This is a genomic window from Neolewinella marina (genome assembly GCF_002631205.1).
GTDB classification, from domain to species: domain Bacteria; phylum Bacteroidota; class Bacteroidia; order Chitinophagales; family Saprospiraceae; genus Neolewinella; species Neolewinella marina.
The window spans coordinates 115,344-230,686 of record NZ_PDLO01000005.1; the positions used below are offsets into that span (position 1 = coordinate 115,344).

Below are 115,343 nucleotides of genomic sequence, written 5' to 3' on the forward strand. Positions count from 1 at the left end.
ACGAGGACAACTCCATCGTAGCCGACGGCTATTTTTTGCTGGATGCCAACGTGAATTATACCCTCCGCCGGCTATCCCTCGGGCTCGCCGGCGAGAACCTCCTCGGTGCCGAATGGAATGAGACGCAGTTCGCCACCCTCTCCCGCCTCCGGATGGAACCCGAGGCGGTGGAGGAGATCCATTTCACTCCGGGGGCCCCGCGCTCCGTACGGGCCGTAGTGCGGTACCGCTTCTAGCCCACCACTTCCCCGGGAAAACTTTTTTTGGGGTTGCCGGATTCTTCCCCTGATATTCCGCCTGACATGCACACCTTACTCACCCCCCTGGACTGGGGACTCGGGCACGCCTCCCGCAGTCTGGCCCTGGCCCGCCGCCTGGAGGCGGAGGGGCAGCGCGTGAGCTGGGCCAGCAGCGGCCCGGCGGCGGAGATGCTCCGGCGGGAGCTGCCCGGGCAGACGGTCCACGAGCTGCCCGCCTACCGCGTCAGCTACCCCAGCAAGAACATGTACTGGAACGTGGCGCGGCAGGCCTGGCGGTGGCGCGCCACCATCCGCGCCGAGCAGCGGGCCACGGCGGAGTTGGTGGAGCGGCTCGACGTCGACCGGATCATTTCCGACAGCCGCTTCGGGTGCCACCACCGGGAAGTACCCTCGGTCTTCCTTACCCACCAGCTGCAGCCGATCACCCATTTCGCGCCGGCCACGGCCGTCTACCGCTGGCAGCTCGGCCACTTCGACGAATACTGGGTGCCCGACGATCCCGAACCCGGCCGGTTGAGTGGAAAGCTCTCCGACCCCGCCGGCTACGAGAACGTACACTTCATCGGGCCCCTGCCCCATCTGAGCCCCTCGCCCGGCACCCCGCCGTTTGACGTACTGGTGGTGCTCTCCGGGCCGGAGCCCATGCGGTCCAGGCTGGAAGCCATCCTGCTGCCGCAGCTGGCGGCTCTGCCGGTATCGGTGCGGGTGGTGAGGGGATTGCCGGCGGCCACCGCTACGCTGGCGGGTGACTACCCCTTCGAAATCGAGAATTTCGCGGACACGGCCCGCCTTTCCTCCCTGCTGACGGCGGCCCGCTACGTGGTGGCCCGCTCCGGCTACTCCACCCTGATGGACCTGCGGGGGCTGGACAAGAAGGCCATCCTCATCCCCACTCCGGGGCAAACCGAGCAGCTGTACCTGGCCCAGCGGGCCCAGCTCCAGGGGTGGGCCGTGGCGGTGATGGACCAGGAGCGGCTGGACCTGCGGCGTTCGCTGGAGCGGCTGACGGGAGCGCCCCTCGGTTAGGAGAGCTGACCCAGGGCTTCCTTCATCGCGCGGTACTGCTCGCGGGCCGTCACCACCTTGGGGGGGGCGGCGCGCACCGAACAGTCCTCGATGGGGCAGTGCTCGCAGGTGGTGTTGACCACTACCCGGGGGATGGCCGGGTCGTCCACGAAGGCGATCTCCTCCCGCACCCGGTCGTTGATGAGCAGGCCCAGGGTTACGCTTACGTTTTTGCCCGGGCGGGGGTGGTCGGTACGCGCCAGGGTGAGGCAGAGGTATTCGTCGTCGGTGCCGTAGTAGCGGCTGCGCTGGGCCTCGATCCGCAGGTTTCCCCCGGGTTCGGCCGCCATCCGCTGGAGGAGGTTGATGCTGATCCACCGGCGGCAGTAGTGCTCGAGCAGTCCGCTCTCGTGGGGGTGGTGGCGGCGGCTGAGGTGGAGCTCCTTATCGATGACGAAGTCGTCCGTCCCCGCGTCGTGGGCGAAGCGGAGGAAGAACAGCTCCGGCAGTCCGAGAAACTGGGGGATCACGTTGGTGAGCCGGTGGTAGAACATCTCCGGCGTGGCGTTGAACCGCTGCATCAGCTCTAGGAAGGCGGCGGGCTCCCACCGCGGGCGCTGAAAAAAGCCGCGCAGGGCCTCGGTGAAGGGCCGCAGCGGCAGGTGGAGGGCCACGCTGAAGTAGGTGGCCTTGCTGTGGTTGAGCACCTCGCTGAAGACGCGCCCCCGCAGGATGCTGCTGGTGTTGGCCCGCTCCTTGAGCTTTAGGTAGTTGAAGGCGATTTCCTTGCCGAACTGGAAGCTGCGCTGTACGGGGCTCAGCTTGCCGTTGAGCAGCAGGCGGCCGCTTTCGGGGAGGTAGACCGACCGCAGGCCGGCGAGGGCCGGCTGGTCGTCGAGCCCGTGGGGCACGATCTCGTAGCCGTAACGGTCCTCGAGTAGCTCGGCCAGCACCCGCGGCGGCAGGGGCCGGATGGTGGGGAGGTTGAACTGCTCGGCGAAGGCGTCCACCGCCCGCTCCAGCTCGGGAAAGTAGTTGGCGTTGAGCTCCAGGTAGGAGCGCAGGGCCGCGAAGTAGAAGTTCTCCTCCCTGAGGGCGTAGCTGCGGCTGATCTCGAGCAGGGTACTGATGAAGGCTCCGACCTGCAGGGGGGCGGCGGCGATGATCTCGGCCACCTTGCTCAGCTCGATGCCGAAGAGCTCCAGGGGCAGTTCGTTCAGGAAGTTGGACTGCAGCAGCTGGCTTACCGGTGCGAGTTCCCGCCCGAGTTCGCCGTTGGTCAGCTCGGCCGCGGTGGTGCCCAGGGCGGCGGCCAGTTGCTCGACCTTGTCGCGCTTGGGGAATTTTTTGCCCTTCTCAATTTCGTTGAGGTAGGACAGGGAGATGCCCGCCTCTTTGGACAACTGGTCGAAGCTGAAACCCTGCTGCAGGCGCAGTTGCTTGACTTTCAGGCCGAAGATGATGCGCTCGTTGGCGGTTTTGGCGTTCATTGCGGGCAATTTACGGCGGGGCAGGCGAAAATTCGCTCAGGACCGTGAATGGCCGGCGGCGCGCGGGGAGCCTATTCCCACTCCAGGGACTCCACGATACGGAAGATGTCCTCCTTCACGTAGGCGATGACCGGAGCGAGGCTATCGGGGTTCACCTGGGTATCGAAGTAGAGGGCGCCGCGCAGGAAGTGGCGGGTGGTGTCGGTGAGGAAAAACTGGAAGGGGCTGGCGGCCGGCCCGGCGATGTCGAAGGCCACGCCGTGTACGTCGGCCGAGTCGCGGTGAATCACGATCTCCTCAATGTCGCTGGCGCGCTGGTTGTGGACGCCCACCAGCTGGAAGGCCTCGTCGCGCAGCTCCTCCCACTGGGCGTAGGAGCTTACGGGGTAATAGCTGAAGTGGATGCTGCCGTTGAGGGCCGGGGGCAGCCGCAGGTCGAACCAGCAGGGGTCGGCGGGGGCCTCGTCGAAGAAGGTAGTTTCCTGTACTACCTCGGTGCTGGCGGGCCGGTCGAAGGTGAAGTGGCAATAGTCGGCGGCCAGCGGCACGTAGGCGCGCTCGGGGTAGTCGACGCGGGGATAGGAGCGGGGTTTGGGCACCGGCGGAACGTCTTCGCCGCAGGCGGTGACCAACAAAAAAACGGGGAGGCAACAGAGCATCAGGATTCGCATGCGATCCTAACGCCCGTTACCGCCCCGGGGATTGCCATGGCAGCGGATTACTTCCAGCCACTGCAGATGATGCCAACGTCGGTCTTCTTGACGATCTGCTGGCGTTCGGTGTCGCCTTTCTGGACGGAGATCACGTAGCGGCCCTTGGGCAGCTTCTCCAGAGAAAGGTGGATGGTGTAGCCGTTGTGGTCGTCGATGCGCTGGGCAAAGTGTACGGCCTCGGTTTCGTAATCCAACAGGCGGATCAGGGTACGCTCCTTTTCCAGGTTGGCAACGGTGAGCTCAATACGGTCGTCGTAGACGACACTGCGCGTAATGAGGGGTTCGGCGTCCGGGTTCGGCAGTTCGATGGCGGGGGCGCCGGTACTGAGGATAAGGGACAATAGCAGGGTGAACATGACTAAGGGATTTTGATGAGGAACTGACAATGAGGCGTTTGCCTTGAATGACGGTAAGATGGGAGCAGCGTTGCACCCCCCTCAACTTTTCCCGATATTCCAAGGCGGAATCTCGACGAACCGCGTCCGCCCGGCACTCGTTTTTGGCCCCGGCACCCGCGGCCGCGCCGACAAAGGCCACGTCGGGCGCACCTTGGACCGCTTTGCGCGTTCCGGGGGGTATGGAAGCCGCGCTGCCCGACCTCGACCGATACTCTCCCCACCAGAAGCTGCAACTGCTGGAGCGACTGCTCAATGACCTGAGCGCCCGGGGCGTCCTGCCCCCCAGTACCCTGATGATGATGGCCGCCGACGTGATGGAACTGGAATACCGGGAGGACGACGACCTGCTGTGCTTCCAGTGCCTGGACCACGAAATGGACGGCGAATGAAGCGGGGAGAAATCTGGCTGATCAACCTGGATCCGACCGTCGGAGCGGAAATCGCCAAAAAGCGCCCCGCCCTGATCGTGAGCGCCGACGGGGCCGGCAAACTCCCCCTGCGCATCGTGGCCCCCATCACGAACTGGAAGCAACACTACCAGCTGGTGCCCTGGATGGTACGCCTGCCCGGCGACGACCGCACCGGGCTGGACAAGGACAGCAGCGCCGACTGCTTCCAGGTGCGCAGCATCAGCGAGAAACGCATGATCCTCAAGATCGGCGAGGTCAGCGAAGCCCAACTGGCCGAGGCCGCCGCGGCGCTGGAGACCGTGCTGGGCATTGCCGACTGAACCCCTACCCTACCCCTATCCCGCTATGGAACGCCTCGAAAAAACCCCCGACCTGCTGGAACAGCTGCGCGCCTTCGACCTCTTCGACGACGTGAGCGACGATGCCCTGCGGTGGCTGATCGAGCGGTCGGACTACGTGATGTACCCCAAGGACACCCACATCTTCCGGCCCGGGCAACCCGCCGACCATATGCAGGTGCTGCTGAGCGGCGGCTACGTGATCCAACGGGAGAACAAAGGGCGCAAGCAGGACCTTGGCATCTGGAAGGCGCCCCTGGTAGCCGGCGTACTGCCCTTCAGCCGTATGAAGGAGACCCCCGCCGACGGCATCTGCCTGGAAGATACCTACGCCCTGCAGCTGCACCGCGACTGCTTCGTGGAGATGGTGAACACCAGCTACGCCCTGACGCAGGCCCTGGTGACCGTGATGACCAACCGGGTGCGCGACTTCCAGCAGATGCGGCTGATGGACGAAAAGCTCATGGCCCTGGGCAAGATGAGCGCCGGCCTGGCCCACGAGCTGAACAACCCGGCCGCGGCCATGGTCCGCAGCAGCCGCGAACTGCACCGCCACCTGGTGCAGACGCCGGAGCGCTTCAAGGCCGCCATCACCATGCGGGTGGAAGAAGCGGCGGTGGACCGGATCAACGAGATCCTCTTTGAACGGGTGAAAGCCGCGCCCGGCGAACCCGAACTCGGGCTCATGGAAAGGGAAGAGCGCAGCGATGACCTCCACGACTGGCTGGAGGACCACGACGTCGGGGAGGTGGATACCCTGGTGGACACCTTCGTCGACTGGCACTTCACCGTGGACCACCTCGCGCAAATCGCCGAAGTAATTCCGCGGGAGGCCCTCTCCCCCGTCCTGCAGTGGATAGAGACCAACCTGACCACCGAGTCGCTGGTCACCGAAATCCAGGCGGCCAGCAACCGCATCGCCGAGTTGGTGCAGTCGATCAAGGTTTACAGCCACATGGACCAGGAGCCCAGCCTGGAGCCGGTGGACGTCCACGAGGGCATCCGCTCCACCGTGACGATGCTGAACCACGTGCTGAAGAAAAAGAACGTGACCCTGACCAAGGAACTGGGCGAAAACATCCCCCGGGTGAAGGCCCTGGCCGGGGAGCTCAACCAGGTGTGGACCAACCTGCTGAGCAACGCCCTGGACGCCCTGGGCGACGCCGGCGGCAAGCTCATCATCCGTACCTTTCAACAGCGCGACTGCGTGTGCGTGGAAGTGGAAGACGACGGCCCCGGCATTCCCGAGGACATCCAGAGCCGCATCTTCGAGCCCTTCTTCACCACCAAGGGCGTGGGTGAGGGTACGGGCATGGGGCTGGACATCGTGCGCCGGGTGATCGACCACCACAACGGCTCGGTGAGCGTGACCAGCGAGCCGGGGCAGACCGTTTTCCGGGTTTGTTTCCCGGTGGAGTAGCCCATTTGCCGCCCCCCCGCGTTAGCAGTGGCGGACATTGATCAACGATTATACTCATCTTACCATGGCCAGAGACCGGAAACCCATCATCCTGTCGGTCGACGACGACCAGCAGGTCCTGCGCTCCCTCAAGCGCGACCTGCGCAGCCAGTACCAGGACGACTACCGCATCATCAGCACCACCCAAGTGGAAGAGGCTCTGCAGGCAGTGGAGGACCTCAAGAAAAAAGGGGAAACCATCGCCCTCTTCCTCTCCGACCAGCGGATGCCGGACATGCTCGGCGTAGACTTCCTGGAAAAGGCCAAGCCCCACTACCCCAACGCCAAGCGGGTATTGCTGACGGCCTACAGCGATACCGACGCCGCCATCAAAGCCATCAACGAGGTGCAGCTTGACTACTACCTGCTCAAGCCCTGGGACCCGCCGGAAGAAAAGCTCTACCCCATCCTGACCGAGCTGCTCGAAGACTGGAAGCTCACCCACCGCCCCGCCTTCGAGGGCATCCGGGTGGTGGGCTACCAGTACTCCCCCAAGTCGCACAACGTGAAGGACTGGCTGGCGGCCAACCTGCTGCCCTACGAGTGGATCGACGCCCGCAGTCCGCAGGGCGAGGAACTGGTGGAGCTCCACCGCTGCAAGGTGACCGAACTTCCCCTGGTCATCCTGGAGGACGGCACGGCCTTCAGCGACCCCGGACTGGATGAGGTGGCCGAGGCCCTGGGCATGAGCGCCACGGTGCAGGAAGACCTCTACGACGTGGTCATCATCGGCGGCGGCCCCTCTGGCATGGCCGCGGCGGTCTACGGCGGCTCGGAAGGCTTGAAGACGTTGGTCATCGAAAAGCGGGCACCGGGCGGACAGGCCGGCAGCAGCAGCCGCATCGAGAACTACCTGGGCTTCCCCAGCGGGCTATCGGGCTCGGAGCTCACCCGCCGCGCCATGGCCCAGACCCTTCGCTTCGGGGTGGAGGTGGTGAGCCCCCGGGAAGTGACCGGCATCGAGATCCGCGACAACTACAAAATCCTGACCCTGGACGACGACAGCCGGGTGCGCACCAAGTCCGTCATCCTCACCACCGGCGTGCAGTACCGCATGCTGGAGGCCGAGGGCGCCGACAAGTTCAACGGGGCTGGGGTGTACTACGGGGCGGCCACCACCGAGGCCCGCGCCTGCGAGAACCACAACGTATTCGTGGTCGGCGGCGGCAACAGCGCCGGGCAGGGGGCGGTATACCTCTCCAAGTTCGCCGAACGGGTGACCATCCTGGTGCGGAAACCCGACCTCACCGCCAGTATGTCGAGCTACCTCATCGAGCAGATCGAGTCGATCGACAACATCACCGTCCAGGGCTACCGGGAGGTGGTGAAGGTCTGCGGCGACGATGACCGAGTACAGCGGCTGGTCCTGCAGAACCTGGAGGACGACAGCACCGAGGAGGTGAAGGCCGACGCCCTCTTCATCTTCATCGGGGCCCGCCCCCGCACCGAGTGGCTGGAGCGGGGGCAGATCATGACCGACCAGCGCGGCTTCGTGATCACCGGCCGCGACCTGCTGGCTACCCCCGAACGCAGCAAGAGCTGGCCCCTGGAACGTAACCCCTACCTGCTGGAGACCTGCCAGCCCGGCATCTTCGCCGCCGGCGACGTGCGCAGCGGGGCCATGAACCGCGTGGCCTCCGCCGTGGGCGAGGGGGCCATGGCCATCAAGTTCGTGCACGAGTATTTGGGGGGATTCTGAAGGAGAGAAGCGGAGTACAACTTGTACTTTAGCTTGTCACAGTTGCCTCCTATCACACCTGGCGGCGGTTGACCGCGGCATTGAACTAAGTGCATCTTATCCGAATAAATCAGCTGGAACGGTCTCATATGAGGGTTGAAACAGCATTGTTTTGATATACCCTTGACATTGGTTACATCCCGCGGATATATAAGGTATCAGTAGCCATTTTGATTATTACCCGGACTGTACGAAAGTCCGTTTGACAGGGGGCAAACCATCAGACCACCTAGAGCATGGTGTTTTATTGCTCGTTGCAACCGTTAAGACAACTCGCATTGTATCCGGGTCTGCATACCGTTGAGCAATCGCCACAGGGACTACCGCAACTGCACTCTGCGCTACCGCAGGGGGCGGGAAGAGGGTCGCATTTGTCGCAAGAACACGAACATCCTCCGGCGGACTTTGCTAAATCTGCGTCAATTCTAGAAATACTTAATCCGTAACCCTCCACCGGGGTCAATCTATCTACATAGTTTTTCGTATGCTCAAAAACTTTCACGAAGAGATTTGCCGCAAAGTCACTTTCCAAATCTTGCACGATCAACTGGTGATTTAGGAACGTCAAACGCACGCTGGAAATACTGCCAGGGAACTCTATTTCGTCATATAGCCCGAAGTCGAACTGGAGATACTCAATATGGCCTTTTGGAGTCTCCATTTCGAATGTCATGACTAAATGTAGATCGCCATTCGGCTTCACCCTATTTTCTGCGAACACGACCTTTCCTTTAGCAGTAAAGGGTTCGCGTAATTCTGAACCGTAGGTTTGGCCTTCGTCAATTTTATAATCAGCAACTAATCTATCCGCATTAAACTGCGTGTCAGTAATCTTTGGAGCCATCGCTTCTGATTCAGAACAGGAATTAATACAAAACAATAAGGTAGACGAAACCAACAACATGTAAATGTATTTGCTCATGACCCGGGTGTTTTCTTCATTAAATGAGAAGGCGACTAATCAGATACCTTCCAGTTCAGCGGACTGCATATGTAATATAAGACTTTTCACGTATAGCAACAAGAATTCTTGTTGCAATTTTTCTCATGCGCAGTAGACTCCTCTCGACCTGGTTTGGGCCTGTAGCGGTTTGAGCATTCACGGATTTCGGGCCGACCAAGCAAGAATACTAGGAAATACGCAAACTGCTGAAGGAGGCTTGACCGCACCTATGCCGGTTTCATATAAAACCGGTTTTGGGTACTGATGCATTAAGGCGGCAGCATTTCAGTAAATACTGTCTCATCTACTGAGACCCGCCCGGGGCATCTTCGCCGCCGGCGACGTGCGCAGCGGAGCCATGAACCGCGTGGCCAGCGCCGTGGGCGAGGGGGCCATGGCGATTAAGTTCGTGCACGAGTATTTGGGGGGATTTTAGGGGTGCCGCCGCGGGCTGCAGCGGAGCTCACCTATTGTTCTTTGCCCAGCGCGCTGTGACCGCCAGGTGGATGTAGTCGATGCACAACAGGTGCCGCACCTTCACCCCGATGGCCGCCCTGTAGGTCTACTCCGCACGGCTTGACCTGTGCGCCTGGGGGGTTAGCGTAGGTATGCTGCCAGCCAATTCTGCTTAGGTATATGGTGTTTTGTCAGTAGGATACTCTCCCCATAAAAAACGCCTGACACACTTTATGCAACACTTCCTAATTGAGCGGAAAGGCTATTTACATTTGGTTTTCAGATTAACTAGTTCTGGCATTAGATCGACTACATATGACTGCACCAATGACTCCCCTATTGACATAGTCTCAATGGTTCTAATAGGTAGGTATTCAGGATTCAAAGTGACTATTTCTTCTTTCTCAATATTGCCGTTAACGCGTCTGACTTGCGTTTGGTAAACGATACTATCTCTATTCATGGAAATAGTGCAGTTGCTTTCGCTTAAGCTGCCAAAGTGGTCCCAGTTTGGGCTGACTATGCACTCACCTTGTTTCAAAATCAGATAAGGTATCCATTCAGATGTACCCAGAACGCTAACCTCTTTATACAATACATCGTTTTTAACTTTGAACCGTTCTTCCGATTCGGAGTGAACACATTTCTTTTCGGCGGATATTCTTTTCGTCGATAAAAGGAAACCAGACCTATTAACACGTTTGGTAGATAGTTTAAAGTCGACGATAGAATCATCACTACGTCTAACCTCAACCGTCGTGATTACCATAAAATCTGTCGAAGAAGTCTCAGACAGGCACCCTAGTGTAAGCAGAGTCAGAAGCCCCACTATGACAGTTTTGCTAATTTGATTTGACATGCTTACGTAGTTTAGCGTCAAGCTTTTTCTTAGCAGCAGACACTGGTCCGGCTCCTCTTATACTTGAAAGCTGTTTAATGAAAACGGAAAATCTTTTTTGCGAAGGAGCTCCGTTCAGATAATCCCTGTGATCATCAACCCCCAGCCAATTATTTTCTTGATGCTTGCTTTGAATACGCAAAGCGTCTTCTACACATCCGGACCTACACTGATCGGCAAAGTCCGTGGCAAATTGATCAAGATGGGTAAATGTTTCATGTCCCAGCGTAACCGCGACTTCATCGACAGATTTATCTTTCGTCCCAATACGAACACTGAAATCTGCAGTTGTTCCATCTATCTGAGCAGGAAAAGTGCTACCTCCGCTGACGTTTGAGTCAAAGGTGTAGCTCAGGTCCGACTCTGCAAATCGGCCATTCTTCTCAAATGTGACATCGCCGATTGCGTCTCCCTCTTCTGCAAACTCGGATAAAAAATTGAAGCCTTCTTCTGTTTGAGCAAATGCCTGAAGGGCCTCTTGGGTGCCGGCATCAAGCTGGTTATAATCTACACGGTCATACTCGCCGGTTTCCTGATTATACTGAAACCAATTGAGGCGCTTTCCATCAGGATCGATATAAAGTATAGGGTTGTTAGCAACGTAAGCATAAGGGCTAACCGGTGCGTAATCAGAAGCAAGAGGGTCAACTTGGCCCCAGTTGGCAATGGCCGGATCATACCACCTGGCCCCATAATCATACAAACCCAGCTCCTCATTTAGCTCCTTGCCATTATATCGGTAACGGTTTTCCCCTTCTTCAGCGCCCTGCGACCACACTCCGTCCATGGCCAGTCCGAATGGGTAATAGTGGTTTTCCTGGACGATGTCGCTGCTGTCCACCAGGCCGTCTTCACCCAAATCTCCAAACACAATCCGATTGTTCCCCAGCTGATCGGTGAGGTAGTAATAGTAGGTGGCCAGTCGAGGCTCGGTGCAAGGAACGGTATTGACCAGCAGTTCCGTGCCCTTTGGCACGGTCCATCCGATGCCCAAAGTTACCGTTTCCTGACCCAGAAAGCGGTAGTTCCCGCCGCCGGTCAGACTGGCATCGGAACTCAAGTGCTCGGCGCGAAACGTTTCATCCATTCCCTGCAAGTTAGCGGTAGTTACGTGAAGCGTGGGCACGCACGGCGGAGCTAGGGTATCCAGGGGACGCGCGAAGCCTTGGGTGGGCTCGGTCGCTTTTCGCCCCAAACTAGCCCTCTTCAGGACCGCGAAAGGGGCAAGCGGATTAACCGCTGGGCCCCTTCTGCGTTCAGAAAAAACGGGACAGCCCCCCGACTAATGATTACCGATGAAGCGCCCAATACTCGCGCCACGTCCATCCCGCCTTAAAGCGGCCCGGCGTGGCGCTACTCATTGGGCGCTAGGTAGATAAAGACTACTGTCAACAATCTCCGTTGTTTTAATCCAGTCCACTCTTCCCCCGGTATCGGAAAATTTAATCATAAATTCTTTAGCTTTCCCGAAAAGTAGCATAGGTCCTTCACTTTCTACTAGCTGTTTCCTGCTAACGAGAGCTGCATAAACGTGTCCATTTTGAAAATCTGAAAAGAAAATTGTGTACAGACAACTGTCCAAATTTATAGGTTTAAGAAAGGTAAATTTGCCGATATCATGTTCCCAAGGATCATCGTATTGGTGCTGTAAATTGTAGACATATTGCTCTTCGCAACTATTACCCTTGTAAATTTCATTTACAATATTGAGGTAATCTATACTATCACAATCGATTAGGGCACTAAAGCCCATGTATGCAGGCCATATTATACGATCTGACAAACATATATCCACACTAGTGAGAGCGGGTTCATCATTTTGAAGCAACTTGACAATTTCTGCCTTAGATACTGCAGAGGCCGAGCTTTTGTCAAATTGGCCTCGGTCAGCGTCACGGCACTGGAAAATCGAAAGTACTCCAAACACTAAGAGAAAAGTTACCTGCATCTTAATAACCACGATATATCTTTTTGCGGGCAGGACTCTCTCGACCAATGCGTATATCGTAGATATGATAGGGATTATATTTTGATGTATAGTAATTAACTCGTAATCTAAATCCGAGCTCACCTCTTATCTTGTTCATAAAGCTTACGGTTCTGCCCGGGCGATAATCAGAGGATCCGTCAGATTTGTGAAGAAAGTCACTATATCCACCCCCGGCATGTTTCGCACCAGTACGAGTATGGACAAGCTCATGGAGAAATCGCATTCCTCCAGATACGTTCAGCGGTTCTAAGCCAACATCCACACCGCTTTTTCGGTAACTCTCGACTTCGTCGAAATTCATCTGTACCTCATTTGTTCCCGGTATCACTCCAGTATTTGCATCAGGATTTTCCTCGCTTCTGTATGCGTTGACAACTGTGACGACTTCCTCATCGTCAATAACATTCTGTACGAACTCAGCGGCAGTCTTGCTACCACCCCCTTCATCTGTTTTATCCCCTAGTTGTAGTTCTGTTCCCGCTATGCTGACGCCGCGTCCAGTAATGGAAGCTACATCCACCAAAAATCTCACCAAGTTCACTCTAGCATTCTCATCGTAATTGCCGCTTTCATCCTTTTTGAGAAATTCTGAAATATCAATTCGCATACCATCCGGATCAACAAAGTTGATCGGATTGTTAGCAACGTAATTATATGGGGACATTGAGGCATAACTATCCGCTAATGGATCGACCGTAGTCCATCTAGAAATCGCCGGATCATACCACCTAGCCCCGTAGTCATATAGTCCCAGTTCCTCGATGAGCTCCTTGCCATTATAGCGGTAACGGTTTTCCCCATCTTTTGCGCCCTGCGACCACGCTCCGTCCATGGCCAGTCCGAATGGGTAATAGTGGTTTTCATGGACGATGTCGCTGCTGTCCACCAGGCCATCATCACCCAAATCTCCAAACACAACCCGATTATTTCCCAAATGATCGGTGATGTAGTAATAGTAGGTGGCTAGTCGAGGCTCGGTGCAGGGAACGGTATTGACCAGCAGTTCCGTGCCCTTTGGTACGGTCCATCCAATGCCCAAAGTTACCGTTTCCTGCCCCAGAAAGCGGTAGTTCCCGCCGCTGGTCAGACTAGCATCGGAACTCAGGTGCTCGGCGCGAAACGTTTCATCCATTCCCTGCAAGTTAGCGGTAGTCAGGTGAAGCGTGGGCACGCACGGCGGAGCTAGGCTAGCCGGGGGACGCGCGAAGCCGAGGGCTGGCTTCCCTCACTCCGGCCGTGGAGGATACAGGTGGTGATTTGGGAGATTTTTACCTCCACTTCCCTACGGCGTGTGATAGCATCCGGTACTGATTGCTACGCCGGGCCACAGGCCCGACAGCCCGCTCCGGGACCCTCTGCGCCTCAGTGGTTTCCTTCGGCCTACATCGGTGATGTCCGGGACCCTCGGAGGTCGTGCGGCTGCGCCGGGCGACGCTCCGAGGTCCTAGAGGACACCCGTCGTGATTTGGGAGATTTTTACCTCCTCTTCCCTACGGCGTGTGATAGCAGCCGGTACTGATTGCTACGCCGGGCCACAGGCCCGACGGCCCAATCCGTGACCCTCGGTGTCTCAGTGGTTTGTTCTGGCCGATAGCGGTGATGTCCGGGACCCTCGGAGGTCGTGCGGCTGCGCCGGGCGACACTCCGAGGTGCTGGAGGACACCCATCGTGATTTGGGAGATGTCTACCTCCACTTCGCTACGGCGCGTGATAGCACCCGGTACTGATTGCTACGCCGGGCCACAGGCCCGACGGCCCGCTCCGGGACCCTCTGCGCCTCGGTGGTTTCCTTCGGCGTTACGCGGTGATGTCCGGGACCCTCAGAGGTCGAGCGGCTGCGCCGGACGACGCTTCAAGGACTTGGAGGACACCCGTCGTGATTTGGGAGATTTTTACCTCCACTTCGCTACGGCGTGTGATAGCATCCGGTACTGATTGCTACGCCGGGCCACAGGCCCGACGGCCCGCTCCGGGACCCGCGGAGGTCGTGCAGCTGTGATAATGAGGGGAGAAGTGACGATCACGAGGATGATGTCGCGCAGGCGGTCCGGCTCCTCGCGGGCGCGGGCGGCCGCTTGTGCAACCTCCCGGGTGGGTGGCCAAGCGTGGGAATAAAACAAAGAAAGGCCGGTATTGCTACCGGCCTTTCCTGGGGAATGGTGTCGATTGGTTAACGTGATTTGACCACCCTGGTATTTGCCTGGAAGCCGTTGCCGGTTACCTGAAGGACATACACACCGACGGCAAGTTGCTGCACGTCAAGGTCCACGGCGGTAAGGCCTTCCCTGAGCGCTAATGTCCTGGTCAGGATAACCCGACCCTGCATATCCACAAGTTCTAAATGGGCGCTCGTGGCGGTCAGAGCCGTTACCGCCACGGCTATGTTTGCCGTAAACGGGTTCGGGTAGGCCTGCAGTTGCAGGTGATTCACGCTACCTTTCGACGCTACGGCAACTACGTCGCTGTACGATTCTGCTCCGTCAAAATCCACCTGCTTCAGGCGGTAGTAGGCGGTGCCCGCGAGCGGCGACTTATCGACGTAGGTGTATTCGACGGGTACCCGGCTGTTCCCTTGTCCCTGCACCGTTCCAAGGGCCGTAAACCTGCGTCCGTCACTGCTGCGCTCAACGATAAACCTGTCGTTGTCCTCTTCAGAGATTGTTACCCACCTCAGGGTTACGCCAGTCTTTTCTACCGCAGCGGTGAAGTAAAGTAGTTCAACCGGGAGCGCTGCGCCCGATGGCTCTTCACCGTAGGCGGTCAACGTAATCGGCGAATCAGTGACAACATTGAAATTATCCGTTGTTCTTATCGTAAAGCTGTGAAACCCTGCTACCGGAGTTGCACCAGACTTAACCACGATATTTCCGTTCGAAAGAATTTCGGCCCACGAGGGCAGGGTACCCGAAAGCAGGCTTGCCGCTACAATACCTCCGTCATTGTCCGACCCCGTAGCCAGGACGTCTCCACTCTTGTACTGGGTAGAATATTTAGGCGCCGCCACGAGGTACTCCGCTGAACAGTTTATGGTAATCTGCACATTGCTCGATGAAGTCGTATTGGTCCCACCACAGTTATTTGCAATCGTCCAGGTAAGCGTGTGCACCCCGGATGGCAGACCGGTCAGAGTTGCTTTGGGATCGTTGATGTTTGAGAAGGAAGCGCCGGCGGGCGTTCCGCCCACTATGGACCAACTTCCCACACCGGGAGAAGCATAGTTGGCATTAAGCTGCACCGGCCCGCAAACGGTTTGCGCGGATCCGGCATTGGCGGCTGGTGCGGTCGCGGTTGCTGTTGCCGTAACTGCCGTCTCGAGCCGTGTCGGAGATGTGAAACACCCTCCGGATACTTCCGCATAGAACGTGCGGTCATTAAGGGCAGTAGCCCCCGTAATACCATAGGAGGTTGTTCGGGATACGACTCCTCCCGTTCCGGTAAAGCTGGTTCCGATGGCTACCCCGTTGCTGTTGCGAATGGTGTAGGTGTAGCCGGCGTTTGCCTGCGTTGCTACGCTTATCGTAACCACGTCGCCGGGACAGGGAGCAGGTTTGTCGATGGTTACTGCCCGGTTCAGCGCGGGTCCTTCCGTGACGGTTACGGTAGCCGTAACCGTGGTTTCGGATGCGCAGCTGCCAGCGCTTGTTTTAATCAGCAGACCGTAGGTAGTGGTAGCATTCACTTTCAATCCACTGGCCAGCGTAATGGCGGCGGTACTGCTGGCGGTCACCTCGGCTCCCACCAGCGCTTTAGTATGCTTGTTGATCAACTGGTATACGTAGCCAGCAGTTGGGCCATTCACCGTCAAATTGGTGGTCACCTGTGAGCAGCCCGAGGTCGTACTGGCGACCAGGGACGTTGGTTGCACCGGTGCAGCGGACACCGTGACGCTCTTGTTACCGCCAATACCCGTGGTGACGCAATCGCTGCCTACGTCAGTAGCCCGGACGGACAGGGTAGTAGTCGAGCCCGTTAGCAGGTCGCTGGTCAGGGTAATCGCTCCACCCGTTCCGATTACCGAAGCTCCGGTTGGCGTACCGTTGTTCGTAATTCTGTAGGCAACGCCCCTTTCAGAACCGGAAAGGGTCACTGAGACCGTGCTGTTATAGCAAACTGAAGCGCGGTTCAGGGTAGTGGTAAAAGCATTTGACGGAGCCCTGCATTGTACGACGGTAGAAACTGATTTACTTGGGCAACCTCCGCCGGTGGTGAAGGTGGCCGTGATCACGGCCCCCGTATAGATCTCCAGCGGACTGATCCCCTTCAGCTCCCACACGCCGGATTCGGTGGTGAAAACCGGGGCAAACCTGGTTCCGTTGATGTCCACGTTTACACTATACGTAGTAGTGGCGTTACTCGCCGGGGCGGTGCCACTGATAGTGACCAGCTGCGCACCACCATCAGGTTCAGTGACGGAAGCTATGGTGAAGGTGGCGCTAGGAGGCAAAGTAGCCGTCGCGGTAGCGGTGACCGACGCGGACATTACGCTGGTCGCTCTGTTTACTGCTTTCGCCCGGGCAGTCACGGGTGTTCCAGGATTAATACCGGTGCCACTGTTTAAAGAAATTACATCTACCGTCCATACACCCACCGAAGAGGTGGTAGCGGTAAGGTTCGTTGATGTATTATTGGTAAAGATGGTCACTACGCTCCCTGCCTCGGCCGTCCCGGACAACGTTTTAATGTTCCCGCAGTAAGGGCCTTCATTAATGACCGGCGCGGCGGTGATTGCCTTCACGGTGGCAATGTTTGATGCCGCAGACATGAACAAGCCACCTGCGTTACAGGAAGGAGCTTCTACCCGGACGTTGATCACATCGTTGGGGGACAACTGAATACCAGAAGTGTTTATCGTCCAGTTGTTTACCACGGGGTTCGTACCGGTCTGGGTAAATGTACTTGTCCGATAAGTAGTTTGCACAGCATTAACCAACAGGATAACGCTAACCTCAGTACCTACTGACGCGATGGTTCCCGAAACGGAAGCCAACTGAGCGGGCAACTCAGAAAGCGTATTGTACACTATTCCATTCGTTCCGGTAGCGCTTGCGATTGTTGCGGTGTTGCTATTGACGGGCGAGGTGTTGCCCTGGCTATAGCAAAGCTGATTAGATCGTATGGATTCGCAACCAATGGCATTGTTGGAAGCATCCAGGGGAGTCACGGTTACGATGTAGTTCACGGACTTCGTCAAGGTGACGTTTCCAGTTACATTAGTCATTCCGGCAGGAGCCGTTGGGAGTGCGGTGGCTCCGGTAGCCGATGTAAAAATGTAAGAACCTTCTAAGGCGTAAGTATGGATGCCATTCACCACCGTAACCGTATAAATGGTAACCCGCTGCCGGCCAATGTAAGCGGTGGTACCAGTCATGTATCTGGACCCTTGGGTGGTAGTATTACCCGTAAGGGTAGCCGCGGAGGTTGTCAGACAAACCCCGGGCGTAGTAACCGTAACTTCGTTCGACAATCGGGATACCGACTTGTTCGTAGCCGTAACGGTTGCGGTAAGCTTGTCCGTAGCTTTTAGCACGGTGGATGCCAGGCCCGTCAGGGTCCAGTTTCCGTTTGACTGTACGGTAGCCGTGCCAATTTGTGTACCATTTCTGAAAACGGTGATGGTAGAGCCCGTTGCTTCAACTGATGTACCGGATATGGAGGTATTGCCGGCGAATACCGGGCCGCTGACCGCGGGTGCAGTGGCCTGTATGAGCGCAAAGGCGCCTGCCTGGATCTGGTTCAGGCTGGTTGGCGGAAAAGTACTGACTATTGCCGTCCAGGCTTTCCAGGCATCAAAGCCGTAGGCGGCATAATCAACGCCACCGACGTCGGATACCGTACCATCCAGGCCGGACTGCGAACTGGTGATGGTTATTCCAGAAAAACGCAGTGGCGTGTTGGCAGTGATCGCCCCGCCAAAACCCGTTAGCGGCACGTAAAAGTCATAAAAGTAATCGGCATTACTACCGCCCGTCGAGGCGGCAACTGCCCGCTGGGAGAACTGGTCTACTGAACCGGTAAAGATCTTTCTGCTGGGAGACGTCCTGTGATCGTAGATGCTTACATCAAAATTAGAAGCAAAAACGACTTCGAATTCGAACCCGGGATTGGTGATGTTGGAAGGCTGCGACGCGGTGGGTGACGCAAATACGCCATCGGAATCAATCAGCACACTATAGCCCTTGGAGGCGGTCGAGGAACCACCTAACCTAACCCGGAACATCACCTGCTTACCATTGTAGTAAGCTGCAATCGGCGAACCGGTAGACCCCGTGTAGGACGCTGGTGGCGCCAAGTCGGTATGCCCGCCTGCACTACCCGTGGTCAGGTCACCCAATCGTTCGTTGGCGAGGGCGGGAAACGGACGGTAGGTAACCTCACTAAAGCCAGCACCTTCATCACGGGTGGTGGCGAATCCTGCTGGTACTCTTGGAGCAGAAACGTAGCCATCGCCGTTCGGGTCGAGGACCAGGTTGCCGCCGCTGGTGGCCGGCCGGTAGATAAGCCCGGGGGTCTGAGCAAAGACGGTACTGTGGAGGGCGAACAGGCAGATTAGCGTAAACGCAGCACGCCACAGTTGGGTGAGTAAAGCTATCTTCATGAGAATTAAAATTAACGCGACACCAGGGACTAACCGACTCCTAATCAGAACTTTACGGTGGGCTGGACACGGGATTAATGACTAAGGGTAGATGAACTCCTTTCATCATAAATCCTGTTCCCGACTCACTAGAATTGAAGCAGATCTACTGATCGAGATCTTCGCCGGCGTAGATGGTTGTTGACGAAACCCGGAGGAACCCATTGGGGAACGGTTGGACGCACACAGTCTCCAAAGCGGTTCAGGAGACCTATTAGCTTGTCAGCCTGGAAATCTCCTTCGCTACCGAGTCTGGAACATGTATATCCGGTACGCCCATTAAGTAAAATTGCCCTTCAGTCCCGGATGGCCACCGCAAGGGGTTAGCAACAGAAAGGCAAGATAGAGGTAGTGTTTTAGGTTGGTGTTAATCCATGGCTACTGCGCAGCAGACGCAGCTGATGCAAGACGTCCGTTGGCGCATTAACATTGTCCTAACCCGGGCAGCAGAAACGTTAAAGTTGGTGGCGCTCAGAACGGGGTATTGACAAACCCTTTGATAACGAGCCCTTTACGACGATACGCTTACGAACGGTGCTCCAACTTTTTTTGGGCAACAAAAAGTTGGATCGTCAAGGATTCAAGGAGACCGAGGGTGGTCGCAGCGTGGGCGGGCATGCACGAACTGCTCGTTGCCGACGCCACCGTCTCCGGCGTGATTCCAGCGCCCAGCAGTTGCTCCCAGAGCCGGAACAAGAAACTGAACTTCACAATGGAACCCTTTCTCACGCAAGGCACAAACCAAGCCCTGTTCAAACGAGAAATCGCCCTTTTCCCTTCCGTAGAGTCCGGAGAACGGGCTCGCCCCACCGCGACTGCCGGCAGATAAGGGGGAAGTGACTGTGCGGATAGGGCTAGCGGTGAGACGCAGGGGGGCGTCCTTTCCAACACTCAGCGCACCGCCTCCCAGAGCGCGTACAGCGCCAGCAGGACCTTCAGCAGCAGGGAGATGAACTCCAGCCAGGGCTTCTTCTCGGCCAGTTTGTTGGTCTTTTCGTTGGGGGTAAGGGGGTAGGTGACGATCACGACGATGATGTCGCGGAGGCGGTCCGGTTCCTCGGGAGGCGCGGGCAGGCCCTTGCGGTCGGGATTGCCTACATTACCGGGGTCGGTGCGATCCAGGCCGCTGTCGTTTGGGGTTTTGGTGTTATGGGCTGACATGCTTTGATATTGAGACGTGTGTTTCCCTTAAGCGGCCTAAGAACTTGATTGGATCCTGCCGTTCGGTCTGCAAGCGGTGCTAGTTCACCCAAGCGACGTTGGTGAAATAAGCAAACCATCCCGCGCATTCGACCAGCAAAGCAGCATCCAAACAAGCTCTTACAAAGCTAACCGATAGTGACCACTTTTACAAACAATTTGTTTTAAACACAACAAGTTTGAGCGCCCAGAAAGTTTCTTTTTCCAACGCCGCCGGCCAGCAGCTTTCCGCCCGCCTGGAGCTGCCCGTGAACCGCCATCCCTACGCCTTCGCGCTGTTTGCCCACTGCTTCACCTGCGGGCAGACGCTGACGGCCATCCACGACATCAGCCGGGAGCTCAACCTCCAGGGCATCGGCGTGCTGCGCTTCGATTTCACCGGCATCGGAGAGAGCGAGGGCGACTTCGTCGACACCACCTTCGCTACCAACATCAGCGACCTGGAGGCCGCCGCCGCCTGGCTGGCGGAGCACCACACGGCCCCCGCCCTGCTGGTGGGCCACAGCCTGGGGGGCGCCGCCGCCCTGTGCGCGGCCGCCCGCATCGAATCGGTGCGGGCCGTGGCTACCATCGGCTCCCCCTTCGCCCCCGACCACGTATCCCGCCACTTCGCCGAGCAACTGGACGACATCCGCGCGGAGGGCCACGCCACCGTCGACGTCGGCGGCCGCCCCTTCCGCATTTCACGGCAGTTCGTAGAAGATCTTGGGGAGCACCGGCTGGAAGAAACCATCGCCGAGCTGGACGCGGCCCTGCTGTTCCTCCACTCGCCCCAGGACCGCACCGTCTCCATCGACGAGGCCGCCAAACTCTACCGGGCGGCCCGACACCCCAAGAGCTTCGTGAGCCTGGACGGGGCTGATCACCTGCTGTCCGACCCGGCCGACAGCCACTACGCCGGACAGGTGATCGCCGGCTGGTCGAAGCGCTACCTGCCGGTACCCGCCGAGGCCCCCCTGCGCAGCGACCACAACGTGGCCGTCCGCCTGGGCGCCGAGGGCTACACCACCGAAATTATGGTGCGCCAGCACCAGCTCACGGCCGACGAGCCGGAGAAGGTAGGCGGCAACGACTTCGGCCCCGGCCCCTATGAGCTCGTCAGCGCCGGCCTGGGGGCCTGCACGGCCATGACGATACAGATGTACGCCCGCCGCAAGAAGTGGGTGGTGGAGGAGGTGGAGGTCCATCTGAACCACAAAAAGGACTACGCCACCGACCTGGTGGAATCCGACACCAAACCCACCAAGATCGACCACTTCGAGCGGGTGATTTCCCTGAAGGGCAACCTTACGGACGAGCAAAAGGCCCGGCTCCTCGAGATCGCCGACCGCTGCCCCGTCCACCGTACCCTCCACGAAACGGTGGAAATCACGACGGTACTTCAGAAAGAGGAGTAGCTACTACTTGCCACTTACGGCCTCTAGATACCCCGCCACGTAGGTGAAGGGGGCGTTCCAGTTCAGGCAGATCTCGTTGCTGGCGTAGCTCGGCGTCTGGTCGGCCCAGCTCTGCATGGGGGCGGCGCCGGGTTTGTATTTGGTGTCGGCGCGGTCCTGCTGGGCGGTATTCGGGCCGCCGGAGAGCAGTCCGGGCACCGGGGCGTCGATGCCGTCGGCCGCACTCGGCCGGTGGTGAATGAACTGGGGCGAACGCGTACCGAAGCCCGTGAGGTAACAAACGCCATTGGGGTTGTGGCCCAGCAGGTAGTTCATGGCGTCGCGCATGGCGGCCACGTATTCGGGGCGGGCCTCCTGCCGGTGGGCGGCGGCGAGGAGCATGGCGGCGTTGGCCACGTCGGAGTTGCTGCCCCAGCCGAAGGCATCGATGGGCTGGAAGTAGGCCGTGCGGTCGGTATCATCTACCAGGCTGTCGGCCAGGGTGATGATTTGCTCCCGCAATCCGGCGAGGAACTCCTGGGGCACCCGGTCGGGGTGGCGCAGCAGGGTGAAGGCGGCCAGGTTGGCCATGTAGGAGGTCCAGCCCACGCCGGGGGCGAAGCGGACGCGGGGCGGGTTGGCCTGGAGGTCGTTGTAGAACTCCTGCTCACCGGTGGTGGCGAAGAGTTCGGCGGCGGCCCAGGCGCGCTCGTCGTCGGCGTTACCGTCGCCGTACTCCCCGGTGCTGACGTCGTCCGGGTTGATGAAGAAGGCCCCGGTGTTGGCGGTGCCCCAGGCCCAGGCGCGGCGGGCGGCCGCGAGCAGTTGGTCGGCGTAGGCGGGGTCGTAGTCGCGGAAGACGCGGGCGGCCTGGGCGGTCGCGCCGGCAAAGTCGAAGGTAGCCGTGGTGCTCTTGCCCACCACGAAGCGGGTCTTGGTCGCCGCCTCGGGCATAACCATGCCGGCGAACTTCAGGGTGGTGAGCTTGTGGAACAGTCCGCCGTCGTCGTCCTGCATGGTCAGCAGCCAGTCGAGCTCGTACTTGATCTCGTCGAGGTAGTCGCTCTTTCCGTTGCTGCTTTCGGGGATGTTGAGGCTGCCGTCGGGGGCGGGGTCGCCCACGTCTTCGTAGAGGGCCAGCAGCTGCCCTACGGGGAAGGCCCCGTTGACGACGTACTTATTGTAGTCGCCGGCGTCGTACCAGCCGCCCGGACTGCTCAGGGTGCCCCCGCCCGCACGGCCGGAGGAGGGGTGGTACTGTACCGCGGTATCGGGGTGGCCGGCGGCCCGGGCGTATTCCCCGGCGTGGGTCTCTGGCAGCGCCTGACTGGCCCGCTGGTGGTACAGTCCGCGTACGGAGCCCAGAAAGGCCTCCCGCAGCGCCTGCTTCGCCACCCGGAAGGGATGGGAGTAGCCAACCCCGGGAATGAAGATGCGGTACTCCCCCACCGGCAGGGGATCGATCCGGGTGGGCCGGGCCACCACGCCGGCCAGGGCGGTCCAGTCGAGGGTATCGCCGAGGACGCCTTCGTGCACGGTGGAATCGCCCGACAGGGTGGTCACGAAGTAGGCCGTGGATGCCCCCCCGGTCAGCGGGCCCGCGCCGGCACTGGTGTCGGCGTAGGTGAAGCGGATGGGCTGGTCGGGGTAGTAGCCTACCTGGTTGAGCTGGATTTTGGCCGTGGTCTCGTCGGCGTAGCTCGGCGGCGCATCAGCGGCAGGGTCGGTGCAGGCAATCAGCAACAGCAGTAGGCAGGCGGTCAGGTAATAAGGCATGCGAAGGGGGTTACACACAAACGATGAAGGGAAGGTCCGTATATTTTCCGGATGTTGAAATACCTGCTGGGTAGCCCTTCCCGCTAGGCGCCGGAGCGCCGGTGCAAGGGGTCTGTTACGAAGCCTACCCCGTCATCATCGTTTACTTTCTCTGGCCCCGTCGTTGGCCTCGAGGAGGGTGCCACCAGGGCCCGAGCCTCAGCGGAACCTTCCCACTACCGGATTTACTGCCGTTCCTCCCGAAACAGGGAGGTCTGGTCGCGGTACTGATCCATACGGTCGACATCTACGTTGTCGTACTTACGTTGCAACAGCCATCGCGGGCGGGAAAGCGTGGATTCCCAGGCGTACAGGATCTTGAACATGTCCTTGACGCGTTCGGGGTGGGTATTTGCCAGGTTGTTATTTTCACCAACATCTTCCGGCAGATAGTAGAGTTCGGCGGGGCGGTCGGCGTACCGCAGCAATTTCCAGTCTCCATCGCGGACGGCGGCCCGTACATCCCGTTTCCAGAAGAGCTGCTGGTGGGGGCGGCCCGACTGGCTGCCGCTCAGGTAGGGCAGCAGGTTCACCCCGTCTATATCCGACAGCGTATCCGCTCTTCCCCCGGCAGCGGCAAAGAAGGTAGGCAGAAGGTCTAGCGTGCTGATGGGCTGCTCGTAGCGCCCCCCTTCCGGGAGCCGGTCCGGCCAACTCAACAAGAAGGGTACACGAATGCCACCTTCGAGGTGATTGGACTTGGTGCCGCTCAGGGGATAATTGCTGGAAGCGTTCTTGTCCGTAGGTCCTCCATTATCGTTGGTGAATACCACGATGGTGTTTTCCGTGAGCCCCAGTTCCTCCAGGGTATTGAGGATCTGTCCACAGGCCCGGTCCAGGGCCAGGGTCATGGCGGCCACCGTCTGCCGGTCACCCTCCAGCTGGGGGAATTTGGCCAGGTCCTCCGGCGTGGCGTCCATGGGGGTGTGTACGGCGTTGAATGCCACGAAGGCGAAGAAGGGAGTGTCGCGGTTGCGGCGGATGAAGTCACTGGCGGCCGCGCCCAGGGCGTCGGTGAGGTAACCCGCGTGCTCTTCGTAGCCGGCAAAGTCGCGCTCCAGGCGGTTCATCCCCTGCTGCTCAGGATTGGGATAGGGGAAGTAGCTGCGGGCGCCCCCCCGGAATCCGTAGAATTCATGGAACCCGCGCTCGACCGGATGAAAGCGGTCCGCCCCCCCGAGGTGCCACTTTCCGAAGTAAGCGGTTTGGTAGCCCTGCTCCTGGAGGTAATCGCCCACGGTGGGCAGGTCGGTGGGCAGGCCCATTTCTTCATTATCGACGGCAGACACCGGGCTCATGAAGCCGGGGACGTTGTTTTCCTCGTAGCCGAAGCGCTGCTGGTACTGCCCGGACAGGATACCGGCGCGCGAGGGGCCGCAGGTGGCGTCCGACACGTAGGCCTGGGTGAAGCGGATGCCCGCCCGCGCCAGCCGGTCCAGGTTGGGCGTCACCATGGTCTTGCTGCCCTGGAATCCGAAGTCGGCATAGCCAGCGTCGTCGGAAAACAACAGGACGATGTTTGGTCGCGATTGCGTTCGGGCCGTGGCGCAGAGGCAGCAGCACAGGAGGAGGAAGAGCAGGTTGCGCATGATCATTTTCGTTTGCGGTTTCATTTGGTGGTAATCGGCGTGGCGTCGCCCACGTTGAGCGTCTGCTGTCCGGCAGGCAGTTCGGCGGTCACCCTTTCCCCGGTGGGCCAACGTACCTCTACCCGGGCCGGGCCCGCGAAGTTGCCGAGGCCGAAGTGGACGTTGGAGTCGAACTGGGTTCCGTATGCCGCCGCGCTGTTGCCGATGCGGACCGTGCGGGTATGCTCCGCGGTGAGGGATACTACGGCCCCCAGGGGGGATGCGGCCCCGGAGGGTGAGTGGCCCACCCGAATGGTGGCGCCCCGCCCCGCCCCGGCGGATTGGTTTTCGAACAGCTGCCACTGCCCGCGTTCGTTGCCCACGATGACGTCCACCTTCCCGTCGGCGTTGTAGTCCACGGCCGCCCCGCCCATACCGATGCTGCCCAGGTCGGTAGTGTTCACGCCGTGGTAGGGGACGGCGGCGAAGGTTCCATCCTGCCGGTTGCGCAGGAGGGTGGCGGCGAGGGGGGAGATCAGGTTGCCGCGGGGCAGTGCCAGGATGTCGACGTGACCGTCGTTGTCGAAGTCGGCCACGACGGCACCCGCTAGATTGGCTAGCCCCGCCGCCCCGGCCCGGTCGGTGGCGTCAACGTAGCGGCCGTCCCGGTTTTCCAGCAGAAGGCTGTACCGGGGGGCCGGATGAGGGTAAGCCGGGTATTCGCGGACGCCGTGGATGACGCCCGTGGCCGCACTCCAGGTGTCGACCGCCAGCCGCCACGTGCCGTTGCCGATGAAGCCCAGGTAGCCCCCCTGCTCGCTGAGCTGCTCGGGGAAGCCCAGGGCATCGCTGTTGACGATCTCGAAGCTGCGGCCGGTGTGGGTCTCCCCCCGGAAATTGTGGGCGTAGCCGGTTTCCCCGAGGTAGAAGGCGGTGTGCGGCCAAGTGGTGTGGTAGTTCTCCAGTTTCAGGACGACGTCGGCCGGCAGGGGCTCGGAAACGAAGCGCCCGCGGCTGCTGTAGAATCCCCAGATCCGGGTGGCGGGGTCGTAGAAGGTTTCCCCGGCCTCGAAGGGTTGCATGCGGGTGAGGAAGAGGTCGAAGTCGCCGTCGTTGTCGTAGTCGAGTTCTACGGCCGAGCTGATGTCCCCGATACTTTCGGGCAGCACGGTCGCCGTCACCTCCCGGAATTGAAAATCCCCCGCGTTGCGGAAGGCCCGCGGTTGCCCCGCCCCGTAGAGGAGGAGGTCCTGACTACCATCGCCGTCGAAGTCGGTGACGAGGGTTTTCTGCCCGTCGCCGCCCACGGGGGGCAGGGTGTCACCCAACACGAGGCGGCCCTGCCGGTCGTTGCGGTAAAGGTAGTTTTCCGAGGCGCCTTTGCGGCTGCGGTCTGGGAAGGCAAAATTGATCAGGTCGAGCCAGCCGTCGCCGTCTAGGTCGGTGAACTTGACCGTCCTGCCACGCATGGTTTCCAGGGGATCGGGGAAGTCGTCCAGGGGGTGGAATTTCCGGTCGCGGTCGACGGTAAACAGCTTGGCGTTGCGAGCGTTGCTGCCCGATCCCCCTCCGCGCGACAGCACCAGGTCGAGCCGTCCGTCGCGGTCGAAGTCCGCGACGGTGACACCGTGGATGTCGCCCATCAGTAGGTCGTAGGGTTTGGCGTAGCGGCCCTTGTTGTTCCACAGAATGCGGATGCCGTAGCCGTGGTCGTTGAGGATGAGGTCGGGCCAGCCGTCCTGGTCGAGGTCGGCCACCGTGGGGGCGTCCCACTTGCGCAGGTCCTTCAGGTCCTGGGGGAAGGCCCCTTCGGCGGCGGCGAAGCGCGGCCCGGGGGCGGGCGACTGGGCGGCAATCGGAGGCGGGCCACTCAGCAGCAGGGCCAGCAGGAGGGCCAGGGCGCGGCAGCTTTGGCGGGGGGAATTCATGATCGGATTAGCTTTTGTTCGATTTCCTCTATGCTCAGGTTCTTGGTTTCCGGCAACGTCCGCAGGAGTATCAGCCAGCCTACGCTGACCATGACGGCGTACGTCATGAAGATGGAAGCGCCCCCGAGGTTGGCCAGTTGCCAGGGAAAGAATTGCTGTACGACATAATTCACCAGGCTGGAGATCAGGGCGAACAGGGGGATGGCCACCCCCCGGACTGAGATGGGAAATATTTCTGAAAGGAGCACCCACATCACAGGGCCGATGGAAAAATGGAAGGCGGCGATGAAGCTCAGGATGCCGGTGAGGATGAGTACCGCGTTCAGTTCCGCGGCTTGCTGCAGCAGGATCCCGGTATGCGCCCTGGCCGCCTGCTCTCCGATGGCCTCCTGTACGGCGGCCTTGAAGGCAATGTCGCTGGTAAAGGTGTGGTCAACCAGGCCCGCCAAAGCTTCCGCATTGGGAATGTCCCTCAGCTCCTGCAGGGCATCGACGGAAAGCCGGTAAGTGGCATCGTGGAACCCGTAAGCGCACAGGATCAGGCTGGCAATGATCCACAACAACCCCCAGATCACCAGCGGGCGTCGCCCCAACCGGTCGATCAGGAGGATCGCCAGCACGGTAAAAACGATGCTCGTCAGTCCGACCCAGATGGCCTGGGCGAAGGCCGCATCCATCCCGAAGCCGAGCTGCTCGAAAATGGTAGGAGCGTAGAACAGCACGGCGTTGATGCCGGTAGCTTGCTGAACGATGGCCACGGTGAAGGCAATCAGGAACACCAGCCGCATTCGGGGGCCGAAGATCCTTTTCAGTTGGTCCATCACGCCGTTGGAGACCACCGTTTGCCGCAGGCTGTCTTCCATCCGATGCACCGCCTCCGGTATTTCCTCCACGGGGAGCAGACGGCGTAGCACGTCCATGGCTTCTCCGCGCCGGCCGCGATAGATCAGCCAGGCGGGGCTGTTGGGGATATAGGAGAGCAGGGCCAGCCACAGCAGGGCAGGGAGGATTTCAGATCCCAGCATCCACCGCCAGGTGTAGGTGGTGATGCCCAGTGTATCTAGCCACTCCGCTCCCGAATTACTGGCGAGCAGGATCAGGTAGTTGGTGAAGTAGGCCGTGGAAAGCCCCAGCACGATGTTGATCTGGAGTATGGCTACCAGCTTGCCCCGGTAGTCCGGGGGCGCTATCTCACCGATGTACATGGAGGCCACCGTGATGGAACTGAAGGCCAGCCCCCCCAGAAAGCGGGACGCTACCAGTGCCCAGAACGTGGGCGCCAATGCGGAACTGACGGCCGACACAAGGTAGAGGGCGGCAATGATCTGCAGGGTCTTCTTCCGGCCCAGGAGGTTACTGGCCAGGCCGGTGAGCGGCAGGGCCACGACAACGCCCAGGCCAGGTGCGCCCACGGCCATTCCGAGTTCCAGATCGGACAGGTTGAACTCCCGGGCGATAAAATTGACCGTTCCGGAGATTAGCGCGGCATCCAGGCCAAAAACAAAGCCACCCAGGGCCACGATCGCGGCGAAGGCAAACGCATTTCTCCGGTAAGGATTCATAAGTATTGTAATCTAAGGGTACAAGCAGATAAAGCAGTGAGGCGCCATTATTCAACCGGTCGGATACGGATGTCATCGATCAGCAGCCGCGCAGGACGAAGGTCAGGCAGGCTGCTCTGGCGGATCTCGATCCGGAATTGGTCCGCGGCACTGGAAGGCGTGGTTTTGCGGAAGCACTTTTCGAGTTCTACCCATTTCCTGCGTTCGATTCCTTCCAGGGGTACCGGAATCACGACCTCCGGGTCCTCAAGCCCGAGATGAAGTGTTTCCGGGGCCCGTCCCTGGTCGAGCCATACCTTTACCGAGAGGGTATATTCGCCCGCGGGTAAGTCCACCGCGCCTTCCGGAGAAAGCGCAACGACCTTGTCGACCGTGAGGGTTTCGTTCTTTTCCAGCCCCCGGAATTCGAGGCTGTTGACGCCCGTGGCGTACTCTCCCTCGATGATGGACAGGTATTTTGCCGAGGCGGTATCCAGTAGCCAAAACTTCTGATATTCGTTGGGAACGGAACTTTCCGGTACCAAGTCCAGGGGGCGCGGCTTGTCTTGGTACAGAATAGGGCCTTCAAATCCGTAGAACGCCCGGTCCAGCAAGTTGTCGTCGGGTTTCTGCCACACCCGTACATAGTCGATTTCGAAATCCACCGGCAGTTCCGCGGCGTGGGGGAGCCCCAGCCAGCTGAAGGCCTCTGAGTCGAGCCATATTTCCATGGGGTTGTTCAGCACCCAGTCGGTACCCAGTTCATCCTGGGTAACGTGGTAGGTCAGTCGGCCGTCGCGGTAAATTTTCAGGTAGTCTTCCCCCCATTCCGCTCCGTAAACGTGGAAGTCATCCGAGGTGCGGTAGGGCAGGTTCTTCTCGTCGTAGCCAAACGCCTGGGTTGGCCGCACGGCGGGCGGGCTCCAGTCGTGTACGGCCGTACGTACGGAATTAGACAGTATGCTGCCGTCGATTTTTGGCGCTCCCATCTGTTCGTACACGTCAAGCTCCTGCTCGTAACCGATGGCCCAGAAAGCTGCGGTGATCGCCGCGTGGCCGGCCTTTGACCGCACTTCCATATAGCCATTGAGAAAGCGCTTTTTGGTGACCACCCCGGCGGTGGTTACCGGCAGGGGCTGGCCCTCAAACGCTCCGTAGGGATCTGACCCGCTCTCGCTATACCCCCCCTGGTCAAAGGGGTAATCCGGTTCCCACTGGGTACGCAGTTTCAGTTTGCCGTCTTCTACGATCACGTTGTGGGGAGCGAACTGGGCCGGGGCGCGCCCTTTCCAGATGTAGTAGCGGCCGTCCTGCCCCTCGATGAACCATTTGGTGGTGTCCAGCTCACTGCCGTCGAATTCATCGCTGACCTCGGGGTTGAGCACCCAGCCCCCCTGGTTGTTGGGGTCGGAGAAGGGCATGGGCGGGCGCGGTTCGTCCCCCTGGGCGGACAGCACCGCGGTGAGCAGCAGGCAGCCAACAAGGGCAAGGATATTCCGGAGCATAAACGGGTTGTTCAATTTGAAGTTTCTGGTTTTCATAAAGATTGGGGTTATCGGGGACGCCAGATGACGGGCAGGAAAACGGTCATCTCGGCGGTACCGCGATTGCTCCACGCGAAGTAGGGCACGAGGGTGGACGATACGCTCTCCCAGGGGTCAGCGCTTTCTACCCTCTGGTACATCCCCCCTGACGGCCGACGTCTGATGGTCAGGTCCGTCTTCAGCACCGTCACCCCCCCGAGGAAGTCCGGGCGGTGTTCCGGAACCAGCGGCGCATTCTGATCCAAGTGGACGTCCAGAATAGAGGTCCCCTCTGGCAGGTCGGGGGATTCCACGCAGTAGACGACCGGGCCGCGGGCCACGGCTACCTGGTTGCGGACTTCCTCGATCCGGGGGTGGCCCTCGAGCAGCACGGGGGGCATGGGCATTTCGAGCCGGACCGTATCGCCGGCCTTCCACGCTCGTTCGATCCTTGCGAAGGTGCCCCGCCGCGTAGCCGTCGGGGTTTCCCCATTGACGGAAAGCGTGGCGCCCTCGGCCCATTCCGGAATCCGGAACAGCAATTCAAAGGGACCGGGCTTACAGCTTTCGATGGTAAGCTTGACCGTTCCCTCCCAGGGGTAATTCGTTTCCTGGCGGAGAACGATTTTACTGCCATCCACCAGGGTGGTGTCCAACTGGTTCCCCCCGTAAAGATTAACGGTCAGTCCATTATTGGTCAGGCTGTAGGCCCAGGAGGACGATTTGGCGACCGTCCGCACGAGGTTCGGGGGGCAGCAGAAGCATTCCAGGTAGGGCTCACGGTCCGGCGTTTCGGTGGCGTTCTCATGGTCGTTATAGGAGCGTGCCCCCTTGACCATCCGCAGGGGATTGGCGTAGAAGTAATTCTTACCCTCGATGCTGATGCCTGACAGGCCGCTGTTCAGCAGTACTTTTTCCATGACGTCAGCGTAGCGGGATTCCCCCCGCAATCCGAGCATTCGGTAGCTGAACATGGCGTTGCAGAGATTGGCGCAGGTTTCGTTGTAGGCGGTCAGGTTCGGCATCATGTAATCGTCGATGAAGCCCTCCTCGATCTTGTCCCGGTTGCTGGAAGCTCCGTAGTGGGTCTGGCCGACGGCCCCCGTCACGTACATCTTCCGCTGGGTAACGTTCTCCCAAAGGCGCTCAAGGGCCTCTATCAGGGCCTGCTCCCCGGTTTCGGCGTAGACGTCGGCCGCCCCCGCATAGTAGTAGAGGGCCAGTACGGCGTGGCCAACTGCTTCGTTGGATTCCGTCAGGGGGGTGCGCTCCTGCACCATATCGCCGATGGGATAGCCCTCGGTGGTGGGGTGGTGCACGACGGGGTACTTCCCCCGCCGCTTGATGAATCGTTCGGCGAGGTGGAGGTACCGCACATCCGCGGTAACCCGGTAGAGCTCCACCAGGCCCATGATCTGCGTCTGGTTGAAGCCGAACCGGCCGTACTGCTTCGTTTCCGGGAAGAAGATGGTGTAGAGCAGGTCGGCGTGGCGAACCGCGATGTCCAGGAAGTTGCGCCGGCCGGTGACTTGGTAGTGGGTGCAGGCGCTGATGAGCAGGTGACCGGTGTTGTACATCTCGTGGTACTTCCGGTTCTCATAGCGGTCGACTTCCGGCCGCAGCTGCACCTGGGTCTGCAGGTATCCGTCGGGCTCCTGCGCTTGCCGGATGATGTCGATGTAGCCATCGATGCGCCCCATCAACTCCTCGTTGCCGTTCAGGGCGTAGAGGAGGGTGCCGGCCTCCAGCCACTTGTAGAAGTCACCATCGTGCCAGTACATCCCCTTGTGCGCTCCTTTCATCTGGCCGGCGGCGATCTTGAAGTTATTCAGGGCATGCCCGATGTCGCCGCACAAGAGCGACTCCATATAGGGCAACATCGCCTTTTCACACGTCTGCAGCTTGTCCGCCCAAAACCCTTCCGTCCAACGGCACCCGCCGATTCCCACGGGCGTCAGTTTCTGGTAGGGTGAATGGTGGCGGCTGACCGGAGTGGGCGTAGCAGCGGTGGAGGAGTGGGCGGAATCAACGGAAGGGTGCATGATCGGAATTTATATAGCTGTTGGCGGAAAGGTAGAGCTGCCCCGGGGAGCTGTGCCCCCCTAGTACCCCGGGTTCTGGACCATGGAAGGTGCCTTCTCGATTTCTTCCCGGGGAATGGGCAGGAAGTACTCCCGCGGGTGGAAGGGACGGGTAACCACGGTATAGACTTCGTGGGAGAGGGTGCCGTCCGCTTTCTTGGTCCACCGCAGGCCCTGGATATCGAAACCGAGGCGGTCAGCTTCCATCCAGCGGCGCTCATCAAAGAAATTGTGCATCTCGAAGGCCAGTTCCACGCGGCGTTCCCGCTTGATGGCCTCGAGCAGGGCCGGACCGCTAGCCGTGATTTCCGGCACGAGGGCCCGGGCGGCAACGCGGTTGAGGTAGCGGCGGGCTTCGTCTTCGTTACCGAGATGGTACTGGGCTTCTGCGTAGTTGAGGTAGATCTCCGCCAGGCGGTAGAGAATGAAGGGGCGGCCGCCGGAAATGCCCCCGTTTACCTCTACGCTTTCGTCCTGGAATTTTCTGATGTTGTATCCCGTTTTGGACGAGTGGGCGGTATTGCCCAGGCCTTCCGGGGAATCCAGTCCATGGGGGTATGTTTCGGGGCTTTCGGAGAGGAAATACTCCACGTTGCGGCCCCGGAACTCTGCTCCGTTAAACAGCAGGTTGGCGTAGTACCGCATTTCCCGGTTCTCGTGCGGATGGCTGGGGTCGTAGCCTCCTTCGCCAGTGGTCCTACCGTCTGCCATACGGTATTCCTGGGCGTAGTTATGGGTTGGTGAAGACAGGGCCCATCCGTCGTAGCCGTTGGGCGACTGGGTCTTGTCCCACAGAGAGTTGGGGTCGGTACCGAAGTCAAAGAACTCGGGACCGTAGGGGCGGGCGAAGATGATGTCGGCGTTCGGGCGCAGGAAATGATTCTGGTAGGCCCGGGCGTCCGGGGTGGCGATCAGCTCCCGATCGCCCATGAGGTCGATGACGGCCTTTGCGGCATCGGCGGCGTCCTGCCACTTCGTAGGCTTGGTGTAATCGATCATCCATCCGCTCGGCTCGTTGGCCGGATCATGGAGGGGGCTGGCGGCGTAGAGAAGGGTACGGGATTTGACCGCCAGGGCGGCTACGCTGGTGGCCCGGCCGAATTCCGCATCGGGCCGGCTTTCGGGCAGGACGGCGGCGGCCTCGTCCAGTTCCCGGACGATAAAGTCGACGCATTCCTCGTAGCTGTTTCGCGCCAGGTTGAAATCGTCGTTCAGGCCCAGGGCCCGTTCCATGATGGGTACACCACCGTAGAATTTGATCAGTTTGGCGTAGAGGTTGGCCCGCAGGAACTTCATTTCGGCCTTCAGCACGTTCACGCGGTCGGGAGCAATGGCCATGGCCTCGCTATCGTCGACCCGGTCGAGGAACTCATTGATCATGCGGACATAGTCCCAGTACGTTTCCCATTTTCCGTTCAGAATACCCACATTGTTCGGGTTCCACCCGGCGCGGTAACGGAAGAGGTCGAGGTCACGGAAATTGAACTTCGCTTCGAAGGAGCCAGCCTCCAGGTTGAAACGGCGGCCCCACCACTCGCTTTTATTCACCCCCCAGCTTTCCGTACTGTTGTAGGCGGTGAACACCAGCCGTTCCAGTTGCTCCGGGTCGCTGTACACCAGGTCTTCGGCAAAGGCATCCCGGGCTACGGTATTGAGTACATCGTCCTGGCAGCTTGTAAGGCAAGCCAGCAACAAGACGATCAAGAGGTATTTAGATTGCATGATGAGGGTAGCTTTGATAAGGAATGATTGACTGAAGGTCGCCGGATCAGAAATTCAGGTTCAGGCCCAGGGAGTAGGACTTCAGCGAGGGATAGGTTGACTGGCGGAAGTTGTTGTAGCCCGCGGCTTCGGGATCCAGTCCGAGGTCGTAGACTTCCGAGAACATGGTCAGCAGGTTCAGCCCGCGGGCGGAGATGCGCAGGTTGCCCAGCTTGATTTTTTCCTTCGGGAAAGTGTAGCCGAGTTCGACCTCCTTAAGCCGCAGGAAGGAAGCATCCTTCAACCACAGGTCCGCCCCCTGGAAGTTGTCGGGATTGCTGCGGTTACCGCTGTAGGGATCGTCCTGGGCAAAGGCCCGGGGAAATGGTGCGTTGGGATTCTCGGGGGTCCAGCGATCGGTGAAAAGGTAGGCGGGACGGGAGCCGGACTGGTCGAAGAAAACCAAAATCTGCGCCTTGGCCTGCCCCTGGAAGAGGAAGTTAAAGTCGAGCCCCTTGTACTGCAGTCCGCCGTTGACGCCGTACTGGATTTCCGGGACGTTAGAAGCGTAAAGGCGAATCCGGTCGGCATCGCTGATGGTTCCATCGCCGTTCGTATCTACGTAAATCGGCTCACCGGGCACCGTGCCCTCCAGTTTGACCTCCGTGGCCGCAACCTGGGCATCGTCGCGGAAGATGCCCCGGGTGGGGTAAACGATATAGGAATCCATCGGAAACCCTTCGCGGCGCAATTGATCGGGGACGTCGGCAGCCTCGTCGAGGAAGACCACCTTGTTGCGGGCCAGGGTCAGGTTGGAGCCCAGCTGGAAGTCTACGGCACCTACCCGGTCCTTCCACCCCAGCTGAAACTCCCAGCCGAAGTTGTCGACTTTGCCCAGGTTCTCCTGGGGCAGCGTCAGGCCGGCCACGTCGGGGATGGAGGCATTCCGGGTAATGAGGATGTCCTCCCGCTTTTGGTAGAAATAGTTGACGTCGCCGGTAAACTTGTAATCGAAAAGGGCGAAGTTCAGGCCGACATTCCGCATCTCGGCAGTTTCCCAGGTGATGTCCGGATTGGGAACATTGGCACTTGTATATCCATTGTACCGCACGCCTTCGGTGCCGAAGAAGTAGTAGTTAGGCCGTGCGGTATTGGTGGGACCGCCGTAATCGTACCGCGTGAGGAACTGGAAGGGAGGAATTTGGTCGTTGCCGAGCAGGGCCCACGAGCCCCGCAACTTCAGCGCGTCCAGCCAGCCACTGGTCGCAGCCAGGAAACCCTCACGGTTCAGGGCCCAGGCGGCGGCCACCCCGGGGAAGGTACCAAAGCGTTTGCCCGGCCCGAAGTTGCTCGACCCGTCGTGGCGCAGGGTCAGGTCGATGAAGTACTTTTTGTCGAAATCGTAGGAAAGCGACCCAAAGTAGTTCAGGCGGGCCCACTCCCGGGAACCCCCGGTAGAGATCTGCCCTTCGTCGCTGCCGGCAAACAGTTCCGGGTGGTTATCGCTTGGAAATCCCCGCCGTTCGGCCCGGAAGCTCCGCTCCTCGGAAGTGAACTGCTCCATCCCAATGAACCCACCTACGCTGTGGCTGCCAAAGGACCGGTTGTACCGCAGGGTGGAGTTCAGCATGACCTCATCAAACTGCCAGGAGGTTTCGCTGAGGCTGCGCTCCGCCCCCTGCTGGGAAAAGCCCGGCTGGGAGATATACTCGTTGGTGCCTTCCTGGAAGGTGAAGACCTCCCAGGGGGTGTACCAAGCCTTGGTGTTGGTCACCCAACGGCGGATGCCGGCGAAGCCCTGTACGCTGAGCCCCTCGGTCAGGCCGTCCAGGTCGATATCATAGCTCAACCGCGACCGCAGGTTGCTGCTGACCCGGTCCACGAAGCCCGACGCACTGCTCGACATAATGGCCGGGTTGGCCCCGTTTTCGCCCCCCCAGCCGATCAGGCCATTGGGATAGATGCCCACCTCCGTCGGCTCGTTCACGTAGATGTGCTTGTAGATGAAAGCATCATCTACCCCCGGCTCGGTGCGGTTGCCGAACTGGCCGGATACATCCACCCCGAGGTTAACCTTGGGGTGGACGGTGATGTCGACGTTGCTCCTGAGCTGGTACTGCTCGAAGCCCAGGTCGCGTGACTCGTAAAGGCCGGTTTGCTTCAGCTGGTCTCCGCTGACGAAATACTTTACGTTCTCCGAGCCACCGGAGAGGCTGACGGAATTGCGGTATTCCGGAGCGTAGTCGGCAAACGTTAGGTCTGCCCAGTCGGTACTGGGAAACCGCACCGGATCACTGCCGGAGGTGTAGCCGCGGATCTGGTCTTCGGTGAAGGGGGCCACCGTTCCGTTCCGCGCCGCGACCTCATTCTGGTAGATGGCGTACTGCCCCGAAGTCATCAGGTCGGGAGCGTTGGAAAAGGTGGACAAGCTCACGTTGCTGCTTACGTTGATGCGTGGGGCCCCGGTTACACCGCGTTTGGTGGTAACGAGAATAACGCCGTTCGCGGCTCGGGCGCCGTAGATGGCCGCGGCGCCGTCCTTCAGCACGGAAATCGACTCGATGTCCTGGGGAGACAGATGGGAAAAGGAGGCCGCCGGGATGTTGTCAATCAGAATCAGCGGGGAGTTGTTGTTGAGGGTCGACTTGCCCCGGATGAGGATGCTTACGTCATTCGTGGACCCCGGATAGCCACCGCGGTCAGAAACGATGAGGCCGGGGATGCGCCCGGAGAGCGACTTGGCCAGGTCCCGGTTGGGGGTTCTTTCCAGCACCTCCCCGTCCAGGGAAGCAACCGATCCGGTCAGTTCGCCTTTCTTCCGGGTGGTGTACCCTACTACCACGACCTCCTCCAGTACCTGATCGTCGGACGACAATTCAAGGTCGATCAGGGAACGCCCGTTGATCGGCACTTCCCTGGTTTTATACCCCGTATAGGAGAAGATCAGGGTATCCCGGCCATCGGGAACGGTGATGGAGTAGCTGCCGTCTAAGTCGGTCACCGTACCAACCAGCCCCGCGCCCTCGGTCCCCTTTACGATTACGTTCACCCCGATGAGTGGACCGCTGGCATCGGTTACCGTGCCGGTAATGGTTCGGTCGATCCCCGCACCGGTCGCGAAAAGCCCGGGACTGATACTGATAAGCAGGAAAAGTAGGATGAGGCGGAAGGTAGCCGCTGTACCGCGGCCGCCATTACTCGGTTGTTGCTGGTGGTGTTGCATGGTCTAGATCGACATTAAAGTGCAGAAAGATGTGTGTCCACGCTACCCAATCACTGAAAGCACAGCCTCCCGTTAATTATGGATTAGCGACCCCCTATTTCCAGGAGCACTAGCAAAGAAAATACCTCACCCTACCCAAAACTGACCACATTTTAACCAGCCCGAACCCAAATTTATCCCATTTCGGTCCTTGGCTGATTATCCCACTAGGGTGTAGGCCGATTTGGCTCGGACGGATGAGAAATGGGCTTCCAGCCCCCGGAAATCACCCGCAGCGATCAGCGCCTTATCCAGTAGGGAACTGCCCATGCCCACCCCTACGGCACCGGCGGCAAGGAAGGATTGGATGTTGCCCAGATCGACCCCGCCGGTTGGCAGCAGCTTCACTTCGTTCAGGGGGCCCAGCACGTCTTTCAGGTACTGCACTCCGAGCTGCCCGGCCGGAAAGACCTTAACGGCGGGGGCCCCCAGCGTCCACGCCCGGTAAATTTCCGTCGGGGTGTACGCCCCGGGAAACACCGGAACGCCGGCGGCCACGCAGCGGCTAATGACGGCTTCGGCCAGGACGGGCGTTACGATGAACATGGCACCCGCGTCCAGCGCCCGGTCGAGGTCGGCTTCCGTACATACCGTTCCCGCCCCTACATTCAGGGTGGGCTGCTGCTCCCGCAGGCGGGCAATCGAGGCGGTGGGGTCGGGGGAGTTTATGGTGATTTCCAGGGTGGTCAAGCCCGCCGCGGCGTAGGCCTCACCGATTCGCAAGACGGTATCCGTGGCGTAACCGCGGGCAATCCCGACCACCGGGGCGGCGTGGAAGCGTTTCCAGAAGATGGTATTATCCGTTGACATAGGCGGCAAGCATGGTTCGCTGTCCCGCCAACAGTGCGGCGTCGAGCGCGGGTTCCGAAAAACAGTGAATACAAGCCAGCCCGACAATCTCCTCCAGGGCCAGCCGGTACAGGGTCAGGAAGGGTTCGCCAGCAGCCAGGAAAACCTGGCTACCCGGGCGGTGCAGCGAGCGGAGTTCGTCCCCGATCAGGAGCCCACTCAGGAAAAAGAAGTTGTCGGTCGGGTCGGAGTGGGACAGGAGCTGACGGGCCCGTACGGTGAACAGCCGGGCGGTGAGGCCCTGGTCGACGGCCGCCCGCACCCCCTCCTGGAAAGCCTCCGCCCGGAAGGCCCCGCCGGGAGGCTTGCAGATGGCTTGCCGCAGCAGACTGTGTTCGGTAAGGAGGGCAAAAAGTTCCCCCGTCAAATAGGTGGTAAAGGCGGTAAAGGCACCGGTTTCGTATTGAAGGTGCTTGGAGTGGGTACCAGGAAGTAGCAATACCCCCCGGTCGTACCCCGCCAAGCCCCCAGCCAGGCCGAGGGCCTGGGTTTCCTCCCCCCGCATGACGTCCAGTGCATCTCGCACGCCGGAAATCAGGACGGCCGGCCGGTTATCCGGCAGGGTGAGGGCTTCCCACTCCAGGTCGGGGTGGTCCAGGGTAAGGGGGAGGGTTGCGTAGGGCAATTCCCGAAGTCCGATATTCGACGACGCCATGCCGCTGATCACCACGGGGTGTTCTGCAGCACCGGGGAGTGCCCTGATGCGCTCAGCCAGGTAGGTAGCCAGGTAGCGTTCGCGCTCCGCCGAGCTGCTATCGGGGCGGGCCAGGAAGAGGGCTTTCACCCCCTCCCCCACCGTCTGTTCGGCCAGGATTTCCAAATTATCGGTGGTCACCAGGCGGAGGCGAAAATTGGTGGTGCCCCAGTCGCAACTGATGAAGTGGGTAGGCAGTTTCATGCCGGACTCAGGGCGGTGGATACGCGCTTTTTAACGAGGTAATCGTCCAGGGCGTAGGTGGAGCAGTCTACTCCGATACCGCTGTTCTTGACCCCTCCGTGTGGCAGGTAGATGGCGTATTTGACGCCGTTGAGCTGGACTTCACCGAATTCAAGTCCCTCGGAAAAAAGATCCAGGTCCTCCTGGCGGTTGGAGAAGACGTAGGAGGCCAGCCCGGCCTCGGTGTCGTTGGCCAGCGCGAGCACCTCTCTCGGGTCGGAGAAGGCGGTGACCAGGGCCACCGGTCCGAAGATTTCCCGCTGGAGTACGGGGGCCCGCGGGTCGTCCAGCTTCACCAGGGTGGGCGGGTAGTAAAACCCGGGCCCGTCTGGCAGTTCGCCGCCGCTGACCAGCTCCCCTCCCTGGGCGAGGGCCTCCCGCACGATGCCGTCTACCTTTTCCACCGCAGCGCGGTTGACCAGGGGGCCCATGTCGGGGTCCTCCTCCGGGCCAAAGCCCAGTTTGGTATCGGCGAAGGCGGCGGTCATCCCTTCGATGAAGGAATCCAGGTGGCTTTCGTGAATGAAGAAGCGGTTGGGGGCCACGCAAATCTGGCCGGCGTTGCCCACCTTCAGGGCCACCCCCAGCCCGACGGCGGCGTCCAGGTTGGCGTCCTCACAAACGATGAAGGGGGCGTTGCCTCCACACTCCATGCTGTAGCGCTTCAGGGAAGTGGCGCTGCTCTGGCGGATAAGGTGCTGGGCGGTCTGGGTGGAGCCGATCATGGTGATGAGGCGAGGCACCGTGCTTTCGCAGAGGGGCACACCGACCTCCGCCACGTCGCCGCAGATGATGTTGATCACCCCCGCCGGGAAACCGATCTCGTCGCAGATTTCCCCCAGGATATAGGCCGACAGCGGTGAAAGCTCCGAGGGCTTGAGGATGATGGAGCAGCCGGCCGCCAGGGCGGGGCCGAGCTTAAAGCCCAGGTTGAGGAGGGGGAAGTTGTAGGCCAGGAAAGCCACGACCACGCCCAACGGCTGCTCGATGATGCGGTGGTGGTGGGTGCCCTCCCGGTCGGGGATCTCCACCGGCTGCCGCTTTTCCATCTCCGTGGCGTAGAAGCGCAGGGAATCGGTGATGCTGTCCAGGTCTTCCGCGGTGCCGGCCCACACCTTGCCCATCTCGTGCATGATGCTCTGCCGCAGCAGGTCGCGTTTGTCGTCGATGGCGCGGCGCAGGCGGTCCATCCACTGCTGCCGTTCGCCCAGGGGCAGGGCGGACCAGTAGCGGAAGCCGCGTTCGGCAGCCGCGAGGGCCCGGCGGGTGTCGGCGGCCCCGGCCCAGGCGATGGTGGCTACGGTGGATTCGTCCGCGGGGCAGATGACGGGCCGGGTAGCGCCGGCGGCGGCTTCCACGAGCTGGCCGTCGATGTAAAGTCTTTTGTGTCCGAATTGCATAGTCAGGGTTGCGGGTTGCGGTCAGACCGAAATACCGGTTTTTTTGGGTTGCGCGTAGTGGTTGAGGATGTCTTCGTCGACCTCGATGCCCAGCCCCGGGCCCTCGGGCACGGCGATGAAGCCATTGCACATGCTGATGGCCGGCAGGGTGAGCCGCTCGCGGATGCCGTTGCTCGTGCGGTCGTACTCAATGTAGCAATCCGGGGGGAACAGCCGGCCCGGCGTGGGCTCCAGGTTGGCGATGAAGTGGAGGGCGGTATGGAAGGCAATGCCCGTGCCCCAGGTGTGGGGTACGATCTCCACCCCGTAGGTGGCGGCCAGGGCCGCCACTCGCTTGGCCTCGGTGAGCCCGCCGGCCGAACAGATGTCGATCTGCAGGATGTCCACGCATTCGTTCTTCAACAGCTGGTGGTGGCCGAAGCGGAGGTATTCGCATTCTCCCCCGGAGATGGGGATGGAGGTCTTGCACCGCAGGTCGCGGTAGTGGTTGTACTGCTCGGGGCTGACCGGCTCCTCGAACCAGCCGATGTCGAAGCGTTCGATCTTCTGGCAAAGTTCGGCGGCCTCCCGCAAGGAGTAGGCGTGGTTGGCGTCGACCATCAGCCGGGTATCGGGACCGATGGCCTGGCGGACGGCCCGGACGTTCTCCATGTCTTGCCGCAGCGACAGCCCCACCTTCATCTTAATGGCCTGGAAACCCTGTTCGACGTAGCCGACGGCCTCCCGGGCCAGCCGCCCGGCGAGGTTGTCGCCGTCGGAGAAGTATAACCCGGTGGCGTAGGGTTTGATCCGGCGGCGGTGGCGGCCGCCCAGCAGGGCGCTCACCGGTTGGTTGAGCAGCTTGCCCTTGATGTCCCACAGGGCAATGTCGAGGGCGCTGATGCTGGCCACCAGCACGCCGCGGCGGGCGTAGTCGAGGGTCTTGCGGTACATCTCGAACCAGAGGGTTTCCTGCTCAATGGGGTTGCGGCCGATGAGCAACGGCTTGAGCAGGTTGATGCCCGCGGCCAGCACGTCGGCCGGGCCGTAGCCCTCCCCCCACCCCACCGTGCCGCAGTCGGTCGTCACCTTGACCACGCAAATCCTCCGCTCGGAATAGGCCCACTGGGAAAAGTAAAAGGTCTCCTCCAACCGATCGGACAACAGGAAGGTCTCGATACTGGCAATCTTCACGCTCATAATGTTATAGGTGGCTTTTCGACTCAAGTGTTGACGGCAACCGGCCCGGCGGGCGGTTACGGCTATTCCCCGGATCCCGCGCCCCGCCGGCGCGAAATGTTACTGGAATAACTTGCGGACAAATCTACCGGGGGAGGCCCGGCGGGGGTAAACCGATATTACCGGCCACCGGCACTATTTTACCTTACCAGCTACGGGGGCCCGCGCCGGTCCCCGGGGCCAGGCCGTTAAAATACGGTCATCGAAGGGCAAGAGCAGCCCAGTTTTCGCCCGCTGCGGTGCGGAGCTTTGTGCAGCAAGCCTTACCGGGGCAGGTCGGCCGCCGCCGCCCTGCCCGCAAAGTCGATACCCCCCATGCGCAGCCTGATCCTTCCCCTCCTGCTCTCCCTCTGCACCCTGCCCGCCGCCGCCCAGGAAGGCGGCATCCTCAACCTGAGCCAGAGCACCCACGTTACCTTCCGCAACGTCGACATCGGCGACTGCCAGTGGACCGACGGCTTTTGGGCCGACAAGGTGGCCGTGGCCGAACACACCATGATTCCCCACATGGGTACCCTGCTGAAGGGCGACGTTGGCCACGCCCTGAACAACTTCAAGATCGCGGCCGGGCTGATGGAAGGGGAAGCCGGGGGAACGTGGTGGCACGATGGAGACTTTTACAAGTGGATGGAAGCGGTGGTCTACCTCTACGCCCTCAACCACGATGAACGCCTGCTGGAGGAACTGGACGGGATCATCGACATCATCGCCCGCGCCCAACAGCCCGACGGCTACCTCTCCACCCACACCCAGATCAAGGACACCCCCCGCTATTCCCTGATCAACCACCACGAAATGTACAACAGTGGCCACCTGCTGACGGCCGCAAGCATCCACCACCGGGTAACGGGGCAGACCAACTTCCTGGACATCGCCACCCGCCACGCGGACTTCCTCTACGGCAAGTTCCAGCCCACGCCCGACAGCCTCAAGTCCTTCGGCTTCAACCCCTCCCAGATCATGGGACTGGTGGAACTCTACCGCACCGTCCACGACCGCCGCTACCTGGAACTGGCGCAGACCTTCGTCGACAACCGGGGCTACCAGGTGGAGGGCCGGGAGGAAGTGATGCCAGACGACCCTACCGTACCCGTCTTCTTCCGCGGCGACCAGCACCAGAACCGCACCCCCCTGCGCGACGAGACCGAAGCCGTGGGCCACGCCGTCCTGGGCATGTACCTCTGGTCGGGGGCCGCCGACGTCTACGCAGAAACCGGCGAGCAGGCCATCCTCGACGCCCTGGAGCGCATCTGGGACAGTGCCACCAACCGCAAGATGTACGTCACCGGGGCCCTGGGGCAGACCCACTACGGGGCGTCAATGAAGTTCGACCTGGTCCACGAGGGTTTCATCGAGGACTACATGATGCCGAATGCCACGGCCTACAACGAGACCTGCGCCAACATCTCCAACGCCATGTTCAACTGGCGGATGCTGGGGTTGAAGGGGGAAGCCAAGTACGCCGACGTGATCGAGCGCGTCCTCTACAACAGCGCCCTCTCCGGCATCAGCCTGGAGGGAAAGGACTACTTCTACGCCAACCCCCTGCGCATGAACAAGGGGGTGCGCGACTACTCCGGTACGGAGTCCGCCTGCCGTGAGCCCTACATCGATTGCTTCTGCTGCCCGCCCAACCTGGTGCGCACCATCGCCAAGTCGTCGGGCTGGGCCTACAGCCTCAGCGACAACGGCCTGGCCGTGAACCTCTACGGCGGCAACCGCCTGGACACCGAACTTACCGACGGGTCTGCGATCCGCCTGACCCAGGAAACCAATTATCCCTGGGACAGCCACGTGCGGCTGACGGTCCACGAAAGCAAGGCCGACCCCTTCGCCCTGCTGCTGCGCATCCCGGGATGGGCCGAGGGGGCCACGATCCGGGTGAACGGACAGCCCCTCGACCAGCCGGCTACCCCCGGCAGCTACGCTACCGTAGAGCGGGCCTGGAAAGCGGGCGACGTCGTGGAGCTGGAGCTTCCCATGGAGGTCAGCCTGGTGGAGGGCCACCCCCTGATCGAGGAGGTGCGCAACCAGGTGGCGGTCACCCGCGGCCCGGTAGTCTACTGCATGGAATCGCCCGACCTGCCGGAGGACGTGCAGATCCTGGACGTTTACCTGCCTGGCAACCAGCCCTTCGCGGCCGTCCACGAGCCCGACTTCCTCGGCGGGGTCACCACCATCCGCGCCAACGTACTGCTGCGGAACGACGAGGAAGAGGGCATGTACCGCAAGGTCAGCAAGCCCGCCTTCACCACCTACCCCACCCGCTTCATACCCTACTTTGCCTGGAGCAACCGCGGCACCGCGGAGATGACCGTCTTCCTGCCCGTTCTCTGGGACGCCTCCCGGTAACCCCACTCCTTTGATGAAATGACTTACAAGCGCCTTCGATCCATGCGACTCTTACCCCTGTTCCTGTTTGCCCTGCTGTTCGGCTGCCAATCTGAAACGGCGACCACCGGGTCCGACGCCGCCGCCGACGCCCGCCCCAACTTCCTGTTCATCGCCGTTGATGACCTGCGCCCGGAACTCGGGGCCTACGGTTCGGAGATCGCCGTGACGCCTAATCTGGACGCCCTGGCCGGCCGCGGCCTGCTCTTCAACCGTGCCTACTGCCAACAGGCGATCTGCGGTCCCTCCCGGGCCAGCCTGATGACCGGCACCCGGCCGGAAACCAATGGGGTGACCGAGAACTACGCCTACTTCCGCGAGACCTCCCCGGACATCCTCACCCTGCCGCAGTACCTGCGGCAGCACGGCTACGAGACCGTCTACAGCGGTAAGATTTTCCACGGCCGCTTCACCGATGAGGAGCTGTCGTGGAGCCGCAAGCCCACCAAACCGGAAGTGCCGGCCCCCAACAACCCCGGGGGCTACGCCCTGAAGGAAAACCAGGAGCTGTACGAGCGCAACCAAGCCGAGATGCGGGAGAAGTACGGCAGCAACACCTACGGCCTCGGACTGGGCCCGGCCTACGAGATGGCCGACGTACCCGACCAGGCCTACCCCGACGGCTACCACACCGATCAGGCCATCGCCACCCTCGGGGACCTGGTGGGGGAAGGACAGAAGCCCTTCTTCCTCGGACTGGGGTTCCACCACCCCCACCTGAACTGGACCACCCCCAAGAAGTACTGGGACCTCTACGACAGGGAAGACATCCGCGCCGCCGCAGTAGCCGACGCCCCGGAGGGAGGGGCCGCAATGGGGCTCCACGCCTCCTTTGAGCTGCGCGTCCGCGACGGCATCCCCGATTCCGGTCCCATCGACGAGGAACTGGCCATCACCCTCAAGCACGCCTACCTGGCCAGCGTGAGCTACGTCGATGCCCAGATCGGACGGATGATGGAAGCCCTGGAGGCCTCCGGTGAACTAAACAACACCGTAGTGGTGGTCTGGGGCGACCACGGCTGGCACCTCGGCGACCTCGGCATCTGGGGCAAGGCCACGAACTACGAGATCGCCACCCGCGTCCCCCTGATGATCCACACCCCTACCATGCCGGAAGCCTCCCGCGGCGCGAAGACCGACGCCCTGGTGGAGCTGGTGGACCTCTTCCCCACCCTGGTGGAGCTGGCCGGACTGGAGCAGCCCGAACAACTGGAGGGACAAAGCTTCGTGCCCCTGCTGGCCGACCCAAACCGGGAATGGAAGCCGGCGGCCTTCAGCCAGTACCCCAACCCCGCCCTGCGGGAGTGGGCCGCCAACCCCCTCTCCGAGGGCATGCGGGAGACTTACTTCGGCCCCCTCATCGAGGAAGTCGAAGACCGCATCATCGAGCAGCAGGGCGAGAAGTGGGACCGTGACCTCTTCGAAAACCACCTGATGGGCTACACCATACGCACCGACCGCTACCGCCTGGTGGCCTGGAAAGACCGCCGACAGCCGGACGCCGAGCCCCTCTACGTCGAACTCTACGACCACCAGGAGGACCCCGACGAAACCCGCAACGTGGCCGAAGCCCGCCCCGAGCTCACCACTACCCTACTCCGGCAGCTCGACCGCGGATGGCAGGGCAACATGGCCCCCGATAACCCCTCCCCCCGGACAAAATGAAACCCACGGACAGGTTGCACGACTCAGCCCGCCAGCTCACTGTGAGCATGCCCTAGCCGCAAACGGAACAGTCGACCCGGCTGCGCGGGCACCATCCCTGCTCGGCCATCCCCGAGTGCATTAAGGAGAAAACTGCCGCTGCTGCAGGGCTGCCCGGGATTCAGGCCAGACCCAGAAAGTAAAGGACCCCCACCCCGATCAAACCCGACATACCCATGACGAGGGACTGGACGGTGTACGTACGGTAGAGTACTGGGACGGGGACGTCGTGCAAGCGGTTCAGGAGCCAAAAGAAGCTGGAATTGGCGTGGAATACGCAAAAAGCACCACACCCCACGAGTGCTGCCGTAACCTCCACGGAGTAGGGCAGTACCGGCTGCATGGGCCCCACGATTGAGGCAGCCCCGATCAGGGACACTGTAATGGAACCCGTGGCCGTAGTCAGGATGGCCGAAACCATGAACGGCAGGAAAAAGCCGATCCAGGGCAGCAGGGTGAAGGCCTCCGCGAGGGAGTCCTGAATGCCCACCGCCCGGATGAGGTAACCGAATGCGCCCCCGGCGCCGGTGATCATGATGACCAGGGCAGACTTCACGATGGCCTGTTCCACGAGGTTCCCAAGGGAGGGTCCAGGTTGACGGCGGTTCCGGTACTGCCACGCGGCCACCCCCGCCCCGATCAGTACGGCAATCATCGGGGTACTGAGGAAAATCAGCCACTCATCAACCCAATCACCGCCCAGGTCGGGCCGAAAGGAGCCGGCGGCCATCAGTAGGATCGGCACGACGATGGGCAGCAGGTCGAACCAGGCGCCCCTCAGCCGGTCTCCGGGGGGCGCTACCAGTTGTTCCGCGGACTGCTCCGCCTCGATGCGGTCGTCGTGGGCGATCCAGACGTTCCGGCAACCGTAGGTGGCCCATAGTACCCCGCCCGCCAGGCAGCAGAGGCCCACGAAAGCGTTGATCAGGATCATCCGCCCCAGATCGGCCTCCAAGATGGAAGCGACGGCTAGGGGGCCGGGGGTCGGGGGCAGCAGGGTGTGGGATACGGTGAGCCCAGCCGTCAGGGCCAGGCCGATCACCAGCACCGGTCGGCGGCTGCGGGCCGCGATTGCTTCCGTCACGGGCTGGAGTACGATGTATGCCACGTCGACGAACACCGGAATTGACACGATGTAGCCGGTCAGGCCCATAGCCCACGGCAGAAACCGCTCCCCGAACAGCCGCACCACGGCGGTGGATATGCGCAGCGCACCCCCCGTTTCCCGTAGCACCTCCCCGACGAAAGCCCCCAGGATTACCACCACGGCGATCCACTGCAGGGTGTTGCCGAAGCCTTCGGCCAGCAGATCGACGGTCTCCCGCCCGCCAAGACCGGAGCAGACCCCCAGGGCCAGCCCGGCCAGGAGCAGGGTGATGAAGGGGTGCCAGCCCCAGCGGGAAATGCCCACGATGAGGAGCAGCAGTACGACGAAGAGGACGATGAGGGGGTACATAAGCAAGGAAGTTGCGATGCGGAATCCCCCTACCGGGTAGCGAAACGCCGGGAAAGCGTGCTTCCCCGGCGTTTTGAAATTCCGATCATGTTACAAGCAATTCTTAGCGGGCGATGACGAGCTTGCGGACTACCGACCCCGCGGGGGAATCCACACGGATGAGGTAGACCCCGCTGCCGGCGGAAAAGCGGCCCGTGTCGATAATCAGCCGATCCCCACCCTCCACCGAGGCGACGTAGACCCGCTGACCCGCCAGGGTGGAAATGGTCAGTTCATGGACGCCGGTTCCGGACAGGGCCACCGTTAGCTCATTCTTCCGCAGGGGGTTGGGGTACACCGCTACCTGCAGCGACGGGGCGGCGGTTGCAATGGTAGCGGGTTTTCCGGCGCCAGCCGTAGCTTGCGCATCGACGAATCCCCAATTGAAGATTTCCCAGTCGCCCACCGCGTCGGCGTTGGCCCGCAGGCGGAGGTCGGTGTGCCGGGGGTCCACCGTAGCGTATAGGTCATTGGCCTGGGTGCGGAAGGACACGCGGTAGGGAGCCTGTGGTTCCCAGCTCAGGCGTTCGTCTTGCGTAATCTGGCGGGAATTCGCCTTGAAGATGTTTGCGTCCTGTTTGAAGACCTGGAGGATCTTGTCGTGGGAGGTGGCGCGCAGGGCGATGTATCCCTCCCCGGCGTCCACTACCTTAAAGGTCTCGGCGTCTTCCGGTTGGGCGGCGTTGGCCTCGATCACCTTTGCCTGCTGGCTCAGCCGGAGGTAGTAGCCCGAGTGGGCCTGCAGCCAGATGTGCTGTCCGAGCGGTACGGGGTTCAGTACGGTCACCTCCACCGTGTCGGTGAGGCCCCCGTCGGCGGTGGTAGCCACCACGGCAGTGTATCCGGCCGCTACGGCGTGGACGAGGCCGGCGGTATCCACGGTGGCCACCCCGGGGTCGAGGGAGGCGTAGGTCACGGTTGGGTCGCTGGCATCGGCCGGCGCCACCGTGGTAGTCAGGCGGGTGGTATCCCCGACGGTGAGCTGCAGGGAATCGGGGAACACCCCTACCCCCGTGATGGCCACCCAGGGCGTACCGGCGCTGATTTCGATCTCGTCAAAGTAAACCGTACTGCTGCCGGCGTCGGTATCCGTGGGGCGCACCAGCAGGCGGAGGCGGTCCTTGGGCCCGGAGTTGGCGTCGCGGGTGAAGGGGATGTCCACCGTTACCCACTGCCCCGTGGGCAGCTCCGTAATTTCCAGGGAAGTCAGTTCCTGGAAGGGCTCCTCCAGGATGGGCCGGAAAAGAGTCTGGCTGCTGCCCGCTTCCACCCACACCCGCAGGCGGAGGTTGTGGATGCCGGTGCCGAGCTTCAGGGTACCGAAGGGGGCAAAGGCCACGCCATTGTTGCCCAGGGTGCCAGCGTGGGTGAACTTCAGCGACTTGTTGCCTGCATAGGCCCGCTCGTTGGTCAGGCGGTAGTTCGCTTGGGCGAAGGCGGGGATGAACCAATCCTGGGAAGTACCGTCGCCTAGCTGAATGGGCCCTTCGAAGTCGTAAACGGTCGTCAGGGGAACGTAGGGGGTCACCTCTACCGCGGCCGTGGCCGTAAAACCTCCTTCCTCGGTCGTGGCCGTGATGACTGTGGTACCCGGGCCCACGCCCAGGACCGTACCCGCGGCGTCGACGGTGGCCACCGTCGTGTCGTTTGAGGTCCAGTAAATTTGGGGGCGGGTAGCGTCGGCGGGTTTCACCTCCGCGACCAGGGTGACCGACTGCCCTACTTCGATGCGGGCAGAATCCGGGGCGATGGTCAGGCCGGCGACCGGCCGGTAGACGCTGAAACGGATGTCGTCGATATAGACGGTGCTGCTGTCGGCGTCGGTATCGCCGGGCCGCAGGAGCAGCCGCAGGCGGTCCTTCTCCCCGGAGGGCAGCTCGCGGGTGAAGGGCAGGGTAACGGTGGTCCAGGTGTTGGTGGGCAGTCCGGAAATGTCGATGCCGGGCAGCTCCACCCAGGGGTCTTCCAGGATGGGGCGGATGAGGGTGCGCGTGCTGCCTTCGGCCACCCAGATCCTGGCCGTCATCACCTGACTGCCGGCCTCCAGGTTCAGGGAACCGAAGGGGGCGAAGGCCACCGCATTACTGGTTAGGGCCCCGGAGTGGGTGAACCTGAGGGACCGCTGCCCGGAAAAGGGCTTTTCCGTGGTGATGGCGTAGTAGTCCTGGGCAAAACCCGGGATGAACCAGTCTTCGTAACTGCCGTCCTGCAGTTCCACGGGGCCTTCAAAGTCGTACACCCGGCCAGTATTGGGGTTGGGTTCCTCGCGTTCCCACACCCTGACGTATTCCACCTCGTAGTCGACGGGCAGGTTGGCCGGGTCGGGCTCGCCCCACCAGGGGAAGATCTCCGAATCCACCCAGATGTGCTGCCCCCCGACAAGGGGCCACCGCTTGGAGTCGATGCCGTTCTCCTCCACCCACTGCCGGGAGGTAGAGGCGATGAGCTGTCCGTCGGCGTAGAGGCGGACGGTATCCGAGCCCCACTCGGCGCCGAAGACGTGGAAGCCGTCGGAGAAGCTGAAGGGCAGCTCGTGGGTTTCCGTCCAGACCTTGTTCGGGTTGGGGATGGTCCAATCGTGGATGGTGGACCACATCAGGTTCTGCCGGCGGCCCTTGCCCACGGCCTCGAAGACGTCGAGCTCGGAGAGTACCCCCTTGGCGCCCGTGGTCCAGAAGGCCCCGGTGACGAACTCCACGGGTAGGCGGCACTTGATTTCCATATACCCTTCAAAGAGGGTTTCCTTGGTGCTGATGCCGCCGGTGGTCCAGCGGTATTCATCGGTACCGGGGTTCACCCACTCTCGGTCGGGTTCGTAGCGGGTCTGGATCTTGAGCATCCCGTCCTCCAGCCGCACGTTGTCGGTGGAGTACTGCCAGGGGGCGCGGCCCACGAAGTTGGAGCGGTACTCGCCGTCGCGGCCCTGGATCAGCCACTTGTTCTCGTCGAGGGTGTCGCCCTCGAACTCGTCGCTCAGGGCCTCGTTGAGGGTCCACGCCTTGAGGTTGAGGGGGTCGGTGTGGGGGTAGACCGCGCCGTCCCCGGCTTTGTGGGAGGCGTAGTCGAAGGTGCGCTCGTAGTCTGCGAAGACCGGCTCGGCGGTGTTGCCGGCAAGGTCTTCCCCGTACCAAAGGATGCGGTGGGGGTGGCCGCCGTTGCGGTCGTGGTCAAACCAGCTGGGTTTGACGTCGTAGAAGTCCCGCGACCATTCCGCCCCTTGGCGTTCGAGCTGGAACTTAACGGCTTCGGCCGTGGTACTGCCCACCGCGCCGGTAAGTTCCACCTCGGGGTTTACCTGGCCGTCAAACAGCCGCCAGGGCCCGTTGCCGCCCTTCTTGGTCATCCGGTAGGGGTAGGATACCACGGCGGCATTGTGAAAGCCATCCTGGGGGCGGAGCACGTAGATGGGCTCCCCGGGGCGGGCGTCGCGGCCGGCGATGAGGGCATCGAGGAAGTCCACCCCGTCGAGGCGTTTTCCTGCGGGGATCTCACCACCGGCGGCCTTCACCAGGGTGGGATAAAGGTCCAGGGCGCTCAGGGTGTAGTCGTAGGTGGCGGGGGTGGTGATGCGGGCGGGCCAGTGGACGAAAAAGGGCACCCGGTGACCGCCCTCGTCGACGCTGCCCTTCTGGTCGTCCAGGGGATAATTCACCGCCCCCTTGGTCCAGCGGTAGCCGCCGTTGTCGCTCAGAAAGATGATGAGGGTATTGTCGAGTTCGCCCGTCGCCCGCAGTTTGTCGACCACCCGCCCGATGTTGGCGTCCATATTGGCCACCATGGTGGCGTAGACGATGCGTTCGCGGACCAGTTCCTCGATCATGGCAGCTTGCTCAGCGGCGGGCAACTGGGTCACCGGGGGGCTTTCCCGCAGGTAGGGACTGTTGCGGACCAGCTCCTCGAAGTCGGGGTTGGCAGCCTTGAAGGCGGCGATCTCCTCCTCTGGGGCCTGCAGGGGGGTGTGGGGGGCGTTATAGGCCAGGTAGAGGAAGAAGGGGTCGTCCTCGGACGCCTTGCGGTCGATGAAGTCGATCGCCTGGTCGGTAAGGACGTCGGTGAGGTACTCCTCCAGTCCGAATTCCTTGCGGTCTACGTAGTCGCGGTTTCGCCGCAGGGGGTCCTGGTATTCGTTGGTGGTGTGGTTGTCCTTGGGTTCGTTGTAGCGCGCCGGGTCGTTGTATTCGGGGTCGGTGGGGCGGTACTTGTACCACACCTGGTCGTATGCGCTGCGGAAGTAGCTCTTGCCGCCGCCGAGGAAGCCGAAGAATTCGTCAAACCCCCGATCCTGGGGCTGATATTGCCCCTGAGCAAAGCCCAGGTGCCATTTCCCTACGGCCATGGTGTGGTAGGAGGCCTGGTCGATGAGCCGGGAGAAGTAGGTTTCCGACTCGGGAATGCCCAGGGGGGTGGTGATGTCGTTGGGCAGGTTGTACTGGGCCCCGATGCGGTGGGGGTAGACCCCCGAAAGGATGGCCGCCCGGCTGGGTCCGCAGAAGGGGTGGGCCACGTGGGCGTTGGTGGCCACGATGCCCGCGGCGGCCAGGGCGTCGAGGCGGGGGGTGGGAATGATGCCCAGGTCGGCCGGGTAATCCGCGGCGCGGTTGAATCCCACGTCGCCGTAGCCCAAGTCGTCCGCCATGATGACCAGGATGTTCGGCCGTTCACCACCGCCGCCGGTCTGGGCGCCCGCCGGGGACAGGAAGGACAGCCCCAGCAGCAGCAGAATAAAATACCGTAATGGGTAGAATTGAGGTTGCATAGTGTGTTTTTGCATGATCCTCCAAAACTATCATGGCCCCCGACCGGAGGCTGGTTGATATTTACCGATCGCTTCACGGATTTTAACCTGCTGGCCGGTGACCGTATTTTAATCCCCGAGGGCGGGTTACCTTAGGGACCCCATCAATAATTGGTTAGTCGCCCCATCATGAAGCTACAGTACAAGACCACCGACAGCGATCCCCTTAGTTCTATCTCCGTGCGTCGCATCCAGCAGCCCTACATCGGACAAAACTGGCATTTCCACGAAGAATACGAACTGATCTATTTCCTGGAAGGGCAGGGGATGCGCATCGTTGGCGACCACATGTCCAATTTCAAGGCTGGGGAACTGGTATTGGTAGGGCAATGGCTACCACACCTGTGGCGGAATGATGACCTGAATACCGGGGGCCTGAGTGCGGACTTCATCGTCGTGAAGTTTAAATCCCAATTGAAGGGTATTGACCTGTTTGCCCTGCCGGAGCTCTCGACCATGAAAATGTTGCTACACCGCTCCGCGAACGGCATGCTGTTCTCCACCAGCTGCCTGCCCGCCATCCACCCCCTGATGCTGCAGCTGGCCGGGGCCGGCTCCGTGGACCGCATAGTCCACTTCCTCCGCATCATGGACGTCCTCAGCCGGCAGACGGACTATGAGTTTCTCGCCAGTCACGATTTTACCCTGCCCACGGAGGTCACCAAGGAAAGCCGCCTGCAATCGGTAATCAATTACATTTTTGAGCGGTATACCCAGGAAATTACCCTGGACGACATATCGGACGTAGCCTGCCTTACGCCCCCGGCCTTCTGCCGCTTCTTCAAGAACCGGACCAACAAGACCTTCTTTCATTTCCTGAATGAATTCCGGATCAACAAGGCTTGTCAACTCCTCATTGGCAACGAGCGGCAGATCAAGGAAATCTGCTTTGACGTAGGCTTCCAGTCGCTGACCAACTTCAACCGCATCTTCAGGAAGGCCAAGGGTATTACCCCCAGCCAGTACCGCAGCCGCTACCGCAAGATGCACGCGTAGGGACTTCCCTGCCCCTCACCTCCGCTGCGGACATCCAGCCCGGAGAAGGTCCGTATATTTTCCGGATGTTGAAATACCTGCTGCCCCTCTGCGCCCTGCTGCTGCACGCCTGCGGTAGTGCCCCGGCACCCCCCGCCGAAGCCGCCGCCACCCCGGACGCCCCGCCGAATATCGTGCTCATCTTCACCGACGACATGGGCTACGCCGACATCGGCGCCTACGGCGGCGACCACGTCAGCACCCCCCACCTCGACCGGCTGGCCGCCGAGGGCGTCCGCTTCACCGACTTCCGGGTAGCCCAGGCCGTCTGCACCGCCAGCCGGGCCGCCCTGCTCACCGGCTGCTACCCCAACCGCGTAGGGCTGAGGGGCGCGCTGGACCACACCGCGAAGGCCGGACTGGCCCCCGAGGAAACCACCCTGGCCGAAGTGCTGAAGGGCCGCGGCTACCGCACCGCCATGGTGGGCAAGTGGCACCTGGGGCACCGCCCGCCCTACCTGCCCACCGACCAGGGCTTCGACAGCTACCTCGGCATCCCCTACAGCCACGACATGTGGGCCAGCCACCCCGAAGCCTGGGCCAAGCGCTACTTCCCGGAACGGGTGCCCCTGCTGGAGGGTCACCGGCTGGTAGACAGCCTCTCCGACTTCACCACCCTGAACCGGATGTACAATGAGGAAGCCACCCGCCAGATCGCGGCTCACGATCCGGCCAGCGGCCCCCTCTTCCTCTACCTGGCCCACTCCCTGCCCCACGTGCCGCTGGCCGAAGACCCCGACTACCTGACGCCCACCGGCCAGGGGCTGTACGCCGACGTAATCGCCGAGATCGACGCCGGCGTGGGGGAAATCCGCCAGGCCCTGGCCGACCGGGGCATGGCCGACAACACCCTCCTCATCTTCTCCAGCGACAACGGGCCCTGGCTCAGCTACGGCGACCACGCCGGTCGCACCCCCTTCCGAGAGGGTAAGGCCAGCAGCTTCGAAGGCGGGGTGCGCGTACCCCTCATCACCCACTGGCCCGGCCACACCCCCACCGGCACCGTGAGCCAGGCCAACCTGATGACCACCGACCTGCTGCCCAGTCTGGCCCGCCTGGTGGGCGCCCCCCTGCCCGACCGCCCCCTGGACGGCCACGAGCGCCTCAGCGACTTCCTGGGGCACACCGAACGGCCCTCCCCCACCCCCTACGCCATCTACTGGCTCGACGACCTGGAGGCGGTGGTGAGCGCCAACGGCCGCTACAAGCTTCACTTCCCCCACACCTACCCCACCGTCGGGGAGCAGCCCCCCGCCACCGGCGGGCAACCGGTCAAGTACCGCCGCGACTCCATCGGGCTGTCGCTCTTCGACCTGCGCCAGGACCCCGGGGAGACCACCGACGTGGCCGCCGCCCACCCCGCCGTGGTGGAACGGCTGACCGCCTTCGCCGACCAGCTCAAGGCCGAGTTGGCGGGCTCCGCCCCCTGATTCCCCCGGCACCCGCGCGCCGCCGCCCCCGGGCCACGTTTTCTTTGTCCGCCGTGTCCTACCTTTAAAGCAGAAGCCTCCGATGCTGAGCATGAAGGAAAAGGAAATGATCGAGGGGTCCCTGCGGGGCGAAGAGCGCTGCCAGCGGGCCCTGTTCGAGCGGTACGCTCCCCTGCTGATGGGCGTCTGCCAACGCTACTGCCGTACCCAGGCCGAGGCGGAGGACGTGCTGCAGGACACCTTCGTGCGCCTCTTCGCCAAGCTGAACCACTACGGTTTCCAGGGGTCGTTCGCCGGCTGGGCCCGCCGCCTCTGCGTGAACGTGGCCCTGAAGACCTACCAGCGCAAACGCTTCAGCCTGGAGCAGACGGGGCTCGACGACGTACCCGAACACGGCGGCGCCCCCACGGCCTACACCGACCTGGGGGAGCAGGAGCTGCTCGACCTCATTCGCCAGCTGCCCGACGGCTACCGCATCGTCTTCAACCTCTACGCCATCGAGGGCTACAGCCACAAGGAGATCGGCCAGCAACTCGGCATCCAGGAGGCCAGCTCCCGCAGCCAGCTGCTCAAGGCCCGCAAGCTGCTCCAGCAACAGATCGAACGCCGCCAACGCATCGCCATATGAACCCGCTCGACGACCTTTTCCGGGAGGGCCTCGGCGACCGCAAGGCCGAAGTACCCGCCGACCTCTGGCAAAAGATCGCCGCCCGCAAGGAAGCCATTCCCGCCGGGGAGGCCCTGGACCACCTCTTCGCCGACCGCCTCGCCCGCCGCCAGGCCCCCGTGCCCGCGGGAATGTGGGACCGCATCGCCGCCGCCCGCCGCCGCACCCCCTGGCCGGCCTACGCACTGGCTACTTTCCTGTTGGTACTGGCAGCCTTGACGCTGTTCCTCTGGGCGCGCCCGCAGGTGCCGCAGCCGGAACCAACAGCCCTCCGCAACGCAAACTCCGCCGCCTTCCCCCTGACCGCGCCGGCCGCCAACGCCGCGACCACCAACGCCAAGGCCGGGGTGGTATCAAGCTCCGAAATGCCGCCGCCGCCGGATCGGCCGTACCCTGCCGTTTCTCCAGCCCACACTGCCCCTACTCCGACCCGCACGGCTGCCCCCGTAGTGGCCAGTACGACATTGGATGTGCCGCCGCCCGCCCTGGCAACTGCAGTTTCCGCCCTGCCCGTGACCCTGTCTCTGGTGGTCGTGGCGCCGCTGCCCCTGCCGGAGTTGTCGGCACACCCAACCACCCCGGGCTTCCGGGCGCTGGGCAGCAACCGCCTCCGGGGAGAAGTACTGCTCGGAGCCGCTTACGCCCACCAGCGGTTCACCCTGCGGGAGGGGGAAAGCCGGGCCGTGCGCGACGCCCGCGAGGTAAGCGAATTCCCCGAACTCAGCTACCAGCTGACCGCCCGCCTGCAGTACCGCCTGGGCCAGCGGTGGTCGCTGCATTCGGGACTGACCTACGCCGAGATCCGCAACCAGCTGGAATACGACGCCCTCCGCAATGGCGTGATGACCCTGGTGCGCCGCAACAACCACCTGCGGCTGCTGGAGGTGCCCGTACTGGCCGGCTACGACCTGAGCCGCGGCCGCCTGCGGCTGAGCCTGAACGCCGGGCCGGTAGCCAACCTGTTCACCGCCGTGGGCGGACAGTACCTCGACCCCAACCAGGGCGAACCCCGCGACCTGGCCAGCAGCGGCCACTACCGCGGCAACGTAGGCCTGGGCTGGACGGCCTCCCTGACGACCACCTACACCCTGGGCGCCAGCCACGCTACCCAGCTGCTGCTGGAACCCTTCTTCAAGTCCTACCCCCGCTCCTTCACCCACCCCGGTGCGCCCCTTGGCGAACACTACTGGATGGCGGGGCTCCAGCTGGGACTGCGGCGGGCCTTCTAGGGCGGAAGCGGAGTGAGACCTTCGTACTTTCCACTTTGTCCTTTTGACTTCGTACTTCCTATTGACAAGGCCCTACTGGCTTCCCCATCATCTCTTCGTACATTTAGCGCTATAACCCTTGCTTATGCCCGTAGCCGCGCCCTCCCGTTCCTTCCCGCCGTCCGATAAGTCCGACTGGCTGGACCGCGTCGCCAAGGAACTGAAGAACGACCTGAGCCAACTCGACGCCGAAGTGAACGAGCGGATCAAGCTCTCTCCGCTCTACACCGCCGAAGAAGTGACCGCCCGTCCGCCGCTGGACCGCCCCGCCGGCTGGGCCATCGGGGCCTACCTCAACTCCGGCACGAACGAGGAGATCCACGCCTCCGCCCTCACCGCCCTCGAGCAGGGGGCCGAGGCCCTGCTGTACCGCCTCTTCCACCAGCCGGACGCCGCCGAGGTGGCCCAATTGCTCGAAGGCGTCCGCCTGGACATGGTCTCACTCCACTGCGCCCTGCGCTACCCGGGGCAGGACCCCGCCGAGCTCTTCCGCGACCTGGTGAAGTACCTGCGCCGCGAGGGATACGACCTCAGCCAGATTGAGGGCTCCGTCGACTTCGACCCCCTGCTCGACTGGAGCGAGCCGCCCTTCCCCCCGCTGATCCGCCTGCTCGACTTCGTAAGCCAGTGGATGCCCCGCTTCAAGGTGCTGCAGGTGAACGCCGCCGGCTTCAACAACGGACCGGCCTCGGCCGACAGCGAGCTGGCCCTGGCCATCGCCAAGGGCGCCGAATACCTCCAGCAGGTGCGCGACCGCGGCTACTCCGCCGAAATCGTGAACGACCACCTCCAGTTCGCCTTCACGGTGGGCACCTCCTACTACGTCGACATCGCCAAGCTGCGCGCCCTGCGCATCCTGTGGGCCAACGTGCTCAAGGGATTCGGGATCGAAGACGCCCCCCCGGCATTCATCGCCGCCCACACCGACGTGGCCACCCTGAGCGACGACCGCGACCACAACCTCCTGAAGCTCACCACCCAGGCCCTCAGCGCCGTGACCGGTGGCGCCGACCAGCTCTTCCTGGCCCCCGCCGAAGGCGCCGCCGCCGAACGGCAGACCAGCGAGTTCAGTCACCGCATGGCCCTCAACATCCAGCACCTCCTCCGCCTGGAAGCCGGCCTGGAGCAGTACGCCGACCCCGCCGCCGGCAGCTACTACCTCGAAAAACTCACCGAGGAACTCGTGAACGCCGCCTGGGAACGCTTCCTGGTGATCGAGCAGCAGGGCGGGTTTGCTGAGGCTACTGAGGTTTGACAAGGGGATAGGGGGTCAGGGAGTCAAGGGGTTAAGGCCGCCCGGCTTTCTACACCCATCGGCTATACGGCGCTTGTCCCCTTCTCGGCTTTGGGCTTCGTGTGATAGCGAGCCAACCACCGCTTAATCACCGGACGTTTGCAGGTGGTGGCTCCTACGGGGTTGAGGGCTTCCAAGCCCGATTCGTTAGTCAACCACCGAGGCACAGAGCGTCACGGAGGAGACGGTCTGCCAGCTCTGTGTAACTCCCTGTATCTGATTACGTGTCCCTACCTGCCCCCCGCATCACGGTAATACACGCCGGGCCATAGGCCCGACGGCCCGGCTAAGGCAGCTTGCCGACTAAAGTCGGCGCTACAAAGCGACCCCCACACGAAGCAATCTCCGTGCGGGGGTCTTTCCAATTTAACTGGGGTCCAGGCCTTAGCCTGCTGAATGCCGGTCCATTGGCGGTAACCGCGGCTAGTCGGCGGTCACCGAGCCGATGGGGGTAAGGGTGATTTCCCGGGCGGCGATGTCGATGCCGGCCTGGGTGGCATTGTCGTGGGTGTGAGTACCGAAGTCAGTGGGGTTGACTCCGGTAGCGCCTCCGGGCAGGTCGTAGCGTTCGCCGACCATGGCGGCGCCGTAGCCGAGGTCGGTCATGGAACCGGCGGTGATGCGGCTGAGGGGGTTTTCGCCCAGGTTCAGGAAGCCGGTCATCAGTTCATTCCGCAGTACCGATTCCCGCCAGTGGCCCAGTCGGGTGCCACGGCCTCCGATATTTTCCACGGGTAACTCGTAAGTGCCGCCTTCCGCGTTCCAGAACACGTTGGCTTTACGACCGGCGAAGTAGGGGTTGGTACCTTCCTGGCGTACCAGGTCGCGTTCGCGGTAATCCCATAGCGTACCAACGCCCAGTACGTGGCCCATTTCGTGGACGATCACCTCCTCGAAGAGGTCGAGCTCTTCCAGGAAAGCGAGGTCGTCTACATCGAAGAACATCACGCCCGAAAGGGGCAGTCCATCGGCGGTCCGTACGAAGCGGGGGCCGGCCTGGCCGAGGATACCCCCGGGTCCGTCAATGGGGGCCAGGGCTACCTCGATCACGATATCGTCCAGGGTCCCTTCCGCGGCGGGGGGGAAACCATTAAAGGCCGAGGGAATGGTGGCGGTAATGGAGGGCACGTCCTTGATGATGATGCGCTCCCAGCGGGCGGCGGCGGCTTCGAAGACGGCAACCTGCTCGTCGGTGGTGGGGACAATGAACTTCAGGTCGATGTTGAACCTGCCCCGGTCATTGCCGGCGGCCCGGGTAGCCCTTCCATCCTTGGCCTTGGCGCCATCCTCTTCGACGGCGCTTCCCTTGATGGTCACCCAATCAGCGGGGGTGGGAGCCAGCTGAATGATCTGTTGCGGAAGGGCCTCCGACTGGGGGGCGATGCTTTCCTGGACATCTTCCGTACAAGCCGTGAACAGCAGGGGAAGGGCTAAGGCCGGCAGGGCCCGCAGCACGCGGCGCGCGGCGGAAGAAGGTGATTTTTTAATCGTCATAGTGTATTCGCTTGGGGTAGTTAGGTAACTATTGTTACGGGTGAAAATTCACAGCGATCCGGGCAGCAGGCCCGTGAAATCGCTGTTGAACCAATATTTAGGATGGCAACATACCCTACCCAGAGATAAAACCCTAATATGTTGGAAATCCATGCCCGCAAGGGGGGGGTGGCCGACATTTTTAAAGGTCGAGGCCGTGCCAGCCGAGCCGCAAAATCTACCGACACCTGCGGGGTGGCGGGTCTCCAGGCCCGATCAATATTTAACCAGGAAGACACAGAGCGTCACGAAGGAGACGGTCTACCAGCTCCGTGATCCTCCGTGCCTCCGTGGTTTTCGAAAGCGGTGCACGTTAAGGCCGAGCAAGATAAAGGGCCACAGGCCCGACCACCCTCCAAGACCTCGCGGTGTGCCCAGCACAACGGCGCACCCGCGAGCGTCCGTATTCACCTCACGCCGGGCCACAGGCCCGACGGCCCGGCAGGACCTCGATGTGTGCCCAGCGCAGCGGCGCACCCGCGAGCGTCCGTATTCATCTCACGCCGAACCACAGGCCCGACGGCCCGAAAGGACCCCGCGGTGTGCCCAGCGCAGCGGCGCACCCGCGAGGGTCCGCATTCAACTTCGGGTCGAGAAAAGAAAGATCTAATCCGCTACCTTAGGCCCAAATCCAGGCAATCCCTTACTCTCCTATGCCCGTTACCCATGAATCCTGGGGCCAGTGCCCCGCCGGCCCCGTGACCCGCTACCTGCTCACCAACGCCGCGGGCAATACCGTGGCCGTCCTCAACTACGGGGGCATCGTACAGTCCATCGTCGTGGACGGGGCCGAGATGGTGCTGGGCTGCGACGATCTCCAGGGCTACCTCGACCCCAACCCCAGCTACGGGGCCATCGTGGGGCGTTACGCCAACCGCATCGCGGATGCCCGCTTCACCCTCGACGGCCGGACCTACGAGCTGGTGGCCAACGAGAACGGCAACCAGCTGCACGGCGGCCCCGAAGGCTTCAACCGCCAGCTGTGGGAGGCCGAGCCATTGGCCACGGACACCACCGCCAGCGTGAAACTGCGGCGCCGCAGTCCCGACGGCGAGATGGGCTACCCCGGCAACCTGGACGTGACGGTCACTTACACCTGGACCGACGACAACGTCCTGCGCATCGACTATGCGGCTACCACCGACCGCGACACGGTGCTCAACCTCACCAACCATACCTACTTCAACATCGGCCAGACGGACACCGTCCTGGACCAGCAGCTGCAGCTCCACGCCGACCGCTTCACCCCGGTGGACGGGCGGCAGATTCCCACGGGAGAACTCCCTGCGGTGGAGGGTACCCCCTTCGACTTCCGGGCGGGCAAGCCCGTCGGCCGGGACATCCGCGCCGACCACCCCCAACTGCGGGCCGCCAACGGATTCGACCACAACTTCGTGATCAGCGGCTACGACGGCAGCCTGCGGGAGTGCGCCGTGGTGACCGACCCCGCCACCGGTCGCCGGTTGCGCTGCCTGACCACCGAGCCGGGCGTACAGCTCTTCACCACCAACTTCCCCACCGGCAAGTACCAGATGCGCGGCGGGGCCCCTACCCCCACCTACGGCGGCCTCTGCCTGGAGACCCAGCACTTCCCCGACGCCCCCAACCAGGAGAACTTTGTCACTCCGCTGCTGAAAGTAGGCAACACCTTCAACTCCACGACCGAATATCGCTTTGAATAGATAGTGCCAACCCCACGCCGCTATGACCCGAGAACTCAAGCACGTGATCGTCTACGGTGCCTTCGGCCTGCTGCTGGGGACGAAGATCGTCGAGGTGTTGCTGACACGCTCCGACACCGGCATCATCGATTGGTGGCTGCTGCTCATCGGGTTGGGCGCGGCGCTGGTGCACTACCTACCCACCCGCGACAATACCCCCGAGGAGGATGACCCGCCCCATCAATCAACCACCCCCGAGGACGAAGACCACGACACCCTGGTGCTCCGTGATCATCCCGACCCTGAACGAGGCGGCCAACCTCAGCGCCACCCTGCACCGGCTCCGCGCGGTGCCCGCGACCCCTACCTTTGAGGTCATCGTCTCCGATGGCGGCAGCACCGATGGCACGCCGGAGCTGGCGCGCCGCCTCGGCGCCCGGGTAATCTCCGGCACCCGCGGCCGCGCCCGACAGATGAACGCGGGAGCCGCGGCCGCCCGGGGTGAATACCTCTACTTCCTGCACGCCGATACCCTGCCGCCGGCGGACTGGCAGGAGCTCCTGAATCGGGACGACTTCGGTTTACCCAGCAGTTTCCGGCTGCGGTTCGCCGGCCAGGAGCAAATGCCCTGGCTGCGGCTCTACAGTTACTTCACCCGCTTTGACGTGGACGCCTTCCGCTTTGGCGACCAATCGCTGTGGGTATCGCGCCATGATTTTCAGGCCGTCGGCGGCTTCCCGGACGACTGGCAGTTGCTGGAGGACAACCACATGGTAAGGCGGCTGCGCCGCTACCGGGGTGGCTTCCGCATCCTGGCCGCCAGCGTAGTGACCTCGCCGCGCAAGTACCAACGCTACGGATTCGTGTATACCCAGCTGGTATACACCCTGCTCTATACCCTGTACCGCCTGGGTGCGGGGCAAGCGCGACTGGCGGGGCTGTACCGTCGATTACTCGATTAGTTCCAGCAGCCCGCGCAGCGGCACCGCGGCCTGGTGGCGGCGGTAGTTCAGGTCGTAGCGCAGTTCCTGCAGCGCCTTCTCGATGCGGAAGGTATCGAGCAGCACCTCGAGGTCGCGATCGTCGGCCGGTAGCAGGCGGGTGCCCTGGGTGGCCTTGCGGTAGGAGGTGAGGTATTCGGCGCAGAGGTAGCGGCTGGCGGTCTGCAGCCAGTCGGCCAGCTGGTTGCGGGTTTCGCTGCGGATGCCGGGGGCGTCCTCTTCGTAGACCAGTCCGGCGGCGTAGCTGATGCTGCGCATCATGTTGGCCAGGTCCTTGGCGGGGCTGCGGCGCAGGCGGCGCTGGCTGTAGCTGCGGTCGGGGTCGCCGTCGAAGTTCTGGATCATGAACTTGTCGTCGCAGATGATGAGCTGCTCCAGGGTGAAATCGCCGTGGATGCGGATCTTGTCCGACTCGATCTTGTGGTCGTAGATCCGCTTCAGCCGCTTGTGGACTTCCTTTTCCCGGTCGATGAGTTCCTGGGCCAGTTCGGCGGCCTCCCCTTCCAGTTCACCGTTCACGTTCTTCATCAGGTCGATGGTGGCGCGCACGTCGCCCTTCAGTCCGGCGTAGACGCTGCGCTGGTAGTGGAGGGAGAGGGCCTCGCGGCGGAAGCCGGGCTCGTCGACGTCGGCCAGCACGGTGTGGTAGGCGGCGGTGGCCCGCCCCAGTTCCGCCAGTTTGATGACGAAGCTCGGCCCCAGGATGTCCTGGATGGTGCTGGGCATGTCCTTGTAGCGGATGGTGTCGGTCACGTTCACCTCCTCGGGGTGGGCGTCCTCGGCGTCCTTGTTCAGCTGGAGGCGGTTGATGATCTTTTCGGAGAAGCGGCGCAGGTTATTCAGCACGTACTCCCAGGCGTTGCCCTCGCTCTCGCGGCGCTCCTCGAAGATGGCCAGGGTGGCGTTGAGCCGTTGGGTGGGGGTGAAGTGGAGGGTACCTAGCACGTTCGGGGCGGAGGCGTAGCCGCGGCGGTTCAGCATCTGCTTCACCTCCAGGTCAGGCACGTCGTTGCCGTCGACGCGGCGGTAGTACTTGATGTTGTAGTCGCGGCTCTGGAGCAGCATGTACTCGGTACCGGAGTGGACCATATTGGCGTCCTGCCGGCTGGCCGAGGCCATGCTTTCCTGGGCCAGGAAGCGGAAGTCCTTCATCTCGCCGTACTCCTTGAGTCCGCTGATGAGGCCGCGGCGGTAGTCCTCGTCGTAGAGGGCATCGATCAGCACCACGTCGCGGTCGCCGTTGTCGATGATGGCCAGGACTTCTTCCTGGGTCTTGTAGTCGATGTCCTCCCGGTACTTGTGGAAGGCCAGCGGCAACTGCAACAGTTCGGGCAGGCCTTCCAGGAAGGTGACCTCAAGCAGCATCCAGCCGAAGTGGCGTTCGGAGGTGGCTTGCAGGCGATAATCGTAGATCTTCACCTGGTCGAGCTGGGCGGCGCGGGCGCCCATCCAGGACACGGCGCGCAGGTAGTTGGGCAGCACGCTGTGCTCCAGGGCGCGCAGGTTGCTCTTGTTGAAGAAGTTCTTCAGCTCATCCACGCGCAGGGTGGCCCGGCTCAGTTCGCGGTTGTCGACCAGGGGGCCGGCGGAGGTTTCGATCTCGAGCCAGTAGTAGCCGTGGCCGGCCAGGGTGACCTGGTAGAGGTCGCGGCCGATCTCGTTGAAGTAGGTGCGGCCGAAGGCCTCGCGGACCTTGCTGCCCTCGTACTCGCTCAGGTCGAGCTTGACGGCCTGGGGGTGGCGGCTCAGGTTGACGACCACCACCACCCGCTCGCCCTCAAACTCGCGGATGAAGGCCAGGATGCGGCCGTTGTCGGGCTTCAGCCACTCGATGGTGCCGCGGCCGAAGACCTTGAACGACTTGCGCTTCGAGAGCAGTTTCTTGGTCCAGTTCAGCAGGCTGTTGGGGTTCTGTTGCTGGCGGCGCACGTTCACCCAGCGGTAGCTGTACTCGGTGTCGCGGATGACGGGCAGGTAGAGGCTGTGGGGGTTGGCCTCGGAGAAGCCGGCGTTCTCGTTGTTGTTCCACTGCATGGGGGTGCGCACCCCGTCGCGGTCGCCGAGGTAGTAGTTGTCGCCCATGCCGATCTCGTCGCCGTAGTAGAGCACGGGGGTGCCCGGCAGGCTCATCAGCAGCACGTTGAGCAGCTCGATCTTCTTGCGGTCGTTGTCCATCAGCGGGGCCAGGCGGCGGCGGATGCCCAGGTTGATGCGGGCGGTGCGGTCGCTGGCGTAGACGTTGTACATGAAGTCGCGCTCCTCGTCGGTGACCATCTCCAGAGTGAGCTCGTCGTGGTTGCGCAGGAAGGTGGCCCACTGGCAGTTCTCGGGGATGGCCGGCGTCTGGTCGAAGATGTCGGTGATCGGGTGGCGGTCCTCCATCTTGATGCTCATGTACATGCGGGGCATGAGCGGGAAGTGGTAGTTCATGTGGCACTCGTCGCCGTCGCCGAAGTAGCTGGCGCTCTCCTCGGGCCACATATTGGCCTCGGCCAGGAAAAGTACGTTGTCGTAGTTGTCGTCGACGTGCTTGCGCAACTTTTTGAGGAATTCGTGGGTCTCGGGGAGGTTCTCGCCGTTGGTGCCCTCCCGCTCGAAGAGGTAGGGGATGGCGTCGAGGCGGAAGCCGTCGATGCCCATGCTCATCCAGAAGTCCAGCACCTTGAAGATCTCCCGCTGTACGTCGGGGCTGTCGTAGTTCAGGTCGGGCTGGTGGTGGAAGAAGCGGTGCCAGTAGTACTGCTTGGCCACGGGGTCCCAGGTCCAGTTGCTCGTCTCCGTATCGGTGAAGATGATGCGTACGTCGGGGTACTTCTCATCCGTGTCGCTCCACACGTAGTAGTCGCGCTCGGGGCTGCCCTTCGGGGCGCGGCGGGCCCGCTGGAACCACTCGTGCTGGTCGGAGGTGTGGTTGATGACCAGCTCGGTGATCACCTGCAGGTTGCGGGCGTGGGCGGCGTCGAGGAAGCGCTTGAAGTCCTCCATCCGGCCGTAAGGCGGGCTCACGTTGTAGTAGTCGGAGATGTCGTAGCCGTCGTCGCGCAGGGGGCTGGGGTAAAAGGGCAGCGTCCAGATGGCCGTCACCCCGAGTTCCTCCAGGTAGTCCAGCTTCTGCTCCAGGCCGGCGAAGTCGCCGATGCCGTCGCCGTTGGCGTCAAAGAAGCCTTTGATGTTGAGTTCGTAAATGATGGCATCCTTGTACCAAAGGGGTTCGCGGCGGTAGTTGGTGGTCATAGAAGGAGGATAACGATTTCAGGGTGCGGCTTAGAGAACGGAAGGTAGGCCAATTTGTGCATTGCTAGGCGGGTCCGCGGGTGCCCCGGCACACCGAAAGCCGCCGACCGTGGCCCCGGCCTGGGTCGCTGCACTGGTGCCTGCCGGTTCCTTGGCCGACCAGCATTTCCTACGCCGGTTTTCCTCTACTACCCGACCGGTCTTGGGGTCGGAACAGCACGGCCTGGTTTGGGGTCCGCGATTTTGCGCTTGGTGGTTGAGAGTGTTGTTGCATGCTTCCGCCCTTCATCGGGAGGAGCGGGTTGTCAACGGATGCGGCTTGTCCATGCTTTCCTTAGGCGGGACGGGTAGATGGTATTTATTAGGGAGAACATAAGAACATAGCCTCAAATAGATCATCCCTCATCCCTTGTGTTTTTGTCAATATTAATCCATTTTTTCCATTCAACTTCCTCCCCTTGATCCTCCACGCTTCATTATTGAAAAATAACGTTTCTTCACTATTAATTTTTATAGCAAGCGCTAGTACGTTTGTATTTGCATTCTCAAGTATGTATTGATAATGCTCACCAAGATAATGTATCGCCAATGACTTTAAACCTTCAATTTGATAGGCTCCATATCCAGTATCGTTAACATTGAATCCTTTTTTTTATTTACTGTAACCGTTGCATGGGGTAGCGGCTCACCTCGCGCATCAGTTAGTTTTATGCTAAAACTATGCTTGGAACCGTCAGTTCTTTCGACAGAGTAGACGATGCCAGAACGCAAAGAGTCGTTACTTGTCAATATTATCTCCTTTGAACCTTGTAAGCGCCAACTCCCACTGCTTTCAGCATCTGATAGCTCGACGCTCAGATCATATCTGAAGCCTCCATTTTCCTTGAGAAAAAGAGTTTGATTATTCAATGATGTAGTATCAGAATAGTAGTACCCTGCAACACTACCTGTGGATTTGCACCCTACTACAACTTCTAGGATTAACCAAAAAGTCATTTCCTTAGTCATAAGCTATTTATAGCTTAGTTTCCAGTCACGATAATATTCAGGTGTAGGCTTTTCATTCTTGAATGCCTGTGACGTCCTTGCCCTTAGCTGCATTTCTATCGTGGCGCTATTGGTGGTTGGGGTGATCACTCCATCCTGGTTAAGGTCCGAAAAGGTAACCCGAAAATGCCGAGTCGATCGCGGAGGCCACCGGCGGACCATAATCGCAGGTCCGCACGGGAAGTTCATTCAGGGTAACCGAAAAGCAGTGAGGTACCCTGGCGCAACTCCAAGGTCGGCCGGCATCCGGTTCGCAGCCGGATCCAGCCGCGCGGCAGTCTGTAGATGTACGTTCGTGCCTATTCACCCATCCAGTGATCGTTTCGGACAACACACTGGCCCCGACAGTCTTTGCATTGGTAGCATTGGATGCCGTGGTAGGTGTGGCCGTAGCGGATTGTCTTTCCACTTGTGTAGCCTGGGCAGGTGAGCATCCTATTTACGTTTAGTCACCCTCAAACTGGCAACCCCACTCAGGCCGCCGCTTTTTCAATTCTCGGACCAATACTTCTGATACACCGCCAAGTTTTTAACTTAGCTCGTGGTCCAAAATGGTCGAGGTGTTATAACCCCTCGATGGCCCGCCGACCTGCACCTACCCCATTGGCGGTACTACGCGGGATCAATCCTCAACTGAAACTACCTGCCCCGGCAGCTGGCAGGCTGCAGCCCGTAGCTGCCCTACACCGATCCATACAACTCATTCCCAATGCCTGCCAGCGCCTCCACCAGTCTCAGCAGATCGCGGTTCTTGGTTTTGTGGTTGACGATACAGATGCGAATGCAATACATCCCGCGCAGCACCGTAGCGCTCGGACTGGCAATGCCACGCTCGTGGAGCCGCAGCAACAGTTCCCGGTTGAGGGCATTGCTTTCCTCCTCCGTCATACCCGGGCGTATGTACCGCAGACAGACGATGGACATCGAGACCGGGGCCACCACCTCAAGGCAATCCGTGGCTGCCGCGAGCCTGCTCACGTATTCCGCCTGCCGATTATTTTGGGCGATGAGCCGGGCGTAGCCTTCCACCCCATTCTCCTTGAGCGACATCCACACCTTGAGGGCCTTGAAATTGCGGGAGAGCTCGAAGCCGTAATTATTGAGTGGGTCGGGACCACCGGCCAGCCCGCGATGGCTCGATTGCAGATAGCTTGGGGTGAGGGCAAAACTCCGGCGGTGCAAGTCCCGGTCGCGAATGAGCACGCAGCCCACTTCGTAAGGCAGGTACATCCACTTGTGCAGGTCGAAGGCAATGCTGTCTGCGCGCTCCATGTACCTCAGCCGTTCGCGGTAGGTCGGATCGAGGCGGCATAGCGCGCCGTAGGCGCCGTCGACGTGAAACCACAGCCCGAACCGTTGGCAGACGTTAAATATCTCCTCCATTGGATCGATGGCCCCGGTATTCACGGTCCCCGCGGTGGCCACCACGCAGATGGGCCGGTGTCCGGCGGCGATATCCTCCTCAATGGCCTGGATGAGGGCCTCGTGGTCCATCTCGTAACGATCATTGACGGGCACGCGGCGCAGGTAACGGTTGCCAATGCCGAGGATTTCCACGGCCTTCTGTACGCAGCTGTGCGTTTCGGTGGAGCAGTAGACCGTCGTCCGGGGCATATCCACTGCGAAGCCCTCCTCGCGAAAATCCGGGCCGAGCTGGCTGTTGCGCGCCACCGTAAGGGCGGTGATGTTGGCCATCGAGCCTCCGCTGACGAGCATACCGGAAGCCGAAGCCGGAAAACCCATCAGCTCCTTACACCAATCGACCGCCTGGGCGTCCACGTACATCGGCATGTGTTCGCCGATGGTGACGTTGGGGTTCAGGGCCGAGGCCAGCATATCGGCCAGCAGGCCGGTCACCGTGCCCGTCCCCTGCACCCAGGCGTAGAAGGCGGGGTGGATGTTCTTCTTGTTGTACGGCACTACGTCGCGGATGAACTCCGCGTAAATATCCCCGAGCGGTTGGCCGGTTTGGGGAAGGGGGGCGCGCATCCTCTCCTTGACTGCGTCGGGAATTTGCTGCCAGCTGACCTCATCCCCCACCCCTTCTAGGTAGTTCATCATGTCGGCGAGCATGCGCTGACCGAGGGCGGTGGCGGCGGGCCAGTCGGCAGGGTCGAAGTCGTATTCGGTAGGGAGCGGGGTCATAAGGCGGATGTGGAAAAGCAATGGGCATTAGGTACGCACCATTCAGGGCGCAGCCGGGAGCAATCGGGGGAAGGGGGCGGCCAAGATACGGGTGCGAACCCCTGCCTGGATTACCCAAGCGCCTTATTGACTTCCCGTCAGGCGCACTGCTCATCGCCGTTGGTGGGATGGCCATGGCCAGACGGAGATACAAATACCCACCGTAAAATGTGATGGCCCGGCACCGAACCCGGGTGGCTTTCCCCTAATTTACCGGAACCCGCGCGCCGCCGCCGCCCAAAACTCCTCCCCATGCAGCCATTGCCCCTCCCCCCCCTGGGAACCCGCCAAGCGAACCCTCCACCATTTTCTGCAGGTCGTGGGGAAGGTGCGCAAGGCGCGGATGCCCGCCCGCAACCACTGGTGGAACCTGACGCTGTACGTCGATCCATGGGGACTGACCACCCGCGGGATGCCCCTGGACGACGATGGCGGGCAGCTCGAGATTCGGCTCGACTTGGTCGACCACCGTCTAGAGGTGATCACGAGTTACGACGCCAGCGAAAGCTTCCGGCTGGAGGAGGGGCTCAGCGTTGCCGATTTTTACCACCGCCTGAATGCCCTGCTCGACCGCGTGGGCGCCGCCACCCCGATCCTGGCCCGGCCCTTCGACCTGGAGACCACCCGCCCCTTCGCCGAGCTTACCGACGTGGCCGACTACGACCCGGCGGCCGTGGCCACCTTCTTCCACGCCCTGCGGTGGGTGGATGGGGTACTGAAGGAATTTGCCGCTAACTTTTACGGAAAGACCTGTCCGGTGCAACTCTACTGGCACCATTTCGACCTGGTGGTTACCCGCTTTTCCGGTCGCCCCGCCCCGCCCATGCCACCCACCGCCCCGGCCCTGGAACGGGACGCCTACAGCCACGAGGTAATCAGCTTTGGCTTCTGGCCGGGCGACGAGAACGTGCGGGAAGCGGCCTTTTACTCCTACACCTACCCCGCGCCGGAGGGGCTCACCGACGAACCGCTACGGCCGGCCGCGGCCCGCTGGATAGACAGCAACGGCAATCCCCAGGCCTTCCTGCCCTGGGCCGACGTAGTGGAAGCCGACCACCCCCGCGAGGCCCTCCTCGATTTCCTGCAGAGTGCATATATCGCCGGTGCGCGGCGGGCGGGCTGGGACGTGGACGAGCTGCAGTACGAGAGCTTTGACGGGTAGGGAGGGACCGCGGGAGCCGACACAACCATAAGGTCGGGATTCAACAAACTACAACACACCTGCCCTGGTGTGTTGCCTCAATCGATGCCGACCTGGGATGACTTAGCCATCCCAGGTCAGGAAATCGAGATCCCCTCCCTCCATCGCGCCATCGTGGTGAAGGAAAAGGGTACGCAGGTGCAACAGAATCTGGACTCAACAAGCGGCATCACTACGATCCGGAACGAATTCACCTCTCCTTGAACTTCCTTATTCCAGTCCCTGCCTTCAAAAAAGCGGGCCCTTCTTCATGCTGGTAGCGTGCTGAATTTCCGGACTGCCCGGTTAGCTGAAAAGCAACCTTGAACTTATAAACCGGCTGGCCATAGCGGAAGGCAAGAGAAAAAGTACAATTAGTTCGGTAGATTTAGAACCATACGAACATTGGCAGCGTTTCCCTTTTATTAGACTCAACTTATGAGCATCATTCCCACTACGTTATGAGAAACTTCCCCCTGCTTCTGCTGTGCCTGCTCGGTGCCGCCACCCTCATTGGCCAACGCCCGGTAACGCCCGGTATTAAGGGCAGTATCCGGGGCATTATCGTGGACGCTTCTTCTTCCACGCCGGTAGAGTACGCCACCATTGTGCTGCTTTCCGCCGACGGCAGCAAACAGATTACCGGTACCATATCCGAGGCCAGCGGGGCTTTCCGGATCGCCGACGTAGCGGCCGGAAGCTATCAGTTACAGGTCAGTTTCATTGGCTACGAGGCACAGACCCTACCCGAGGTGACCAACACCTCGAAGAATCCCGACCTCGATCTCGGCACCATCGCGCTGGGTACCGATGCCATTATGCTGGAAGGGGTGGAAGTGATCGGCGAAGCCGCCCTGATTGAGAACCGCATCGACAAGCTCGTTTACAACGCCGAAAAAGACGCCACCAACTCGGGTGGAGATGCCAGCGACGTACTGCGTAAAGTTCCGCTCCTGAGTGTCGACCTGGAAGGCAATGTCAGCCTGCGCGGCTCCTCAAACCTGCGCATCCTGGTCAACGGGCGGCCCTCTACCATTTTCGCCACTAGCGTGGCCGATGCCCTGAAGAGTATTCCCAGCGATCAGATCAAATCGGTGGAAGTGATCACCACCCCTTCTGCCCGCTACGACGGAGAAGGCTCGGGCGGAATCATCAACATCATCACCAAAAAGAAGGACGCACAGGGCTTCACCGGCACCGTAAATTCTAGCGTCGGTACCCGGCAGAATAACGCCGGCCTGAACCTCAACGCGCTCATGGGCCGCTTCGGCGTCAACGGTGGCGTCAACGGCTTCTGGAGCTGGAAACGCGATGCCGAACTGACCTTCCTGCGCACCGACCTGCTGGACGGACAGCCCATTCGGAGCCTTGCGCAGTCGGGAACCAATGGCACGAAGATCCTGGGCCTCAACGGCAACATTGGCGCCTTTTACGATTTCAACGCATACAACAGCCTCAACCTGAGTGGCCGCTACAATCGCTTCAGCCGTTCGAATGACGGCACGACGCTTGGCCTGATCGATAACTTCGGAAGCAGCGAAAACGTAAGCTTTGATCGCTTCAACGACAGCGGTAACGACAACAGTGGCTTCGACGCCACCCTCGATTACCGCAGGACCTTCGCCGAGGAGGAGGGCCGTGAGGTGGTCCTTGCCTTCCAGGTCAGCGGTCAGGACAGCCGGACCGACAATACGGTCGACCAAAACGGGGGACTGCCGATCTATCAGCGTGATCTTATCAACTCCAACGAGGGAACCAACCTGGAATACACCGGCCAGCTCGATTACATCCACCCCTGGTCGGAACGAGTCAAAATGGAGACCGGCGTGAAAGCCGTACTCCGCCGTATCGACAGCGACTACCGCACCCAGGTGAAGGACAACGACGAGGGCCAGTTTCGGGACGACCCCAACTTGACCGACCTGTTCCTTTACGACCAGGATGTATACGCCGCCTACCTGAGTTTCAACTTCAACTTGGGGGACAAGTGGGGACTCGTCGCCGGAGCCCGCTACGAATCGACCGAGATCGGCGGTGATTTCCATAGTGAAAACCCTTCATTCCAAAACAGCTACTCCAACTTCTTGCCGAGCATTATCCTCAGCTGGAAACTCAGCCCCTTCAGCAACCTCAAGGCCAGCTACCTCGAGCGCATTCAGCGCCCCAGTCTGTACTACGTTAATCCCTTCACGTCCATCTCGGACCCCAACAGTCTGCAGATCGGCAATCCCGATCTGATGCCTGAGCTCGTCAACCAGTACGAAGTCGCTTACAACACCTACATCAAGGGCGTCGTCCTCAACGCATCCATCTACCTGCGGCAGACCAACGACCTCATCGAAAGCTACTTGCAGGTGGGCGACGACGGCATCGCCAGCACTACGACCTTTCTCAACATCGGCAGCAGCGATACGTACGGAGCCAACGTCTTCACTTCCTTTACCCTTTTCAAAAAACTGCAGCTGCGCGGTAGCCTCAACTACGGTCGCTATAACGGTACGGGTATCGTGAGGGGCGAGGAACTTCAACGCTCAGCTGACGTCATCAGCGGCAACGCCGGCGGCAGCTACAGCTTCACCGATAAGCTGCGGCTGGACTTCTTCGCCTTCGGGCGTGGGCCCCAGCAGACCCTCCAGGGCAATACCCCAGGTTTCAGCATGTTCGGCGTGGGTGCCAATTGGGAAATTTCCGAGCGTACCGCGGTGGGTATTCGCATCATCGAGCCCTTCAGTGAAAATAAAGTATTCGGTAGCAACCTGAGCGGGCCAGACTTTAATCAAACATCTGAATTTATTCTCCCCTTCCGCAGCTTCGGCATTAACCTGACGCATAAGTTCGGCGCCATCGACTTCAAGGCCCAGAACCGGCGTCCCCGCGTGAGCAACGAGGACCAGAAAGAAGGAGGCGACAACCAGCAGTACTAAGCACTTGATTCCGTCGGGTACGCGGGTGCCATGAAGACTTGAAAAGCCAGCACTTTCTGCACCCCGCCCCACCCCTTTTCTACGAATCGACTTAATCCCCAACTGTGGCTGAGTAGGATTTCCCCAAACTACCAAAGACCACGGTAGAACGTCACTACCTCCTCCGGGCCAGGAAACTACCCGCTTTTCAACCTGCAGCTGGGCAGAGGAGAGAGACAGAAAACTGCTAGTTCTTTATTAACCGAATCAAAAGAACATTCAAGGATTTGCCTTGCAATACATCAACATATGGACCGCCATTACCCTGAGGAAGCTTTATCAACCGACACCATTGCAAGATGGCACGTCCGCGCAATACGCTTCTTCCTATTCCTCTTTTTCTGGTTCGCGGTCAACATGCTGGCTTCTGCTCAGCCCCCCCTCCGCGTAACATTGATCTCTGACGCTACCTCGGCTACGGACCCCAGCATCGACAGTCTCCTTACTACTGAGCTAACGGCACTGCTGGAATCGCGCTACGCCCTGGAGCTTACTACCCTGTACACGGGCGGGGAAGAGAATTCGATCAAAACTGTCCTCCCGCAAGCCTATCAAGCGGCCGATGTAGTGATCGGCAGCGGGCTGGCGACCAGCAGCTTCCTGCTCGGACTGGAGACTTACCCGAAGCCCACCATTGCCGCCGTTGTACTTACTTCTGACGACCGGGGAGGTCCTGAGGGGACGGGAATCGAAAATTTTACCTTTGTGCAGTCGCCTTTCAACATCCACCGTGATCTGACGGCCCTGGAAGGAATTGCTGATTTGGATCGCCTCACCGTGTTGACTACCGCCGCCTTCCGACCCTCGATCGGCAAGGTCATCGATAGCTACCTGCCTGAACGAGCGGACTACGTAGTTGCCCGATCCTCCGCAACGGCAATTCTAAGCGAAATCGGTGCGGATGTGCCGGCGGTTTATATTACTCCGCTGGCCGGTCAGGTTTCCCTGGCAGAACAACAAGTATTGCTCGACAGCCTGACGGCACGAGGGGTGGCCACATTCGCGATGCTCGATCAACCGCTCCTCGACCTCGGGGTACTGGCCGCCTACTCCTCCACCGAAAACCTGGAACAGCTCCCCCGCCGGGTCGCCCTCGATGTATTGCGCATCATGGACGGCGTACCCACCGCAAGGCTCAGCACCGACCTTACGACCTACACTTCCGAGCTGATCATTAACATGGCTACCGCCCGCCGGAGCGGCGTGTACCCCAACTGGGAGACCATGGCCGGCGCCACCCTGCTCAATCCCAACGACCTTACTGAGGCCAAGGTCCTTACCCTGCAGGGTGCCGTGCTCGAAGGGCTTGCCAATAACCTGGGATACAACTTGTCCACCTACGATGTAGCGCTCGCCCGTTCGGACCTGGATATCGCCCGCAGTGACCTGCTTCCGCAGTTTAAAGCGGCAACCACCGTGACGCGCCTCGACGGGCAAACTGTTGCCAGTTCGTTCGGCCAGCAGGGTCAGTATAACTGGACGGCCAACAGCACCATCGATCAGGTGATCCTCTCCGAGCCCGTCTTGGCTAACATCGCCATTAACCGCTTCCTGCTTGAGGGCCAACAGGCGGCACTGGAGCAATCGCAGCTCGACGTCGTACTCAACGTTGCCACCGCCTACCTAAACGTATTACAGTCAAAGGTTTTTGCCGATCTGCAGGTCCAGAACCTGGCGGTCACCCGCGCGAACCTGAACGCCGCCCAAACCAAAAGCCAGGTGGGGGCCGTGGGGGCCACCGACGTGTACCGCTGGGAAAGCGAACTGGCCCTCAACAACATCGAGATCAACCAGGCAAACGCACAACTTGCTCAAGCCCGCTACAACCTCAACCAACTGCTCAACCGGCCCATTAACGACGAATTCCGGATACCCGAATTTACCGGCCAGGATTCCCTGCTTGGGCTCATGGGACAGACCATCCTACCCCTGCTCAATACCCCCCGTGACCTGGATCGACTGGCTAATTTTCTGGCCGAGGAAGCCCGCCGGAACCTCCCCGCCCTGGAACAACTTGACGCCGCCATCCGGGCCCAGGAGCGGCAACTGCTTTCCGCAAAGCGCGCATTTTACCTTCCCACCGTCGCGATCAACGGCCAGTATAACTACCGCGTAGCCAACTACGGCACCGTACCGCTACCGGAGGACCTCGGTTTTGACTTCGGGGGGGAGGATCGGCCCCGCAGCACCTATACCGTAGCGCTGCAGGTAGCGATTCCCATCTTTCAGGGCGGTCGGCGCAAGTTTCAGGCCGAGCGCGCCCGGGTGGCCGTGCTTCAGGTGCAGACGCAACGAAAGGACCTGGAAAATCAATTGTTGCAACGCCTCTACTCCGACGTAGAAAACATGGTGGCCAGCTACCGCAACCTGAACCTGGCCCGTGAGGCCGCCGAAACGTCCATCAAAAATTTTCGGATCATCGAAGACCTCTACCGTGCCGGTGCCACCAACGTGACCAGCCTGGTTGATGCGCAGAACGTGACCCTCCAGTCCAACATCAACGCCACCAACGCCGGCTATCAATTCGTGGCTGACTTCATTGCCCTCCAGCGCTCCACCGGCAGCTACCAGTTCTTGTCCAGTCCAGCCGAGCAGACCGATTTACTGCGCCGCTTTATGGAATTCAACTAAAGAATCAACTTCCCATGAAATATCTATCCCTGCTCTTGCTGCCCCTGTTGTTACTCACCGCCTGCGGTGGCAGGGAAGAAGCGAAGATCGAAACCCGCACCCGCGCCATTCGCTACGGAGTAGTGACGACCGACGACGGAAATACAACGCAGACCTATACCGGCGTTGCCACGGCGGCGGGTGAAACTCCCCTCTCCTTCCGCGTCTCTGGCACCATTCGGACGTTGCCCGTCAAATTAGGTGAGCAGGTCAAGAAGGGGCAACTGATCGCCACTATCGATCCCGCCGACCTGCAGGTGCAGAGCAGCCAGTCCAGGGCCCAGTACGAAGCCAGCCAGGCACAAGTACAGAGTGCTGAAACCCAGTTGGTCGCAGCCCGTGCCGCCTACGAACGCACTACCCGGCTATACGAAAGTAACAGCGTGTCGCTCAGCGACTTCGAGCAGGCCCGTAGTCAGTTCCAGAACGCCCAGGCGCAGGTCGAGGCAGCCAAGAGTCAGCTCAACGCGAGCGGAGCCCAGGTACGCGCGGCTCAGAACCAAGTCAGCTACACCCGGCTGACGGCCCCCTTTGACGGCGTGATCACGACGCTTAATGCGGAAGCCAACGAATTCGCCGGCTCCGGCAAGGTCATTGTGACCCTCAGCACCGAAACGGACCCCGAAGTGCAAGTAAATCTGCCAGAGAGCCGCATCGGCGCCGTCTACACCGGCATGAAAGTTGACATTGACTTTTCCGCCTTGCCGGGTCAGCAGCACCGTGGCGAGGTCGTGGAGGTTGCCTATGCCTCCGGCGATGCGCCCAGCTACCCCGTCAAGATCAGGATTTTCGACGCCCCCGCCACCATTCGTCCAGGCATGGCCGCCAGCGTCCAGTTCACCTTCGCGGACAGCAGGGCCGCGGGCAACTTGTTACTGACTCCCATTGAGTCCGTCACTGAAGGACCGACCGACAAGTTTGTCTATCTGCTTACCCCCAGTGATAGCGGGAATACCTACGTCGCCTACAAGAAAACCATCACTATCGGCGAACTCCACCAGCGGGGATTCGAGGTAAAAACCGGCCTCAAGGCGGGCGATAAGGTCGCAACTGCCGGACTCAAGCAGCTCCTCGACGGCATGGAAGTCCGTCTGCTGGAATAGGCCCACTTCCCCCCTACTCCCATTTCCATCACCCCGATCGTTATCGGGGCCTTTCCCGCCTAAGCTTTACCAATGAATATCTCCAAACTTGCCCTCTCCCATAACCGTGTTACGATTCTGGTCGTGCTCATGGTTGCCATCATGGGTTTGGTCGGCTACAATAACCTGAGCCGCAACGCCATGCCGCCCTTCACCATCCGCGTGGCCAGTGTAGTAACTCCCTTTGCCGGGGCGAGCGCCGAGCGGGTGGAGGAGTTAGTTACGGAGCGGATCGAACGCGTCGCCCAGGAGCTGGCCGCCGTTAAGCGTATCAGTAGCGAAAGTCGCACCGGGCTCAGTGTGGTCAGCGTAGAACTCGAGCCCAGCGTATCCAAAGAAAACATGCAGCCCGTCTTCGACCGGCTGCGCAGAAAGCTGGAAGAACTGCAACCCACCCTACCCGACGGCGTGGGCCAGATCAACGTAAAGGACGACGGACTCGGCGTGGTGTACGGCATCCAACTCGGGCTGGCCGGTGGCGGCTATTCCCTCAGTGAACTAGAGGACCAGGCGACAGATATTCGGGACGATCTGATCAAGCTTTCCGACGCCGCAGAGGTAGAGATCAGTGGACTGCGTCAGGAACGGATATTCGTCGAGTTCGACAACGCCCGACTGGCCCGCTACGGATTAAGTGCCAATGAGTTGCAGCGGAATATCTCTGCCACCAACATCGTTTTTCCCGGCGGCGACGTCACCCTGGGCGACCAGCGCGTAACCCTGGAGCCCACGGGCAACTTCGAGAATCTCAGCGACCTCGAAAATGTGATTATCAATTTAAATGGCGGCCAGACCGCCAAGCTGGGCGAGATCGCGACCATTAACCGGGGTTATACCGATCCGCCCGAGCGACTGGTGCGCATCGATGGTGAGCAGGGCCTCGTCGTGGGTATCGCAGTGAAGGAGGGAGCCAACCTTATCGAGCTGGGGGAGGAGGTTGATGCAAAAGTGATTGCCTACAATCAGACGCTCCCCGTAGGGATGAAGCTGGAGCGGATTGCCAGTCAGGATGCCTACGTACAGCAGAGCGTCAGTGGCTTCCTAAGCAACGTGCTTCAATCGGTCGCGATCGTACTGGTGGTTATGTTTCTCTTCCTGGGATGGCGTACCGGCCTCGTAGTCGCCAGCCTCATCCCCCTGGCCATCATCATGACGCTGCTGCTGATGAATCTCTTCGACGTGGGCCTCAACCAGGTCACCCTGGCCGCCCTCATCATGGCCCTGGGACTACTGGTTGATAACGCCATCGTCATTTCGGAAGCCATGATGGTGCGTATGGAGGAAGGATTAGCACCCAAGGAATCCGCCTACGCGGCGACCTCCGAGCTGGCCATTCCCCTGCTCATTTCTTCCCTCACCACCTCGGCCGCTTTCCTTTCCTTCTTTTTGGCGGAAAACACCATGGGTGAGATGATGGGGCCGCTCTTTGTGGTCATCACCTTCGCGCTGTTGAGCAGCTGGATCATGGCGATGACCGTCGTAACCATGCTCGGCGTTGCCCTCATTCGGGTGAAGACTCGTCGACCTGGCGATAGCTTCCCCACCGAGGAAGCGGTAAAAGATATGCCCCCGCAGCAGCAGGACATCTTCGGCAAGCTCAACAACTACTACGGTAACATCATTTACCGAGCACTCAAGGCCCCCTGGCTCGTACTGGCTCTGATCATGGGAATGTTCATCGGCTCGCTGCTGCTCTTTACCCAGATCCCCTTCATCTTCTTTCCCGACAGCGACCGCAACCTGATCACGATGAACGTGAACCTGCCGCTGGGTACCGACATCAACCGCACCTCCGAGATCGTGGCAGATATCGAGCGCTTCATTAACGAGAACCTCCTGGTAGTAAAGGATGAAGCGGAGGCCGACGGGATCACGGACTTTACCACCTTCATCAGTGAGGGACCCGACTCTTACGACCTCGGTTACCAGCCCGGCGAGGCCAACTCAGGTTACGCCCACCTACTGATGAATACCAGCCGGTACGAGGCCAATCAGGATATGATCGATAAGCTGGAGGGCTACACCTACGAGAATTTTCCCGAAGCGGACATCACCGTTGGTCCACTTGGCGGCGGGGGCGGGGGCGGCAGCGACGTGGCCGTACGCATCAGCGGACCGCAGGTCGACGTGCTCTACGCCATCTCCGACGATGTCAAGCGGGTACTGAATCAGCTGCCCGAAGCCACCAACATCAGCGACGACTGGGGTCCCAAGAGTAAAAAGGTCGTGATTGACATAGACCAGGAACGGGCCGACCGGGCCGGAGTCACCAACCAGGACATCGCGGTGAGCCTACGCACCAGCCTGTCGGGCTTCAACGCCGGTTCCTTTCGCGAAGACGAAGACGCTTTGCCCATCATCATGCGCGGCATCGGGGCGGAGAAGTACCAGGTCCAGGACCTGAAGGGCCTGAATGTATTTGCCCAGGGCTCCGGGGAGAACGTCCCCCTGACACAGGTGGCTGACGTGGAAGTCGCCTGGCAGTACGCCAAGATCAAGCGGCGGGATCTATACCGCACCATGACCATCAGCGCTGACGCGCGGGAAGGTTTTACGGCGACCAACGTTACTTCGGAACTCAGGCCGAAACTCGATGAGTTGCGCAAGAATTGGCCGGCCGGCTACACCTATGAACTCGGGGGAGAAAGTGAGCAAAGCAGCGAAGCCATGATGGCCGTAGCCAGGAACCTGCCCCTGGCGGGCTTCATTATCGTGCTGTTGCTGATGCTGCAATTCAATAGCTTCCGCAAGACCTTCATTGTACTCGCTACCATTCCCCTGGGCATCATTGGGGTGATTCTTGGGCTCCTGCTCTTCCGCTCCTATTTTGGATTCATGGCCTTCCTGGGCATTATCTCTCTGGCGGGTATCCTGATCAACAACGCCATAGTGCTGATCGACCGCATTCAGATCGAGGAGGCGGAAGGCAAAACGGAATTCCGGGCCATCGTTGATGCCTGTAAGCAACGGTTCCGGCCTATTCTCCTGACCACCTTCACCACGGCGCTCGGTCTTATTCCACTTTATCTCGGTGGTGGATTGATGTGGGAGCCCATGGCGGTGTCCATCATGGTTGGGCTATTGTTCGCTACGGTAATTACCCTGCTGTTCGTACCCGTTACCTATAAGTTGCTATTCGGAATCAAAGAAGCAAAATCAGAACCCGATGCAGACCTTGTATAATGGATTATTCCCATCTCATTGGAACCTATTCTCATATTCCAATATCCCGCCCTATGAAGTCTACTCCATCAACTAACCCTGGGATTAATCAATCGGGGCTACGCATACCGGCTACCCAAACGACGGACTTCCTTTTAATCCCTCCAGCCTCATATTTATCTCGTCATATGCAATCCGAGCCAATAGTATTGAGCCCGGAGGCAGGACGCTTGCGTTGGGAAAACTTTTACTGCCATTCATTCAGCTCAGTTCAGTTCACCTGCAGCACTGGTATCTGAACGCTCACCACTTTTCCTGACAGCAACAGGAAGGGCAACACTCCCCCTTCTCCTCCCATCGCCGCCAACTTCAACGCATCAGCCATGTTTACAAATAAAATCGAACCAAACGAACCATATAGTTTTGTTCCCAGTAAATATCCTCAGCAGATGATCAAAGACATCAAGAACAAGGTAGAAGAGATTGGCATCTTCTTTGAGAAGACGGGGTTGACGCCTATGGAAGCCAGGGTATTTGCGCTGCTCCTCCTGGCCGACCCTCCCGCGATGGAGTTTTTTGCAATTCAGGAGTTTCTGGATGCCAGTAAAAGTACCATCAGCAATGCGTTAAAGCGGCTGATGAATGAGGGGAGGGTCGATTACATTACCAAGCCCGGGGACCGTAAGCGCTACTTCCGGGTCAGTTCCCAAAAATGGTTAGAGCAGATACAGGAAAGCTTCGCAACCATTACTCCCTTCGTTTCAACAATGAAAAAGGTGCTGGCGCTTCGCGAGCAAACGGATAGCCCCGAGTTCAACAAGGATCTCCGCCACATACAGGATTACTTTCTCTACCTCGAAGAGGAACTGCCCCGTATCCAGGCGAAATGGAACAAGCGGCAGCAGGCAAATTCCTAACCTGGTGGTCGCTGGCGAACGCCTACCACCTGCATTGTCTCTCGCTTCCCCACCAACTCCACCGGTGCGTACTCCCGGGTGTCGTAGTGCGCTTCTACCCGCAAAAGGGAAGCCAGGGCTGGAGAAATGAGTAATTGCTCCCCTAATGCATTGCACTTACTCTGGATGCGCGCGGCAGTATTTAGCACGTCGCCGTGGTACGCCAGTTCCCGCTTTAGCACTCCCACCTCGGCAACCGTAGTTCTGCCGGCGTGGGCTCCTGCCTTGAAGTAAGGCTCGATTCCATATTTGTCCCGGTAATGCTCCGCCCGCTGCGCCAGGGTGCCAACGAATTGGAAGTACGCCTCAATACAATTGTTGCGATGCAGCCCTGCGGCCAGTTTCCAGCACAGAATTACCTCGTCGCCTACGTATTGGTATATCTCGGCGTCGTGGCGTACAACAGCCTCGGTAATATCGGCGAAGCAGTCCTGGATGAGGTTACTGAATCTGACGTGGCCGAGTTCTTCCGCAATGGTTGTTGATGATTTGAGATCGATGAATAAAAAGATCCGTTCTTCCTCCCGTGGGTGATGGTACCGCCCGCGCAGCATATTCCAGAGAATGCCCTTGCCCATTTTCTGGCTCATCTGCTGAAACAAGGTTATCGAAGTACTCACCACCGATAAATACACCAGAAAGACCAGCATCAACTTGCTGAAAAAAAACTGCCGGAACTCCAGCTCACCAGGAGGCATCGAGCTGAATAAGGGATACAGGATAATCGCTATAGCAAACAGCGCGAATGCCAGCAGTAGGTGCAATAAGGATTTGAGGGCCACCCACCGCCTGAACGACAACCGTCTGAATCGTCGCCACTTCATCAGCAACTCAATCAGAAAAGTTCCGGTACCAATAATAAACCCCATTATAAAGGTCAGCCCAGGTGCGGCCAGTTCCACGGCAACACTACCCAGCTGATCCGGCCAGCCGTAGTTGCGCAAAAAACCTAACAGCAAGAAAGCCACCGTCCAGGCTCCGACAAGCTGCAACCAAAAAACCAGCTTGTTCGGAATGGCGATCATGGCAAGGCAATATATTGTTCCTTCTGCAACTCAACGACTTAGTTCATGCTCCTCTCCCCCATCCTCACCGGCGCCAGCGGCATGGTCGGCCGGGCCGTCCTGCTGGAATGCCTCGACCACCCCGACGTGGAGAAGGTACTGATGATCAACCGCCACCCCGTGGAAGTACGGCACCCGAAGCTGCGGGAGCTGATCCTGGCCGACTTCTCCGACCTGGAGTGCGCCAGCGAGCGACTGCAGGACTACAACGCCTGCTTCTTCTGCGCCGGGGTGTCCTCCGCGGGCAAGGGGGAAGAGGAATATACGCGGCTCACCTACGACCTGGTCACCTCCTTCGCCCAGGCCCTCCACGACCGCCAGCCCGACCTGGTCTTCACCTACGTTTCCGGCATGGGCACCGACCCCCACGGGCGGCAGATGTGGGCGCGGGTGAAGGGGCGCACCGAAAACAAGCTGCTGCATATGGGCTTCCGCGACGCCTATATGTTCCGCCTGGGTATGCTGCTGCCCGAGCGCGATCTGCCCATGAAGACGGCCTGGATATCAGTTATGTACCGCCTGCTGAAACCGCTGTTTCCCCTGCTCCGCCGGTTCAGCTGGGCCACTACCGATCGGAAGCTCGGGCGCGCCATGATCCGGGTGGCACGGGAACCCCAGCCGAAAAAGATCCTGGAGAGCGCCGACATCAACCGGCTGGGAGCGGACGGCGACTGACCTCGCTCACCGCCCGCACCCCGATCACCGGCAGGTTTTCCCGCTTGCCGGCCAGCTCCACCGGCGGGTGCTCGTGGAGGGTATAGGCGCCGTTCAGTTGCAGCCGGTCGGCCAGGGCCGGGGAGATCAGCAACCGTTCGTTCAGTTCGTTGCACTTGCCCTGGATGCGGGCCGCGGTGTTGAGCACGTCCCCGTGGTAGGCCAGCTCCCGCTTGAGTACCCCCACCTCGGCCACGGTGGTGCGGCCCGCGTGCCCCCCGGCCTTGAAGAAGGGCTGTAGCCCGTAGGTTTTGCGGTAGTGGTCCGCGCGCCGCTCCAGGGTTTCCACGAAGTGGAAGTAGGCCGCGATGCAGTTGTTGTGGCGGGTGCCCTCGGCCACCTTCCAGCACAGGATCACCTCGTCGCCCACGTATTGATAAATCTCGGCCCGGTGGCGGATGACCGATTCGGTGAGGTCGGCGAAGCAGTCCTGGATCAGCCGGCTGAAGGCTACGTGCCCCAGCTGCTCGGCGATGGTGGTCGAGGACCGCAGGTCGATGAACAGGAAGATCCGCTCCTCCTCCCGCGGGTGGTGATAGCGGCCCAGGAGCAGCTTCCAGAGAATGCCCGGCCCCAGCTTCTGCTGCATCCGCTGGAAGAGGGTGATGAGAAAGCTGATCACGACGAAGTACACGAGCACCAGGAACATCAGCTTGCTGAACAGGAACTCTCCGAAGCTCACCTCCTGGGAGACGTTGGAGTTGAGCTCCGGGTAAAGGACGGTGGCGATGGCGAAGAGCCCCATGGCCAGCAGCAGGTTCAGTCCCGACTTGATGGCCGCCCACCGCAGGAAGGACAGCCGCTGGAAGGTCTGCCGGTTCAGCAACCGCTCGATGAGGTAAAAGCCGGTTCCCAGAATGAAGCCCACCGCCAGGTCGAACCGGGGCTCGATGAGGTGCTCCGGATTAAACGCCAGGTTCTCCCGCCAGCCGTAGTGCCGGATGAAGCCGAAAAGGGATACGGCCACCGTCCAGGTGATCACCAACTGGATCCAGGAGAGAAACTTGAACTGGTTTGCTATTGCCACACGGTAAAGTTAGGCATTCGCCAACCCGCGGCTATTCCCCACTCAGCAGTCCCGCCAGTTCCCTCACCCCCAGCAGCCGCAGGGCAAATGCCAGCCCCGAACCCAACAGGCCAACCACCGTGAACTGCAGGGCCCAGGGCAGGGCCGTCAGGCTGACCACCAGTACCGCCGCCACGGGCATCAGGCCGGCCAGCAGGAGCAGTCCCGCCCAGTGGACGGTCCGCCCCGCCAGTCCCAGCCAGCGGTGGGCCAGCACGGCCTGGGTCACGGCCACGAACGACTGGGTGAGCAGGGTAACCGCCGCAGCGCCCACCGCACCGTAGCGGGGCAGCACCCAGAAGTTGCCGGCCACGTTCAGCACGATACCCGCTACGAACACGTAGTTCATCCGCCCGATGAAGCCGGTAGCCCCCAGCAAGGCCCCGTAGGCGTAGTTGAGACACTGGGCCACGAAGGTGAGCGACAGGTAGAACAGGATGGCCGCCGTGCGGGGCTCGGCGAAGTCGTACAGCAGGTACACGATCGGCCGGGCGAAGGCCGCCACCGCCCCACTCACGACCAGCGCGCCACCCACCAGCAGGTGTACGCTGAGACGCAGCAGCCCCCCCAGTGGTTCCCCCCGGGCGTGGAGGCGGGCGTACATGGGCAGCAGCAGTCCGGCCAGCAGCCAGCCCACGGTGTTGATGGCATCGAGGAGGCGGTAGCCGGCCGCGTAGTGGCCCGCCAGGTAGGCTCCGTCGGGCAGCAACCGCTCGATCATCACCGCGTCGGTACGACTGTAGGCCGTCTGCAGCAGGATGGCGATGGCAAAGGGGGCGCCGCCGCGCAGGAGCAATGCCAGGGTGGCCCGGTCGAACCGAGGCCGGAAGCGGTCGAGTTGTCGCCGCAGGAAGTAGCCCACGCCCCCGGCCGTCAGGGCCCAGCACAGCACCTGCGTTCCCGCAAACAATTCAATCGAAAGTGCCCCGGGAGCGAAAAGCAGCACTCCCCCGATGATGGCGATCATGAGCACCTTGTCGAGGATGCTGAAGGTACTGTCGAGAGCGTAGCGGCCGAGCCCGGCCAGGCTGGACCTCAGGTAAAGCACCAGGCTGTTGAGCAGTTGGCCCGCCCCGACCAGCAACAACAGTCCAATCTCCGCCCCCCGGTACCCCAGGGCATACCCCGCCACCAGCAACAGCAGGAAGAACACCCCGCCCAGAATGGTCTTCAGCGCCAGGAAGTAGGGGAAGTACTTGGACAGCAAGTGCCGGTGCCCGCTCAGCGTGCGGCTGTTGTAGAGCTGCAACCCGAAGTCCGCGGCCACCTGCAGGATCATGCCCAGCCCCAGCAACGAGAAGTACAGTCCGTACTCCGCCTCCGGCAACCGGTTCTGGACGACCCGCTCAATCCCGAACAGATAAACACCCTTCACCGTGAGGTTGAGCAGCAGGACGAAGAGGGCATTGCGGAAAAAGGAGGAAAGCATTGGTGGTACAATAGTACGGTAGTACGGCAGTATAGCAGTACGGCGGTACGGCAGTACGTTCAGGCCGTTTCACTTGCGGCCATCGGCGCTTGGTCGATCCTGTTTTTTTTCGGGGGGTGAATTATGCGTTCGGGTTGGAATGGTTCCCGAGCTCCGCTCGGGTCACCGATCCATGAAGAATGGTTTGTTGTGCCGCGGGCAGGGCGTATGAGCCGGGGGTACCGCGGGCAGAGTATGAGCCGGGCAGCAGTTGTGTTTGTGGTGCCGCGAGCAGAACTCTCGAACCGGGGATGCTATGAAACACCCAAAAGCATTTATTACATTCAGGCCTAATTAGGATCAACAAACATTCAGTTCCGAGTGGGTAGTGACAAGCAATCCCATGAATCCTTCACGCCAGATGAATGCCCCAAGATCTCTACCTCACTCACCCGAGCGAAGCGAGGGTAAAACGAAACGCACGAACCCGAGCGAAGCGAGGGATAAATGCCCTCTCTAACCCCTCTAACCCGAGCGAAGCGAGGTCTAACCTTTCTAGATTCAATGCTAAAAGTCATCATCATCAACGGCCCCAACCTAAACCTCCTCGGCCGCCGGCAGCCCGAAATCTACGGGGAGGACACCTTCGAAGACTTCATGCTTCACCTGAAGGGCAAGTTCGTGGACTCCGATGTGGAACTCAGCTACTTCCAGAGCAACCACGAGGGAGAACTGCTCGACAAGCTGCACGAGGTCGGCTGGGACTACGACGGCATCGTGCTGAACGCCGGGGCCTACACCCACACCAGTGTAGCTTTGGCCGATGCGGTGGCCGCCATCAGCACCCCGGTGATCGAGGTACACATCAGCAACGTACACAAGCGGGAGGCCTTCCGCCACCACAGCTACCTGTCGCCCTACTGCGAAGGGGTGATCGTGGGCCTGGGGCTGCGGGGCTACGAACTGGCCGTGCAGTATTTCATCTAGCCTGCAACGTCTTGCCGCGTCAGGCGTTTTATCCTTCAATCAACCAACCAGAATTACATGTCCCTATCCGATCGCTTTAGCAAATCCAGCAACCCCCTACTCAGCGAGGATCGTCTGGCCAAAGCGTCCGCGCGCCCGCTCGATGGTGGGTTCATCCAGCGCGCCGAAGACAACGTGATGACCGTCGACGGCGCCGTCAACAAGACCTTCGTACTCGGCGTCCTCCTGCTGGCCACCGCGGTATACTCCTTCTTCTTCCCCAGCCAGCTGTTCGTCTGGGGCGGGGCCATTGGCGGACTCGTCCTGGTCCTCGTCATGGCCTTCAAGCCCAAGATGTCGGGCACCCTGGCACCGATCTACGCCCTGCTGGAAGGCCTGTTCGTGGGCTCGGTCACCGCGGTGTACGCCGCCGGGTTCGGCACGGGACTGGTCTTCAACGCCATCCTGGCCACGATCGCCCTGCTGTTCATGATGCTGTTCGTGTACAAGGCGGGCATCATCACCGTGAATGAGAAGTTCCGCTCGGGCATGATGATGGCCATCGGCGCGATCTTCCTGGTGTACATGATCAACCTCGGCCTGAGCTTCTTCGGCATGAGCATCCCCTTCCTCCACGAAGGCGGCCTGATCGGCATCGGCATCAGTGTAGTGATCATCGGAGTGGCCACCCTGAGCCTGCTGCTCGACTTCGACAACATCGAGCGCGGCGCGGCCATGCAGGCTCCCAAGTACATGGAGTGGTTCAGCGCCGTGGGCCTGATCGTCACCCTGGTGTGGCTCTACATCGAGATCCTGCGACTGCTGTCGGTGATGAACCGCGACTAAGCATCGCATACAAGCTATAAAAGCAGCAGGGGAAAACGGACGCGTCCGTTTTCCCCTGCTTGCATTTACAGCCTAGTTGATCTAGTGAGTATAAAGTGAGGCTGCTGTATTCATCATCAAAACCACTCCCAGAACGGGGGGCGGCGTCGATGCGCTGCCTTCGATTGAATTTTTTTTCGGATCATTTATTCGCGGTCCCGACTCCGCAGTGGCCGATCAGTTCCCCGTAGACCCGGATCCCTTCTTCTACTTCATCTACGTAGATGAACTCGTTGGCCGTATGGCTGCGGGCGCTGTCTCCGGGGCCGATCTTCAGGGTGGGAAAGGGCATGAGGGCCTGGTCGCTCAGGGTCGGAGAGCCGTAATCCTTGGCTGCCGGGCGGGCGCGGCGGGCGGCGGCCAGCAGGAAGTGATCGGCGGGGATGCGGCTTGACTGCAGGCGCAGGCTGCGGGGCTTCAACTGGGCATGCTGACAAACCGACTGCAGTTCGGCCACGGCTTCCTGGTTGCTGTAGGCTTCGTTCACCCGCAGGTCGATCACGAAGTTGCAGCGGTCCGGCACCACGTTGTGCTGGGTGCCCGCCGAGATCACCGTCACCGTAGCGGTGGTGGGTCCCAGCCGTTCGCTCGGACGGGTGAAGGAGTAGTCGCGGATGGCGGCGATGTCTTCGATGGCCCGGTAGAGGGCGTTCACCCCTTCGCGGCGGGCGGCGTGGCCACTCTGTCCGCTGGTTTCTCCGTCGATTACCACCAGTCCGCGCTCGGCTACCGCCAGGTCCAGCCGGGTAGGCTCCCCGACAATGCCGGAGTCGATGGGCGGCAGCTGGGGCAGCAGGGCGGCAATGCCGTCCGGGCCGCTGATCTCCTCCTCGGCCGTCGCGGCCAGCACCAGGTTCACCGGCAGGGCGGGGTCGTTCTCCCAGCGCAGGAAGGCGGCAATGAGTCCCACCAGCGCGCCGCCGGCGTCGTTGCTGCCCAGTCCGTAAAGCTTGCCGTCTGCGATGGCCGGGTCGTGGGGGTCGCGGGTGTAGCCGGCCGCGGGCTTCACCGTATCGTGGTGGCTGTTGAGCAGCACCGTGGGGCGGCCCTCCCGCCAGTTGCGGCTGACGGCCCAGACGTTATTCCTCAGCCGCCGGGGTTCTACCTCCCGCTGCCGCAGGAAGTCCTCCAGGATCGTGGCCGTCGCCTTCTCCTCCCGGCTCAGGGATGGGGTGGCAATGAGTCGTTGCAGCAGGTCGATGAAGTCGGCGGTAGGGAGCATAGGCGGTAAATCAGGAACCGAAGGTAAGCACTTCGTTCCCGGACCACCCATACTACTCGGCCTCCATTCCCCCGAACAACAGCAACAGTCCGACCATGAAGCCGCAAACGAGGTTGGACTCCTGCTGGAGGTCGAGGCGGAACTCGGGGCCGGCCTCCAGCAGGAGGTTCCGACACAGCAGGGTCTGGGCACCGGCGCCCAGCCGCAGGTAGGGATGGCCATCGGATTCGCCGCCATTGGAGTAGCTGGTATTGAATCCCCGGGAGTAGTACCCGGCCCCCGCTTCCCCATAGCCGGAAAACCGCCGCTCAGGGGCGACGTAGTAGCGGGTGTTTACGCCCAGGTTAATGTCAGTAGTACTAAAAGAAGACTTGGATCCGCTGCTGCCTCCACTATCGAAGGTGGTACGGTCGTAGCTTAGGCCAAGGTCTCCCCCCACCGACCACCGGTCGCTGGGAAAGTAATGTCCGCCGATCCGGATGGTGGAAATGAAGGAGTTGTCGGCAAAGCCGAAGTTGACCGCTTGTGCCCCTACGATCAAGCCCCCTTCGGTATATTTCTCAGAATGGTCAATCTCTCTGTCCTCGGTAGCGAAATCCGTGAAGTGGTACTCCACGTTAGCCCCGATCCCCACCCGGTTGTTGCCGTCCTGGATGGCATAGCTGATATTGGGCGTGAACCGGATGGTGGGCCCGATCGGAACGTGCACCCCGGCGGAGGCAATCACGGTAGAGAAGGCGTCGAATTCGTCGCTGTCGTACACAATGCCCGTCTGTAGCTGGCCGTAGACCTGCAGGTTGGGTTCATTATAGAGATAGCCGCGGGCCCAGGGACAGAGCATCAGGTGGTCTACCCCGTTGCCGTTCTCGCCGAAGCTGAAGTCGGCCCGGTAGGAGCCGCCGACGGCTACCTGGTCCCGGACGGCTATGCCGTAGGAGCCGCCAATGCTTGCGACGGTTGTATTGATATCAGGAATTTCCTGAAGCAGGAGGCCGGTAATGGGCTGGACACGGCCCGGAAGGCGTTCGGTGTCGGATGCGGTGATTACGGAAGTCAAGATTTGGGTCTTCTTCTTCAGCTGCCCATTGGCGGTGGCGGACAGGCTGAGCACCAGCAGCAGGATAAGGTAGCGCATGACGGAAGGTGTTGGTGAGTGGATGTGTACCCTCTTGATGGCCCGCCATCCCGATTCGTTACGGTGGCAGCGGCGGCGGCACGCGGGTGCCGTTACCCGCCCCGGCAGATAATTGTGGGCCCGGCGTTCACATCCCGCCCCCTTTGCTGTTGTGTGGTATAACATGGCACCCGCGTACCCGCCCCTTTCGGTGGCCCGCGGTGGCCCGTTACTCACTCAAATCCACCAATCATGATGAAATCAATTTTTACCGCCCTTTTCGCTTTCGCCCTCGTCGCCTGCGCCGAAACGGCCGAAGCCGTCGAAGTCCCCGCCGCCGTACAGAGCGCCTTCCAGGCCGCCTACCCCGGTGCGACCGACGTGGAGTGGGAAGAAGACGACGACCACTACGAGGTGGAGTTTAACCTGAACGGCGAAGAGATGGAAGCCGAATTCTCCGCCACCGGCGAACAGCTGGAGCTGGAGGATTAATCCTGGTCGGAGGAGGTGCTGGCGATCCATTGCCGCACCACCTCCTCCAAAATTTCCATGGTCACGGCCCCGTTGGCCAGCACCAGGCGGTGAAAGGCCGCCAGGTCGAAGCGATCCCCCAACCGCTCCTCCGCCTCCCGGCGCAGGGCCCGGATCTTGAGTTCCCCCATTTTGTACGATACCGCCTGCCCCGGCCAGCCGATGTAGCGGTCGATTTCCGTATTGACTTCCCGCAGCGATAGCGCTGTGTGTTCAGCCATGTACGCCACCGCCCGCTCGCGCGACCAGCCGAAGTAGTGGATGCCGGGGTCCACCACCAGCCGGCAGGCCCGCCACATTTCGTACGTAAGGCGCCCGAAGTCGTCGTAAGCCGTCTCGTACATTCCCATTTCCTTGCCCAGGTATTCCGCGTAGAGCGCCCAGCCCTCCCCGAAGGCGGAGAGGTAAAGCGATTTGCGGAAATCCGACTGCCCCTCCCCTTCCGCGGCCAGCATCATCTGGGTATGGTGGCCGGGCACCCCCTCGTGGAGGGCCAGGGCCGTGAGGGTGTAGAGGGGACGGCTCGGCAGGTCGTAGGTATTTACCCAGAAGGCTCCGGCACGGCGGTGAGCGTAGGAGCCCGGACTGTACCGCCCCCCCGTGTAGTTGGGCGCCAGGGCCGCCGGTACCGGGGTAACGGTCAGCGGCATGCGGGGCAGCCGGTCGAAATAGCGGGGCAGTTCGCCTTCAATGCGCTTGGTGATCCAGGCGGCCCGCTCCAGCAAGGCTTCCGGCGTAAAGGCGTAAAACCGGGGGTCGCTGCGCAGGAAGTCCAGAAATTCGGCGAAGGAACCTGCAAAGCCCACCCGCTCCATCACCCCTTCCATTTCCGCCCGGATCCGGGCCACCTCCCGCTCCCCGGTGGCGAATACCGCTTCCGGGGTCGCCTCGTCGTCGGTAGTGAAGTAGCGGATCAGGTGGCGGTAGTACTCCCGCCCGCCGCTGATGGAGGAGACTCCGGGCGCGGCCGGCAGTTGCGGCAGGTACTCCTCCTCAAGGAAATCGGCCAGCTCCCGGTAGGCGGGATAGACCACGGCACTTACCAGGGAGTCCACGCGATCGCCACCCGGAGCGTAGTGGACTACCGGCCGGTGAAATACGCTTGCGGCCGGGGGCACCGCGAGGGTTCGCTCGATCAGCTCCAGCACCAGGGTGACGACCCGCCGGGGATTCGTTTTGCCCTCCGCAAGCCCCCGCGACAGGGCCGCCCGCTGGTGGCGGAAATAGGCTGGCAGGGCCGCCAGCTCAGCAGTATAGCGTTCCAGCTCTACCTCATTTTCCACCCGCCGGTTGCCGTAGCGGTAGACAATGTCGGTCAGGAATCCCCCTTCGGCGTTGAGGGGGAAGCGGTGGGTACCGAAATCGAGGCGGTAGATCCGGTCGGCCAGGACGAAGCGAAGCAACTCCGCATCGATCCGCTGGGCGGCACTCAGGTCGGTCAGTTCCCCCAGCCGGTCGGCAAAGCCACCCAGCTCCGCCGCCTGTTCCTCTAGCTCCTCCTCGCCGGCCATCCCCCATACGTTCAGGCTGTCGTAGGGCCGGTAGCTGGTGAATTCCTGAATCAAGGCCTTCAGGGCCACGGAATCCGCCTGGGCGTGCAGGGCCGGGGGCAGGGAAAACAGGACGGAAAAGGCAAGCAGGTACGGGAGGCGCATCAGCAAAATTTGTGGCAGAAGATAGCCCGCCGGCCCCGACCCGCGCGGTTCACACCCCGAACTGGGTTAGGTGGTGGTCCAGGTGCTTCTGGAACATCACGCTCCACTCCCCGGCCGTAAGGGGGCCGAAGGAGACATTCTCCTTGCCTTCGTAGGCGGATTCCCCGGCCGCGGACACCCGCCGCAGGTTGGCCACCAGCCGCTCCTTTTCCTGGCTGAAATCGCGCTCGTCGGTAATGAGGAACTGGGGGGCCGTCCGGCTGTTCCGCGGATAGGGCCTGGGTCCCACCACCGCGGGTTTCACCACGGTCTTCAGGAGCAGCCGGGTGAACCAGTTGTTCTTCACCGGCAGGGCGCCCGTTTCCATATCGTAGGCCACGTTGAGGTGGGCCAGCATCTGGGCGACGTTCATCTTGCCCCACTGCGGTTGGGTTTCCGGGGTGAGGCGATTGATGCGGGCCAGGTTTTGCTCCAGGGTTTCGGGAGCGAAGGTGGAGGGGTAGGTCATGGTGGCGACGGCAGGTTTCCTCCAAAATAAGCACCGCCGGCGATCCGGTCAGGGTTTGAGCAGGAAATCCGCTCCGTTCCGCTTGGCGTGGGCGTAGTCCTCCGGCACGAAGCGGTAGTACCAGGCCCCCTTGCGCGAACTGTTCGTATCCTTTTCGTTCAGCCGCTGGAGGTACTCCATTTTCCGCAGCCGCCGCCGAAAATTGCCGGCGTCGATACTGGTACCGAAGATGGCTTCGTAGAGCGACTGCAACTGCGTCAGGGTGAATTTTTCGGGCAGCAGTTCAAAGCCGACGGGCTCGTGGGTGGCCCGGTGCCGGAGCCGGTTCAGGGCCGCTGCGACCATTTCGTTGTGGTCGAAGATCAGCGGGGGTACGTCGGTGATCGGCACCCAGTGGGCCGCGAATTCCGTTGACAACTGCAGCTGGGCCTTTTCCTGGTCCACTAGGGCGTAGTAGCCGACGGAGATGGTGCGCTCGGCTTCGTCGCGGTCCACCTCACCGAAAGCCTTAAACTGTTCGAGGTACACTTCCTTCAGTCCGGTGCGCTGCTCCAGTACCCGGGCGGCGGCTTCGTCGAGCGACTCATTGGCCTGCAGGAAGCCCCCCATCAGGGACCACTTGCCACGGCGGGGTTCAATGTCCCGACGCACCAGCAGAAGGTTGAGTTTGCCGTCCCGAAAACCAAATATGGTGCAGTCGACGGCCAGCAGGGGCCGGTAGGCGTAATCGTAAGTCTTCACGGATCAAAAGTACAAATAATTGTCTCACAGACAATTACGGAAGGGTCATTTTTGGCCCCGTATCACCGAAATTACGGCGTCCATTTGGTCGTTCGGCACCGTAAGGCTGAGGGTATAGTGGGCGATCTTCCATTCGTTGTTCCCGGTGCGGCGCACGATGCCGGTGCCCCGGCAGGTGCCCATCCAGGTATCGAGCAATTCGTCGAAGTAGGCCAGGTTGTTGTCTTCGTCGTAGAAGACGTGGCGTTCGGTGGCGGTGAAGTCCCAGGCCTTCCCGGCGGCGAAGTAGGGGGCGGCAAAGGCGGCAAACTCCTCCCGGGTCCAGTGTTCTCCGGGGTCGGTCCCGATGTAGATGGCGTCGGCGGTCATGCGGCCGAAGTAGGCGGCACTGTCGGCGCGGGCGGCGGCCCGGTGCCAGTCGTCGGCGAGTTGCTCGATCCGGGCGACGGCCGCCAGGGAATCCACGGGAGCACAGCCTTCAGCGCGCCGGGTATCCACGATGTTGAGGATGCGCCAGCCGCCGTCGTTGATCAGCTGGAAGGCATTGGTGCCGCAGTGGTGTACCTCGCCATTAAGGACGAAGGTGTAGGGCGTCCAGGCGGTGGCCAGGGCGCCGTCGGTCCGCAGACTGGTGAAGTGGAGCTGCTCGTCCAGGGCCCCGGGTTGGGCGTTGACGATACCGCTCATCCACCGCCCAATGTCACCAATTTGCAGGGTGGTGGCTCCCGCCGCGTCGGTGGTGACCGAGTGCAGGCTGGCGCCGGGCAGGAACAGTTCCCCCATCCCCGAGGTATCCGCCCGCCGCATGCCGTCGAAGAGCCGTTGCAGGGTGGCCTGGGGGGTATCCTGGGCCTTGAGGCTGAGGATGGGCAGGAGCAATAAAGCCAGCAAAAGGTGGGGCAGGCGCATGGTCGGGGCGGATGAGCACCAAGGATACGACCAAAATTTCAAAAACGCCAGGCCGGTCCGGGCGTCGGTGCGCGGGTGCCGCATGCGGTCGCGAGTGCCGGGGTGATGGGCTCCTTACTGCGGTATGCGCTCGGCGCCCAATTGCTTCAGAATACCCAGTTCGTCGGAACTGCCCCAGCGTTCTTTCAGTTTCCCATCTTCGAAGCGGCCGATCTGGACGCCGCGGGCGGAAAATTGCTTGCCGGTGGGCGCCAGGCCCATGAATTCCCCCTGGTGAGTACCGGATACAGTGTAGGCGAAACTGACGTTGTCGGCGTCGGTAACCACGTGCTCCACCTCGATGTGGAGGTCCGGAAAGGCGCGGCGCATCATGCTGAAGAAATCGATGAATCCCTGGGGGCCGGGGCCCTGCATGGGGGCGGGGTCGTGGTCCTTTACGTCCTGGGCTACGAGATCGCGGATCTTTTCCAGTTGGCCGGTATTTACGGCTTCGCCGAATTGCTGTTGTACTTCGAGGTTGGTCATGGGTGTCGGTAATCGGGGTTGTGCCGGGGTCGGCGGTTGCTAGCTAAAGGATGTAGCTACAACAGATGTTCGGCCCGCAGCTGCAATGGCAGTTGCCGATACCGCAGGCGACAAATCGCCGCTGGGAAATGCGTCCGGCGTGCTATTACCTTGCAGTCATGACCGCTACCACCGCCCCCCTGGTTTTCTCCGGCTACGACGTGTCGGAAGAAACGCTCCTCCGGCTGTACGAAGAGTTGCTGCGCCCGCGCCTCATCGAGGAAAAGATGCTCCGCCAACTGCGGGGGGGCGTCATTTCGAAGTGGTTCTCCGGCATCGGGCAGGAAGCCATCAGCGTCGGCTGTACCCTGGCCCTCGAGCCCGAGGAATACCTCTTCACCATGCACCGCAACCTGGGCGTCTTCACCAGCCGCCGGGTGCCGCTGGAACGGCTCTTCGCCCAGTGGCAGGGCAAGGCCGCCGGCTACACCAAGGGGCGCGACCGCAGCTTCCACTTTGGCACCCCCGACCACCATATCGTGGGTATGATTAGTCACCTCGGACCCCAACTGGCCCTGGCCGCCGGGGTGGCCCTCTGGCACAAGCTGCGGGGCGAGCCTCGGGTGAGCCTCGCCTTCACCGGCGACGGCGGCACCAGCGAGGGCGACTTCCACGAAGCCCTGAACCTCGCCGCGGTGTGGAAACTTCCGGTTCTCTTCGTCATCGAGAACAACGGCTACGGCCTGTCCACCCCCGTCAGCGAGCAGTACGCCTGCGACAGCCTGGCCGACCGCGGCGTGGGCTACGGGATGCGTTCCCTGAGCATCGACGGCAACAACATCCTGGAGGTGTACTCTACCGTCCGCCAGCTCGCCGAGGAAATGCGGGACAACCCCGAGCCCGTCCTGCTGGAATGCCGCACCTTCCGCGTCCGCGGTCACGAAGAAGCCAGCGGAGTGAAGTACGTCCCACCGGAGCTGATCGAAGCCTGGACGGCCCGCGATCCGGTGACCAATTTCGCGGACTACCTCCGCCAGCAGGGCCTGCTGGACAACGCCCACCAGGAAACCCTGGAAGCGGGCATCCAGCAGGAGATCGAGACGGCCCTCGCCGCCGCGGCGGAATTTTCGCCGGTGACCGCCCACACCGCCACGGAAGTTGATGATCTCTTTGCACCCGCGGCCACGCCCGTACCCCACCCCGGAGCCACCGTGGAACGCCGCTTCGTCGACGCCATCAGCGAAGGACTGCGGGAAGCGATGCGGGCCTATCCGGAACTGGTCCTCATGGGCCAGGACATTGCCGACTACGGCGGAGTCTTCAAGATCACGGAGGGCTTTGTGGAAGAGTTTGGCCGGGAGCGCGTCCGCAATACCCCCCTCTGCGAAAGCGGAGTGATCGGCGCCGCCCTGGGCTACGCCATCCCCGGCGGCAAGGCCATGGTAGAGATGCAATTTGGCGACTTCGTCAGCTGCGGCTTCAACCAGATCGTCAACAACCTCGCTAAGCTTCACTACCGCTGGGGACAGGCAGCCGACGTCGTCGTGCGACTGCCGGTGGGCGGCGGCGTCGGGGCCGGCCCCTTCCACAGCCAGACGATGGAGAGCTGGTTCACGGCCGTGTCCGGACTGAAGATCGTCTACCCCAGCACCCCCGAGGACGCGAAGTCACTGCTGCTGGCCGCCCTGGCCGACCCCAACCCCGTCCTCTACTTCGAGCACAAGGCCCTCTACCGCTCTCTCACCGGGCCGGTAACCGAAGGCTTCACCCCGGGTGAACTCGGCCGGGCGTGGACCGTACGTGAGGGCCACGACCTGAGCATCATCACCTACGGCGCCGGCGTCCACTGGGCCACGGACACCGTGCGGGAACTGGGGGTCGACGCCGAAATCATCGACCTGCGCAGCCTGGCTCCGCTCGACTACGACGCCATCCGGGCCACGGTACGCAAAACCAGCCGCGTGCTGGTACTCCACGAAGCCTCCCTGACCGGCGGTTTCGGGGGCGAACTGGCTGCGTGGATCGGCGAGCACTGCTTCGAAGACCTGGATGCGCCGGTGCGCCGCCTGGGTAGCCTGGATACTCCCGTGCCCTTCGCCGCGGCCCTGGAAGCCAACTACCTGCCCAAGGGCCGCCTGGCCGACGCCATCCGTTCCCTGCTGGCGTACTGAGCCGGATGCGGGGCAAATTTCCCGCAGCGGTTCCGCGTGTGCGCCACAGCGACTACCTTCGCGGCGACAAAAAAATGCCGCTTATGAAGTTCGCCGAAATCATTGCCGTTTCCGGTCTCCCGGGTCTCTACACCGTCGTCACCGAGCGCAAGGGTGGCATCATCGTGGAGCAGATCGAAACCAAGAAGCGGCACTTCGCCCCCGCCCGCAAGCACCAGTTTGCCCCCCTGGAGAGCATGGCCATCTACACCCAGGACGGCGACGCCGAGCCGCTGCGCAAGGTCTTCGGCCGCATGCAGGAGCAGCAGGAGGACAATCCCGCCCCCGCCCCCAACGAATCCAGCGACCGGCTCTTCGACTACCTGGAGGACGTACTGCCCACCTACGACAAGGAGCGGGTACACGCCAGCGACGTCAAGCGGCTGCTGAAGTGGTACCACTTCATGCTCGCCAACCAGCTCTTCGAAGGGCTCGACGAGGAGGAATAATTACCCCTTAGCCTAGTCGAAGCGGAACAGCTGGTAGCGGTCGATCGTCTGCTGCAGCTGGGTGCCCAGGTTCTCGGTTCCGTTGAACCCGAGTTCGTCCATTCCGGCGGCCCAGCGGCGGTAGTCCCGCGGCCCGAATTCCCGCAGGCGGGCGAACTTGCCCCCGGTTACCGCTAGACTAAAGTCGCGGAAACTCGTCCAGGCCGTCTCGTAGCTGCGCACGCAATCTCCGGCTACCCGGGCGGTGGGGCCTCCCCAATCGCCTGAGCAGTCCAGCCCAAAGAAATTGTTGTAATCCCGCGCCCCGGCGGCCTTCCCGGCCTTGCTGTACAACAGCCCCGTAGCCAGCGTGATGCTGACCGGAATGCCGAATTTCTCCTGTTCCGCCTCCGCCACGTGACGGAAACGGGTAATGAAGGCCGCTACCTCCTGGTCGGGAAGCTGCGTCAGGGCCTCCAGGCGACTGGCCTCCCCACCGCCGAAGAAATTAAACCGGGAGAAGAAGCCCCCCGACGACTGACGGTTGCCCTGGTCCTGGGTGAGGAAGGTTGGCGGCTCCCCCTCCGCGGTCGATTCTACCGGCGGCACGGGGGCCGTAGCGGGCACGGGTTCGTAGTCGGGGTGGCCCAGGCGGAGGTTAAAGTTTACCTGCTTCTGGGTGAGGAGAATGAGGGCGCAGCCGATAAGGCCAAGCCGGAGCCAGTGCCTGGCGGCGAAGGCCGTCAGACGGGTCAGTGAGATAGTCATTAGTGCAACCTTTAGCGTAACGTGTTCTACAAAGTTAGGCGGCCCGACTATTTAAAACAAATTGTTGTTTAGTTTTTTTCTTCCAACATCCCGCTGCTAAGCCCCGGTACTCCAGGTTGTACGGCGAGGTACTCTCCTCCGGGGCCGGCCAGGATACGGGTGGCGGTCCGCGCCGCGGTGGGTAGCCGCGACAGGGTCCGGACCTTGCGCGCCGGCGGTGACCACAGCCAGCCTTCCCCGTGACTGGTGGAGGTACCCAGGAGCCGGGGGGCGTACCAGGAGAGCTGCTCCGCAGGGGGGGTATCCACCCAGTACTGGAACTGCCCGTAGTTGGTAAAGACGGCCAATCGGTTCTTGTCGGGGAAGTGCAGGATTACGGCGTTGCGGTCGACGAAGATGGCGCTGGGCGGTGCCGCGATACCGAGTTGGAGGCGGAGGTTGTTGGTTTGCTGATCGATGCGGCCGGAATCGTCGAGGCGCAGCAGGCGGTAGTCCCAGTTGTCGAACACCCAGATGCCGTTGTCGTAGCTGCGGGCGATGGCCCCGGGCTGCTGGATATTGGGGTTAGCGAACAGGTCGATGCGGTCCAATTCACTCAGCGTCCGGTCGAGTACGACCGCCGTGCCGTATTCGCGGTAGTAGACCAGGATTTGGAAGGGGTTGGTTACGTCCACGTAGTCCGGGCTACCCAGGCTGCTGTCGTAAAAGCTGTAGGTATTTACCCCAAGCGGGTTTCCGGTGACCAGGCGGTCGTCTTCCAGCAAGAAGTAGGGCTTGCCGACCGGGTCCACGTATAAATCGGCCACCGCCGGGTCCCCCTGTGCGAAAGCGGGGATGGTAAGGCAGCACAACCACAACGGGAGTATCCAGCGCAAGATCATACCCCTTTAACGCTTCCGGCGGAGGTTTCGTCCTGAGCGGGATGCCACTTTGCCGGTTTACCTTGTGGCCGCCCCGTACCCTACCTATGCTCCACCTGCTCCGAATCCTGCCGCTGCTGTTCCTTTCCCAACTCGCCCTGGCGCAGTTGGACAGTGTCGATTACCGGCGGTTTCAGTTGGGGGTGGTGGCCGGTCAGGCCTACCAGGAAGTGGATTTCACCCCGAACGCCAGCGTGACCACCTATCCCGGCCAGCGCGCGGGGGTGGCGCTGCGCTACTTCGACCGCCAGCTGGTCGGATTCCAGGCGGAGCTCGCCTACGACCGCGCCGGCTGGCGGGAAGACCTCGGCACCGCCGGCGCCTACGAACGGCAGACCGACTACGCCGAGCTCCTCATCCTGACCCAGTTCAGCGTCGGCCGCGGGGTGGTACAGCCCCTGTTCCAGATTGGCCCCTACCTGTCTGCCCCCCTGGCCGAGCGGGAGTCCCTGCCCCCGGGATACGACCCGGCTACTCAGCCCGCCAACACCTACTACGGCCGCGAGCTGCCCTTCCGCATCAACTACGGGCTGGTGGCCGGGCTGGGCCTCAACCTGGAGATTGGCCCCCTCACCCTGCAGGTGGACGGCCGCTACCGACAGGGGTTCAGCAACCTGATCAAACCCGGGGAAAGCCAGGCCTCCACCAGCATCCGCCGGGGCTACGGTGGGCAGGCGGCGCTGTTTTACGCCCTGTAGGATGTGAACCGACGGGGGGGGAAGGCACTTATACCAGCACACCATAACATCCGACCGTGCCAATCCTGCAAGACAATAATTACGAAAGCCTGTCCTACGCTATCGAAGACCTCAAAAGCAAGGGCTATACCGCCGACTTCAACCAGAAATCGGAGTCGCTGGAATGCAAGCAAAACCAGAACAACTACCGCCCCGAGGACTTCACCATCACCCACGCCTACCGCTTCGAGGGGATGAGCAACCCGGACGACAACTCCGTCCTCTACGGTATCGAAGCCGCCGACGGAACCAAGGGCCTGCTGGTCGATGCCTACGGGGTCTACGCGGACAGCCTCTCGGAGGATATGATCGAGAAGTTTCGGGTGGAATACGAGGATCCTGATGAGGTGTAACGGTACGGCAGTACAACAGTACGGCAGTACGCAGTTGGCGGGTCAGTATTTATGAACGGGCAGCCATCATGAAGCTGTAACACAAGGACACATTCAATGACCCTCTTCTGGCACCGCCGCGACCTCCGCTTTCCGGACAACGCCGGCCTCTACCACGCCCTGAAGAGGAATGAGGAGGTAGTACCCGTTTTTATATTCGACCGCAATATCCTGGATAAACTGCCCAGCCGCTCCGATGCCCGGGTGACCTTTATCCAGCGTAGCGTAGCCCGTTTGGCGGAATGGTATCGCGACTATGGGAGTACGCTGCTGACCTTTTACGGGGACCCGGTAGAGATCTGGAAGCAACTGCGCGACGAATACCGCCCCAACGCCGTATACACGAACCGCGACTACGAACCCTACGCCCTGGAACGCGACCAGGCGGTAGCCGACCTGCTGGCCGAACGCAAGATTCCCTTTCGGACCTACAAGGACCACGTCATCTTTGAAAGTGAGGAAGTGGAGAAACAGGCCGGGGGATCCTATACCGTCTTCACCCCCTATATGCGCAGCTGGCTGCGCCGCCTCGACAGCCGCCTGATCCGCCGGGGGGAAGCCGACGTCAGTTTTTACCTGGCCCCCTACCCCACCGAGCGCTACGCCGGAAGTCTGCACCAATCCCCTACGCAGCACCCCGTACCCACCCTCGAGGAAATGGGCTTCTCCCCTACCGAAACCTACCTGCCCCCGCCCGATCCGCCGCGGGAATTGCTGGAAGCCTACGGCCGAAACCGCGACTTCCCCGCCGTGGAGGGTACTACCCGCTGGGGGATTCACCTGCGCCACGGCACGGTGAGCGTCCGCCAAAAGGCGCGGGAGGCCCGGGCCACCAACGATACCCTGCTAAAGGAACTCATCTGGCGCGACTTCTACTCCAACGTCCTCCAGGCCCACCCCCGGGTGGCGTACGGGAGTTTCCGGCCGGAGTACGACGCCATCCCCTGGCGGAACGACGAGGAAGAATTTGCCGCCTGGTGCGCCGGCCGGACCGGGGTACCCATCGTAGATGCGGGCATGCGGCAACTGAACGAAACCGGCTTCATGCACAACCGCGTCCGGATGATCGTAGCGAGCTACCTGACCAAACACCTGCTGATCGACTGGCGGTGGGGGGAGGCCTACTTCGCCGATAAATTGCTGGATTACGAACTGGCCAGCAACAACGGAGGCTGGCAGTGGGCGGCCGGCAGCGGGGTGGACGCCCAGCCCTATTTCCGCATCTTCAACTACGAAAGCCAACAGCGCAAATTCGACCCGGAGTACCGCTACGTAAAGCGTTGGGTGTCGGAATTCGGCACTCCGGATTATCCGGACGAGCCCCTGGTGGAGCACAAGTTCGGCCGCGAACGCGCGTTACGGGTGTACAAACAAGCCCTGCAGGCGGTCCGGAACCACTGACCCGCCGGCAAAATGGGGTGTGCATGGGGTTGACAAACCCCCTCGTCTTGCTATATTTTCGCGGTTTAACTACCCAGTCGATGAAAGTTGTTTTGATCCACGCCATTCTGGCGCTTGCCCTGCTATTGCCGTCAGCAAGTCACGGTCAGAAACGACTGAATCTGTTCACCGAATGCGATTGCAACAAAACGTTGCTGAAGCAGGAGCTGAACTACGTCAACCACACCATCGACCCGGTCAACGCCCAGGTAAACCTCTTCATCGTCACCAACTACCTGAGCAACGGCGGCCGCGTTTACGACCTCCAGTTCAAGGGGCAGCAGGAGCTGGCCGGCAACAGCCTCAACTTCAAGGTGTCCACCACGGCCGTCATGACGGGGCTGGAACGCGACGAATACCTCAACAAGCGCATCGAGCTCGGCCTCGCCGGCTTCCTGGCGGGCACCGACTACGCCGACCTGGTAGACCTGACCGCCGAGGCCCCCCCCGCCCCCGAGGAGGCCTCCGACGAGGATTCGGAAATGGTAGACAACTGGAACAACTGGATCTTCGAGGCCAACGCGAGCTTCAGCGCCGACGTGGAGAGCCAGCGCAGTCGCAACGACCTCCGGCTGGGCTTCGAGGCAGACCGCACCACCCCCGACTGGCGACTGCGGTTCAGCCCCAACTTCTACTACCGCATCGAGAAGATCAACAAGGACGGCGGCCAGCTCACCTCCATCCGCCGCGACCAATGGTACGAGGCCAAGGCCATCAAGAGCATCGGCAATCACTGGTCGGTGGGACTGTTCAACAGCATGAACTCCTCGACCTACCAGAACATCGACTTCGGCATCCGTCTCTCGCCGGCCATCGAGTACAACATCTACGACTACAACCAGGTGCCCTTCAAGGAATTCACCATCGCCTACCGCCTCGGCTGGGTACGCAACGTGTATACCGAGGAGACCATTTTCCTGAAAACCGAGGAGAGCCTGGCGCGCCAGAGCCTCGACATCAACCTGCGGCTGCGGCAGCGGTGGGGCTCCATCTTCGCCGGCGTCGCCGCCGGGAACTACATGAACGACTTCAAGAAGAACCGGCTGTCCATGGACGCCCGCGCCAACGTGCGCCTCATCAAAGGGTTATCGTTCAACGTCGGGGGGAGCTACAACATCATCAACGACCAGATCAGCCTGGCCAAGGGAGAGGCCAGCATCGAGGACATCCTGCTCGGACAGGCCCAGCTGGCCACCAACTACAGCGCCGACATCCGCTTCGGATTCAGCTATACCTTCGGATCCCTCTACAACAACGTGATCAACACCCGGCTCTAGGCGGACGGGCCTAACCGAATTTCACGGCACCCGCGAACTCCCGCCGAAAGGTGTCGAACTGCTTGCGGGAAGCCACGAACCGCAAGCGCCGGCCGAAAATGCCCGCGCCGCGCAGCCGCACGGAACAGACCTTCAGGAACAGAAAGCGGCTTTCCCGGATCTCCTCCACGTCCTGCAGCAGGTTGTAGCGGGCGGTGCGGAAGTAATCGGTCACGTAGAGGAATTCCCCGTCCGTCTCGATCCGCTTCAGGGGCCAGAAGGCCAGCCAGAAGGTGCCCACCCCCGTCAGCAGCAGGAAAAGCACGCCGTAGCGCAGCGATTGCAGGGGTACCCCGCCGAAGTAATGCTCGGGTGCGAACCAGGCTACCAGCGTCACGCCCACCATGACGGTGGTCCAGAAAACCGGCAGGAACAGCTTGAGAAAAAGCGTGGTGTTGGAGGATAAGCGAAGCAAGGGGTAGCGTTTTCGGGACGCAAAGGTAAGGGCGCTACCACGGAGAACCCGGCCCGGGCACGGCCAAACGCAAATTGCTACCCTGCCGTGACATCCGCCCCGTCAGCGGCGCAGGTAATAGTAGGCCAGCAACAGGATCACCCCCACGGTAATGCTCACGTCGGCCACGTTAAAGATCGGCCGGAAAAACAGGAAGGAATTGCCCCCAACGAAGGGCACCCAGTCGGGGTATACCCCGTACACCAGTGGCAGGTACAGCATGTCCACCACCCGGCCGTGGAAGAGCGACTCGTAGCCGCCGCCGGGGGGCAGGAAACGGGCCACGCCGGTGTGGGGGGCCGACTCGGAGAACAACACCCCGTAGAAGATGCTGTCGATGATGTTGCCCAGGGCGCCGGCCTCGATGAAGGCGAAGGCGGCCACCAAAAGGCGGCTGGCGCGCTGCCGGAGCAGTTGCCACAAGTAGTAGGCAAGCAGGATCACGGCCCCGAAGCGGAACAGACTCAGGAGGAGCTTGCCCGTTCGGCCGCCGAAGCTGAGGCCGAAGGCCATGCCGTTGTTCTCCACGAAGTGGATGAGGGCGTAACGGCTGCCCAGAATACCAAACTCTTCACCGTAATGCAGGTGGGTTTTCACCCAGAACTTGAGCCCTTGGTCGAGCAGCAACACCGTAAGGAGAACCAGGAATACAATGGCCTTACGGTTCATGCACCCGGCCGCGCCTAGCGGTTTTGCTTCGCGTGGATGCTCAGGGTAGTGTGGGGCACAATGCGCAGCCGCTCGGCGCTGATGAGCTCTCCGGTCACCCGGCAGATGCCGTACACCTTGTTCTGGATGCGCAGCAGGGCGTTCTCCAGGTGCTGGATCAGCTGCTGCTGCCGGCTGGCCAGACGGTGGAGTTCTTCGTTGGCCATGGTACCGGTGCCGTCGTCGAGGCCGCGCAGTTTGCCGTCCTCGCTGTTGGTCTGCTCGGTCATCTGGTCCAGGTAGAACTGGAGCTGCTTGCGGGCCTCGGCCAGCTTGGCATCGATGATGGCTTTGAATTCCGCCAGCTCTTCATCGCTGTAGCGGGTTTGTGATTGTGCTTGCATGATGTTGTGCTTTAAGGTGTGTGTAAGAGAGCGTCAAAGGTATACGCAATGCGCGCACAAATATACTGCCCTTACGCAGGACCTCATCAATCTTTGTTGATAAATTATAGTTAACAAACAAAATACGGAACAATACGGCCCAGGCGCTCTTTTCCTTTCGCTACGCTTTGTCGCCTACCGGTCAACCCCCTCTGCCATGTCGCCCCGTCGCCTCACCTTCACCACCACCGTCCCCCGGTCACTGGCCGAGACCTGGGACTTCTTCAGTCGCCCGGAAAACCTGGAAAAGCTCACCCCGCCGGATGTCCACTTCGAGATCCGTTCCCCGGTCGCGGGCGTGGAGATGTACGAAGGCATGATCATCCAGTACCGGGTGACGCCCTTCCGGGGGTTTACCACCGACTGGGTAACGGAGATCACCCACATCGCCCACCACCGTCACTTCATCGACGACCAGCGGGTGGGCCCCTTCGCCCTCTGGCACCACCAGCACCACTTTCGGGCCCTGGACGACCACACTACCGAGATGCACGATATACTCCACTACCAGGTACCGCTGGGTCCGCTCGGCTCCCTGGCCAACCGACTGCTCGTCCGCCGGCAGGTGGAGGGCATCTTCCGGGCCCGGGAGGCGGCCATCCGGCGGTTGTTTCCTTAAAGGGGGGGGGCTATTCCACGTACTCCTGCCGCTTGATCACTAGTACCCAGTCGCCCTCCTCTACGCGGTAGCCGTAGTCGTAGCAGAAGTGATAGAGGGTGCCGTTGCGGGTCACGTATTCATTGGTGAAGTAGCGGAACTTGAAGCCGCGGTCGATCATTCGATCGCGGCGCACGTTCGCTTTCCCGTCCGGGTTCAACTCCGCCAGTACGTTGCGGTTGTTGCGCAGGATATTGTTGACGCTGCGCTGGAACGACAGTTCCCCGGCGCGGGCGCGGTTGTGGTGGCTGGCCCGGCAGGGGGCCGAACAGTACTTCTTGTCGGAGCGGCCCGTGTATTCCTCCCCGCATTCAGGACAGATACGCTTCATGACGTTAATGTAAGAAATTGCCGGTCGTTTACCAGCAAGTAATTCCCTCCGGTATCGTACAGGTGGGGGGCGGGGAACGCGGGTGCAAAGACCGCTTCAAAATAGCCCCGGGCGGCGGTGCGGTCCGGTAGACTGGCCGCCAGCCGGTTGTAGATCAGGGCGCCGCCGGGCCGCAGGGAATCGCGCAGCAGCTGCACGAAACCGGCCCCGTCGAGGTGGCCCGGCACGGTGGCGTCCTGGAAGACGTCCACGCAGATGAGGTCGAAGCGCCGCTCGTCCGCCTGCAGGAAGGCCAGGGCGTCCGCCTGTACCACCTCCACGGGGGAGGACAACGCCGGCAGGCTGTACTCACTGGCCAGCTCGATGATCACCGGGTCGATCTCTACGGCCACGTAGGAATACTCCAGCCCCACGTGGCGCTCCAGCAACTCGGGGATGCTGCCCAGCCCCAGGCCAAGTACCAGCACCGAGGCCCGCTCGGGGAGCCGGTCGAAGTCGAAGACCTCGAAGATCTTGCGGAAGTTCAGGTAGTAGTCCCCGAAGCTGTAAATGGCATCCTCGGCCACCAGCTGCAGCCGGCCGTGCACGAGGCAGACCTCCAGGTAGGCGTTGTAGTCGCTGGCCGTCACCTCCAGCGATTGCTCCCAGAGGTAGCTCAGCCAGTAGCGGAAGCGGGAATAGGGTTGGGGGCGGGCCATGAGGTAGCGGGGGGAGCGGTAGGGAGTGGTCCGACCACTGGGCGTTGGACGAGCTGTGGAAAACGTAGTTTCAACAAAAGTACCACCCCGGCACCGATGGGCCCGCCCCGCCCCGAAATTTCGTCGGTGGCAGGAAGTAGAGGTATCATCGAACTCAAGGCAGAAGATGTACCTTTACCCCCTCAACCGCAACCCCCTTCCCGCGTTAACCCACGAAAGTCCGCCCCGCTATGAGTATCGTCGAAATGAAAGTCCCCGTCATTGGAGAATCGGTCACCGAGGTCACGCTCTCCGAGTGGTTAAAGGGCGACGGCGATTTCGTGGAGCTCGACGAGCCGATCTGTGAGTTCGAGTCCGACAAGGCCACCCTGGAGTTCCCGGCCGAAGCCTCCGGCAAACTGATCTACGTCGCCGCTGAAGGCGATGACCTCAAGATCGGAGCCCTGGTCGCCAAGATCGACACCAGCGTCAGCGAGGAATCCGACGACGATGCGCCGGCCGCTCCCGCCCCGGCCGCCCAGCCGCAGGAGCAACCCCAGCAGCAGGCCAGCGCCTCCCCGGAGAAGCAGGCTACCTACGCCAGCGGCACCCCCAGCCCCGCCGCGGCCAAGATCCTGCGGGAAAAAGACATCGACCCCACCGCCATCAACGGCAGTGGTCGCGACGGTCGCATCACCAAGGAGGACGCCCAGTCGGCCACCAAACCCGCTGCCGCCCCGCCGGCCGCCGCCACCAAGGTGACCGACACCAGCAAGAAGACCGCCGCCCCCTCCACCGGCCAGGAATCCTTCTCCCGCAGCACCCGCACGGAAAAGATGAGCCGCATGCGCCGCACCATCGCCTCCCGCCTGGTCAGCGCCAAGAACGAAACCGCCATGCTCACCACCTTCAATGAGGTGGACCTGAGTGAAGTCATGGAACTGCGGAAAAAGGTGCAGGACAAGTTCGTGGCCAAGTACGGCGTCAAGCTCGGCTTCATGTCCATCTTCGCCAAGGCCTGCGCCCAGGTGCTCATGGAGATGCCCGACGTGAACGCCCACATCAGCGACGACGAGAAGGAGCTGACCTACCACGATTTCGTCGACATCAGCTTCGCGGTATCCACCCCCACCGGACTGGTGGTGCCCCCCATCCACAACATCGAGTCGCTGCACTTCGCCGACATCGAAAAGAAACTGAAGGAACTGGCCGCCAAGGCCCGCGACAACAAGTTGAGCATCGAGGAAATGACCGGCGGCACCTTCACCATCACCAACGGCGGTGTCTTCGGCAGCATGATGAGTACGCCCATCATCAACAAGCCGCAGTCGGCCATCCTGGGCATGCACAACATCATCGAGCGGCCCATCGCGGTCAACGGCCAGGTGGTCATCCGCCCCATGATGTACATCGCCCTCAGCTACGACCACCGCGTCATCGACGGCAGCTCCTCGGTCACCTTCCTGGTGAAGGTCAAGGAACTGCTGGAAGATCCCACCCTGCTGCTGATGGGGCTCTAGGCATCCGCCAGAGCGAACCTCCACAAACGAAGCGAGGGCTGATGCTCCGGGTAGCGACCCGGCATCAGCCCTCGTTCTGTTTGGGGGGGTGGGGTTAGTAAATTTCGATGTCCCCGTAGGAGACGGCAATCTTGATGGTGCCGTTGCCGGTGCCGGACTTGCGGCCCTTTACGGATTCGGAGCTGCCCTCGCTGCGCACGTCGCGGTTGTCCAGGGAGGAAGTCGGGGCATCGATGTCCCCGTAGCGGGCGCTCAGGTCGAGGGTGTAGCCGGCGGAATCGTCGACGTTAATCTGCACGTCGGAGTAGGCTACCCGCACGTCCACCCGTTCGAACCCGGCGGCCAGCCGTTCCACCTCGAGGTCGCCGTAGCTGCCCTCCATTTCCAGGCGGCGGGTCACGGTACCCAGGTTGAAGTCGGTGTAGTTGCCCTTCAGGTAGGCGGCGGCGGTCTGCTCCACCGAGAGCTCGTTGTAGCTGCCGGTCAGGTGTACGGCCTCGGCGGATTCCACTTCCACCTCGTCGTAGCCCACGTCCAGATGGAGCACGCCCACCGTTCCGAAGCGCACCTCACTGTAGCGGCCGTCGTAGCGCAGGTCGCCGGCATTGCGGACGGTGCCCTCGCTGTAGCGCAGCTTGAGGGTACTGTTCGCGCCCAGCCGCTCGATACGGGCCGAGCCGTAGCTGACGTCGACCATGCTGCGGGCGCTGAGCCGGCCGGCGACCAGGTCGCCGTAGCCCACGTCCAGGTCGGTTTCCCCGGTCAGGTTGGGCAGTTCCACGTCGCAGTAGCGGGCGTCGACCTCGAGTTTGACGGTCGCCGGCAGGTTGACGGTGTAGTAGATCTTGAAGTCGTTGGAGCCTCCGCTGTTGGTGATGAAGCTCCACCAGCTGCCGCTGCTGCGTTTGGAGTTGATGGTGGTGACGCCAGAGACCATGTTGTTGCCGCCGCTCAGAGCCACGTCGATGCGATTGAGCACCTCCTGGAATTCGTCCTTGTCGGCGGCTTCGACCTGGATGAGCACGTCGATTTTGACGCGGGGCTGGGACCAGGTCACGACCTTGATCTCACCGTAGCGGTTGTCGAGGCGCACCTGCCCGTCGCTGCGGATGGGGAAGGATTCCGAGATCTTTTTCTCGAATACCGTGCCCGGTCGCGCCAGGGCAATGCCGGGCAGCGCGAGCAGCAGCAAAAACAGCAGGGTAAGGTTAACTTTCATGGGAAGGAATATTGGTGGTGGACGCCGGTTCGGCGGGGGCATTGGGATTGGGAAAGTGCTGCTGGATGCGCAGCAGGATATCGAGCTTGGTGCGGTAGGTAGCGATGAGCTGGTTGACCAGCACGTGGCGCTGGGATACCGGCACCTCCAGCAATTCGCGGCGAAGCTGCTCGGTGGCCTCGTCGATTTGCTGCAGGTCGTGCCGCAGCTGGGGGTCGTCGTTGAGCTGGCTCACCTTGGTGAACTCGCTGGCGATGCGCTGGCGGTAAAAGCGCTCGGCTTCGGCCAGTTCGGGGTTCATGGCTTCGAGTTGCTCGGCCACCTGCATTTCCTGTCCCGCCCGGTAACCCGTGCGGGTGCCGAAGGTGTAGGCCAGGAACAACAGCAGGAAGGAGGCGGCTACGGCCATGAGGTAGCCCAGGAAGCGACGCCGCCGCCGCGGGCGCCGCTGCAGCGTCTTGACGGATGCCGCGGCCGGGGCGAACAGGGCCTCGGCAAGCCGGGGGGGCGGCGTGGCGGTTTCGAAGGCCTCGCGGTTCTTGACGATGAACTCCGCGAGGGGGTCCTGCCGCTCTCCGTCTCCCCCACCGTCGTTGGTCAGGGAAGTCTGGATGCGGTTCCACAGGCCGGCGGGCGGTGTATCACCGTCGAAGTCACCGCGGTTTTCCCGGATGAATCGTTCGAGCTGGTCGTGGTTCATGATGGTTTATTTTCGATTAACAACTGCGCCAGGCGCTTGCGGGCCCGGCTGTACTGTGATTTGGAGGTACCGGGGCTGATGCCCAGGATCTGGGCGATCTCCTCGTGGTCGTACCCCTCGAACAGGTAAAGGGTCAGCACCACCCGGTAGCCTTCGCTGAGGTGGTCCATGGCCCGCTTGATGCGCTCCACGGTGTAGCCGTTTTCTTCCGAGTACACCGGCTCATCCACAACGGCGGCCGCTTCGTGGCGGCCGGGGTCGAGGTCGATGGTGAGCAGTCGACGCTTTTTCAAATGGTCGATACATCGGTTCACCACCACCCTTTTTATCCAGGCGCTGATCGATGCTTCGAAGTTGAAGGTGTCGATGCGGGAGAAGATGGTCACGAAGGCCACCTGCAACACGTCTTCCGCGTCGTGGCTGTGCTTGAGCATTCTCAGGCAGAGGTTGTACATCGGCTTGGCGTAGTGACTGTATAACTGCCGTTGGGCATTGCGGTCCTTACGCTGACATCCGAGAACGATCTCGCGGTGGGTATCGCGGTATTCGGCGGCGGTCGGCATGGTTATTCGGGTTGGGTGAGCTCCCACGGTTAATGTGCATTTGTACCCTAGGGACGAAGCGCCCTCCGGGGGGTTGCACCGATATGTGACAAGATCAGTATTTCCGCGTCTCAATCAGCAGTACCCCGGACAATTACGGGTTACGTGGCGGGAGGGAGGCCTCCGGAATGTCATTACTCCAGCATATAACCGGCTTTCACACCCGGTAAGCCGGGATATAACGAACATCGGCCGCCCAGATTGACATCAAACAGCATACTCCACTCCTAAAATTAAAACTATATGCGTAATCTTTTACTCCTTACCATATTGCTCCTAACGGCAACCACCGCCAGGAGCCAGGTCAGGGGGGTAAGCTATACCATCGCCCCGTCGGTCAGTTACAACTGGTTCGGCAGCGAATCGGGCCTCGACGACGCCTTCATGTTCGGCGGGCGCTTCGGCTTCGGTTTCGGCGAGTATGTCGAACTCCGCGCCACTTACCTGCAAACCATCGACCAGCAAACCAACTTTGCCGGTCTCGACCTCAATATCGACTCCACCTTCGCCAACAAGGGCGTGGACCTGCGCCGCTACGGCGCCGAGATGAAGCTTAACGTCGGGCGGGGCACCCTGCTGCCCTACCTGCTTTTGGGGGGAGGTATCCAGGATACCCAGCGGGAAGGACTCGAGCGGGCCGAGAACGTTTTCGGCACCGCCGGCTTCGGCCTCACCCTGAGCGCCGCCGACCGCTATACCTTCGGGGTAGAAGGCAAGTACATCGCCTATTCCGGCAATGCCGTCCGCAACCTCTTCGATGAAGTGGAGCGGCAGGCCAACAACCTCGACCTCGACAACTTCGACGCCGATCAGGTGGGCACCTACAGCGTAGCCGCCAACCTGCAGTTCTACCTCGGCGGTCGCCGTCCGGGACAGCTCAGCGACATCGACCAGAAGTACCTGGAAAACTTCCAGGGCGGCATCTCCGGCCTCTCCGTACCCGTGGAACTGGGCTTCGCCAAGGTCAATTGGGACGACGGGCTCATGTACCGCGACGCCTACTACGCCGGTGGTACCGCCGGGTTCAGCTTTGGCCCCCTCATCAGTCTGCGCGGCTTCTACTACCGCGGCATGACGGAAGAGGACATCAACTTTGACTTCGACGACATCGCCCTCTACGGCGGCGACTTCCGCTTCAACCTCAGCCAGGCCTCCTCGGGCCTCGTCCCCTACCTCTCCATCGGCGGCGGCTACATCGACCTGGCCGACGGCTACAACGACAACCTGGAACCCGACGAAACCCCCGCTTCCAGCCAGGGCTTTGCCTCCGGTGGCGGTGGCGTCAACCTGAAGTTCGGCGAACGCGTCCGCCTGAATGGAGGCGTGCGCGCCCTGCTCACCAGTGCCTCCGACCTGGAGGACCTGAACAGCACCGAGCAGCTCACCACCAGCATCATGTACACCACCGGACTCGGCTTCACCCTGGGTGGTCGGGACCGCAAGAATCCCGACGTGGTCCGCACCTCCACCCTGGAGGAACGGCTGGACAACCAGCAGCAGGATTTCGAGCGCCGCGCCGACAGCATCCGCCTCGAGAACCAGCTTGAACTCGCCGCCCTGCGCAGCCGCTACCAGGACACCATCGCCCGCCTGGACGAAGAGCTCCTCGACGCCCTGAACGCCGGCGATGTCGAAACCGCCGCCATCATCAAGGAAGAACAGGCCGAAGCCCTGGCCATCGTGGAAGAGGTAGAGGACCGTCAGCTGGAACTCGCCCTGCGCGATGACCAGCTCAAGTTCGCACGCCAGCAGCAGGAACGCGCCGAGATCGACGCCGCCCTGGGCATCCAGCCCCAGCCGGCTACTGCCGCAGCTCCCCGCGCCCCGGCGGCCAGCCGCAACGAAAGCGTGATCATCCTCCAATCGGAGCAGATCGACCGCCTGATCGACGCCATTGGCCAGCGCAACGCGGCCAGTCCCGGCTCTCCCGACCTGCGCAGCGAGCAGATCTCCGAGATCAACCGCCGCATCGAACGCCTGGAGGACCGGATGAACCAGCCCATGGGACGCATGCGCATCCGCAGCGGGGAACCGATGCCCGACGACGAGCGCATCGAGATCATCGAGCGCCGGATCGAGCGCACCCGCGACGGCGCGGAAATGAGCCCCGAAGCCCGCATCCGCATGCTCGAGCAGCGCCTAGACTCCACCCGCCGGGCCACTTCCGGTGGCGGTACCGCAGGAGCCGACACCCAGGAGCGCATCAACAACCTGGAGCAGCAGCTCGAGCAGCGCCGCAATGATGCAGCCAGCAACAACCTGACCGCCCGGGAGCGCATCGACGAACTCGAGCGGCGGCTCATCGACCGCATCGAGAACATCCAGGAGAACCGCGACGACGACGATTACCGCCAGGAAATGGTTCGCGACCTGACCGACTACCAGAGTGAGATGATGAACGAGATCCGCCAGCTGCGCCGCGACCTCGACGCCGCCAATCGCGAAAATGCCCGCCTGCAACGCGCCCAGGCCGAAGCCCAGGAGCGCATTGACCTCGAACGGGACCAGCTGCGCGCCGAGCGCCGCGCCGCCCGCCGGGACGCCCGCGAGGAATCGGTCACCTACCGCGACACCCTGGGTAATGTCGTTACCCGGCCCGGTACCGTAGGACTGGAAGACATCACCGTCAACACCGGCGGCGTCTTCCTCGCCGACGACAACGCCGAGGGCTTCTTCTCCAACTTTACCTACACCGGAATGTCGGGTACCGCCGGCTTCAACTTCGGCGACGCTACCGGACTGGGCCTTGGCCTGCGGTGGCACTACAAATTAGGTCCCGACCAGCGGGCGGAATTCATGCCGGAAGCTTATTTTGGCATTGGCAGTCCCACTACCTTCGGTATCTTCGGAAACCTGGTGTACCCCATCATCGCCGAGCGTTCGGAGTCGACGGGGCTGATCCCCTACGCCGGTATGGGCATCGGGGCCATGCAGATCAAGGACAGCGAGAACAGCGACCAGCTCAACTTCCGCCCCGCCATCAACCTGTTGGTGGGCACCTACCTGCCGGTAGGCAATGGCCGGGTCTTCGCCGACTTCTCTACCCGCAACTTCTTCAGCGTGAACCAGCTTACGGGCGGTTATCGCTTCAACTTTTAGTGTTCTAATTACCATTGGATCCTCCGTAGGCTTCGGCCTGCGGAGGATTTTTTTTGCTATACCTCGTCGCGGTGCTTGTCCAGCTTGAGCAGTACGGCCAGCATCATGGTAAAGCTGAGCAGGGAGGACCCCCCCTTGGAGATGAAGGGCAGCGGAATCCCGATCACCGGGATCAGCCCCATGGTCATGCCGATATTGACCAGGAAGTGGACCAGCAGGATGCCGGCCACCCCGTAGGCGTAGGCGCGGGCGAAGGTGCGGCGCTGCCGCTCGGCGAGGACGGTGATGCGCCACAGGAGAACGAAAAAGAGGACAATGAGGGTGCCGGCACCCACGAAGCCCTGCTCCTCCCCCACCGCGGAGAAGATGAAGTCGGTCTGCTGCTCCGGCACGTAATCGAAGCGGGTCATGGTACCCTGCTGCAGCCCCCGCCCCGTCACGCCCCCGGCCGCGATGGCCAGCTTGGACTGGAGGAGGTTGTAGTAGGATCCCCGAGGGTCGGCATCCTCGGGGTGGAGCCACACCACCAACCGCTCGTGTTGGTGGGAAGGCAGCAGCTGGTTGGTGTACACGTAGTTGCTGGCGGAGGTAAGGGCCAGGCCCCACAGCAGGAAAAGCAGGCTGACGCCCACCAGCCGGGTATTGCGCTGTAGCAGATGATAGATCGAAGCCGCCAGTAGCGCGGCGGCCAACGCGCCGATCACCGGCCACCCAAACCCGGCCTGGAGGGCAAAGAAGGCCCCGGCACCCGCGGTCACCGCCCCACCTCCCCACAGCAGCGACCGACGCGGCAGGGAAAAGGCGAAAAGGGCCAGACACAGCGACAACAGGGCCACCAGCAGTCCCTCCAGGGAAAAGATGATGCCCAGCACGACCATGAGGGCCGTGAAGCCCCCCAGAATGAAAATGAGCGGATTGAGGCCCTCGCGGTACATCACGAGCAGGAAGCCGGCGAACACCAGGGTAGAGCCCATATCGGGTTGGCCGAGGATGATCACCGCCGGGATCAGCCAGATGAGGGTGGCGTACACTACGGCCCGCAAGCTCTCGAGCTTGCCGCTGTACTGGCTCATGAAGGCGGCCATGGCAAGGCAGGCGCCGAACTTGGCCAACTCACTGGGCTGGAAGGTGAGCCCGCCGACGCTGAACCAGGATCGGGCACCGTTGATCTCCTTGCCGGCCACCAGCACCAGAATGAGCAGCAACACGGTAACGGCGTAGATGGGATAGGCCCCGACGATCCACACCTTGCGGTCGATGAGGTAGTTCGTAACCACCCAGGCTCCGGCCGAGATGAGCACCCAGATAAACTGCTTGCCGACGGGGGAAGCCAGGCGGTCGACCAGGCTGGAAGTGTAGCCCTCGGGGGGCGCCCCGACCGAATTTACCATCAGCAGGCCCGTGGACACGAGGAAGATGTACAGGATGATGGTGGTCACATCCGTACGCGCCCGCTTCAGCGAAATTCTGGCCATGATAGCTTTAATACATCTCGAGCAGCTCCCGCTCGTCTACCTCGGCCTTGACCAGGTAGACGCCTTCGTATTCCCGGCTGAGTCGCTGCCGGAGCCGCTCCGCTTCCTGCCGGGTAAAGAAGGCCCCGGCGCGGAGTTTGTAATAGGGTTTGTTGTGCACCCAGTCCACCGTGACGCTCGGGTAATTCACCTTGAACTCCCGTTCGGTGGTCTCGAGTTTCTGCCGGTCCGTAGTGGCCAGCAGCTGCACGCGCCAGCCGTCGATCTTGTCGTTGCGCTCACACACCGCGGCGAACAGGTCCAGCACGCGGCTGACGTCGGGGTCGGGGGTGATGGCCAGCATCCGCTGGGCCGAGGCCGTGGCCGTAGTCAGGAAGAGGGCGAGCAGACAGACGATGGTGCGCATGGCGGATGGTGCTTATTCGATGATGGCAAGGCCGGAGGAGGTGCCCAGGCGGTCGGCTCCGGCATCCACCAGGGCCTGGGCCTCGGCCTGGGTGCGGATGCCACCGCTCGCCTTGATCTTGATCTCCGGATGTAAGTTAGCCCGCAGGAAGCGAACCTGGTCAACGGTCACTCCGCCCTGTACGCCGGAGCAGGTCTTCACGAAGTCGGGGCGGACGACGTTGCAGATCTCCACCAGTCGGTCGGCTTCCTCTTCGGTAAGAACACCCATTTCCAGGATCAGTTTGCACACCTTGCCCTTCAGGCGGACGGTGGTGGCCATCTGTTCGATCTCCGTCTTGATGTAGTTCCAGTCGCCGGACTTGACGGCGGCGACGTTGATCACGATGTCCAGCTCGTCGGCCCCCTCCTCGATCGAGCGCCGGGCTTCGGCTACCTTGATCGGGGTTTCACAGTATCCGTAGGGAAAGCCGATCACGGTGGCGATGCGCACCTCGGAATCGTTCAGCTCGGTACGGGCCCGGGAGACGAAGTAGGGCGGGATGCACACGGCCCGGAACCCATGGTTCACCGCTTCCCCGCAGAGCCGCCGAATGTCGTCGGCGGTGGCCTGGGGACTCAGAAAAGTATGGTCGATGATCGTGTTCAAGCCGGGAGGGGGTCTGGTGTTAGTAAGCCGTTCGGAAACGGGGGGCAAATATACGTCGCCTACCGCCCATGGCAGTGCTTGAACTTCTTGCCGCTCCCGCAGGGACAGGGGTCGTTGCGGCCGATCTTGGCCGAATCACGCTGGAAGGTTTCTACCTTTTCCGGCTGGCTGGCCGCCTCGGCGGCCTGACGGGCGGCCGCCGCGGCGGGCTCCGGCTCGCTGCTGCGGTTCACCTGGGTGGGCGGTGCCACCACCCTGCGGGGGGCGCGGGCCTCCTGGATGTCGGTAGGCTGGGCAATGACCAGGTCGCCCTTGGCCAGGTAGCTGGTGGTCTTCTCGTTGATGCGGCTGATGAGCTCCTCGAAGAGGTTGTAGGACTCCATCTTGTACACCACCAGGGGGTCCTTCTGCTCGAAGGAGGCCATGTTGGTGGAGGTCTTCAGTTCGTCCATGGAGCGCAGGTGCTCCTTCCAGTTCTCGTCGATGATGGCCAGGGTGACGGCCTTCTCGATGTCCGACTTGATGCTCTTGCCGTCCGTCTCCAGGGCCCGCTCGATGTCGGCCGTAATCTGCAGGGGGTGGGTGCTGCCGTCGGTGAAGGGAATCACGATGCGGCGGTAGCGGCCGGGCTGCTCCTCGTCGACCTTGCGGATATGGGGCATGACGCGCTCGATGAGGGTGCGCATCTTGCCTTCGTAGAAGGCGCGGAACTCCCGCAGCAGGTCGTCGGCCAGGTCATTGGCCTTCTTCTGCTTGAAATCCTCGGCCTTCACCTCCGGCTCGAAGCCGAGCAGGCGCTGGGTGGCCAGGCGGAAGGTTTCGAAGCTGCCGTTCTGCTTGTGGGCGTAGACGATGTCGTCGATGAGACCCTCGAAGGAGTTGTTCAGGTCCAGGCTCAGCCGCTGCCCGCTCAGGGCGTTGTCGCGTTTGCGGTAGATGGCCTCCCGCTGGATGTTCATCACGTCGTCGTACTCCAGCAGCCGCTTGCGGATGCCGAAGTTGTTCTCCTCCACCTTCTTCTG

The 115,343-nt window shown here is 61.5% G+C and carries 88 protein-coding genes (2 of these 88 cut by a window edge); 36 read left to right on the forward strand and 52 right to left on the reverse strand.

Annotation, left to right across the window (positions count from 1 at the left end; genetic code table 11):
* A protein-coding gene (locus tag CGL56_RS12725; RefSeq protein WP_099106947.1) for a TonB-dependent receptor crosses the window boundary here: on the forward strand, window positions 1-236 show its final stretch. 1,981 nt of this gene lie to the left of the window's left edge; 236 of the gene's 2,217 nt are visible here — the last part of the coding sequence; its start codon lies off the left edge, out of view; the stop codon is at window positions 234-236.
* 66 nt (window positions 237-302) lie between these two features.
* Window positions 303-1,286, forward strand: coding sequence for a glycosyltransferase (locus tag CGL56_RS18095; RefSeq protein ID WP_143470715.1), 984 nt, complete (start codon window positions 303-305; stop codon window positions 1,284-1,286).
* On the opposite strand, the gene CGL56_RS12735 is transcribed toward CGL56_RS18095, so the two are convergent.
* The 3 genes from CGL56_RS12735 to CGL56_RS12745 all read right to left on the reverse strand — a co-directional run bounded on the left by CGL56_RS12735 (window position 1,283) and on the right by CGL56_RS12745 (window position 3,824).
* Entirely contained in the window at window positions 1,283-2,755 is a 1,473-nt protein-coding gene (locus tag CGL56_RS12735) for a helix-turn-helix domain-containing protein (RefSeq protein WP_099106948.1), read from the reverse strand. The genes CGL56_RS18095 and CGL56_RS12735 overlap by 4 nt on opposite strands.
* Window positions 2,756-2,826: 71 nt before the next feature.
* Window positions 2,827-3,426: a gliding motility lipoprotein GldD gene (gene gldD, locus CGL56_RS12740; RefSeq protein WP_167641587.1), complete on the reverse strand. Its 600-nt coding sequence runs from the start codon at window positions 3,424-3,426 to the stop codon at window positions 2,827-2,829.
* A gap of 47 nt (window positions 3,427-3,473) precedes the next feature.
* Complete coding sequence (locus CGL56_RS12745; protein WP_099106950.1) at window positions 3,474-3,824, reverse strand: hypothetical protein; 351 nt, start codon at window positions 3,822-3,824, stop codon at window positions 3,474-3,476.
* A gap of 221 nt (window positions 3,825-4,045) precedes the next feature.
* Between CGL56_RS12745 and CGL56_RS12750 the strand changes: the two genes are divergently transcribed.
* The 4 genes from CGL56_RS12750 (at window position 4,046) to CGL56_RS12765 (ending at window position 7,772) form a co-directional block, all read left to right on the forward strand.
* Entirely contained in the window at window positions 4,046-4,255 is a 210-nt protein-coding gene (locus CGL56_RS12750; RefSeq protein WP_099106951.1) for a hypothetical protein, read from the forward strand.
* The gene (locus tag CGL56_RS12755; RefSeq protein WP_099106952.1) at window positions 4,252-4,596 is read left to right on the forward strand and encodes a type II toxin-antitoxin system PemK/MazF family toxin; all 345 of its coding nucleotides are present in this window, start codon (window positions 4,252-4,254) and stop codon (window positions 4,594-4,596) included. The genes CGL56_RS12750 and CGL56_RS12755 overlap by 4 nt, the downstream gene beginning before the upstream one ends.
* Window positions 4,597-4,621: 25 nt before the next feature.
* Window positions 4,622-6,034, forward strand: a complete 1,413-nt coding sequence (locus tag CGL56_RS12760; RefSeq protein WP_099106953.1) for an ATP-binding protein — start codon at window positions 4,622-4,624, stop codon at window positions 6,032-6,034.
* 64 nt (window positions 6,035-6,098) lie between these two features.
* A complete protein-coding gene (locus tag CGL56_RS12765) occupies window positions 6,099-7,772 on the forward strand; it encodes an FAD-dependent oxidoreductase (RefSeq protein ID WP_099106954.1) in 1,674 nt (557 codons plus the stop codon).
* A gap of 283 nt (window positions 7,773-8,055) precedes the next feature.
* On the opposite strand, the gene CGL56_RS18100 is transcribed toward CGL56_RS12765, so the two are convergent.
* From CGL56_RS18100 to CGL56_RS12795, 7 genes are all read right to left on the reverse strand, one after another.
* Window positions 8,056-8,733: a hypothetical protein gene (locus CGL56_RS18100; RefSeq protein ID WP_143470721.1), complete on the reverse strand. Its 678-nt coding sequence runs from the start codon at window positions 8,731-8,733 to the stop codon at window positions 8,056-8,058.
* A 739-nt stretch (window positions 8,734-9,472) separates the two neighbouring features.
* Window positions 9,473-10,069, reverse strand: a complete 597-nt coding sequence (locus CGL56_RS18105; protein ID WP_143470723.1) for a hypothetical protein — start codon at window positions 10,067-10,069, stop codon at window positions 9,473-9,475.
* On the reverse strand, window positions 10,053-11,195 hold the full coding sequence (locus tag CGL56_RS12770; RefSeq protein ID WP_099106955.1) for an RHS repeat-associated core domain-containing protein: 1,143 nt from the start codon (window positions 11,193-11,195) through the stop codon (window positions 10,053-10,055). Before CGL56_RS12770 ends, CGL56_RS18105 begins: the two co-directional genes overlap by 17 nt.
* A gap of 270 nt (window positions 11,196-11,465) precedes the next feature.
* The gene (locus CGL56_RS12775; RefSeq protein WP_143470725.1) at window positions 11,466-12,035 is read right to left on the reverse strand and encodes a hypothetical protein; all 570 of its coding nucleotides are present in this window, start codon (window positions 12,033-12,035) and stop codon (window positions 11,466-11,468) included.
* 22 nt (window positions 12,036-12,057) lie between these two features.
* Window positions 12,058-13,230, reverse strand: coding sequence for an RHS repeat-associated core domain-containing protein (locus tag CGL56_RS12780; RefSeq protein WP_099106957.1), 1,173 nt, complete (start codon window positions 13,228-13,230; stop codon window positions 12,058-12,060).
* Window positions 13,231-14,268: 1,038 nt separating this feature from the next.
* On the reverse strand, window positions 14,269-18,693 hold the full coding sequence (locus CGL56_RS12785; RefSeq protein ID WP_099106958.1) for a beta strand repeat-containing protein: 4,425 nt from the start codon (window positions 18,691-18,693) through the stop codon (window positions 14,269-14,271).
* 930 nt (window positions 18,694-19,623) lie between these two features.
* Entirely contained in the window at window positions 19,624-19,893 is a 270-nt protein-coding gene (locus CGL56_RS12795) for a hypothetical protein (protein ID WP_099106960.1), read from the reverse strand.
* 218 nt (window positions 19,894-20,111) lie between these two features.
* Between CGL56_RS12795 and CGL56_RS12800 the strand changes: the two genes are divergently transcribed.
* Entirely contained in the window at window positions 20,112-21,329 is a 1,218-nt protein-coding gene (locus tag CGL56_RS12800; protein ID WP_099106961.1) for a bifunctional alpha/beta hydrolase/OsmC family protein, read from the forward strand.
* 3 nt (window positions 21,330-21,332) lie between these two features.
* Here the strand turns inward: CGL56_RS12800 and CGL56_RS12805 are convergent, their stop codons facing one another.
* The 12 genes from CGL56_RS12805 to CGL56_RS12860 form a co-directional block, all read right to left on the reverse strand.
* A complete protein-coding gene (locus CGL56_RS12805; protein WP_099106962.1) occupies window positions 21,333-23,084 on the reverse strand; it encodes a glycoside hydrolase family 9 protein in 1,752 nt (583 codons plus the stop codon).
* A gap of 224 nt (window positions 23,085-23,308) precedes the next feature.
* A complete protein-coding gene (locus CGL56_RS12810) occupies window positions 23,309-24,712 on the reverse strand; it encodes a sulfatase-like hydrolase/transferase (protein ID WP_099107041.1) in 1,404 nt (467 codons plus the stop codon).
* 20 nt (window positions 24,713-24,732) lie between these two features.
* Window positions 24,733-26,619, reverse strand: coding sequence for a CRTAC1 family protein (locus CGL56_RS12815; protein ID WP_099106963.1), 1,887 nt, complete (start codon window positions 26,617-26,619; stop codon window positions 24,733-24,735).
* The gene (locus CGL56_RS12820; protein WP_099106964.1) at window positions 26,616-28,181 is read right to left on the reverse strand and encodes an MFS transporter; all 1,566 of its coding nucleotides are present in this window, start codon (window positions 28,179-28,181) and stop codon (window positions 26,616-26,618) included. Before CGL56_RS12820 ends, CGL56_RS12815 begins: the two co-directional genes overlap by 4 nt.
* A gap of 47 nt (window positions 28,182-28,228) precedes the next feature.
* Window positions 28,229-29,665 carry a family 16 glycosylhydrolase gene (locus tag CGL56_RS12825; protein ID WP_209280320.1) on the reverse strand — a complete coding sequence of 479 codons (1,437 nt, stop codon included), beginning with the start codon at window positions 29,663-29,665 and terminating at the stop codon, window positions 28,229-28,231.
* Window positions 29,666-29,712: 47 nt separating this feature from the next.
* Complete coding sequence (locus tag CGL56_RS12830) at window positions 29,713-31,725, reverse strand: glycoside hydrolase family 127 protein (RefSeq protein WP_099106966.1); 2,013 nt, start codon at window positions 31,723-31,725, stop codon at window positions 29,713-29,715.
* A 60-nt stretch (window positions 31,726-31,785) separates the two neighbouring features.
* Window positions 31,786-33,486: a RagB/SusD family nutrient uptake outer membrane protein gene (locus CGL56_RS12835; protein ID WP_099106967.1), complete on the reverse strand. Its 1,701-nt coding sequence runs from the start codon at window positions 33,484-33,486 to the stop codon at window positions 31,786-31,788.
* Between the two features lie 46 nt (window positions 33,487-33,532).
* Window positions 33,533-36,688 (reverse strand): SusC/RagA family TonB-linked outer membrane protein, encoded by a 3,156-nt coding sequence (locus CGL56_RS12840; protein ID WP_099106968.1) that lies wholly within the window; start codon window positions 36,686-36,688, stop codon window positions 33,533-33,535.
* A gap of 198 nt (window positions 36,689-36,886) precedes the next feature.
* Window positions 36,887-37,537 (reverse strand): bifunctional 4-hydroxy-2-oxoglutarate aldolase/2-dehydro-3-deoxy-phosphogluconate aldolase, encoded by a 651-nt coding sequence (locus CGL56_RS12845; RefSeq protein WP_099106969.1) that lies wholly within the window; start codon window positions 37,535-37,537, stop codon window positions 36,887-36,889.
* Complete coding sequence (locus tag CGL56_RS12850) at window positions 37,524-38,474, reverse strand: 2-dehydro-3-deoxygalactonokinase (protein ID WP_099106970.1); 951 nt, start codon at window positions 38,472-38,474, stop codon at window positions 37,524-37,526. Before CGL56_RS12850 ends, CGL56_RS12845 begins: the two co-directional genes overlap by 14 nt.
* Complete coding sequence (locus tag CGL56_RS12855) at window positions 38,471-39,913, reverse strand: aldehyde dehydrogenase family protein (RefSeq protein WP_099106971.1); 1,443 nt, start codon at window positions 39,911-39,913, stop codon at window positions 38,471-38,473. The genes CGL56_RS12850 and CGL56_RS12855 overlap by 4 nt, the downstream gene beginning before the upstream one ends.
* Window positions 39,914-39,934: 21 nt before the next feature.
* Entirely contained in the window at window positions 39,935-41,092 is a 1,158-nt protein-coding gene (locus CGL56_RS12860; RefSeq protein ID WP_099106972.1) for a mandelate racemase/muconate lactonizing enzyme family protein, read from the reverse strand.
* Window positions 41,093-41,446: 354 nt separating this feature from the next.
* On the opposite strand from CGL56_RS12860, the gene CGL56_RS12865 reads away from it, so the two are divergent.
* Together CGL56_RS12865 and CGL56_RS12870 are read left to right on the forward strand one after the other, a co-directional pair.
* The gene (locus CGL56_RS12865; protein ID WP_099106973.1) at window positions 41,447-43,483 is read left to right on the forward strand and encodes a glycoside hydrolase family 127 protein; all 2,037 of its coding nucleotides are present in this window, start codon (window positions 41,447-41,449) and stop codon (window positions 43,481-43,483) included.
* Between the two features lie 42 nt (window positions 43,484-43,525).
* A complete protein-coding gene (locus tag CGL56_RS12870) occupies window positions 43,526-45,187 on the forward strand; it encodes a sulfatase (protein WP_099106974.1) in 1,662 nt (553 codons plus the stop codon).
* Window positions 45,188-45,347: 160 nt separating this feature from the next.
* On the opposite strand, the gene CGL56_RS12875 is transcribed toward CGL56_RS12870, so the two are convergent.
* Both CGL56_RS12875 and CGL56_RS12880 read right to left on the reverse strand, forming a co-directional pair.
* The gene (locus tag CGL56_RS12875; protein WP_099106975.1) at window positions 45,348-46,682 is read right to left on the reverse strand and encodes a GntP family permease; all 1,335 of its coding nucleotides are present in this window, start codon (window positions 46,680-46,682) and stop codon (window positions 45,348-45,350) included.
* Between the two features lie 103 nt (window positions 46,683-46,785).
* Window positions 46,786-51,477: a sulfatase-like hydrolase/transferase gene (locus tag CGL56_RS12880; protein WP_167641586.1), complete on the reverse strand. Its 4,692-nt coding sequence runs from the start codon at window positions 51,475-51,477 to the stop codon at window positions 46,786-46,788.
* Window positions 51,478-51,645: 168 nt separating this feature from the next.
* On the opposite strand from CGL56_RS12880, the gene CGL56_RS12885 reads away from it, so the two are divergent.
* The 5 genes from CGL56_RS12885 (at window position 51,646) to CGL56_RS12905 (ending at window position 57,171) form a co-directional block, all read left to right on the forward strand.
* The gene (locus CGL56_RS12885) at window positions 51,646-52,512 is read left to right on the forward strand and encodes an AraC family transcriptional regulator (RefSeq protein WP_099106977.1); all 867 of its coding nucleotides are present in this window, start codon (window positions 51,646-51,648) and stop codon (window positions 52,510-52,512) included.
* 65 nt (window positions 52,513-52,577) lie between these two features.
* Window positions 52,578-53,981 (forward strand): sulfatase family protein, encoded by a 1,404-nt coding sequence (locus tag CGL56_RS12890; protein WP_099106978.1) that lies wholly within the window; start codon window positions 52,578-52,580, stop codon window positions 53,979-53,981.
* Between the two features lie 91 nt (window positions 53,982-54,072).
* The gene (locus tag CGL56_RS12895) at window positions 54,073-54,609 is read left to right on the forward strand and encodes an RNA polymerase sigma factor (RefSeq protein WP_099107042.1); all 537 of its coding nucleotides are present in this window, start codon (window positions 54,073-54,075) and stop codon (window positions 54,607-54,609) included.
* Complete coding sequence (locus tag CGL56_RS12900) at window positions 54,606-55,877, forward strand: porin family protein (RefSeq protein ID WP_099106979.1); 1,272 nt, start codon at window positions 54,606-54,608, stop codon at window positions 55,875-55,877. The genes CGL56_RS12895 and CGL56_RS12900 overlap by 4 nt, the downstream gene beginning before the upstream one ends.
* Before the next feature lie 124 nt (window positions 55,878-56,001).
* The gene (locus CGL56_RS12905) at window positions 56,002-57,171 is read left to right on the forward strand and encodes a methylmalonyl-CoA mutase family protein (protein ID WP_099106980.1); all 1,170 of its coding nucleotides are present in this window, start codon (window positions 56,002-56,004) and stop codon (window positions 57,169-57,171) included.
* A 462-nt stretch (window positions 57,172-57,633) separates the two neighbouring features.
* On the opposite strand, the gene CGL56_RS12910 is transcribed toward CGL56_RS12905, so the two are convergent.
* Window positions 57,634-58,704, reverse strand: a complete 1,071-nt coding sequence (locus CGL56_RS12910; protein WP_143470726.1) for a leishmanolysin-related zinc metalloendopeptidase — start codon at window positions 58,702-58,704, stop codon at window positions 57,634-57,636.
* Window positions 58,705-59,396: 692 nt separating this feature from the next.
* Here CGL56_RS12910 and CGL56_RS12915 point away from each other — a divergent pair.
* Genes CGL56_RS12915 through CGL56_RS12920 form a run of 3 tightly spaced genes read left to right on the forward strand, consistent with a single transcriptional unit; the run spans window position 59,397 to window position 61,366 of the window.
* Window positions 59,397-60,425 carry an aldose epimerase family protein gene (locus CGL56_RS12915; protein ID WP_099106982.1) on the forward strand — a complete coding sequence of 343 codons (1,029 nt, stop codon included), beginning with the start codon at window positions 59,397-59,399 and terminating at the stop codon, window positions 60,423-60,425.
* Between the two features lie 22 nt (window positions 60,426-60,447).
* Window positions 60,448-60,777: a hypothetical protein gene (locus CGL56_RS18360; protein WP_209280319.1), complete on the forward strand. Its 330-nt coding sequence runs from the start codon at window positions 60,448-60,450 to the stop codon at window positions 60,775-60,777.
* A complete protein-coding gene (locus CGL56_RS12920; RefSeq protein WP_209280318.1) occupies window positions 60,692-61,366 on the forward strand; it encodes a TIGR04283 family arsenosugar biosynthesis glycosyltransferase in 675 nt (224 codons plus the stop codon). The genes CGL56_RS18360 and CGL56_RS12920 overlap by 86 nt, the downstream gene beginning before the upstream one ends.
* Here the strand turns inward: CGL56_RS12920 and treS are convergent.
* From treS to CGL56_RS12930, 3 genes are all read right to left on the reverse strand, one after another.
* Entirely contained in the window at window positions 61,355-64,639 is a 3,285-nt protein-coding gene (gene treS / locus CGL56_RS12925; RefSeq protein WP_099106984.1) for a maltose alpha-D-glucosyltransferase, read from the reverse strand. The two genes, CGL56_RS12920 and treS, sit on opposite strands and share 12 nt — an antisense overlap.
* Before the next feature lie 594 nt (window positions 64,640-65,233).
* Entirely contained in the window at window positions 65,234-65,647 is a 414-nt protein-coding gene (locus CGL56_RS18110; RefSeq protein WP_143470727.1) for a hypothetical protein, read from the reverse strand.
* Window positions 65,648-66,367: 720 nt separating this feature from the next.
* Window positions 66,368-67,831: a pyridoxal phosphate-dependent decarboxylase family protein gene (locus CGL56_RS12930; RefSeq protein WP_099106985.1), complete on the reverse strand. Its 1,464-nt coding sequence runs from the start codon at window positions 67,829-67,831 to the stop codon at window positions 66,368-66,370.
* Window positions 67,832-68,078: 247 nt separating this feature from the next.
* Here CGL56_RS12930 and CGL56_RS12935 point away from each other — a divergent pair, with 247 nt between their 5' ends.
* From CGL56_RS12935 to CGL56_RS12960, 6 genes are all read left to right on the forward strand, one after another.
* Window positions 68,079-69,032, forward strand: coding sequence for a DUF5996 family protein (locus CGL56_RS12935; RefSeq protein ID WP_262490633.1), 954 nt, complete (start codon window positions 68,079-68,081; stop codon window positions 69,030-69,032).
* A gap of 479 nt (window positions 69,033-69,511) precedes the next feature.
* Window positions 69,512-71,974: a TonB-dependent receptor domain-containing protein gene (locus CGL56_RS12940; protein ID WP_099106986.1), complete on the forward strand. Its 2,463-nt coding sequence runs from the start codon at window positions 69,512-69,514 to the stop codon at window positions 71,972-71,974.
* A 288-nt stretch (window positions 71,975-72,262) separates the two neighbouring features.
* A complete protein-coding gene (locus CGL56_RS12945; protein ID WP_099106987.1) occupies window positions 72,263-74,644 on the forward strand; it encodes a TolC family protein in 2,382 nt (793 codons plus the stop codon).
* A 14-nt stretch (window positions 74,645-74,658) separates the two neighbouring features.
* Window positions 74,659-75,786: an efflux RND transporter periplasmic adaptor subunit gene (locus CGL56_RS12950; RefSeq protein ID WP_099106988.1), complete on the forward strand. Its 1,128-nt coding sequence runs from the start codon at window positions 74,659-74,661 to the stop codon at window positions 75,784-75,786.
* A 72-nt stretch (window positions 75,787-75,858) separates the two neighbouring features.
* Window positions 75,859-79,008, forward strand: a complete 3,150-nt coding sequence (locus CGL56_RS12955; RefSeq protein WP_099106989.1) for an efflux RND transporter permease subunit — start codon at window positions 75,859-75,861, stop codon at window positions 79,006-79,008.
* A gap of 428 nt (window positions 79,009-79,436) precedes the next feature.
* Window positions 79,437-79,904, forward strand: coding sequence for a GbsR/MarR family transcriptional regulator (locus tag CGL56_RS12960; RefSeq protein WP_099106990.1), 468 nt, complete (start codon window positions 79,437-79,439; stop codon window positions 79,902-79,904).
* Here the strand turns inward: CGL56_RS12960 and CGL56_RS12965 are convergent.
* Window positions 79,901-80,968 (reverse strand): adenylate/guanylate cyclase domain-containing protein, encoded by a 1,068-nt coding sequence (locus tag CGL56_RS12965; RefSeq protein WP_099106991.1) that lies wholly within the window; start codon window positions 80,966-80,968, stop codon window positions 79,901-79,903. The two genes, CGL56_RS12960 and CGL56_RS12965, sit on opposite strands and share 4 nt — an antisense overlap.
* Window positions 80,969-81,013: 45 nt before the next feature.
* Here CGL56_RS12965 and CGL56_RS12970 point away from each other — a divergent pair, with 45 nt between their 5' ends.
* Entirely contained in the window at window positions 81,014-81,682 is a 669-nt protein-coding gene (locus CGL56_RS12970; RefSeq protein WP_099106992.1) for an NAD-dependent epimerase/dehydratase family protein, read from the forward strand.
* Here the strand turns inward: CGL56_RS12970 and CGL56_RS12975 are convergent.
* Together CGL56_RS12975 and CGL56_RS12980 are read right to left on the reverse strand one after the other, a co-directional pair.
* On the reverse strand, window positions 81,654-82,748 hold the full coding sequence (locus tag CGL56_RS12975; RefSeq protein WP_099106993.1) for an adenylate/guanylate cyclase domain-containing protein: 1,095 nt from the start codon (window positions 82,746-82,748) through the stop codon (window positions 81,654-81,656). The genes CGL56_RS12970 and CGL56_RS12975 overlap by 29 nt on opposite strands.
* A gap of 31 nt (window positions 82,749-82,779) precedes the next feature.
* Window positions 82,780-84,216 carry an MATE family efflux transporter gene (locus CGL56_RS12980; RefSeq protein ID WP_099106994.1) on the reverse strand — a complete coding sequence of 479 codons (1,437 nt, stop codon included), beginning with the start codon at window positions 84,214-84,216 and terminating at the stop codon, window positions 82,780-82,782.
* A 543-nt stretch (window positions 84,217-84,759) separates the two neighbouring features.
* Between CGL56_RS12980 and aroQ the strand changes: the two genes are divergently transcribed.
* Entirely contained in the window at window positions 84,760-85,182 is a 423-nt protein-coding gene (gene aroQ / locus CGL56_RS12985) for a type II 3-dehydroquinate dehydratase (RefSeq protein ID WP_099106995.1), read from the forward strand.
* Window positions 85,183-85,239: 57 nt separating this feature from the next.
* Window positions 85,240-86,007, forward strand: coding sequence for a Bax inhibitor-1/YccA family protein (locus CGL56_RS12990; RefSeq protein WP_099106996.1), 768 nt, complete (start codon window positions 85,240-85,242; stop codon window positions 86,005-86,007).
* Between the two features lie 181 nt (window positions 86,008-86,188).
* On the opposite strand, the gene CGL56_RS12995 is transcribed toward CGL56_RS12990, so the two are convergent.
* Window positions 86,189-87,268: a M20 family metallo-hydrolase gene (locus CGL56_RS12995; protein WP_099106997.1), complete on the reverse strand. Its 1,080-nt coding sequence runs from the start codon at window positions 87,266-87,268 to the stop codon at window positions 86,189-86,191.
* A 52-nt stretch (window positions 87,269-87,320) separates the two neighbouring features.
* Window positions 87,321-88,403 (reverse strand): outer membrane beta-barrel protein, encoded by a 1,083-nt coding sequence (locus CGL56_RS13000; RefSeq protein WP_099106998.1) that lies wholly within the window; start codon window positions 88,401-88,403, stop codon window positions 87,321-87,323.
* Between the two features lie 231 nt (window positions 88,404-88,634).
* Here CGL56_RS13000 and CGL56_RS13005 point away from each other — a divergent pair, with 231 nt between their 5' ends.
* Window positions 88,635-88,874, forward strand: coding sequence for a hypothetical protein (locus tag CGL56_RS13005; RefSeq protein ID WP_143470730.1), 240 nt, complete (start codon window positions 88,635-88,637; stop codon window positions 88,872-88,874).
* Here the strand turns inward: CGL56_RS13005 and CGL56_RS13010 are convergent.
* The 5 genes from CGL56_RS13010 to CGL56_RS13030 all read right to left on the reverse strand — a co-directional run bounded on the left by CGL56_RS13010 (window position 88,871) and on the right by CGL56_RS13030 (window position 93,251).
* A complete protein-coding gene (locus CGL56_RS13010; protein ID WP_099107000.1) occupies window positions 88,871-90,568 on the reverse strand; it encodes a DUF885 domain-containing protein in 1,698 nt (565 codons plus the stop codon). The genes CGL56_RS13005 and CGL56_RS13010 overlap by 4 nt on opposite strands.
* Before the next feature lie 49 nt (window positions 90,569-90,617).
* Window positions 90,618-91,076 carry a DUF1569 domain-containing protein gene (locus CGL56_RS13015; RefSeq protein ID WP_099107001.1) on the reverse strand — a complete coding sequence of 153 codons (459 nt, stop codon included), beginning with the start codon at window positions 91,074-91,076 and terminating at the stop codon, window positions 90,618-90,620.
* 48 nt (window positions 91,077-91,124) lie between these two features.
* A complete protein-coding gene (locus CGL56_RS13020; RefSeq protein WP_099107002.1) occupies window positions 91,125-91,817 on the reverse strand; it encodes an NUDIX hydrolase in 693 nt (230 codons plus the stop codon).
* A 45-nt stretch (window positions 91,818-91,862) separates the two neighbouring features.
* On the reverse strand, window positions 91,863-92,726 hold the full coding sequence (locus tag CGL56_RS13025; protein WP_167641585.1) for a nuclear transport factor 2 family protein: 864 nt from the start codon (window positions 92,724-92,726) through the stop codon (window positions 91,863-91,865).
* 114 nt (window positions 92,727-92,840) lie between these two features.
* Window positions 92,841-93,251, reverse strand: coding sequence for an ester cyclase (locus CGL56_RS13030; RefSeq protein WP_099107004.1), 411 nt, complete (start codon window positions 93,249-93,251; stop codon window positions 92,841-92,843).
* 158 nt (window positions 93,252-93,409) lie between these two features.
* On the opposite strand from CGL56_RS13030, the gene CGL56_RS13035 reads away from it, so the two are divergent.
* Window positions 93,410-95,401 carry an alpha-ketoacid dehydrogenase subunit alpha/beta gene (locus tag CGL56_RS13035; protein WP_099107005.1) on the forward strand — a complete coding sequence of 664 codons (1,992 nt, stop codon included), beginning with the start codon at window positions 93,410-93,412 and terminating at the stop codon, window positions 95,399-95,401.
* A gap of 83 nt (window positions 95,402-95,484) precedes the next feature.
* The gene (locus tag CGL56_RS13040; RefSeq protein WP_099107006.1) at window positions 95,485-95,889 is read left to right on the forward strand and encodes a DUF5606 family protein; all 405 of its coding nucleotides are present in this window, start codon (window positions 95,485-95,487) and stop codon (window positions 95,887-95,889) included.
* Between the two features lie 12 nt (window positions 95,890-95,901).
* On the opposite strand, the gene CGL56_RS13045 is transcribed toward CGL56_RS13040, so the two are convergent.
* Together CGL56_RS13045 and CGL56_RS13050 are read right to left on the reverse strand one after the other, a co-directional pair.
* Window positions 95,902-96,636: a glucosaminidase domain-containing protein gene (locus CGL56_RS13045; protein WP_099107007.1), complete on the reverse strand. Its 735-nt coding sequence runs from the start codon at window positions 96,634-96,636 to the stop codon at window positions 95,902-95,904.
* 68 nt (window positions 96,637-96,704) lie between these two features.
* Window positions 96,705-97,511, reverse strand: a complete 807-nt coding sequence (locus CGL56_RS13050) for a hypothetical protein (protein ID WP_143470731.1) — start codon at window positions 97,509-97,511, stop codon at window positions 96,705-96,707.
* A 92-nt stretch (window positions 97,512-97,603) separates the two neighbouring features.
* Here CGL56_RS13050 and CGL56_RS13055 point away from each other — a divergent pair, with 92 nt between their 5' ends.
* The 4 genes from CGL56_RS13055 (at window position 97,604) to CGL56_RS13070 (ending at window position 101,402) form a co-directional block, all read left to right on the forward strand.
* Entirely contained in the window at window positions 97,604-98,254 is a 651-nt protein-coding gene (locus CGL56_RS13055) for a porin family protein (RefSeq protein WP_167641584.1), read from the forward strand.
* A gap of 56 nt (window positions 98,255-98,310) precedes the next feature.
* Window positions 98,311-98,646, forward strand: coding sequence for a phosphoribosylpyrophosphate synthetase (locus CGL56_RS13060; protein ID WP_222837673.1), 336 nt, complete (start codon window positions 98,311-98,313; stop codon window positions 98,644-98,646).
* Between the two features lie 96 nt (window positions 98,647-98,742).
* Window positions 98,743-100,086, forward strand: a complete 1,344-nt coding sequence (locus CGL56_RS13065) for a cryptochrome/photolyase family protein (protein ID WP_099107010.1) — start codon at window positions 98,743-98,745, stop codon at window positions 100,084-100,086.
* An 80-nt stretch (window positions 100,087-100,166) separates the two neighbouring features.
* Window positions 100,167-101,402: a hypothetical protein gene (locus CGL56_RS13070; RefSeq protein ID WP_143470732.1), complete on the forward strand. Its 1,236-nt coding sequence runs from the start codon at window positions 100,167-100,169 to the stop codon at window positions 101,400-101,402.
* A 10-nt stretch (window positions 101,403-101,412) separates the two neighbouring features.
* Here the strand turns inward: CGL56_RS13070 and CGL56_RS13075 are convergent, their stop codons facing one another.
* The 3 genes from CGL56_RS13075 to CGL56_RS13085 all read right to left on the reverse strand — a co-directional run bounded on the left by CGL56_RS13075 (window position 101,413) and on the right by CGL56_RS13085 (window position 102,947).
* On the reverse strand, window positions 101,413-101,856 hold the full coding sequence (locus tag CGL56_RS13075) for a hypothetical protein (RefSeq protein ID WP_099107012.1): 444 nt from the start codon (window positions 101,854-101,856) through the stop codon (window positions 101,413-101,415).
* A 102-nt stretch (window positions 101,857-101,958) separates the two neighbouring features.
* Complete coding sequence (locus CGL56_RS13080; protein WP_099107013.1) at window positions 101,959-102,564, reverse strand: lipoprotein signal peptidase; 606 nt, start codon at window positions 102,562-102,564, stop codon at window positions 101,959-101,961.
* Between the two features lie 14 nt (window positions 102,565-102,578).
* Complete coding sequence (locus CGL56_RS13085; RefSeq protein ID WP_099107014.1) at window positions 102,579-102,947, reverse strand: TraR/DksA family transcriptional regulator; 369 nt, start codon at window positions 102,945-102,947, stop codon at window positions 102,579-102,581.
* Between the two features lie 196 nt (window positions 102,948-103,143).
* Between CGL56_RS13085 and CGL56_RS13090 the strand changes: the two genes are divergently transcribed.
* Complete coding sequence (locus CGL56_RS13090; RefSeq protein WP_099107015.1) at window positions 103,144-103,605, forward strand: SRPBCC family protein; 462 nt, start codon at window positions 103,144-103,146, stop codon at window positions 103,603-103,605.
* 10 nt (window positions 103,606-103,615) lie between these two features.
* Here CGL56_RS13090 and CGL56_RS13095 read toward each other — a convergent pair whose 3' ends face one another.
* Together CGL56_RS13095 and CGL56_RS13100 are read right to left on the reverse strand one after the other, a co-directional pair.
* Window positions 103,616-103,975 (reverse strand): hypothetical protein, encoded by a 360-nt coding sequence (locus CGL56_RS13095; RefSeq protein WP_099107016.1) that lies wholly within the window; start codon window positions 103,973-103,975, stop codon window positions 103,616-103,618.
* Window positions 103,972-104,673 carry a spermidine synthase gene (locus tag CGL56_RS13100; protein ID WP_099107017.1) on the reverse strand — a complete coding sequence of 234 codons (702 nt, stop codon included), beginning with the start codon at window positions 104,671-104,673 and terminating at the stop codon, window positions 103,972-103,974. Before CGL56_RS13100 ends, CGL56_RS13095 begins: the two co-directional genes overlap by 4 nt.
* A 230-nt stretch (window positions 104,674-104,903) precedes the next feature.
* On the opposite strand from CGL56_RS13100, the gene odhB reads away from it, so the two are divergent.
* A complete protein-coding gene (gene odhB / locus CGL56_RS13105; protein ID WP_099107018.1) occupies window positions 104,904-106,172 on the forward strand; it encodes a 2-oxoglutarate dehydrogenase complex dihydrolipoyllysine-residue succinyltransferase in 1,269 nt (422 codons plus the stop codon).
* A 94-nt stretch (window positions 106,173-106,266) separates the two neighbouring features.
* On the opposite strand, the gene CGL56_RS13110 is transcribed toward odhB, so the two are convergent.
* The 3 genes from CGL56_RS13110 to CGL56_RS13120 are packed head-to-tail and all read right to left on the reverse strand — an operon-like array spanning window position 106,267 to window position 108,654.
* Window positions 106,267-107,391, reverse strand: a complete 1,125-nt coding sequence (locus CGL56_RS13110; RefSeq protein ID WP_099107019.1) for a DUF4097 family beta strand repeat-containing protein — start codon at window positions 107,389-107,391, stop codon at window positions 106,267-106,269.
* Window positions 107,381-108,091 carry a hypothetical protein gene (locus tag CGL56_RS13115; RefSeq protein WP_099107020.1) on the reverse strand — a complete coding sequence of 237 codons (711 nt, stop codon included), beginning with the start codon at window positions 108,089-108,091 and terminating at the stop codon, window positions 107,381-107,383. The genes CGL56_RS13110 and CGL56_RS13115 overlap by 11 nt, the downstream gene beginning before the upstream one ends.
* Window positions 108,088-108,654, reverse strand: a complete 567-nt coding sequence (locus CGL56_RS13120) for an RNA polymerase sigma factor (protein WP_099107021.1) — start codon at window positions 108,652-108,654, stop codon at window positions 108,088-108,090. Before CGL56_RS13120 ends, CGL56_RS13115 begins: the two co-directional genes overlap by 4 nt.
* 282 nt (window positions 108,655-108,936) lie before the next feature.
* On the opposite strand from CGL56_RS13120, the gene CGL56_RS13125 reads away from it, so the two are divergent.
* Window positions 108,937-111,792, forward strand: coding sequence for a coiled-coil domain-containing protein (locus CGL56_RS13125; RefSeq protein ID WP_143470733.1), 2,856 nt, complete (start codon window positions 108,937-108,939; stop codon window positions 111,790-111,792).
* A 56-nt stretch (window positions 111,793-111,848) separates the two neighbouring features.
* Here the strand turns inward: CGL56_RS13125 and rodA are convergent, their stop codons facing one another.
* The 4 genes in view from rodA to secA are tightly spaced (at most 59 nt apart) and all read right to left on the reverse strand, a layout consistent with a single transcriptional unit that may run on beyond the window.
* Window positions 111,849-113,267 carry a rod shape-determining protein RodA gene (gene rodA / locus CGL56_RS13130; protein WP_099107023.1) on the reverse strand — a complete coding sequence of 473 codons (1,419 nt, stop codon included), beginning with the start codon at window positions 113,265-113,267 and terminating at the stop codon, window positions 111,849-111,851.
* Between the two features lie 7 nt (window positions 113,268-113,274).
* On the reverse strand, window positions 113,275-113,673 hold the full coding sequence (locus tag CGL56_RS13135; protein ID WP_099107024.1) for an SPOR domain-containing protein: 399 nt from the start codon (window positions 113,671-113,673) through the stop codon (window positions 113,275-113,277).
* A gap of 12 nt (window positions 113,674-113,685) precedes the next feature.
* Window positions 113,686-114,321, reverse strand: a complete 636-nt coding sequence (gene deoC / locus CGL56_RS13140; RefSeq protein ID WP_099107025.1) for a deoxyribose-phosphate aldolase — start codon at window positions 114,319-114,321, stop codon at window positions 113,686-113,688.
* Window positions 114,322-114,380: 59 nt separating this feature from the next.
* A protein-coding gene (gene secA, locus CGL56_RS13145; protein ID WP_099107026.1) for a preprotein translocase subunit SecA crosses the window boundary here: on the reverse strand, window positions 114,381-115,343 show its 3' end. It continues 2,355 nt past the right edge of the window; the window shows 963 of its 3,318 coding nt (coding positions 2,356-3,318); its start codon lies beyond the right edge, outside the window — the gene reads right to left on this strand; its stop codon occupies window positions 114,381-114,383.

Excerpts from the sequence above, each read along its gene's own strand:
- CGL56_RS13080 (WP_099107013.1), bottom strand. The coding sequence starts at position 102,564 with ATGAACCGTAAGGCCATTGTATTCCTGGTTCTCCTTACGGTGTTGCTG.
- CGL56_RS13065 (WP_099107010.1), top strand. The coding sequence starts at position 98,743 with ATGACCCTCTTCTGGCACCGCCGCGACCTCCGCTTTCCGGACAACGCC.
- CGL56_RS18110 (WP_143470727.1), bottom strand. The coding sequence starts at position 65,647 with ATGACTAAGGAAATGACTTTTTGGTTAATCCTAGAAGTTGTAGTAGGG.
- CGL56_RS12735 (WP_099106948.1), bottom strand. The coding sequence starts at position 2,755 with ATGAACGCCAAAACCGCCAACGAGCGCATCATCTTCGGCCTGAAAGTC.
- CGL56_RS12825 (WP_209280320.1), bottom strand. The coding sequence starts at position 29,665 with ATGCTCCGGAATATCCTTGCCCTTGTTGGCTGCCTGCTGCTCACCGCG.
- CGL56_RS12965 (WP_099106991.1), bottom strand. The coding sequence starts at position 80,968 with ATGATCGCCATTCCGAACAAGCTGGTTTTTTGGTTGCAGCTTGTCGGA.
- CGL56_RS12865 (WP_099106973.1), top strand. The coding sequence starts at position 41,447 with ATGCGCAGCCTGATCCTTCCCCTCCTGCTCTCCCTCTGCACCCTGCCC.
- CGL56_RS12805 (WP_099106962.1), bottom strand. The coding sequence starts at position 23,084 with ATGCCTTATTACCTGACCGCCTGCCTACTGCTGTTGCTGATTGCCTGC.
- CGL56_RS13000 (WP_099106998.1), bottom strand. The coding sequence starts at position 88,403 with ATGCGCTACCTTATCCTGCTGCTGGTGCTCAGCCTGTCCGCCACCGCC.
- CGL56_RS12840 (WP_099106968.1), bottom strand. The coding sequence starts at position 36,688 with ATGCAACACCACCAGCAACAACCGAGTAATGGCGGCCGCGGTACAGCG.
- CGL56_RS13015 (WP_099107001.1), bottom strand. The coding sequence starts at position 91,076 with ATGACCTACCCCTCCACCTTCGCTCCCGAAACCCTGGAGCAAAACCTG.
- CGL56_RS12830 (WP_099106966.1), bottom strand. The coding sequence starts at position 31,725 with ATGCACCCTTCCGTTGATTCCGCCCACTCCTCCACCGCTGCTACGCCC.
- rodA (WP_099107023.1), bottom strand. The coding sequence starts at position 113,267 with ATGGCCAGAATTTCGCTGAAGCGGGCGCGTACGGATGTGACCACCATC.
- CGL56_RS13005 (WP_143470730.1), top strand. The coding sequence starts at position 88,635 with ATGATGAAATCAATTTTTACCGCCCTTTTCGCTTTCGCCCTCGTCGCC.
- CGL56_RS12885 (WP_099106977.1), top strand. The coding sequence starts at position 51,646 with ATGAAGCTACAGTACAAGACCACCGACAGCGATCCCCTTAGTTCTATC.
- CGL56_RS13125 (WP_143470733.1), top strand. The coding sequence starts at position 108,937 with ATGCGTAATCTTTTACTCCTTACCATATTGCTCCTAACGGCAACCACC.
- treS (WP_099106984.1), bottom strand. The coding sequence starts at position 64,639 with ATGACCACCAACTACCGCCGCGAACCCCTTTGGTACAAGGATGCCATC.
- CGL56_RS12750 (WP_099106951.1), top strand. The coding sequence starts at position 4,046 with ATGGAAGCCGCGCTGCCCGACCTCGACCGATACTCTCCCCACCAGAAG.
- CGL56_RS12895 (WP_099107042.1), top strand. The coding sequence starts at position 54,073 with ATGAAGGAAAAGGAAATGATCGAGGGGTCCCTGCGGGGCGAAGAGCGC.
- CGL56_RS12875 (WP_099106975.1), bottom strand. The coding sequence starts at position 46,682 with ATGTACCCCCTCATCGTCCTCTTCGTCGTACTGCTGCTCCTCATCGTG.
- CGL56_RS13120 (WP_099107021.1), bottom strand. The coding sequence starts at position 108,654 with ATGCCGACCGCCGCCGAATACCGCGATACCCACCGCGAGATCGTTCTC.
- CGL56_RS13090 (WP_099107015.1), top strand. The coding sequence starts at position 103,144 with ATGTCGCCCCGTCGCCTCACCTTCACCACCACCGTCCCCCGGTCACTG.
- CGL56_RS13045 (WP_099107007.1), bottom strand. The coding sequence starts at position 96,636 with ATGACTATCTCACTGACCCGTCTGACGGCCTTCGCCGCCAGGCACTGG.
- CGL56_RS12995 (WP_099106997.1), bottom strand. The coding sequence starts at position 87,268 with ATGCTCCCTACCGCCGACTTCATCGACCTGCTGCAACGACTCATTGCC.
- CGL56_RS12810 (WP_099107041.1), bottom strand. The coding sequence starts at position 24,712 with ATGCGCAACCTGCTCTTCCTCCTCCTGTGCTGCTGCCTCTGCGCCACG.
- CGL56_RS13040 (WP_099107006.1), top strand. The coding sequence starts at position 95,485 with ATGAAGTTCGCCGAAATCATTGCCGTTTCCGGTCTCCCGGGTCTCTAC.
- CGL56_RS12970 (WP_099106992.1), top strand. The coding sequence starts at position 81,014 with ATGCTCCTCTCCCCCATCCTCACCGGCGCCAGCGGCATGGTCGGCCGG.
- CGL56_RS12900 (WP_099106979.1), top strand. The coding sequence starts at position 54,606 with ATGAACCCGCTCGACGACCTTTTCCGGGAGGGCCTCGGCGACCGCAAG.
- CGL56_RS12855 (WP_099106971.1), bottom strand. The coding sequence starts at position 39,913 with ATGCAATTCGGACACAAAAGACTTTACATCGACGGCCAGCTCGTGGAA.
- CGL56_RS12760 (WP_099106953.1), top strand. The coding sequence starts at position 4,622 with ATGGAACGCCTCGAAAAAACCCCCGACCTGCTGGAACAGCTGCGCGCC.
- CGL56_RS12990 (WP_099106996.1), top strand. The coding sequence starts at position 85,240 with ATGTCCCTATCCGATCGCTTTAGCAAATCCAGCAACCCCCTACTCAGC.
- CGL56_RS13010 (WP_099107000.1), bottom strand. The coding sequence starts at position 90,568 with ATGCGCCTCCCGTACCTGCTTGCCTTTTCCGTCCTGTTTTCCCTGCCC.
- CGL56_RS12945 (WP_099106987.1), top strand. The coding sequence starts at position 72,263 with ATGGACCGCCATTACCCTGAGGAAGCTTTATCAACCGACACCATTGCA.
- odhB (WP_099107018.1), top strand. The coding sequence starts at position 104,904 with ATGAGTATCGTCGAAATGAAAGTCCCCGTCATTGGAGAATCGGTCACC.
- CGL56_RS13095 (WP_099107016.1), bottom strand. The coding sequence starts at position 103,975 with ATGAAGCGTATCTGTCCTGAATGCGGGGAGGAATACACGGGCCGCTCC.
- CGL56_RS12860 (WP_099106972.1), bottom strand. The coding sequence starts at position 41,092 with ATGAGCGTGAAGATTGCCAGTATCGAGACCTTCCTGTTGTCCGATCGG.
- CGL56_RS13135 (WP_099107024.1), bottom strand. The coding sequence starts at position 113,673 with ATGCGCACCATCGTCTGTCTGCTCGCCCTCTTCCTGACTACGGCCACG.
- CGL56_RS12850 (WP_099106970.1), bottom strand. The coding sequence starts at position 38,474 with ATGAAACTGCCTACCCACTTCATCAGTTGCGACTGGGGCACCACCAAT.
- CGL56_RS13055 (WP_167641584.1), top strand. The coding sequence starts at position 97,604 with ATGCTCCACCTGCTCCGAATCCTGCCGCTGCTGTTCCTTTCCCAACTC.
- CGL56_RS12745 (WP_099106950.1), bottom strand. The coding sequence starts at position 3,824 with ATGTTCACCCTGCTATTGTCCCTTATCCTCAGTACCGGCGCCCCCGCC.
- CGL56_RS12770 (WP_099106955.1), bottom strand. The coding sequence starts at position 11,195 with ATGGATGAAACGTTTCGCGCCGAGCACTTGAGTTCCGATGCCAGTCTG.
- CGL56_RS12795 (WP_099106960.1), bottom strand. The coding sequence starts at position 19,893 with ATGTCAGCCCATAACACCAAAACCCCAAACGACAGCGGCCTGGATCGC.
- CGL56_RS12930 (WP_099106985.1), bottom strand. The coding sequence starts at position 67,831 with ATGACCCCGCTCCCTACCGAATACGACTTCGACCCTGCCGACTGGCCC.
- CGL56_RS13110 (WP_099107019.1), bottom strand. The coding sequence starts at position 107,391 with ATGAAAGTTAACCTTACCCTGCTGTTTTTGCTGCTGCTCGCGCTGCCC.
- CGL56_RS12820 (WP_099106964.1), bottom strand. The coding sequence starts at position 28,181 with ATGAATCCTTACCGGAGAAATGCGTTTGCCTTCGCCGCGATCGTGGCC.
- CGL56_RS12780 (WP_099106957.1), bottom strand. The coding sequence starts at position 13,230 with ATGGATGAAACGTTTCGCGCCGAGCACCTGAGTTCCGATGCTAGTCTG.
- CGL56_RS12910 (WP_143470726.1), bottom strand. The coding sequence starts at position 58,704 with ATGACGATTAAAAAATCACCTTCTTCCGCCGCGCGCCGCGTGCTGCGG.
- CGL56_RS12755 (WP_099106952.1), top strand. The coding sequence starts at position 4,252 with ATGAAGCGGGGAGAAATCTGGCTGATCAACCTGGATCCGACCGTCGGA.
- CGL56_RS13030 (WP_099107004.1), bottom strand. The coding sequence starts at position 93,251 with ATGACCAACCTCGAAGTACAACAGCAATTCGGCGAAGCCGTAAATACC.
- gldD (WP_167641587.1), bottom strand. The coding sequence starts at position 3,426 with ATGCGAATCCTGATGCTCTGTTGCCTCCCCGTTTTTTTGTTGGTCACC.
- CGL56_RS18100 (WP_143470721.1), bottom strand. The coding sequence starts at position 8,733 with ATGAGCAAATACATTTACATGTTGTTGGTTTCGTCTACCTTATTGTTT.
- CGL56_RS12890 (WP_099106978.1), top strand. The coding sequence starts at position 52,578 with ATGTTGAAATACCTGCTGCCCCTCTGCGCCCTGCTGCTGCACGCCTGC.
- CGL56_RS18095 (WP_143470715.1), top strand. The coding sequence starts at position 303 with ATGCACACCTTACTCACCCCCCTGGACTGGGGACTCGGGCACGCCTCC.
- aroQ (WP_099106995.1), top strand. The coding sequence starts at position 84,760 with ATGCTAAAAGTCATCATCATCAACGGCCCCAACCTAAACCTCCTCGGC.
- CGL56_RS12915 (WP_099106982.1), top strand. The coding sequence starts at position 59,397 with ATGCCCGTTACCCATGAATCCTGGGGCCAGTGCCCCGCCGGCCCCGTG.
- CGL56_RS12765 (WP_099106954.1), top strand. The coding sequence starts at position 6,099 with ATGGCCAGAGACCGGAAACCCATCATCCTGTCGGTCGACGACGACCAG.
- CGL56_RS12940 (WP_099106986.1), top strand. The coding sequence starts at position 69,512 with ATGAGAAACTTCCCCCTGCTTCTGCTGTGCCTGCTCGGTGCCGCCACC.
- CGL56_RS12905 (WP_099106980.1), top strand. The coding sequence starts at position 56,002 with ATGCCCGTAGCCGCGCCCTCCCGTTCCTTCCCGCCGTCCGATAAGTCC.
- CGL56_RS12880 (WP_167641586.1), bottom strand. The coding sequence starts at position 51,477 with ATGCAACCTCAATTCTACCCATTACGGTATTTTATTCTGCTGCTGCTG.
- CGL56_RS12960 (WP_099106990.1), top strand. The coding sequence starts at position 79,437 with ATGATCAAAGACATCAAGAACAAGGTAGAAGAGATTGGCATCTTCTTT.
- CGL56_RS12785 (WP_099106958.1), bottom strand. The coding sequence starts at position 18,693 with ATGAAGATAGCTTTACTCACCCAACTGTGGCGTGCTGCGTTTACGCTA.
- CGL56_RS12845 (WP_099106969.1), bottom strand. The coding sequence starts at position 37,537 with ATGTCAACGGATAATACCATCTTCTGGAAACGCTTCCACGCCGCCCCG.
- CGL56_RS12955 (WP_099106989.1), top strand. The coding sequence starts at position 75,859 with ATGAATATCTCCAAACTTGCCCTCTCCCATAACCGTGTTACGATTCTG.
- CGL56_RS12950 (WP_099106988.1), top strand. The coding sequence starts at position 74,659 with ATGAAATATCTATCCCTGCTCTTGCTGCCCCTGTTGTTACTCACCGCC.
- CGL56_RS18105 (WP_143470723.1), bottom strand. The coding sequence starts at position 10,069 with ATGTCAAATCAAATTAGCAAAACTGTCATAGTGGGGCTTCTGACTCTG.
- CGL56_RS12870 (WP_099106974.1), top strand. The coding sequence starts at position 43,526 with ATGCGACTCTTACCCCTGTTCCTGTTTGCCCTGCTGTTCGGCTGCCAA.
- CGL56_RS13085 (WP_099107014.1), bottom strand. The coding sequence starts at position 102,947 with ATGCAAGCACAATCACAAACCCGCTACAGCGATGAAGAGCTGGCGGAA.
- CGL56_RS13025 (WP_167641585.1), bottom strand. The coding sequence starts at position 92,726 with ATGCGCCTGCCCCACCTTTTGCTGGCTTTATTGCTCCTGCCCATCCTC.
- CGL56_RS12980 (WP_099106994.1), bottom strand. The coding sequence starts at position 84,216 with ATGCTTTCCTCCTTTTTCCGCAATGCCCTCTTCGTCCTGCTGCTCAAC.
- CGL56_RS12815 (WP_099106963.1), bottom strand. The coding sequence starts at position 26,619 with ATGAATTCCCCCCGCCAAAGCTGCCGCGCCCTGGCCCTCCTGCTGGCC.
- CGL56_RS13115 (WP_099107020.1), bottom strand. The coding sequence starts at position 108,091 with ATGAACCACGACCAGCTCGAACGATTCATCCGGGAAAACCGCGGTGAC.
- CGL56_RS13035 (WP_099107005.1), top strand. The coding sequence starts at position 93,410 with ATGACCGCTACCACCGCCCCCCTGGTTTTCTCCGGCTACGACGTGTCG.
- CGL56_RS12835 (WP_099106967.1), bottom strand. The coding sequence starts at position 33,486 with ATGCAATCTAAATACCTCTTGATCGTCTTGTTGCTGGCTTGCCTTACA.
- CGL56_RS13070 (WP_143470732.1), top strand. The coding sequence starts at position 100,167 with ATGAAAGTTGTTTTGATCCACGCCATTCTGGCGCTTGCCCTGCTATTG.
- CGL56_RS18360 (WP_209280319.1), top strand. The coding sequence starts at position 60,448 with ATGACCCGAGAACTCAAGCACGTGATCGTCTACGGTGCCTTCGGCCTG.
- CGL56_RS13100 (WP_099107017.1), bottom strand. The coding sequence starts at position 104,673 with ATGGCCCGCCCCCAACCCTATTCCCGCTTCCGCTACTGGCTGAGCTAC.